The organism is Ornithinibacillus bavariensis (genome assembly GCF_050433565.1).
Classification (GTDB): domain Bacteria; phylum Bacillota; class Bacilli; order Bacillales; family Amphibacillaceae; genus Ornithinibacillus; species Ornithinibacillus bavariensis.
Genome location: NZ_JBNPWZ010000006.1, coordinates 115,344 through 222,556, shown reverse-complemented (window position 1 = coordinate 222,556; position 107,213 = coordinate 115,344). Strand labels below are relative to the sequence as shown.

The following is a 107,213-nucleotide window of genomic DNA, read 5'->3' as shown; positions in this document are numbered from 1 at the left end:
GATACTATGGATACTTTGGCAATAAAAAAACGCTTCCATCTAAGTCCCGAGGATATGTTAGACTTTATTATTGACGGAGAAAAAGACAGTCGTGACTTTCTGGAAACTCTAACCGAAACAGAACGTCTATCTCAAACAACCTACGAGTTTGATTTGTCACCTTATTTATCTACATTTGATTCTCAACCTATTGCATTAGATTATACAGGTAAACCAATAGAAGTAACAGGGTACGCAAAGTCTATTGGAGAAACGACTAAATTTTATTTTACAGAGACTATTGATTATGGTATACATGATGGCTATTTGTCTGTAAAACAAGTTGGTACAGAATCGGAAGTACCTATTCATCGTAAATTAATAGAAAAAGGAAAACCAGCATACGAGATGAGAGACTATCCGTTTGTGTTGTTTCCGGTAGGCTCCTACACCGCAAAAGAAAATCAAAAATCCTTATCTGCCAGTCCATTAGGGATATATCATCAAGCACCAACTACAACAGAGAATGGACAAGTGGTACACGAAACAGGTGTTGCTGGGAGTTTTATTGCTTCTCCCGCTCATGGTGTAATCCAAATTGAAGATGCAGAGCTAATTAAAGGTAATGCTCCAATAGACGCTATTAGAATTAAAGTTTCCGGTATTTCATCATATGATGATTCCGCAGAGCGAAAGATTTTGGATGTCGTTGAACAGTTGTATCAATTAGGCGATTTTCAAATTGATATTGTTGCCGGGGCATCCCCTGAAACGATGAACATGGATGTAGAATCCATCGGTATGGTAAAACAACAGTGGACAAGTATTGGTGCCGCCACAACTATCTCCGATGGATGGACTTTATCTAATATTGTTATTAGCTTCCTGTTCGTTCTTATTGGGTTAATTTATATGTTGAACCGTATCTTTTTTTGGAGAGAATTAAGACAAGAGGAAGCTCAACTCTTGTTTGATTTAGGCTGGAGAAAACGGCACATTACTAGTTTCCATTTGATAGAACTATTAATTTTAACATGTGTCTCCGTAGTAGTTTCCCTGTGTATAATCGGGGTGATGATTTCATCACATGTTTTGGATAACGGATCACTTATTTTGTTTACTGTATGCTCTTTGTCCTTACTGATTATCATTTTAATAAGAGGTATCATGCCAATTAATAATAAAAAGATAAAAAAGCAAGGTGCATCTGGAAAATCAATATTCCTAAGAAATATATATTATTATCGCAAATTCATCTGGTTAACCTTTTTACAGTTATCAGTGGTAACTTTATTAGTAATGTTTACGATTCCGTCCATTATTGCAACAATGAATAAAACAGGAAAAACAAATTTGGGAGAATTTATCAATAACTCCATCCACTTTTTATTACTGCTAGTAATTATTGTTTCAATAAGTTTAACCATTATCTCGGTGCTTGAAAGTAACGCTGCCTTTCTATCTTTAAGGAGAACAGAATTACGTTTATTAAGGGATATAGGTTGGAAACGCAAAGATGTACTATCGTTATGTATGAAAGAATCGTCTATTTGGACGTTTTTAGGAATTCTGTTTGGGGCATCATTAGGTCTTGGTATTTTAGTCTTGTTGTATGAGTTTACTCCAATTATGCTTTTGATATTTATAGTAATTGTTGCGATTATATATGGTATTGTGTTGATATTAACCTATATAGTTACATTTACTCAAACGAATAAAATCTAAACACATTATTCACCCATAGAATGCAGTTCTAAAAATGTTATTTCACTATCGGTTGCATTAGTTGAACAAGCAGTTGTTACAAGTTCGGTAAATTAGAGTAACAGTGTATAGAACATTTTTTTAATGCCTGTATAAAGTAATTCTAAAAACTGTAAAATGGGTATATAACTTTATTATGTTATAGCTCTGAAATGGGAATGGCATTATGTGTGTTCTAACGTATTTTAGTATAGAACTATTTTTTATGAAACACCAGTAACATTATAGTTGGTAAATTTCAATGAAGTGGATAATACATTTTTTCACCCTCTGCCCTTAAAAAGGGACAGAGGTTTTTTTGTGATTACTAAAGAGTGATTGAAAATCTTACAGTTTTATCGGGTTATTTGAGCAAGGGATTGAATAGTTATGTTAAAATACAAATAACTTTTAGAATATTAAGTACTTCAACTAACGGGGCAGTTTAGTTGAATAAGAAATAACAAAAGTAATGAGTATTTACTTTAAAATAAGATTAAACGGGGATTAATATGCGAAAAATTTATCTAGATAGAACAGCATTCTCTGGAGCCATAGGTGTTAATTTAGAAGATACTGAGATTATATCAGCAGGAACAACCATTAATTCAATGGGTGTTCATGATAGAAATGAAGAGTATCAAACATACGCTAACGATTATGATATTCAATTTATCTTTGACGATGATATTCCACATTTAGAGTTTTTTACGGTTCCACATGTAGATATTATGGCAAAAGATAGTAAAGGAGGATTTGTCGGAATTGTTTATCAACAGTGTGATTCGGAAAATGACACACCAATTTGTTATATCAATAGGGATTTAGAGTGCTTTATAATTTCTGAAAACGTAGAAGATTTTCTGAGTAATATAGGAATATGGCAAGACAACATGAAACCCTATGATAAAATTACCGTTTATCGTTCGAAAGCAGAAGCAGAAACTGAACTAGAATTTATCGATTTGTCTGATATTCTTCCATTATTATAAAGGCTTCTTGAATTAAAGGGTGCGTTTCTAGAAGGCAAGTTTAATTAAGGTGGTTTGAAAAATGGATACTAATACTTTATTCTATAAAATTCAAAAAGGAATTGTTGTTACGGAGGACTATGTAAAATGGTCATGTGGTTTAATAGAAAGTAATGTATCAACTCCATCTTTAAATATAATTGCTTCATTTTCATTCAGTGATAATGTAATTGAAGTGGAGGATTATTTTAAAAGAGCTTTGAATGAGCTGAAAATACTAGAGCCGAGCTTTGAGACAAGTGCTAAAGGCTATATTGGTTTATTGGCAAGAAAAATTTTACAAGCAAACGAATCAGAAATGTTTAATTTAGCTAAGAAGATTTTTGAAATTGTTGGGACAGAGTTAAATTATCCCGATGATTTACTTGAATGGTATGAAATTAGCGAGATGATTGATAGACTTCATTATGATAATTTACCTCTGGATTTTAATAAAGAGGATGTTATTTCAAGAATTAAAAAAGAAGCAAATTCTTATTTGAGGTTAAATAAATAGTGTTCTTATTGTGCTAACGGGTGCTTTAGTTTAACAAGACAATATAGACAATACGATTTTAAATTACAAGGTTGGTAAATAAAGGTAGCATAGTATAGAACATTTTTTAATGTCTATATAAGGGAAATCCAATAACTGACAAAAGAGTATATAACTTTATTATGATATCGCTCTCGATTGGGAGCGGTCTTGTGCGCTAGTAACGCATTCTAGTATAGAACTATTTTTTCTTATAACACTTGTTGTGTGATGTCCAGTAACATTATAGTTGGTAAATTTCAATAAAGTGGATAGCAACATTTTTTAACCCTCTGTTCTAAAATAAGAACAGAGGTTTTTTTTATATGGTTACTTTGTTGTGATTTATTATCTTAAAATTTATAGGAGTTAATTGTTGATGAAACTAAAAATTGGATATTTATGTTAAAATAGATATAGGATTCTGAATATTAAGTACTTCAACTAACGGGGCAGGTTAGTACAATAAGAATATTTTTTAGAGGACCAAGATTTTCGGAGGTATGACTATGGGGGGAACAAAGGTAAAGGTTTACTTTAGTATACTTGGTGATATATTTCCCTTAGATTATGTGACTGAAAAATTAGGGATTACACCTTCTGATACTCATAGAAAAGGAGATATAATTCCTAATCGTTAAACGACTAAGTTTAGAAAAGAGACTTCTTGGGATTTAGATACTGGCTACCAAGAATCTCTTGATGTAAATGAACAATTACAGCAAATTATAACCAAACTTCGAAATAAGGTATCAATAATTAGTGAGATAAAAAAGACTTATTCTGTTGAATGTAAATTCTTTATTATAGTCATTATGGAAGAGGGGCATACCCCTGCTTTGTATCTCGATAAAGACGTAATTAATTTTGCATCAAGTATTGAAGCTGAATTTGATATAGATTTATATGCGAACCCATATGAAGAATTTAACGAATAAAGGAAGAACAAACCTTATTCAAGTAACGGGTGCGTTACTACAAGAAGGAATAATGTACCCGTTATTAAACTATTGGGGCAGAATCCTTGAAGAAGGAGTATTTATTTGTTCAAAGAGTTTATTTGCAGAAATTATTTGGGGGTGCTTTTTTGAAAAGGGTATTAATATTAATTTTACTTGTTGTGAATTTGGGAGCTTGTAGTCAGCAAGAGAATGATACCTATGGAGAAAGACACGAAGGTATCATTGTTGACATTGAGAAGGATACTTTTGATGAAATAATGTACATCGTATTATCTTTGCCAAGTGTGGAAGACATTGATATTTCGAGTAAAACAAGAGAGGAACTAATTGAACTTGCACAAGAAAATGATGGTGTGTTCTACCACCTCAACCAAGAAGAATATGAAGAATTAGATTTAGAAATAGGCAAACGAATTGTTGGCTATTATAGTGATGTTGGAGAATCAGATCCACCTGTATTGTTTACCGATAAAATAGAGGTATTTTCACAATAGTTATGATGACTTTATTAAACAAACGGGTGCTTTAATTGAACAAGCCGAATTTATAATAAAGTGAGTTTAATTGTTTAATTAAAACAAATAGGCTTTTTTTATTCTCCCAAATATATCTACAGAAAGTGGGAGGGAAAAGCAGCGTTACAGTTTTTAAAGCTCTACGCGTTACCACATGAATTAGTAAAGTTCTCCGATCAAGAATTATTATTTGATCTAAGAAAAGCTGTAAAACGTAGTGTTGGACTTAGTAAAATACAAGAGTTAAAACAAGCAGCCAGTAAGTCCATCGGACTTAAACAAGGTGCAAGTATGGCTAAATTGGAGCTTGAAACATTAATTGATAAATATGAATTAATCCAAATTAAGTTCGAAGAACTGGATTCTAAAATTGATACATTAATTGACCAGATACCTGGTGTCCAACAAATGTTGGCTATTAAAGGTGTTGGAAGGATACAATTGCCGGCTTTTTTGCCGAAGTTGGTGATCTAAGTGAATACTCTCATCCACGGCAACTAATTAAGTTTGCTGGATTAAGCCTGAAAGAAAACACTTCAGGAAAGCAAAAAGGAAAAACTACTATTACTAAAAGAGGTAGAAAAAAGTTACGAGCGCTATTGTTTAGGGTGTGTATGATTCTAATCGCAAATAACTCTGCATTTAAAGCTTTACACGCATAATAAACCATTGAAGAAGATGCAGTCTCTAATTGCTTTATGTAATAAGTTAATTCGCATATTATTTGCCATTGGAAAAAAGCAATTTGAATTTAGTGAAGAAAAAATGTTAAAGGATATTCCTCATATGCAAGATTTATGGAAGCTGAATGAAGCCGCATAATACACAATAGTCAGAATGGGGAGGTGTCAAAATGAATATTGCAGAGGAAATAATAATTTCTCCATTAAAGGATGAATTAATTGAGGACATCAATAAAACAAATGATTATTTTAAAGTGTTTGGTAAGGTTGTACCCAGTTTTCAATCAGGAAAATGGTCTTTTGAAGAGAATCTATTTGATGAAACTGAAGAAATTCGTTTCCCAGATGATAAACTTGATTGGAGCCGATATATAAACCGTGAAGATAAAGCTCTATTTTTAGCTTATAAGAATAATAATTGCATTGGGCAAATTAGAATAATTAAGGATTGGAATCGCTTCTGTTATATTGAAAATATCGCTACAAAAAAAGAATTTAGAGGATATGGAATCGGGAAGTTGCTCTTAACTAAAGCGGAAGAGTGGGCAAAACAAAGAAAACTTATCGGAATGTCTCTAGAGGCTCAAGATGATAATCTTGGAGCGTGCAGGTTTTATGTGAAACAAGGATTCATACTAGGTGGAGTTGACACATTGAAACAGTCATATAATCCAAATATAGAAACCACTTTGTATTGGTATAAGTTATTCTAGTAACGGGGCGCTTAGTTCAACAAGAACAAAGGTATACTTCTCTGTGGAGATCCATTACTTTTACTTATAGAACTCTTTAACAGATAGTGGGAGATACTTTCCGGCTATAATGTAATTGTTATTTTCCCATCCATCCCAATTTACCAACTATAATATAAGTATTTAGTTTACTGAAATACGTAAACCACCTGTTATAGTTGCATTTAAAAATTAGGAACTATAATGTATTTGGACAGTATGTTCAGTAACATAATAGTTGGTAAATCTCAATAAAGTGGATCAAAACATTTTTTAACCCTCTGCCCTTAAATGAGGACAGAGGGTTATTTGTATTACTATAGAGTGAATGGAAATCTTACATATAATCGGGGCTAGGGACTGTTTGAGCTAAGAATTGGATATTTATGTTAAAACACATATAACATTAGAATATTAAGTACCTCAACATTATGATCCGTACATTTACAATAAAGTTAGTAAATTACAAAAAAGTTAATAAATATCTTAAGGGATGGAGTAATAGACTCTATCCCTTTTTGGTGGTTTGCAAGAAAGGGTGTTGTCAGTTTTTTTTAGATATTATGTTAAAATAAAAGAGAGTTTGTGAAGAAATCTACTTAAACTAATAGCACATTAAAGGAAAATAAGGTATTTTTTAATGATATTATGAAGAAATGTAATTATGATAACGGGAAATTTAGCTGACGAGCTGTGTTTATTTTTAGTACAACAATAAGACCATATTTTTGAATATAAAAAAAGATAGACCTCTATGTTAACTTGATTTAGGAGTGGAAAGATGAGAGATATTTCGATATTAATTGCTGAAGATGATGAGGAAATTGCTAATTTGATTGTATTCCATTTGGAAAAAGAAGGATACCACGCTGTTAAAGTATCAGATGGACAAGAGGCTGTTCGTGTTGTCGAGAATCAGGCATTTGAGTTGCTGATTTTGGATATTATGATGCCGGAAATGGATGGATATGAGGTAACTCGCCGTGTTCGTGAACAACATAATATGCCTATCATTTTTTTAAGTGCCAAAACTTCTGATTTTGATAAAGTACAAGGGCTTGTAATTGGAGCTGATGATTATATAACGAAACCTTTCACTCCCATTGAATTGGTTGCTCGTGTAAATGCTCAGTTGCGACGCTTTATAAAGCTGAATCATCCCCAAAAGAGTAATAAAACGAACTTGGAATTTGGTGGATTAGTGATTTCCCTTGATCAACGCACGGTTACTCTATATGGGGAAAACATTGAGCTAACACCAAAAGAGTTTGATATTTTGTATTTACTGGCTAGTCATCCAAAGAAGGTTTACAGTGTAGAAGATATTTTTCAGCAGGTGTGGGGCGAAGCATACTTTGAGGGCGGTAATACCGTTATGGTCCATGTTCGTACAATAAGGAAAAAGCTTAGAGAAGATAAACGAACAAACAAATGGATTAAAACTGTGTGGGGCGTAGGGTATACATTCAATGGTTAAATTCTCAAGAAGTTTTCGTTCGAAAATGATTATAATATTTGGCTTAAGTATGCTTCTGTCGGGTACGATTACGTTTATCATTTATAAAACTCTTCAATTTTTTTATTACACTATAGTTGATTATGAAAGTCCGTTCGCCCATTTCCGCAAAATCATTAGAGAAATTGGAGACATTAACTTTTTTTTACTAATATTCATCCCACTTTCGATATTGTTTTTCTTTTTACTCACTAAGCGCTATTTGACCTATTTTAATAAGATTTCAAACGGAATTCATAATCTCGCGAAGGGAAATTTTAATCACCGTGTTCAAATCGATTCAAATGACGAATTTAGGGATATTGCCCAAGATATTAATTTGGCAAGTGAAATATTGAAACAGGCCATTGAAAAAGGAGAATTCTCGGAAAGCAGTAAAAATCAGTTAGTCGTAAATTTAGCTCATGATCTGCGTACACCGCTCACCTCCGTATTAGGTTATTTAGATTTAATCCTTAATGATGAAAATTTGACGAAAGATCAAGTCAAACATTTTTTAACGATTGCTTTTACTAAATCTCAACGTTTAGAAAGTCTAATTGATGAATTATTTGAAATAACGAGAATGAACTATGGCATGTTGCCAATTGAACAAAAGCATATTAATTTAAGAGACCTCCTTAATCAATTGAAAGAAGAATTGTATCCTGTCTTCACAAAAAATAATTTGATTGTTCGAATGAAATTGACTACCGACTTACCTATTATCGGTGACGGAGAGCTTTTAGCACGTGTGTTTGAAAATCTGTTGATCAATGCGACTCGGTATGGATACGACGGTCAGTTTGTAGACATTAACGGCTTTATTGAGTCGGAGGAAGTTGTTGTACAAGTTGTGAATTATGGAGATCGTATTCCTCCGGAGGACCTCCCGCATATCTTTGATATGCTCTATACTGGAGACAAAGCAAGAACTCAAAACAAAAATAGCACTGGTCTTGGATTGTTCATTGCGAAGAATATTGTGGAGCAACACAGCGGATCAATTACTGTTCAAAGTAGTGTAACACAGACAGTTTTTGAAGTCCGATTACCAAAGGAAAGTAAATGATTAACGAATTAATGAAGATAGAACAACTTAAAATACAGGATTTAAGAAAAATTTAAGATTTACCCTACTCTTTTTTTAAAAAGTTTTGGCTATTCTTTTAAGCAAGGAAGAATTAGGAGGAAGCTGAAAAATGAAGAAGTGGGGATTTTTAATTTTATTACTAGTGTGCTTATGTTTTGTTTTCATAAATAACTTTGAAACAAAAGTAGATATACCAAACGTAGAAGTACGAGGATATGATCAACAGGAAAAAGATAAAGTAGAGGAATTGGATAACATCCAAACAATAACGATTACAGAGGAACAAATCTATCAAGGAAATCTGCTTTTAGTTAATAGTGAATATCCTGTTCGCCAAGAAGGTATTAAATCAGATGTCGTCAATCTTTCTACGCACAATGAATTGGTAAAGGGATACGGAGTGCTATATAACGATACTTATTTGTCAGAGGATATAGCACATGAATTTTCGGAAATGATTGCTGCAGCAGAAAAAGAAGGAGTTCATAATTTCTGGATTACTAGTGGCTACCGAAACTTTGATGAGCAAAGGGAACTTTATCAAAAAATGGGTTCTGGTACTGCTTTACCTGCCGGATATAGCGAACACAATTTGGGTTTATCGCTTGATGTAGGAACCACTCAAACTGCGATGGCTAAAGCGCCTGAAGGAGAGTGGATAGAAGAAAATGCTTGGAAATACGGATTCATTTTACGTTATCCAGAGAATAAATCGGACATAACAGGAATTCAATACGAACCATGGCATATCCGCTATGTTGGATTGCCGCATAGTGCAATTATGAAGGAAAAGAATTTTGTTTTAGAAGAATATTTGGATTACCTGAAGGAGAAAAAGAAGGTTTCGGCTAAGGTCGAAGGTAAAAAATATACTATTTCTTATTATCCTCTTTCTGAAAACATGACCATTAATATACCAAAACATCAGGAATATGTGATTTCAGGTGACAATATGGGTGGAGTAATTGTGACAGCTTACGAATGATAAGTGATACCATGAAATTTAGGGCGCTTTTCTTTAGTAGAAGCGTCTATTTTATGCGCTTCTACACAAAAGATTGTGAAGATTCACCAATGAGTTAACCTTATTTGTGAACTATACTGTAAATGGACAGCCGTTTAAAAATAAAGTTATGTACTCAACCAAATCTTATATTCAAGGGTATTTTGATAATTATACGAAGTATGATTATAGAGATGCACTTCTTAAATGAAGTGCATCTTTTGTTGTTATAGTTTTTACAGCCTGTTCCAATAACAGTTCAAAAGTATTTAGACAAGGAAACTAGTTAATTATGTTGTTCTGTCTTCATGTCTATACAATGCTACAACGGATTCAGCCATTTTCACAATCTTATCTCGCAAATCGATAGGCTTCATTATTTTTATATCGTCTGCAAAACCTAGTATATATCCTTTTGCTTCATCCTCCGTGTCAAAGGAAAGTTCTACAGATACCCAACCATTCTTATTTTGAGATCCTACTTCCTTTATCCGAGCAAAACGTCCCGTGAATTTTAACCTAGGTAATAGAGACGCCTTAACTTCGACCGATACGTCGAAGCTGGGTAAGTTTTCTATAAAGGCCTCTGTTGAAGATTTCCAGTATTGAGCAAGATCAAAGTTTAGCGGTCTTGAAAATGCCTCATTCAGAATGATTGCTTCACGAATACGAGAAATGCGGTAATTTCGAATATCACCATTCTCTTTGGAAGCTATGTAGTACCAATTATTCCCCTTCGAGACTAATCCAAGTGGACAAGTTATTACTTCATTAATCTTTCCATTTAGATGCTGATAAACTATTTTTAATTTATTTTCCTTCCAAATTGCATCCTTAATAACTTCAAAAGAATTCATTTTTTCTTGTTGTGCTCTCCATGAACTTATATCAACATGAATCCGGTTCCATACACGTTTAGCATTTTCCCTAGATATTGAAGGTAAGGATGCGATAAGTTTATTTCTAGCTCTTTCAGAATTTCGATTTAGTCCTAAGTCTTCTAGTATTTGTTCAGCGGGAGAAACAAATAAGGCCCGGATTTCAAATTCGTCGAGTCCAGTTAGCTTGGTTTCATACCCTTCAATTAGTGACAATCCACCATTTCTCCCACGCTCCGCGTAAACCGGAACACCTATGCTACTGAGTGCCTCTATATCACGATATATGGTTCTCTCCGAAACCTCTAATTTGCTTGCTAATTCTTTTGCTGATATTTGTCCATGAGATTGTAAATACAACATAATCGATAATAATCGATCGCCTCTCAACGTTCCCCACCACTCTTTTAAAAAAATATTAAGTTTTATTTAATATTATATGACACAAGATGTCAAGAATTAATCATTATAATAGAAATACCTCTATTTAGAAAGGACTGATACTTATAGAAAGTATACAACGAAAGGATAGCACCGTTTAACTTAATGTAACAGGCTGTGAATCTGTAAATGGGCTGACCATGGATAACTACGAAACATAATAATTGGAGGAATAAAAATGTCAAATATCTTAAATACACGAAAAATAATTTTAGATTTAGCGGTTACCTTAGATGGTTTTATTGAAGGGAAAAATGGTGAAGTTGATTGGTGTATTATGGACCCGGAGATGGGGTTTATCAATTTTTTAAATCAAATTGATACAATTTTATATGGAAGAAAAAGCTATGATTTATGGGGACAATTTACTCCGGAAATTGAACATACGAATTCTGAAAAAGAGCTTTGGGAATTGTATCATAGTAAAGAGAAATATGTGTTTTCCAGGACGCAAAAGGGGACTGATGATAAAGCAATATTCATAAATGATAATATTCTTGAAGAAGTAAATAAATTAAAGAATAAGTCTGGTAAAGACATCTGGCTATATGGTGGAGCTAGTCTTATTACAACTTTTATCAATTTAGGACTTGTTGATGAATTTAGATTATCTGTTCACCCTGTTGTTTTGGGAGAAGGGAAACCGCTGTTTGTGGATATAAAACAGAGATTGAATTTAAAACTGGTTGATACAAGAACGTTCTCTTCAGGTGTTGTACAACTAATTTATCATTTTGATGGGAACTAATGAATATTGCACATTCCAAAGATAAGATCGTTATTTTCATTTTAAAAGCAGCAAGTTTAGGACTTGATTTTCTGGCCTTAGACCGCCGCTTTTTCATATTGGGTTCAGTCTAAAACTTTATTTTTGCACCGGTTTCTCTGGTGAGTATAGCTACATCATTAGCCTTCTAGGTGCGAATAGGCTGTATCTGCACCTGAGATCATTCGTCTAATCATGGCACTGTTGTCGTGATTATTCCGTTATACTGTGAAAGCTAAAAAAATGGAAATACGAGGTGGAGTCTATGAACATTGAAGATATCATAATCAGAGGAGCTCGCGAGAATAACCTGAAAATGTAAATGTCTGTATACCGAAGCGAAAAATCACAATCTTCACCGGCGTCTCGGGCTCGGGAAAATCTTCCTTGGTGTTCGACACTGTAAGTGCAGAAGCGCAGAGGCAGCTTAATGAGACTTTTACCGCATTCATCCGCAATCGGCTGCCCCGGTTTAACCAACCGGATGCCGATTCCATCAGCGACGTACTCGCTATGACGGTACGGGAAGCTTCGACATTCTTCAGTGGGAAGGAATTTGCTCCGTATAATGCAGTCGCTTGAGGATGTGGGACTCGGATACATAACACTGGGCCAGCCTCTGAGCACTTTGTCGGGCGGGGAATGTCAACGTATCAAACTGGCCATGGAGAGCCTTCCTGACGGGAGACTTGCAACGGTCCCTAAAAACAATTTTTTGAAATTGGCCGATCTGAGGTTTAGCGCATATCTACTTTCACTAATCAATATAGGTAGGATATTGATGGAAGAGGAGCTTGGAAAATAAACCAAGCTCCTTTACTGTTTGACTGCTTTTTATCATTATTTATAGCTACATTCAATACGAACTCTTTATGCAACCAAACAGTTGCATAAAGTTGACAAGCAACCTAAGGGTTGCGTATAATCGGTATATGAATTTGGAAAAAGACACTATTTTCAAAGCACTTGCTGATTCAACTCGGCGACTAATATTAGATGAACTATCCGAACGCAATGAATTGACATTGTATGAGCTTACTGTACGTCTCATAATGAAGCATGGCCTTTCCATCTCTCGTCAAGCGATTTCAAAACATCTAACGACATTAGAAGATGCAGGACTCGTAATGTCAAAGCGAAAAGGAAAATATCGAGTACTTATATTTAACAACGAACCACTGAAAAATTTATTGAAGGGATGGGTAGAGTAATAGTAAGCTCCAGGCCGTAACATTTTTTCTTTGTTTTACTATAAACCGTTAGAATAAGAACCTATAACCAAAAATAGAAGGAGATTAATTATAATGAATATCATTGTTACCAGTATTTTCGTTCAAGATCAAGACAAGGCACTAGACTTTTATACCAATACGTTAGGATTTGTTAAAAAACATGACGTTCCCTCAGGCGCATATCGGTGGATAACGGTTGTTTCTCCAGAAGCTCAGGACGGTACCGAACTTTTACTCGAACCGAATGAGCACCCTGCTGCTAAGGAATACCAAAAGAAACTATTTGCCGATGGTATCCCGGTAACGATGTTTGGCGTTCCTGATATTCAAGAAGAATATCAACGATTAATTAACCAAGGCGTAAGGTTTACTATGAAACCGACCAAAACGGGTGATATCATTATAGCTGTATTTGACGATACATGTGGAAACCTTATACAGATAATAGAGCAACAATAATAAACTTCAAGCACTCCCTAATGTTATTTCATGCAGATAAAATAGATATACTTATTAAGTTTAAAATTGAATTAACTATTGAATAGGATAAAAGGACTTCTACCTTGAAGTCCTTTTATCGTTTATGATGCTCTGACGTTTTTGTGTTTGAACCCGTGGAATGGGAAGGTAGATATGTAGAATAAACCATCCATCTCCTTAACTCCGCATCCATCTTCTCAACTAATTTCTTAGACAAAACCACATGAAATATGCAGTCCATTTCTTTCTATAGATTTAGCTAGGTTTTTTTCTATTGTTCTTCTACTTGGATATAAGTTATCCACCCATAATCATTTGTCACGAGCTGTTGGGCCTGTTCAACTGCTGTTCTTGTTTTAAACGTACCAGTCTTCAATCGCAATCCATTCTCGTTTACTTTGTAAACTGTCCAGCCAGTGTCATTTCTAAGTCTTTCATATGCCGCATTTTGTTCTGCTGTTGAATTAAAGGTGCCCGTTAATAAACGGAAGTACTCCTGTTTGATGTAGGAAACCCAACCGAATTGTTGTGTGATTAATCGTTGACCGGCTTCCGCTGAAGCTCTCGTTGTAAATGTTCCAGTTTTTAAACGTAATCCGTTCTCATTTACAGTATAAACCGTCCATCCCGTTGCTTGACGTAGACGTTCCGCTGCTTCTTGCTGAGAAGCTACCGTTGAAAACGTTCCTGTTAACAGCCTAAAAGATCCCTCCTCAACTGGTACGATATTCTTGTCAAAGTAATCCATTGGGTCAACAGCATACGCCCTGTTCCATGTTGATGTTCCCTTATGTAATTCAAAATGTACATGCTGTCCTTGAGCATTTCCGGTCTCCCCCATATAGCCTAATCGTTGCCCTTGTGAAACCACATCATTTACACGAACACTAATCGACCTCAAATGTGCATAAACCGTTACATAAGATACACCATTAATCTGGTGATGAACATATACTACATTTCCATACGTCCCTGCTTGACCAGCAAATATAACCGTACCTGGAGCCGATGCTACGACTGGAACTGTCCCACTTTTAGCAATATCTACTCCATAATGCATGGATCCCCAACGCGGACCAAAGCCAGATGTTACAGTCCCTTCTGATGGTCGAATAAATGTAGCTGCTGCGCTTGCTTCCTCAGGCTTTAAACTAAATGTTGGTATAACTAGTAAAATAGTAAGTAACACCATTAATGTCTTCCTAAATCTAATCATTTTCAAATTCCTCCCCATTTGGTTTATAGCCTTGTTCCCTGACAACTTTTGTTAGTAAATAAAATGAAAATTCCTCAAACCACTTTGAAGAGCGATTACTTTTCATAGAAACAAAGCTAATAGAAATGTTCTATCTAAAATCAAAAAAATCCTCCTATTTTCTGAAAAATCAATCATTATTACTACCAAATGGAAACATCTTCAAAAAAATCAGGTAATTAGTTTAAAAGGCTTGAGGCATTAGTAACAATTTTCGGGAGTTAACTTCGCCCCCCAAATACATATAAAAATTAGAATATTAAGTACCTCAACTAACGGGGCAGTTTAGTGGAAGATTCCAGTAGTAATTTGCTTTGGAATCCTTCAAGCGAATAAAAAAACAGACCACCCCTTTTGTTATGAAGTGGTCCGTTTTCTGTTTAGAAAAACTTATACTTTTATTTTAAATTGCTTGGAATACAGATGTGCATATACCCCATCTTGTGCAAGTAAAGCTTCATGGGTACCTTGTTCAACAATACCGTCTTCTGTTAGTACGATGATTTTTCCGGCATTTCGGATTGTTGAAAGACGATGGGCAATCACGATGGTTGTACGTCCTTTTGCTAATGATTCTAGTGATTGTTTGATAAAATTTTCACTCTCGTTATCTAATGCACTCGTCGCCTCATCTAAAATAAGAATTGGTGGATTCTTTAAAAATACACGAGCAATACTGAGTCGTTGCTTCTGTCCTCCAGACAGTCTGACACCTCGTTGCCCGATTTCGGATTGATAGCCGTTGGGCAAGCTCATGATAAATTCATGCGCATTTGCTTTCTTTGCTGCAGTAAAAACTTCTTCATCACTTGCAGTTGGATTCCCGTAGCGGATATTTTCCATTACCGTCCCTGCAAAAATATAAACATCCTGCTGTACAATACCTACTATGCTTCTTAATGATTGAAGATTGATATCACGAACGTTTATCCCATCTAGTAATACTTCCCCATCTGATACATCATAAAAGCGAGGAATAAGCGAACACAAAGTAGTTTTTCCTACACCAGATGGACCAACTAATGCAATGTACTCTCCAGGTTTTACATGAAGAGACAATTTTACCAAGATATCATTCAATTGCTCTTCGTAACGAAAGGAAACTTGCCTGAACTCAATTTCACCGTGTACCTCTGTCAACGTTATGGCATTACGCTTATTCTCAATTGTCGGTTTCTTATTCATGATTTCCATAAAACGCTGGAAGCCTGTAATTCCTTCCTGAAACTGAGTGCTCATATGGATGAGCTTTTGAATAGGTTCAATTAGATAACCGATATACAATAAAAAAGTAATTAAATCCGCCAAATCAAGCTTGTAACTAACGATACTGGCACTCCCAAAGATAATCACGGTAATTGTAATAAATTGGATAATTGTTTCAAAACAATTATAAAAGTATGCTTCAGCCTTATACGTTTTCTTTCTACTATCTAGGAAGCGATTATTTTCTATGTTAAACTTCTTAATCTCTAAATGCTCGTTGGCAAAGGCTTTTACTACTCGTACTCCTGATAGACTATCCTCCACTTGTCCGTTTATGTCTGCAATTCGCTCTTTGTTTCTTGTATAAGCTTTGTTCAATATCTTATTAAAATATAACCCGAAGATAACTAAGAATGGTAAAAAACAGAATACTGCAATCGTTAATGGTGCATTTATAAAAAACAAAATGATAAATGCTCCAATTAACCGAACCGAATATTTAAGGTAGTCTTCTGGACCGTGATGATACAACTCAGAAAGTAGTAAAAGATCATTTGTTAATCTTGACATGAGCTGACCAGTTTTTTCTTTATCATAAAAGCTAAAAGAAAGCTTTTGCATATGAGCAAAAAGCTCCTTGCGCAAATCACTTTCCATACGAGCACCAACTTCATGACCCTTGTAGTCCACAAAGAAGTTCCCAATATTCTTGATCACGACTAATAAGAGCATTAGCCCGCCAATCCAATATACTTTACTTAGAGCAATAGTTAGGTCTTCTTCGAGAACATCTTTCGTAATAAATCTAACGAGTAACGGGAAAACCAAATCAACTATTGATGTAATAAAGGCACATGCCAACACCAAAAGAAATAACCCTAAATATGGTTTATAATATGAGAAGAATTTTTTGATTGGAAAACTCATTATTTACCCCTTTTTGTGTGTTTTATTTAAACACATATAAGGGGAGTCACCGTTTATATTTTAAGATAATGCTCCACCCTTATATGTTAATACGGCTTTTTTTGTCATGTTTCTCATGTAAATTACCTCCTTGTTTTAGATAATCAAATTGTATATTGTTTTCAGAAGGTTGTAAATAGATGGTTTACGGAACGTTGTGCTTAAACGAAAGGGTGCTTTAGTTGAATAAGCAGTTTTTGTTACAAATTCGGTAAATTAAGGTAACAGAGTATAGAACTATTTTTTGATGAAAACCTGATGTCCAGTAACATAATAGTTGGTAAAATTCAAAAAAGTGGATAGGAACATTTTTTCACCCTATGCCCTTAAATAGGATCAGAGGGTTTATTGTGGTTACTTTAGGGTGATTGAAAATCTTACAGTTTATCTGGGTTATTTTTTGAGGAACAGCTAAGAATTGGATATTTATGTTAAAATATATATAGGATTCTGAATATTAAGTACTCCAATTAATGGGGCAGAACAGTTGTTGAAAAAATCAACGATATATACACCTGATTAGATCGGAGGGAAAATTGAGTGGAAAAAGTAGTCGAATATAGAAAACTGGCAATCGGTGATGAAAGTAGTTTTTCTAAATTAGTATTATTGTTTAATAAAGAATTTGGGTCACCAAATTTGAACTACGTAAACGATAAGAACATAAGAAGTCTTATAGCTAAACCCGATTTTATTTGTTTTGTTGCTTTTATTGGTGATGAAGTTGTTGGTGGTTTAACAGGTTACGAATTACTGATGTATGACCAGGAGGGTTCTTCAATGTATTTATATGACTTGGCGGTCGATAAGAACTATCAGCGTCGGGGAATTGGAAGTAATTTAGTTGGTGAATTAATGGATTATTGCAGATCAAAAGATATAAAGGATTTATTTGTTCAAGCTGATGTGGAAGATCAACATGCTGTTGAATTCTACAATAAAATTGGAGGGGATGAATCGGAGACGGTACAGTTTTCGTTTCATCTTTAACATAATAGCTTAAATCTGCTGATAGTTTGGAATAAGAGCGATGTAAGCAATTAAATTAGAACACCATATCGTAAAGATAGAATAATCCAGATTACTTATTCAAGAAAAGGGCATGATTGTTTAGTAACACAGGAAGAAAATGATTAAACTTTTTATAAAATTCATCCCCGTGAAATATTTAAAGAGCCTGTTTTTATCAATCTTTTTTCAAAAGCAGGCTCTTTTATATTTGGAAAATCAACATAATGAGAGCATCTGTTTTTGTTGTATTATTAATATGATTGATCATTAAATACAAAGTTCGATATCTTTCATGAAAATTATTTAGAATATTATGATAGTATTGAATTGGTAAGGGTGACTGCTATGAACTATTTAACCGAAAATGAATGAGAGCATATTAGCTTAAATTGTTGTAGTGACAAGAACCCTTTAGATATAGCTAGATGAGAGTCTAAATTGTGGATATCATATGGAAGGTGGAAAATGAATGAAGTATTCAACAGCAAGGTGGTTGGCGATTATATTTTTTGTTATTGGTGCCGTTCCAATTTCAACCTATTTTTATTTAGATGCAAACGGTATAACGATCCCGTTTTTGACTATCATTGTAAGACCTGTTGGTGTAATAGCGTTTTTAACAGCAACCTTTTTATTATTAGCCAGTATAATGGCTTCCAGAAAACAAGAAGAACGGATAAAAAGACCCCACTTCCAAAATGCACTTATGATACTTATTTGTTTAATCGTATTTAGGGTAATCTTACACTTGGTTTGAAAAGGAATCTAGATTGTGGAATAGTTATAACTTAAAGTAATGGGTGCGTTGGGCCAAGTAGGCATGAAACACTTTTTGTTGAACTACTTGGAATAATGAGTATAACAACTAACAGAGCATGTTTGCTTTCGTTCGGGGCTAATCACTTGAGGTTTGTCTTCATAAAGCGGCAGTTTAGCACAACACTTTTGTCTTCAAAAAAGTTCAAAATTCCTGCTTGAACCTTACGTAACGTAATGTTTTATAATGAACGTAACAGCAGGATGAAACGCAGGAAAATTACAAAAAAATCGAATAAAATAAATTCGAAATCGGAGGAGAAACGGACATGAGAAAACTCGTATTGTTCATGCATGTGTCGCTGGATGGGTATGCGTCGGATTCGAATGGAGGACTCGATTGGATTCCGTACGACGAGGAATTAGAGAAATACGCGGAGGAGGTCGTAGCCGAAGTCGGATCACCCGTTTACGGACGCGCGACGTATCGCATGATGGAGAGCTACTGGCCCACGGAGCTGGACAATCCAAATGCATCGAGGCACGATAAGGAGCATGCCAAATGGCTGCAGGATGTTAAGAAGATCGTTATTTCCAGCACGATGGACAAGGTGGAATGGAACAACACGATGCTGATCATGGACAATATCGCAGAGGAAATCAAGGTGCTCAAAGAGCAACCTGGCAAAGATCTCGTTATATTCGGCAGCCCGGGAGCTGCGAAGACGCTACTTAAGCTTGGCCTGATTGACGAATTCCTGCTTACAATTTGTCCGGTCATCCTGGGTGGTGGAAAGTCAGTATTCGATGGTGGCGGCGAGAAAATTAGACTCAAGCTGCTGTCCAGCCGAACGCTCAATTCGGGAATTATTGCTACCCGCTATGAGGTGGAGAAATAGGCGCACTAAGTGTTTCGCTAGCAGAGAATGATAGCTTAATAAACCGCCCTTCACGGGGCGGTTATTTGTATTAGGAGGTGGAAGTGATGGGACAAAATTATTTCAAATTACAAGCTAATACTTATAGGGAGTTTCAAATAGAATTCGGCAAAGTACAGTGGATGTACTATCATATGACTACAGATTATAATGGATTCGGTCATGGTATTGATTATGAACATTTTGAATATGAGAGATTTTTCTTTGCTACTACTGACAAAGAGTTAGATGATTTTTATCCGAGACAGATGGAAATCTTAAAACAAGGTGCATTAGTAGCATTAGGATGTGAAGTTGTTGATCTTCTAGATGAAGCACGTAGAGATAGTAAGGTATATAATTTCATTACAACTGCATTGTCCAATCCAACAATAGAGGAATTACCATTTGAAAAAGAAGCACTGTTATCAATGAAGAATGCACTAGAAGAAGAAATTGATCATGCATGGACAGCACTCCCCAGTGGTTCAATACTTATGGATAAATTGGAGGAAGTTTACAAAAGATATGTATTTCAATACTTCAAGGATATGTACGAAGAAGGTAAAAAAGGGTGGATTCGTTGAACAAGGTGAATCAGTAGAACAGTTGAATACATAGGAATGCAAGGGGGAAAGTTTGCTAATATTACCTCGGTTTAAATTATCTAAATATTATGTTATTATCAAATTAGAATTTCACTTTCTATAAAAATTAACAGGGTTTTAGAGTAAGTTCATTAAACCTAATGCGAGTGTAGCTATTTGAGCTAGTTAGTAGAATTTTCCCCCAATCTGACGTAAAGAGGGTTAATATGAAGAGGAATATATTTATAGTAGGTATATTAATAGTTTTACTGTCAATTATGTTTTACTCCCAAGTCGGAAAGACGAATAATGTTCAGGTTAGTGTGGAACAGTCGACTAAGTTTTCCGAGGAGGAAATAAACGAAGCCATAGTTACTGTTAAGAAAAAGTTTAAGGAGTTTAGGGGATGTGAGCTTACGGAATTATGGTATTCAGAAAGCTCGAATGGTATGAAAGACGAAAATACTATGATTTTATTATCTAATTTTAAAGTAAATTCTTCGGGTGGCGATGGAAGTTTCGAACCAAACTCAACTCAATCCGATTGGAATTGGATATTGAGGAGGGATAGTAAAAATGATAATTGGCGTGTTGATTCTTGGGGATATTAATCAAAAATATGGAGTTTACTTCAATTTGATTTAGAGGTTATTGTACTAACGGGGTAGGAGAGTTCGACAAGAAACCATCTAATTACGATGGTTTCTTTCTAAAATGATTAAGTTTGAGTAGCTTTAATATAGGTTTTAACTGAAGGCGGAGAATAGGTTTGAAATTGTTCTATTAAAGATGCAGGCTCAGAATCATTCAATAGCATGGATAGGTATTTCTCTTGAAGAAATTCTTTTCTATTCATATGGCTAAAGAAATTAATCAACAAATCAAAGTAATTATCTATATTTAGTAAGCCACAAGGCTTTTTATGTAAACCTAACTGCCCCCATGTAAAAACTTCAAAAAATTCTTCCATCGTTCCTGGTCCGCCAGGTAAAGCTATAAATCCATCAGCAAGATCTGCCATTTTCGCTTTTCTTTCATGCATTGAGTCTACGATGATTAGCTCTGACAAGTTTTTATGAGCTATCTCTCTATTATCTAAAAAGCTTGGCATAACTCCAATTACGTATCCACCTTCATTCAGTACTGAATCAGCAACAGCACCCATAATACCAACACTCGCTCCACCGTAAACAAGTGCAATATTTCGGCTTGCTAGTTCTTTACCAAGTTTTTTTGCACCTTCTACATATATATCAGATGCTCCGTTACTCGATCCACAAAATACTGCTAACCTTTTCAACTTATCACCTCCCAGAAAGTCACACCATTAAAGATTATACAAAACTTTCATTTTTTTGTTAAACTTAAGTATTGAATTGGAGGTCAGATGAGGATGAATGTAACTGAATTTCAGCAATGGGTGAAAGATTATTATGAAAGTAGGGGCTGGTCTGAGCTAGACATATTCATTCGTATTGGCTTTCTTGCTGAAGAAACAGGAGAGGTTGCACGAGCTATAAGAGCTCTTGAGATTGGTAGAGATAGGCCAGATGAAATAAGAGGTTCGTATGAGGAACATAAACAGGATTTAACCGAAGAGTTAGGTGATGTACTAGGTAATTTAATAGTAATTGCCAACAAGTATGATATCCCTTTAGAAGAAGTCTTTCAGTCGCACAAAAAGAAACTATCAGATCGTTATTCTAATGCTTAGCAAAGAAGCATTTTTCAACAATAAGGTGCGTCTGATTGAAGGGAAAGTTGGTAAATTTCAATAAAGTGGATAGAAACATTTTTCACCCTCTGCCCTTAATTAGGAACAGAGGGTTTTTTATTTGGTTACATTAGAGTGGCTCTTTTATATGCTTCTACAAAAAATGTAAATATTTTCATTTAAACTATAGGGTGCCTGTATCAAAATACTAAGTATTCCACCTAACGAGTAGTTTAAAAAGGAATAATAAAAGAAGTTATCATAATTTCAAGGAACCTTTTCTCGTGATAAACGTATATGAAATATACTTGAGGAAAAAGTGAACAGGTATGAGAGTCAATTTGAAGATTAACTAGAAGGGAGTACTCTTCTATTTTTCAGTTGCAATTCTAATGTATTTTATGCTCAAGATTTATAATTGAGAAACGGAATTTATTCAAGACACACTACTACATGAATAAAATTAGGAAGTGATTATGCTATGAAGTGGAAGCTTCTTCTACTCGGGTGGGTAACTATAACCGGCAGTCTGTTCCTAGGCTCTCTTTCTGGTACTGTTGCTGAACAGTTTGGCTTATCTAGAAATTCTCAATTATTGATTCAGGGTCTTGTGATGAGTGGACTGGTAGTTCCGATTATTTTGTATTTGTATCGGCATGCTGATCGAATAACAGGGGTAAAACCGAAAATAGCAGTGTATTCATGGAAAAGGGCATATCACTTTTTTACTGGAATTCTCCTGGCAACTACATTGGCTGTGTTGGGGTTCATTATAGCAACTACTCAAGGTTGGATCGTTATTGAACAATGGCATAATCCCGATTATTGGTTTACTCCGCTACTTTTCAACATTATCATTGCTTTTTTGTATGAGGCTTTGCCCGAAGAATTAGCTATACGTGGTTTGCTATATGATGTCTTGCGTTCTCGTTTTGCCACTTGGTTAGCTGTATTATTTCAAACACTATTATTTTTATCTGTTCCTCTCGTAGTCAATCAGCTTCAAGTTCTCGTTGGACTTAATCCCGGAAACATTATAACTGTTGATTATATTATTTTGATCTTATGTTATGGTATATGCTTGCAGTTAGTTCGTCTCTGGACGAGAAGTCTTTGGACATCTATTGGTTTCCATTTGGCATATTTAGAAATAACTAGGTTTGTAGTTTTGCAGAGTGATGGACCTTCAATTATTACCTTTTACGAAACGGTAAATGGACTTGGTGGATTGTATATCTCATTCGGAATGCTTGTGCTTGGTGGCATAATTGTTTCACTCTTTATATTAGGTGCGAAGCGTTTTATATGGAAAAGAGCCTAATTCAAACATTGGCTGGATTAAGTCCAATACAATACCGAACTCGAACCAGCCAATGACTGCATAATAAAAACTCTAACTTTTTGTGGGATAAGCTGTTTTGTACAGGGATAATTGTATAAAAAGTTAGAGGATATTTTAAGGATAGAGGTTGAAGATATCGACCTATAAATGTAGTCCTTATATAAGTAAAAAGAGCATTAGTTAAACAAAGTGATCATAATATGATCGCTTTTTTCTTGTCCTGTTTTTAATAAAAGAATTACTATATGAAAGCACGTTTGAACCAATTTATAGTAATAAATTTTATAAATTGGAAAATAATACTACTGAGGAATTGAGGGATTGCGAATGTCTGTGAAAAGAGCGATTGAGGTCGACTTAAACCATAATTATTTTAATTCAAAAGTCATTACTACAATGGAAAAACGACAATATTGATAGTGAAAAATAAAGGTAGGAAAGAACACAAATGTGGACGTTTCGATGTTGTCGATCAGGGTGGCGGTTTTAGTCAAACTTCCTTGGCCGTTAGGAGAGTATATGAATAAATTTTGACTTTATTAAGATTTAGTAAATCTTATGCTCGGGAGTGAAAAGGAAACACAGAGAAACTTCGATCCAGTCGAAACCACATAACGTGTCATGAGGTTTGGGAAGTCTTGTTTCAGCTTTAGTCCCCGCTCTCCCTGGATATGTAACTACTTAAAACAGTAAACTCTGCCTAAAATAAATATTTTCTTATCTAATAAATACAGGCTGATCAAGATAAGCCTTCTTTTCTAATTCTGTTTAAAGGTGTGTCAGATCATGGAATTTTTCACTTCTCAGGAATCCTTAACCATTGTTCAATGGATGCTTCGGGCAATTGTTGGATTTGTGTTTTTTGTCTTACTTGTCAAATTAATGGGTCAGCGCTCCCTATCCCAAGTAGGACTTCTCGATTTTGTCATTGTGCTGATTATTGGAAATATTATTGCCCATCCGCTGTCCGATGAAGGATTAGGTCTGGAAGGGTCGATGATTACAATGAGTGTGATTTTAATCTTGTATATAATCGGGATTTACTTAAGTTTGTATTCAAAACATTTCAGAAAGTGGTTTATCACCGATCCGATACCATTAATAGAAAATGGAATGATCAATAACCGTAATATGAAGCGGGCCCGGATTTCACTTGATGAACTGCAAACCGAACTGCGAATGAAAAATATTGAAGACATCCAAAAAGTCGCACTTGCCTTATGGGAACACGGCGGAAAGGTTTCCATTTTCCTGAAGACGGAACATTTGCCTTTAACAGCAGCCACATTTAACAAGCCAGTCAAACCTTTTTATTATCCAAATACGGTTATAAAAGAGGGAACAATTAATTATAAGCAGTTACACCAAATAGGAAGGGATGAAGAATGGCTTCTTAAAAAACTTCAAGATACCTATTCAAATATAACCATCAAAGATATTCTGCTTGCTGCCGTAGATGATAAGGAAAATCTAAGCATATTCCTATATAATTCCTGAGCTTCCACATGCTCCTATCTCATATGAGCATGTGCTAAGTACTGTATGTTTTCCAATTTAAACAGCTGGAATTTCTTGGTTGAATAGCAAAGGAATTGTGTCATTGCAAGTGTGAAATTAACGCGAACATCAAATGAATTGCATCTCGTAATTGTTAGTTGTGACTGATTACCAATGTAATAATCTACTTGCTTTAAGGTGACCGTTCAAAGGTAACAGAATAACTTAATTAGCATAAAATAAAGCAAAACCTTTGTTCTGGAGCTGATAAAAATGGATCACACTAAAAAAAAGATAACAATAGAAGAGATTTCGATGATAAAAAAATAATAGATCTTGAAAAGGAGGTTGCGTTGGGGCTATGGATTCAAGTGATAGGTCAGATTATTGAAATTAAAGGATTAACGGAACTTTTGAATATTGAGAATGATACAGATTCAATTGGTGAACGACAAATTTTGACCGGTGTTTGGATTAAGACAATTGGACAAATATTAGAGGCTGTATCAGTATCAAGTCAAATAGGCGAAGAAGATATAATAAAGCTTCTCCAAGAACAAAAAATCGCTATTATAGGAGATTTTCTTGTGTCAATTGGTGCAGCTTATGAAGTATCCGGAGGAATTCGTACACTTGAAGATGGGGAAACGCTTCAAACTCCTCACATTATTCCATAAGGTCATTGCAATGTACCATTTTACTCCGTAAAAAGGGTTCTTTTCCATCTAACTTTTGCTTTCGTTAAATTAAGAGTTCCTAGATATAATAAAATTTTTAATAAAAAAATCTTAGTATGCGAAAAGTATCAAATCCCTTTTAATCAACCTTTATTTCAAACCTACAGATGTGTATATGTCCAGTACCATTCTAGTGGTAAATTTCAATTTTGCCTATTTATAACCCCGCTTTCAAAAATGTAACAAGTCTTACAAACCAGTAATAAATTTCAAAGCGAGAGAATTGGAAAACGATAAATCTTTTCAACCTCTGTTCTAAAATAGGAACAGAGGTTCTATTATTTGGTTACTTTATTGTGATTTATTATCTTACAATACTTCAGAGTTATTAGTTGAGGAACAACGAATCATTGGATATTTTATGTTAAAATACATATAGGATTCCGAATATTAAGTACTTCAACTAACGGGGCGGGTTAATGGAATAAAGGATATGTTACAACAGAATGATTAATTACAGTATATTGTTATGGAAGAACGGTGGTATATTGTGGTAGGTATGACGCTATGTATTATTAAGAGGAATAATGAATTACTTTTACTAAATCGCAATTCCAAGCCAGCTAAAGGGCTATGGAATGGAACTGGGGGAAAAATAGAAGGTATTGAAACTCCATTGGAATGTGTAATTCGAGAGGTTAATGAAGAAACTTCAATAGATATAAGGAATTTCCAAATAATATATAAAGGACAGGTCACTTGGACTGTAGATAATAATGATGCTGGAGGTTTTCACCTTTATCTTGTAGAAGTTCCATCTGATTTTAGTTATTCAACCCCGATAAAGACAAAAGAGGGGATATTGGATTGGAAAAGTATAGATTGGGCTTTATCAGAGGAAAACTTAGGATTAGGTGAAGCAATACCAAAATATCTACCTTTTGTCTTATATGAAGATAGTCCATACGATTTCCATTTTACATTGTTAAAAAACAAACTTATTGATTTTACATATTTAAAAAGGGACATTGTTAAGAATTAACAAACATATGACTGAGATTGTGAAGAAATGTACCTAGACTATATGGTGCAATAATTTAAGAGCAACGCAAATTTCTGCGTTGCTCTCTTGCATTTGTTGGAATTACCAGGCACCAATAATCAATAACCAAACATAATCAGGATAACTCTTTGAAACTTAACTCTCTGTTCTATCGTATATAACACAACTGATTTTTATTATATGAAGAGAGAATAAAACAACCAAAAAGTTGATTGTTTATACATATCGTTGCATTGGAGGCATACTCAATGGGAAATCCATTTAAATTAATGATATGGAGTTATTTAATGCTGCTGTTCGCAGCAGTGGTGGCGGTTTTCGCTCCAGCATATGATTCTTCGTTCACCATGTGGACCCTTGCTGTTTTCCTCATAATGCTGCTAATGCCAATTGTATTAGTCTTCAGGTTTTCTGCTAATAAGGTGAAAGCGTATAAGTTGACAATTACTTATCAATGGTACGCCTCTCTCCTCTTAATCACTTTCCCATTGCTTAAAGTGTTGAAGGAAGAGATCTTTTATCAATTGCTGTTAGTCGGTTTATTTATAAGTATGTACTTTTTGGCGAGATTTGATCAGCGAACAGAAGTGCCAATTGTCTTCCCGGATAAAGATAGAGATATTAAAAAAATAAAAACATGGATTGCATATATGTACTATGTAATTCCAGTTTTAATTACATTTCTTGGGGTCGGTGGTGATTATGTAAAAACACGCATACTTTTCGAGACGTTTGGAGATAAAGTCATGATGCCATATTTTTTAACCCTGATATATATACTTTCATGCTGGCTTCTTTTCATGTTTAGTTCCTTGGCTTATAAATCCCATGTCGTAGAGGGGTATTTGGAAAAATAGATACTGGTAGGTACTTAATATTCAGAATGTCTATTAATATAAAAGCTGGAACAAATCACAATAATTGAACAAAAATTAATAGTTATAGCAGGATTTATTTATAAAAATCCTGCTAACGCAAATTCGCTGCGTCCTAAAAATAGTTAAGTTAGGATTGGATATTTATGTTACTATATGTGTAAGATTTTGAATATTAAGTACTCAGATGGACCGGGCAGATTAGGTGAATAAGAAAGACTTTTAAAACTTATGAATTCTTAAGTTTCTAATAGGGTTTCTCTACAGGCTTTGATTTTATATTGGATTATAAATCTACACAGAGGAGTATATAAATGAAAAAAGGCTCATTTATCTATCAATATTTATTTAATCCAAGAACGGTTGGTGCAGTACGTCCTAGCTCTGGATTTCTTAGTAATAAAATGGTGGAGGGAATCAAGTATAAAGATACAAAATACATTGTAGAATATGGTCCAGGTACAGGTGTTTTCACAGAGAAAATCCTAGAAAGAAGAAATAAAGAAACGCTGGTAGTTGTAATTGAAAGTAATCAAGCGTTTTACCAAGTACTTAAGAAGAAATTCAATAATGTTAGAAATTTAATCATTATTTTTGGTTCGGCTGAACATATTGAACAGTATTTAAAAGAATACAATATTCCTTATGTGGATTATATTATTTCTGGTCTGCCGTTTGCGAGTTTACCACAGAATGTTTCAAAAGAAATATTATCCAACACTTTAAAAGTTTTAAAAACAGGTGGCGAGTTTGTGACTTTTCAATATACTAAGGTTAAAATACCTTTTTTGAGAAATTATTTCCCAAATATTACAGTGAACAGAGAATTTAGAAATATACCCCCGGCTTATATTCTTCATTGTAAATTATGAGGAGGTAAGAAGGAATTAATTCATGAAGCCCAAAATACTAATAATTAATGACGATAAAGAAATACGGGAGCTTAATTTACATAGCCAACATTTTGCTTGTATTTAGTAGGTGGCTAATACACGATCAATCAACTTAGGTAATCAGTCGCGATTGATTAAGATCATCGATGAAATGATTAGTATTTTTTATAAAATTGTATAACTTCACATAAAATGAGTTTGGTCAATCTCTTGTCAAACGAGTTAGCTAATCTTATGAAAGAATGTACTTTAACTAATTGATACTTTACTAGAGGAAGATTCAAGATAGTGTTCTAACGGGGCAGGTTTTGGATAATAGGAAAATACAAAGTTTTATCGGACTGTATAACTATGTATGTAAATAAGAAGGATATGGATAAAGAAATTAGTAGGAGGGGTTATTTTGACAGCAGAGAAAAGCTTAAGGGTATGCGAAAAAGGACATATGTATTACAAAAGTAGTGATTGTCCAAGTTGCCCTACTTGTAATAAAGATGATAAACCTGAAAGTGGTTTCCTATCAAAACTAAGTTCACCTGCTAGAAATGCTCTAGTCCATCAAGGGATAGATACGTTACAAAAACTCTCAAAGTACACTGAAAAGGAAATCTTAAAATTGCATGGTATTGGACCAGCCTCCATACCTGTTATGAGAACTTCATTAAAAGAACATGGTTTATCATTTAAAGAATAACATTTTTTTCCTATCAATTGCAGCATTGATTGTGAAGTAGAGTGCTAAAAGCAAATGGTATCCCTTTATTAAACTTTATTTTAAAAGCTACAAGACTGTCCCTGTTCTGTTAGTAAATGTACAATAAAGCTTCAATAAAGAGATGTCTATCTTAACCTTTTACTTTCAAAAATGTGATAGGAAATACAATATTAACTTAGTCTTCAAAGTAAAGAAGTAGAAAACTTAACAAACTTTTCAACCTCTGTTCCAATATAGGAACAGAGGTTTTTATAAGGGTACTATTCTGATTTATTATCTTAGACTTCTTTCGGAGTGAATGGTTTGGGAACACCTAATAATTGGATAATTATGTTAAAATACATATAAGATTTTGAATACGAAGTCCCTGAACTAATTGGCAGATTAGTGAGCTGGGGTATATGATTTTCTCCAACCTTACTCCTCATACGTGGAAAAGGGTTTAAATATTTTTTATGAAAGTAGGCATAGGATATGAGGAATTTATTGAAGAAAGTAAGCATTATTGTAATGGGGATTTCGATATTAAGTTTATTTGGATGCAGCGATTTAAATAAACAAACAGCTAATATCATCGAGGAATATTTATCCGAAAAATACAACGAGTCCTTTGAAGTAAAATATTTAGGAGAGCGATGGGGTACGAAAAGTAATAATACAGTAACGACTTATGTGAAAGCATTAGATTCTAATATAATGTTTACTGCCTTGATGGATAAATCGGAAAACATCGTAGAAAATTATCCAGAAATGCTTTTAATGAATAAATTTGCATCCGTTTTTAATAAAGCGATTATAGCTGAGGGTCTAGATGCATCTTCTTGGATAAGAATCCATTTGGAACAACCTATTGAAATCACGAAAGATATGACAATAGAAGACTATCTACAAAAATCGAATGCAGATTATATACATGTTGAAATTGTCATGAAAAATGATAAAAGTATTACAGCAGAGAAATTAAAAACGATAGTTCAACAATCCTACGATGTGTTTAATGGCCCTTCTATTTCAGCAACGTATTGGATATTTAACGATGATGAATATAAAGAAGTGAATGATAAGTTAAAGAAAGTTGCAAATATAGATCCATCTTCCTTAGAAAGCTATGAATATCATAGTATGGTTTTTGTAGAATTAACAGAAAATGGTTTCGTAGATTCGGATGAAGACATTAATAAAAGACTGGAAGGAGAGATGAATGAATAGCTCTCTTCATAGTATGCAATAATGATGAGCAAGACTGTTGAAATAGGGATTAAGTTAAATTGAGGGTAAATGAAGAAAGTAGGTTTTTAGGTATGGTAAAAGTAGAAGAAAATAACAAGTATGATATAGGGAGTAGGCAAATAAATGATTCCTTTAGTATATGACCAAATTAATCACTGGGGCAAAGACGATGAATTCTTTCTAGCATTATTAAAAAAAATAAATGTAAAAAAAATAGCTGATTTGGGCTGTGGAACCGGAAGATTAACAACTCATTTTGCGAAAGCGGGCTATCATATTACAGCTGTTGACCCGAATGAAGAAGCAATTGAATATGCGAAGAATAAAAAGTATCCAGGCGAGGTGACTTGGATTGTTGGTGATAGCTCAGATTTACAAACCAATGCGTTTGATACCGTTATAATGACAGCAAATGTTGCACAAGTATTTCTTACAGATAAAAGTTGGCAACAAGTCATATCTGACGCATATCGGGCATTAAAACCGGCAGGGCATTTTATCTTTGATACACGTAACCCATTAGCAAGAGCGTGGGAGCAGTGGGAAAAAGATATGACGCCTGATGTTGCGATAAATCAGGAGACTGGGGAGCCACTTGAAATCTGGACAGAATACGAAGGTTTTGTAGATGATATTTATACGTTTTATGAAACGGTGAAGAATGCACGTACAGATGAAGTGCTAATTCAAGAAAAAATGCAATTAAAATTCCGAACACAAGAAGAACTCTATGAATCATTGCAACGAGTAGGTTTTTCACAAATTCAAGTTTATGGTGATTGGGAATTTAAAGATGCAACTGTAGAAACTAAGTCTTTTATTTTTCACAGCATAAAGTAAGAGTTTTTGCCGATTATATAAGGTTAAATTGATATAACACAAGAAATATCAAGAAATAGAAACCAATTCCTTATATGATTATTGTAGGAGTGAGGCAAATGAATGAACAAATACAGCTTATGATTGATTGGATTGAAGCAAATTTAAAAAATAAGTTTTCATTAGATGAACTATCGAATTATATGGGATATTCCCCTTATTACTGTTCATTTAAATTTCACCAAGTAACAGGTATAAGTATTAGGCGCTATATTCTTCTTAGAAGATTGTATTTATCTACAGAGGACTTGGCAAACAATAAGAAAATTATCGATATTGCTTTTGATTATGGTTATTCTTCACAGGAAGCCTATAGTCGAGCATTTAAAAATGTGTTTGGCATCAATCCTAGAGAACTTCAAGTTAACAAATTACCCGTTCAGTCAGTTGTTAAACTCACTATTACTAAAAATGGGGAATGGTATAAAATGAATATTTCCAAAAAAATTGAGGTTGAAAAGCTACATCGTGATCGAAGTGAGTTGTTTGATAAAGACGTATTACATATCTTAAATGGCCAAGTTATGTATGAGGAGTTTAAAAATAACAGATTGATGGGTGATTCTGATTATGCGCCATTTAATGAAGCGATGGGCGTGCATGCGACTTCAGAACAAATATTTGCTAAAGAATTTATAACTATTCGAGCGGCAGGTCATCATGAACCCGTAGAGGGATATATTAAAAAGGTTATCGCCCCGTTAGCCAATCTTTTTAATAAAGAGTATGAATGTATCGTGTTATGGTTTGGTGAAGATATGTTTTGTCAAATGAACCTACTTACCATACTTTCCTATCTTGAACAGTCAGGTTATGAGGGGAAGGTATTTTTAAATAGTTTTAGAGAAGATGAATTTAAAGTTAATCAAACCGAACTTACTTTAGGTCATTATTACTCCGTATATAAAGAGGTAATGATCAATCACACGAAACCAACTAATGAACTTATTCCAGTTATGTATCAAGCAATAAACATCTATTTAGAAATGCTACACGACGATAACGAAGTGGTAAAATATATTAGTAAAAATAAAGATCTATCAACAAAAGAATTAATCAAGAGGTTATTTGAACTTTTCCCAACCGTCGGTTATGGAGATTTACAATATATAGAGTTAATTAATAAAGTAAGATGAAAATGAGAAGTCACAAAAGACCAAAATACTGTGAAAAGGTGCTTAAAAAATCAGGGGCTTTCCTTTAGTAAAGGGAAGTCCTTTTTTTATGACAACTATATACGACCGTTTTAAATATTAATCTACCTTTCCCTTCAAATTAGGGAAAAGGTAGTATAGGAACTTTTTCTTGTCTCATTCTACTAAGTCAGCTCAGTTTAAGAATTGCTTCTATATTTTATAAACAGATAAAACAATTATTACGCCAATAAAAGTGGTAAAGGCTGATTTAGGACCTATCCTAAAAATAAGATTTTTAGACAATATTCGGAAAAAGAAAATACTTATAATTACTATGGCACTTTCCGTTGACTGTAGCATGGGAAAGCAATAGTTATGTCCTCACATACATCACCAGAATCCACCATTCTACGATAACGAGCTAGGGTTCACTACAGTTAATATGAGGTGCACAATAGTAATAAGTAAAGAATCTGCTAGGATCTGTACTGATTAGTATCAATATACCCACCTCTCTAGTGGGAATAAAATAACTTAACACCTATAAGACACAAAGGTAATAAAAAGTGCTGTTTTATTTAGTGATTTGGGAAAAAACTTTTATTTTGGAAGTAGTAAAGTGAGTGGGGTAATTATAATAGAAGTGGGAAAAGTCAAGAGAAGATCAAATAAATACGATAGTTTTTAAATGCGAATTATGTTTATTCTTTCTAATTTGTAAGTTTAACTTAGTAAGTTTTAACGACTAACAAATATAGTGAATAGATAGTGCCTTAGAAGAAGTCCCTAAGACACTATCTGACTAAAAGTTAATATTAGCATGGGCATGCTATTGCTACATCATCACATACATCTCCATGATCGGTTCTTCTGCGATAACGTGCATTTGCTCGTTCTGTTCTAAAGCACATCTCATCATACGCGCAATAGTAATATGAAGTCATAAAATTAGGATCTGAACAAATAGGTCTCATTTTTTTCACCTCCCTATTTTTAAATTATATAACTTAGGTTTTATACCTAAAGTTATTAATTCGATTAAGCTGATTGACTACCTAGAAATATAAAAGTAGGTATAGGTGTAATATTTTCTATTACATACTCTTTGTTTAAATGAACAAAAGATGGTAAAAAGGCTATTTTATAATCAATAAATGTCTGTTCACTAACAATAAGTACTTCTACATCCTTTTCATATAAATTAAATAAAATATCAGCTTCCGCCTCTTCACTTTCATCCATTACCACAGCATATTTAAATGATGGATAGTTACGGGCCACATCAAGGAATATTTCCAAATTATTATCACAGTAGATACAGTCAGTATTCAAAAAGACCAGGACAAGATCATCTTGAATAATACCTTCTAGAGTTATTCTCGTATTATATTTTTTTGAAAACGCCTTAAAGTTTGGAGCCAATTTACCAAGTGAAGGATGATTTATATCACTACTTTCTTGGTTGTGGCTTTTTAATCTTTCTAAATAAATCTTGTATTCAAAGTTCCACTTTACTAACCTTTTATAGAGTAGAAATGAAAATAAAAGTGAAAAAATTATCAGTATTCCTATCAAAATATTAATTACAAGCATTTTCAAACCCCTCTTGGTTTAAATATTCTAAATTATTTACATTTTCAATTATATTATATATAGTATAAACTGTAAAGGGTTTCAAAATAATAAAAGTATAAGGAAGAGTATCAATGAGGATGTTGAAAACAATTTTAAAATCATATATTTATGCCAATCAACTAACATGGAAGTTTTGCAAAAAGCAATTAATAATTTTGGTAGTCATTAAGCTATTATTAGCTACATTACCTGTTAGTTTAATATGGTGCACAGAAAGACTAATAAATAATGTTAATAATTTCATTAACGATAGGGGACATATCAGTGGTGTTCTATTTTATTTCGTATTAGAAGTGTTAATAACATTGCTAACATTCTTTTTACAAAAGGTTTCGCTTATAGTAGAACAAAAAATGATAGATATTTTTAAATTAGATTTTAAGAAAATTTTGTTTCGCAAACAACGTGTACTACCCTTTGAAATGTTTGAAGACCATGACTTTCAAAATAACCTGAATAGAATAAACTCAAATGATATAAAAATAATAAAAATGACAACTAGTGGAATCGATTTTTCGTCTAATTTTATCTCCTTAATTGGTATTCTGTTTTACCTTATTACAATCAGCTGGTGGTTTGGACCTTTGCTTTTAGTAGGAATGATCCCCTTAATTATAGTTCAGTTTAAGTTTGGAAGAAAAAAGTATGAGTTGTTTAAATTTCTAACACCATTTGGTAGAAAAGAACATTATATAGAGGAACTTCTTAAGAATCCTAAATCGTTACATGAAGTTAGACTGAATTTAATAGAGGATTATATCATTAAAAAATGGGTAGGCAGTTACCAAACTAGTGCACTAAAGAATCTAAAAATATTAATTAGTCAGAGTAAGTGGCTAATGATAACTCAAATGATTCAAATGATTGTTTATATGGTATCTGGTTTATTCGCAATAATCTTAATCGTAAGAGGGGTAGTTCTGGTAGGAAGCTTTGTTGCAATATTACAATCTATACAAAAAATACAAGGGATACTGAATACCCTTACTAATTCTTTATCGGAAATCTATGAATCAAGCTTTCTAATAAATGATCTTAAAAGTTTTCTAAATTTAAAAGAGATTAATATAAATTCACGGAAAAAGATTGAGAATGTTATTAATTTAGAAGTTTCTGGTTTAACATTTAAATATCCTAATTCCAAACAATATGCACTAAAAGATATTAATATCAATATTCCACAGGGAAAAAAAATAGCGATTGTAGGAGTGAATGGTTCAGGAAAAACTACTTTATTAAAGTGTTTAACAGGTTTATATCTTACGGATAACTTTATAAAGGTGAATGATATTGACATAAAAGAATTGGATTTAGAGTCATATCATAAATGTATTGCGGTTTTAAGTCAGGACTTTAATAAGTACGAGTTTTCAGCTAAAGAAAATATTGGGTTAGGTAGAATTGATAAAATGAATAATTATAACTTAATTAAGGAAGCTGCAATTAGAACTAGTATCCATTCTTACATCATAGGTTTACCTCAGCAATACAAGAGCTCTTTAGGTAGACTGTTTGAAGAAGGGAATGAACTATCAGGTGGTCAGTGGCAGAAGATAGCACTCTCCAGATCTCTTTTTCGGGATGGAGATATTCTATTTTTAGATGAACCAACAGCATCACTTGACCCAAATAGTGAGTTACAATTAATCGAGTCTTTGTTTAATAATTCTAGAGATACCCAATCAATTGTATATATTACGCATAGACTAGCAGCAACAAAGTTTGCTGATGAAATTATAGTTTTAAAGGAGGGGGAAGTTATTGAAAAGGGAAACCATGAGGAGTTAATTCAATTAGAAGGGGAGTACTTTACCCTATATGAACATCAGAAACAGTGGTACTCAGATACTAGTAAAGGGGAGGTCCAATTAACATGATTTATCTTACTAATATTTTATCCATAATAATTGTAATGATATTTTTATTAACAGCAACGGATAAGATTATACACTGGAATACTCATATCGATACAATTAAGAATTATAGAATAGTTAAAGATTCCTTGATAAAACCTCTTACAGTATTAATGATAGTAGCTGAATACTTTATTTGCATTTCTTTACTATTAATGAGAGCAAACTATTATAATTTACTTGTATTTCTGTTGTTAATAATTGTTTATACTGTAGCAATAGTGATTAATCTATTTAGAGGGAATGTAAATATTTCTTGCGGCTGTGGTAGTATTCTTGAAAGTAGCAATTTGAATTTTTGGCTCGTCATAAGAAACGCTTTTTTAATCTTAGTATATTTGTTGGTTTTTATAAATAGTGAATATACAATTACCCAATTAACTTTTTATGAGGCATCATTTACAGTATTTGTTTCAATATGTCTGATCATGATTTGGGCTATTATTAAAGAATTTATTGCTGGCAAGAAAGTATTAGATAAAATATTAAGAGTATTTCATTTGGGGGTTAGTAAATAATGTGGAATGATTTTGTATTAGTCATAGTATTATTATTATTAACTGCAGAATTAGGGATTTTGTATTTTTTTTTAAAGTATAATAGTAACTTTTTGAAGCAAATACAAAGCATAAAAGGGATCCAACTAGACTCGTTAGATATAGGAGAAAAAGCACCTTCATTTAGAACATTTAGTGAGACTGGGGAGAAAGTCATTTCAAAAGAGATGTTTAGTAAGAAGAGAACCCTTATTCTTTTTATAAATACTAATTGTCCAACTTGTAAATCTTTGTTGGCAGATATAAATAGTATTTCTTCAGATTATGATATTAATTTTTTGCTAATTAATAGTGACAATGTATCAAACGATGATCATATTACTAAACAACTCGATGATAGCATTATTTATATAAGGTCTAATCAGATTACTTCTTTATATTTTATAAGAAATGTACCTCACGGTGTACTTATTGATGAAAGTAGTACTATTATATTAAGTAATTATATTAAGAATATTAATGTTCTTAATAATATGCTATTAAACGAGAAAAACGTGAGAAGTTCAATGCCGGTTTAAGGGGGAATATGATAGTGATCAGCCGTATAGAATGTACGAATCTCAAGAGATACTATAAAGGAGATGGAACAAAAACGATAGCGTTAAAAAATGTCAATTTGAGATTTCAAAAAGGAGAATTCACCGCTATTATCGGTCCATCAGGTTCTGGCAAATCTACCTTGTTAAGTCTTATTGGTACTCTAGATAGTCCAAGTGAGGGTGTAATCACTTACGATGCTGAAGAAATCTTAAAGAAAAGTAAAGGTAAATTAGCAGACTTTCGCTTCCAAGAAATAGGATTCATCTTTCAACAATTTCATCTACTGCCTACTTTAACTGCCTTAGAAAATGTCCTTACCCCATTGTTTTCAAGAAAAGTCCCATACAATAAATTAGAACGTGCAAAAGAAGTCCTAAAACAAGTCGGGCTTCAGGATAAAATGAATTCACTTCCATCCCAATTATCAGGAGGACAACAACAACGAGTTGCCATTGCCCGTGCAATCATACATAAACCGAGCTGGTTACTTGCAGATGAGCCTACTGGTAATCTAGATACGGAAACAGGAGAGCGGATTTATGAATTATTAAAAGAATTAAATGAACAAGAAGAGTGTGGTGTTTTATTTGTGACTCATGACCCAGCTTTAGCCGCCAAAGCAAATCGTATCATTACTATGAAGGATGGGGTAGTGCTTTCCGATAAAGTAGGTATCTCTATATGATTCGCTTTATATGGCAGAATTGGTGGAGGCGGAAGGAACGGTTTATTCTCTTAATTATCGGTGCTTTTATTGTTAGCGCGGGTTTGACTTATTTAATTGGGCTGTCCGAAGCAAATAAAGGTACCGTTGTAGACACCTTGCAACAAAGGTGGTCAGCTTCGTATGATATTGTGGTTCGACCAGAAGGTACTAGAAGTGTTACAGAAGAGAAAAGATTATTAGAACCAAACTACTTGAGTGGCTTAAGTGGGGGAATTAGTGTTGAACAATATGAAGCAATAAAGGATATACCTGGTGTAGAAGTCGCTGCACCGATTGCGATGATTGGGTATGCGGATTATCAAGTGAATTTTGGACAGGTTGAATTACCTGAAGAAGGTCTATATAGAAGAAAGACTACGAAAACTATAAATAATGGAATAGGTGAAGAAGTTGCATCTAGCAATTACTACTTCCCTAACCAGGTTTGGGACATTATCAATAAAGGGGGAGAATATGGTGTTGGTGCACCATTTACTGAATATATTGTAGGTGGAGAATCTCTCTTGGCTGGAATAGATCCAGAACAAGAAGCGAAATTAGTTGGGCTGGATGAAGCAATTATGGATTTAGGAACGAGTAGGTATTTTGATGATAGTGATTCCTATTATTTCAATGAGGCTACTGGTCTCCGCGAATTTCCTATCATTGTTAATCAAAACTCGTTTGTGGAAAAAATAGAAAACATTACATATGAGCGTCTTCATATTTCCATTAACTTAGACAATGCGAATGACATAATGGAAGAGGTAAAAGAAAAAGGGGGAGATAGTTATTTAGATACTGTAGAAGGTGAAGTAATTGATACGTTCTCTGTGACTGGAGAGGAAACCTTCCAAACCTTTGTTAGCCGGATGACAGGGGTGGATTGGAATACAGGTGAGGTAATAGATTTAGAAGAAAAGGAATCTGTAGGAGAAGGTCAATTACGGTCACCAATTGATGAAAATGTGACAGGTATTGTATTTAGACCAAGTCCATTGGAATATCGCGAAATTTCAAGCCCTTACGCGGAAAGATGGCCATATTCCTATCAAGCAGTCCCTGTTCAAAATGGAGAGGATACAATAGGAATATATCGAAATAAGGAATCCTTTCGAGAGCCTGTATTAATGGCGGAGGAGTTTGTGGATCTTCCTCGTATTAAGCCGAATTGGATAGGATTTTATGATCCAAGTAATCTAAAAATCTCAAAAGATCCTACTACTGAATTGCCGATGGAAACGTATCGTCCTGCTTCAGCAGAGTTTGTGATGGATAAAGAGGGTAATCCAATCAATCCACCAAAACAATTAAAGCCTACAGGTGATCCCTATAGCTTCTTAACAGATCCTCCTGGCATGTTAACTACTATTGAAGCAGCAGAGATGTTATTAGGTGATGAACCAATTTCAGCAATTCGGATTAAAGTAGCTGGAGTTACTGATATGAGTGATGAAAGTCAAACATTATTGGAACAAATAGCTGCTGAAATTGAGAATAGAACTGGACTAATTACCGACATTACGCTAGGTTCTTCTCCGCAACTGGCATTAACCTATGTGCCAGGCTTAAATGGTGAAAAAGACCTTGGTTGGATTCAACAACCTTGGGTAAATATTGGGTCTTCTATTTCTATATTTCGAGAGACCAAGGTTAGTTTTTCTGGAGTTGTGGCGAGTGTTATTGCTGTTGCAGTCGTATATGTATGGGCTTCAGGAATAGTGAGCTTATTAGCGAGAAGAAAGGAATTTGCTGTCCTTCTTTCTGTAGGTTGGCGGCCAAGTCAGTTAAGTCGGTTGTTATTCTTGGAATCTAGCATAATTGGGTTATTTGTCGCATTAATTTCTTGGATGATGTTGGCATTTGTTTATGTGTCGAGTGACGGAACTATTTCCTTAACTCGATTTGTATGGACTGGATTATTTGGACTCATCGTATATATGCTTGGATCGATTATTCCAATGCTATTAACACAAAATATTTCTCCTTATGAAGCAATGCGAACAGGGGAAATAACGGGTGGCAGTAAACGGTTGTTTAAGGCTAAAGGGATCAATCGCATGGCCTTTAACCACTTTATTGGGAAATGGAAGAGGAGCATTTTATCAGTAATTTCAATTGCATTGCCAACTGCTCTCCTAGCTATTTTCCTCTATATTACCTTCCGTTTAAGAGGAATTATGTACACGTCGTTGCTAGGAGAGTACGTAGCACTAGAGGTTGGGCCAGCACATTACGTAGCTATTATTGTATCCTTAATTATAGCGATACTAACAACAGCAGAAATTACCTGGCAAAATGTATCAGAGCGAAAAGAAGAAATCTCGTTACTTCAAGCAATCGGCTGGAGAAGGTGGAGTATTCGTAGGCTAATTTTAGCAGAGGGACTCTTCAGTGGCCTGTTTGCAGCGGTGATTGGTCTTACTATCGCATTCCTTATGATATGGGGATTATATGGTTCTTTTCCTGCAGAAGAAATAGGCTTCCTCTTAGCTACGGGATTAATTCCTGTCATTATTGGTTTACTTGGAACCGTATTCCCGGCAGAACGTGCAGTCCAGATTGTACCGAATCAAGGGATGGGTGGAATCTATTCTAATCGAAAGGTAACCGAAAAGCGGATGAAGCTTATCGTTATTTTTACAGCCATCGCATTAGTTGGAACATTTTTATTTACGATGATAAAGGTAGCTCCAAATATCGAATATACCAATCCAGAAGTTGGCAAAGAGCAGGAATTTAGCCCAACTGAGGGGGAGATTGGTGTAGAGACATCTGTAGATCATGAAATTCCAGAGGAATCGGAAGAACTTTTGGGAAATGATTCCAGCTGGGGCAGAGATGATATTGTAGATGAAAAGTACTATAAGGTATTAGATGAAGGTGAAGATATAAAGGATACGGGAAATTCGATACTTTCTTATTACGCAAAAGAAATCAAAAGCGAACAACCACAACCAGAAGAAGGAATGAAGAATATTTCAATAGAATTCTATTTTGAAAACCTAGACGATATGGGATATAGGATGAGACCAGATAAAGAGTTCTTAATTCTAGTTGATGAGGAACGCTATTACCCCATTAATGTAACGATTCTTAAAGTTGAGGACTGGGAGGATGAAAAATTGCTATACGGGAAGATGCGAGCAATATTAGACTTTTCTGTACCTGAAGATGTGGAAGATTATGGGCTCTTATTAAGAAGTACAGGTTTCGGGTTTGGGCTATTAGTATGGTTTGAAGGTGACCGTACTGAGAAAGTGTTGGAAGAATGATCAACGTTAAAAAATAGTAGGCAAGATCAAAAAAAATGGTGCTCTCTATGGTATTGCACCATTTTTATTTTGATGGTAAAGATTACGAGCCCGAAATAATTAGTGCATTTAATTGAGAATCGTTATCACTTATTGTATAGTAGATAGTAACGATACATATAATTGAGTAAGGAGAATATATCATGCAAATATACTGGACTAAAATAAATAAAGTTATTGAAGAAACCTCTGAAGTTAAAACATACCTGCTCGACTGTCCGGAAGACTTTACATGGGAAGAAGGTTCCCACACTCACTTTGCACTAGAAGGTTTCAATGCGGGAGATAAACCAAACCGCAGTTTGATTCGCCATATGTCGATCTCTACTTTACCGCACGAAAATTCAATCGGTATCACAACACGCATCAGAGAGAACTGCTCTGAATTTAAGGCGATTTTAAGAAATCTTGAGGTCGGCAATGAAGTTGCTATATTTAAAACGCATTCGAATGTCCCACTTAAAAGAGAAAACAAAAATGTTTACTTGTTATCATCAGGTGTCGGCCTGGCAACTTTCCGTCCACTTGTACTTGATTATTTCGAACGTGCTGACAACGTCAATCAAATTCATTCCTTAAATATTGATTCATCAAAAGACTTCTTATTTACAAATATTTTTGAATCAGCACCTGACAAGAATTTCACATCACAGTTCGTTGATAACCGTAAAGACTACTATGAAGAAGTGAAAAGTCTTGCTACAGATAAGGATGGACTCTTCTATATTGTCGGTAGCGACGAGTTCCTAGTTCAGAACATTGAAGTACTGTATGAACAGGGCATTAAGCCAGAACAGATTATGCTTGATAAGCATGAAAAAGCACTGCCTGATTTTTTATCAATTGTTGAAACGTTATAAAATACTTTCTTGGTATCATGATTGGTATGAACTATATCAAGGGGTTAAGTAAGGCTCTATCTTAGAGTACGTTCAGTTAAGAGGCGCTAACCTAGAACAAGGTAATGCGCTCTTTTTATTAGGCTTAGTAAAGCTATATTGCAGTTTCGTTGAGAATAGATACGGCTGTTTCGTTTATAGAAGAATAATGGGGTTGAATTATAGAATCTACATTGTAATTTTACAATTTTAATAGTTTGACAATAGTTATTATGAGTCATATTATAGACATTAAAGGTCTTTAAAGGAGGCGTAATGAAATGAAATACTCGAAAGCAACGAACTATGCCCTTCACATCCTGCTTCATCTTGCAGTTGCTACTCCGAATCAACGTGTGGGCGTGCAGCAGCTGGCAGAGCAGCAAGATATTTCGCCGACGTATTTGTCTAAAATCCTCACTAAGCTGGTCAAAACAGGAATGATTGAATCCTCCACTGGCGCAAACGGTGGATATAAGTTAAAACCAGATTGGGAGAGCATTTCATTTCTTGATGTCATTCATGCTATTGAAGGATCTGCATCTTTATTCGGCGGTTGTTTGAACGATAATCCCGATTGCCTGATTCAAAAGGTAATGATTTCAGCAGAGGAAAAAATGGAGGAGGAGTTGAGGCAGCATAAAATTTCTGATCTTGCTAAGAAAGCAACTGTCGTTTTTTAAAACACGGTTGTTTTCGACTGTATTATTGTATGAATAATCCCTTTTATCAATCGTTATTTTTTTGTGTAAATAACGGATATTAGAGAGTGTTTATATCTGTAATTAAATATACTAACAAAATATTTGTAACTAAATTTGAATTAGGAGGTTAACAATGGAAAAAGTATTTGATTGTGTAATTTTAGGTGCTGGACCTGCAGGATTAAGTGCAAGTTTAATACTTGGAAGATCACGTAGAAATGTAGCTTTATTTGATAATGGAACAAATAGAAACCAGGTTACTCAAGAATCACATGGATTCCTAACGCGAGATGGAGTAAGCCCAGCAGAGTTTAGGCATTTGGGAATAGCTGAGCTAGGTAAGTATCCATCTGTTCAATTCTTCAAAGAAACGGTAACACAGGTCACAAAACAAACAAATGATCAAATGTTCAAGACCGTTACCTCTAGGGGACGAGAGTATCTCGCTGAGAGGATCATTCTAGCTACGGGAATACAAGAAAAATATCCTATGGTTCCAGAAATCAGTAAGTATTACGGAAAGAGCTTGTTTAGTTGCCCATATTGTGATGGATGGGAATTAAGAGATCAACCACTAATTGTCATCGCGGAATATGAAGATGCAGCTTATCATATGGGAAAATTAATTAGTAATTGGTCTAATGATTTAGTAATTGCAACCAATGGTCACAAAATATCTCAGCATATTTGGAATGATTTTGATCGGAAGGGCATCTCAGTTATCACAGAACCAATAAAAAATTTATATGGGGAAAGTGGTTACCTTCAAAAGGTGGTGTTTACCTCAGGATTTGAAATCAATAGAAAGGGTGGATTCATTGCACCATCGTTTTATCGACCAAATCAATTTGCTGAGCATCTTGGTTGCCAACTACAAGAAAATGGACTAGTTGTAACGGATGATTTTAACCGTACCTCACAGAAAAATGTTTATGTTGCTGGGGAGGTTGCACGATCAGCACCATCTTCATTAATGATTGCAGCTGCAGAAGGTAACAAGGCAGCTGTAGCCGTAAATACAGATATTACGAATGAAAGATTTTAATCTGACATATATCAAAGTCTATTTTGGGTATTGATTTGGTAAAAAGAGGGATAGAAAGCGGGAGTGTCGAACTTTGTGCCTCTCAAAACTGCAACTACTACTTCGTTAATGGTTGAGCGAATGCATTTACAGCAATCATGAGTTTTTCAGCGATTTCATAATTTTTGATAGAAAGTGTAATGGTTACATTTTAAATGACTAAAGTGAAGGAGGAATATTAAATGGCTAAGAAGTCTAAGATTATAAAGGAAAAAAAGAGGCAAGAGATAGTGACAAAATATGCGATGCTTCGGAAGGAATTAAAAGAAAAGGGTGATTATGATGCAATAAGGAAACTGCCACGCGACTCATCACCTACACGTTTACATCATCGTTGTGAACTAACTGGAAGATCAAGAGGCTATTTAAGAAAGTTTAAAATGTCTCGTATTGCCTTTCGTGAATACGCCCATAATGGACAAATTCCCGGAGTAAAGAAATCAAGCTGGTAAGCAAATGTACAATTAAATGGGTATCTTGCTATTTCCCTCCTCCATATCAACAAGTCATACAATGTTGATGACTTTCATAAGTGGCAGATAAAACAGCTATGTACTTAATCTTTTTGTGAAATCTGTCTTTGTAAATAAATAAATGGTATGGTAAATTTGTATAGACAATTCAAAAAAGGGGGAATCCAATTGGGAAAAATGATTAAATTAATGTTATTTTCATTAACGATAGTGATTTTCTTATATGGATGTAATTCGAACAATAAAAACGAAGATATATTTCAATTTAAAGATTCATTTGTAGGGGATAACAGTGCAGTAGGAAACATTGCAAATCAGTTGCGAAGTGGTGAGAATTTAAAAGGTTTTGAACTGAAAACAAAAGAGAAACCGTATGGAATAATCTTAAATTATGATTGGTTAGCATCAGAACAAGATTATAAAGAAACAGCGATATATAATGCTACGTTTTTATTTGCATTAGTTCAAAATGCAGAATGGATAACATTTAATTTTGATAACCAAGAATATCAAATAACAAAAGAAAATCTCCAAGCATGGTACGGAAAAGAATTAAGTAAATTTGATAACGAAGAAAAACTGCGAAAACTTACAGAAGAATATTTAAAAGAAAAAAATAAAGCAGGGGAGCTATTCAAGTAAAGGTTGCTTTTGAACTCCTATAGTACGAAGTGTAGGCTAATTTAACAATGATTAGTAAGGGATATTAGATTAGGGAGAAGTATTTGTCGAACTAATTTATTTTAGACGAAGGTGAAAACAGTGCGCGGATTCAGATGTTGCTAAACCAATGTGCGTAATCATCAAGCTTCCAAACAGGCTGTTCGAAACTATAGAATAAAGAAAACTATTGTTTGACTAGTTAAAAGAAAAAGTAGTATTAAAAGTGAGGACTCATATGAAGCAACTAACATTTCAAGAGCTACAGAGCTACCTAGCACTAAAATATAAAGAAGGACGCACTTCATCTTCTTTGTTTATGAAACTAGTAGAAGAAATTGGTGAGGTAGCAGAGGTACTGAACCAGTTGGAAGGGCGAAAGGAAAATAAAGGGGATACTTCTTTAGAAAAAGAGTTAGTTGATGTTATACATTACGCTGTGGCCATTGCAAGTATAAATCATATTGATTTAACAAAGGCCATTATAAAAAAGGATAAGCAAGCCGCAATGAAATATAATCAATCACCAAACTTAGAAGAATTTTTACTACTACAAAAGAAGGTACATTAGCATTAAACTAAAATGATAGTTGTAACAATTACCTATTGATTACTTTTAATCTTTATAAGGATAAGTTGCTATCTGTTGGAAGCTAGTATTTTTTTACAGAAGTGATTAAAGAAGATTGTCTAAGCGCGTTTCTTTATTCCGTTTCCACTAAAACAATTAGACTATCAGAACTTTCCAAATAAGTAACATCGGGGGTAATGGAGAAAGTGACAGTAAACTATCAAAGATTAATTTCATATGTAGAAGAAATAATGGTACTTAATCATAGCAGTGCTTCTGCATTGGTTGTAATTAAGGACAATGAAATCGTATTAGAACACTACGGCGGCTACCATTCTAATTTAGTTAGTTCAGTACCCATTACGGAAGCCTCTAAATTTAACATAGCATCTGCAAGGAAAAGCTATTTAGGACTAGCGGTAGCTTTTGCTTTGTATGAAAAGAAAATTAAAAGTATAGATGACTATGCAGTAGATTACTTTGATGGATATGATAAAGAATTACTTGCAAACACAACTATAAGGCATTTAGTTACACATTCTCACGGATTACATCTGAAAGATGATGGGACTCTTTTTAGAGAGTTTGACGCAGGTAAAGGGTGGGCTTACAGAGGAATTAATGTATTAATGATGACGGACTTAATAAATAAGCTATATGGAAAGAGTTTTCCCGAATTACTAAGAGTAAGAGTATTCCTGCCGTTAGGTTTATATGAAACTGCCTGGTATACAAACCCTAATGATGAACTAGTAAAAGTGATTGATAATCCAAACGAAGCTGCGAACTTCAAAATAGGAAGTACAAACGATGGAAGCGACTCAAACCTTCATACAACAGCCCGTGAATTTGCATTATGGGGTAATCTTCATTTGAACGAAGGATTTTTGAATGGCAAACAAATAGTGCCAAAAGAAGTAATACAATTAGCTACCAAAGTACAAAGCCCAAATTACAATGACATAGAGATACCACTTAACGGCTTGTTTTGGTATGTTCAAGATACGCCTTCTCTTAAAAGTGAAATTGGGGAAAGAGTACCTAAAGGCTCTTATCAAATATTAGGAATAACTGGTCCAACTTTGTTAGTTATACCTAAACATAATTTAGTCGTAGCAAAAATGTATAATAAGCGATATAACTATGGTGGAGACAATTATCTTCATTATCTAAGGGAATTCAGTAATATAGTGGCAGATACATTTAATTAGATATATTACAATTATAGTCTGGTTAATTACTGCCCTTAACCTAAAAACTGTCTTTAACCTAGAATGGAGCCCCAAACCCTAATGGAGTTCCATCTTTTCATATGAAAAATCAACATTATCCTTTAACATAGCTAAATAAAAAAAAGAGCGCTTAATATCATTGTTTAAGGATATTATACGCGCTCTGTAGTTAAAGACTCCTTAGAACTTAAATGTCCAAATCCGAATTATCCAATCTTCACCTTAAAAAGCTTAGTGTAACCTTGGCAGCCTGTGCAATTAGCTTATCGTCATATTCGGCATTCTCTGTGTCATGGTTGGACATAATTACAATGACGATTGGTTCTCTGTTTGGTGGCCAAACAATAGCAATGTCATTTCTCGTTCCGTAGCTTCCAGCACCACTCTTATCACCAACCACCCATTCTTCAGGTGATCCTGCACGAATGAGTGTATCTCCTGTTGCATTGCCTTTTAGCCAATCAATGAACAATTCACGTTTTTCATCGGAAAGTACGTCACCAAGTGTGAAAGCCTGAAGATTGGTGGCAAAAGCTTTCGGTGTGCTGGTGTCTCGATTATCTCCTGGGGTGAATGCATTTAAATCTGGTTCAAAGCGATCTGCATGGGTGATGTTATCACCAATTTGTCTTAAAGCTTGTTCAAATCCTTTTGGGCCCCCTAATCCCTCATATAAGAGGTTTCCTGCCGTGTTGTCACTGGATCGAACCGCTGCCTCACTTAATTCCAAAAGGGTCATCCCGGTATCCACGTGTTTCTCTGTAATTGGAGAATAGGGAACTAAATCATCCTCGGTGAAGGAAATCACTTCCTCAAGCTCTTCCAAAGAATTTTGCTGCAGCAAGATGGCTGCGGCTAAGGCTTTGTAGGTCGATGCAAAAGCGAAGCGCTCCTCTGGACGATATTCGATCGTCTGATTTGTGCCTGTATCAATCGCATAGACACCAATTCGAGCATTAAACTCATTCTCAAGCTCGGCAAATTTTTCATCTATACTTTCCCTTTGTTCCACTTCATTTCCTTCACTGGGAGAATCATTATTTGAACCGTCCTTATCCGCGCAAGCAGTGAGTGTTAACACTGCGACTAGTAGCAAAAGTAGTGAAAATGGACGCATGGTGAACTTATTTTTATATTTTTTTATCAACTTGATGACCTCTTTCTAGTTTCTATTATCCAATATAAAACTGACTTCTTTTGCATAGCACTGATGAAGTATGTGTCTTCAATGCTTGCCAAATAGTCATTAATTTGTAGGCTGTCTACTGTCCTTTTACTTTTCGCACATATTCACAATCACAGATGTAGTCATTAATAGCCAAACATTACCTCCTTCTATCTAAATTTCGACTACATATGTAGTCGAGCACTACAACTGTAGTCCTATATTACATTTGTAGTCTATGGGATGTCAATCTTTTTAACTATATAATATTTATCGCTCTTCCTTTTAGGAAAGCTGAAGTCTATCATGCTCTAAATCCATTAGATCCCCCGTTTTACTAAAAAATTCTTCACTTCTCCCAATATTTGACGTATATCGCTTTTCTAATAATCGGAAAATACCTAATCTAGTTTCCTATCACTAGGAAAAATATAAATTTGTAAGCGGTCCCAAACGTAGATAAGATGAAGACAGATAAGAAAAAGGAGGAATTTATATGAAAAATATATTTTTAGTTTGTGGTTCTGGCGCATCAAGTGGATTTATGGCCGCATCTATGCGGAAGGCTGCTAAGAAGAAAGGTGAACAGGTCACTGTTAAAGCTGCAAGTGAATCTCAACTAGATTCAGTAATTGATAATATAGATTATTTATTAATTGGTCCTCATTTGGCTTATAAAGAAGATGAAATTAGAGAAAAAGCGCAAGGGAAGAATGTTAAGGTTGCTATTATTCCGCAACTAATTTATGGATCATTAAACGGAGAAAAAGCTTTGGAGTTAGCTCTAAGCTTGGAAGAGAGTGAATAAAAAATGCTGACTAAATTAATGAACTTTATGAGCACTAAGTTTGCTCCACGAGTGAACAAAATTGTTGCAAACCCATGGGTGTCTGGTATTCAAAGTTCAATGCTTACAGGTTTACCGTTAGTATTTGTTGGTTCTTTAATTACGATGATTTCTATTTTGAATAACTTTTTTGACTGGATGCCTGATCTTTCACTAATGAGTACTTTCTCATTTGGTATGTTTGGTTTAATTATTGCTTTTTTCCTTCCGTATTATGTGATGGAAAACAAGGGGCATTCGGATAACAAACTAATCTCTGGAGCAACATCATTAGTTTTGTATCTACTGTTATTATTTCCAACCATTGAGGAAGGGCAAATATCGTTTACCTTATCTCGTTTTGGTATTGAAGGTATGTTAGTAGCTATTATAACTGGTTTATTTGTAGCGGTGATTATGAACTTTATGGCATCAAAATCATTCTTTGATGAAGATTCTTCTATTCCTGATTTTGTCATAAGATGGTTTGATAATCTATTACCAATCACATTACTTCTTTTTGTTGGTTGGTTGATTACAATTCAATTCCAGGTTGATTTATTCCAAGTAATTCAAAGTATTTTCAAACCTGTTGCTGGTATTGTTTCAACATATCCTGGATTTGTTTTATCCGTATTTATTCCAGTGTTCTTATATTCGTTTGGTATTTCAGGATGGGCTGTATTCCCGGTATTCTATCCTATTTACATGGCTAACTTGGCAGGTAATATTGATGCTGTAGCAAGCGGTGGGGTTGCTGCTAATGTTGCTACCCAGGAAACATTATACGCTTTAATTTATATTGGCGGTACAGGTACAACCTTAGCATTAGCAATCATGATGGCATTTATTAGTCGATCACAGCAATTGAAAGCGGTTGGTAAGGCGGTAGTGGTTCCATCTATTTTCAATATTAACGAGCCATTGGTATTTGGTGCACCTATTGCCTTTAACCCATACTTGATGGTACCTATGTGGATAAACGGCTTACTAGTTCCAACGATTGTATACGGTATTATGTCTTGGGGATGGGTAGATATCCCATCATCAACTTTCTTGTTATGGTATATGCCATACCCACTTGCTTCCTATTTTGCAACGCAAGATTTTATGGCAATAATCTGGTGTATCGTCCTATTTGCCATAACATGGGCAGTATTCTATCCATTCTTTAAAGTATATGATAAATCCTTGTTGAAAAAGGAAGAGGAAGAAAATAGCAATTTGTAAGGAGGAAAAATTAGATCATGTCAGATTTAGATCATAATGAAGAGATTGATGAGTTAACCCAGGTTTCAATGAATGTCTTGATACACGCTGGAAATGCACGTGACTATTTGGTTAAATCACTAAAAAGCATTCATGATGAAAACTTTGAGGAAGCGAATGACTATTTAAAGAAGGCAAGAGAAGAGGTTACCATATCTCACTCATTTCAAACGAGCACTATTCAAAAAGAAGCAATGGGAGAGCAAATTCGATACTCGATTCTATTTGCTCACGCACAAGATACAATGATGACTGCACAAAGTGAGATATTAATAGCTGAAAATTTAATAGCAATTTTTGAGAAGCTAATGAAAAAATAATTTGGGGGTATTCGAATGCTTAATAATTATCAAATGCCAAAGGATTTTCTATGGGGTGGAGCAATTGCTGCAAATCAAGCAGAAGGGGCTCATGATGTAGGAGGAAAAGGGAAGAGCCTTGCGGATGTTCATAAATATTATCCTGATAAATCCAATTTTGAAATTCAGGCTGAACAAAAAGCAGGTATGACAATCTCGCAAATTAAAGCTAATTTAGAAGATAAAGAAGGTTATTATCCGAAGAGATATGGTATTGACTTTTACCATACTTACGATAAAGATTTGGAACTACTTGCTGAAATGGGCTTTAAAAATTTCAGAACGTCGATTGATTGGACAAGAATTTTCCCGACTGGTGATGAGGAAGAACCAAATAAAGCGGGGCTAAAGTATTATGACAATTTAATAGATAAAATTGTTGAGCTTGGTATGGAGCCTATCATTACAATATTACATTATGAAACACCGGTTAATGTTTCATTAAAATATGGTGGTTGGCATAATCGTAAAGTTATCGATTTATTTTACAAATACGGTAAGGTCGTATTAGATCGTTATAAAGATAAGGTGAGATATTGGATTGTCATCAACCAAATTAATTTAATTGGTTATGAGCCATTTAATTCGACAGCAATTCCTTCTGATGCAGTAGATAATTATGAGGAAGCAGCGTATCAAGCAGTTCATAATCAGTTTGTGGCAAGTGCCATGTTAAAAAAGTATACTGAATCAGTTAATCCAGAAATGCAGATTGGTACAATGGTTTCCGATGTAACGGTTTATCCAGCAACATCTAAGCCAGATGATATTGTGCTGGCATTAAAGAAAAATCGCATGGAATTTTACTACACCGATGTACAGTTCTTTGGAGAATATCCTCAATATGCGTTAAATTATTTTGCTGAAAATAGTATTCACTTAGACATAACGGAAGAAGATAAGCAATTATTAAAAGAAAACACAATGGATTATTTAGCGATGTCCTATTATTATACAGACACAGCAGATGCTTCTAAAAATACAATAAAACAAGTATCTGTCACACCTAACCCGGCTGTAGAGTCAAGTCCGTGGGGATGGGCAATAGATCCACAGGGATTATATGTTAGTCTCTCAACTTACTGGGACCGTTATAAGAAACCATTAATGATAGCTGAAAATGGTTTAGGGATGTATGATGAACTTAAAGATGGAAAAGTTCATGATGACTATCGCATTGCTTATCTTTCTGCCCATATATCTGCAATGAAACAAGCAATGTATGATGGAGCAAATGTCTTTGCGTATTGTGCATGGGGGCCAATTGATATTATTAGCTGTTCATCTGCTCAAATGAATAAGCGTTATGGCTTTATTTATGTAGACTTAGATAATGAAGGCAAAGGCACAGGTGAAAGAATTAAGAAAGACAGCTTCTACTGGTATAAAAATGTAATTGAAACAAATGGTTCTGAGCTTTAAGATACACGAAAGAAAGTAGGTTATTGTTTTTAATAACCTACTTCTGTTCATATTCAAGGAGTCTGAATGATCATGAATGAGAAGCAAAAAGAATTACTGAACCTATTGAGAAGAAAACATGGTGAGTGGATCAACGCTAATGAATTAGCGGATTTTCTTAATTGTTCAACACGAACAATTAGAAATTATGTTTCAAAGATAAACAATGAATTATCAAATGCGATAGAATCAAGTAATATTGGTTACAGACTTAATAAAGAAGCGTTAAAAAGTAATAGACAAAATAGTGATGATTCGGAGTTTAAACTCAATAACCGTAAATCAAGAATCTTTTTGGAAATGCTTAAATATTCATCAGATGGAATTGATTTATTCGATTTAAGTGAAAAACTATTTATTTCAGAGTCTACGTTAAAAAATGATATTCAAGAATTGAAACAAAGTCTTCCAGCACAAACTCTTGAGATAACGATTAAAAATAATATCGTTAAACTTAAGGGTTCGGAGCGTTCAAGACGAAAATATATGGTGGAATTACTTTATGATGAGGGTAATATATATGACGAATTAAAATCAAGTATTGAGAAAATGATAGAAGAAATTTCTTTAGATGAACTAAGGAATATCATTCGTACTGCCCTATCAGATCATAATATATTTATTAATCAATACTCCCTTAATAGTATTGCTTTTCATTTTGCAGTGAGTATCGAAAGAATTCGACAAGGTAATATTCTGTCAGAGAATGATCAAGATTTATATAAGAACAATTTAAGTCAACAGGAATATATATTAACAAATGAAATAACGGAAGAACTATCAAAAATATATAATATTCATTTTCCGGAATTAGAAATATATCAATTAGCTCTACAATTTGTTGGTTTATACGATAAATCATTAGTTGAGGACAATATTGAAAAAATCGAAACATATGTTGACAGTACGATATTATCTACATTAAAAGATGTTTTGCGTAAAGCAGAAAAGGTATATTTCATTGACTTTGAGGATGCTGATTTTATTAATAAATTGGCAATACATTTACAAGGCTTATTCTACCGGTCTAAGTATCAAAAATTTGTACGGAATAGTAGTTTACTCGATATTAAGATAAGCTATCCAATTATTTATGATGTGTCGGTATATATCTCTTCATTAATCCAAGAAAAAATTGATGTTAGATTTAATGAAGATGAAATATCATTTATAGCGCTGCATATTGGTTCCTTGCTAGAAAAACAACGAGACATTGATAAGCACGAAATTCGGATACTGTTGGTTGCAGACGATTACCATGGTATACGGGAACAATTAACGAATAAGATTATAAAACGGTTAGGGGACGCTGTGGGAATTCAATCAATTCCTAATCATAATGATATTGGATTGTATATGTTTGATTTATTAGTGACAACAGATAGAAAAGTTGCTTCCGCATACGAAGGTTCCGTGTTTATTAAGCCGTTTCTGACAGATAGGGATATTATTAAGATTGAAAGACGTGTGGAAGCAACAAGAAAACTACATCAAAAGATCGCCATTAATAATTTTATCAAAAGATTCTTTAATGAAGCGCTCTATTTGAACCAGATTGATCCCTCTGGATTAGTCGAAGGTGATATTGTCAAACGTATGAATCAAATGATGGTAGACGAAGGGTATGTTAATGATAGCTTTTATTATAGTATCCAGAAAAGGGAACAAATGTCGCCGACAAGCTTTCCGTCTGGTATTGCGGTACCCCATTCGATTGAGCTGGATGCAATTAAGAGTGGTATCGCAATAGTAACGTTACAAGAACCAATAGTATGGTCTGGTCATGAAGTTAAAATGGTTGCACTTGTAGCGATTAATAATAAAGAATCAAAAACCTTTAATCGATTATTTGAGCTCTTTATTGAAATAGTTTCTGAATCCTACAATGTAGAGCAATTAAGAAAATCGGAAAACTTCGATGAGTTTATTAATAAACTTAAAATGATGGTAAATGAATTAATTGACAGTAATGCTTCATGATAATCATTACGATTAGTGGGTTAGTTATCGACGGATAATTTTGCCCGCTTTTTTCTTATTTAGAGTAAATGCACATAAATTCCTTTCTTAAGGATTATGTGCATTGTAAGTTTTTGCTAGTTATGAATTTGTCTTTTCTGCCTCGTAATAGCCTAATTTATGGTAAAGATACAGTTGATTAATTTGCTCCTTAGGATATGCTTCTAATAATTCAAGCATTTCTTTTGCAAATTCTAATGAAGCTGTTCCATTTGCAGTAACAATCTTTCCGTCACGAACTGCTTGTTCGAATACATAATTCCCTTCATTGCTGTAGGTATCTTTTGCATAGGCTTTTAAATCATTCAGATCATTGCTTGTATGCTTTATGTCATTTAACCATCCATTTGCTCCCATAAAAACTGTGGCATCACATATTGCCCCTACTGGAATATCCATGGCAAATGCCTTCTCCATTATTGGGATCACGTTATTGCTTAGTGGTTTACGCCAGGAGTTTCCCCCAATTAGAATTAAACCATGAAAGACTTCAGGTATATTTTCTACCGTATAATCTGGTAGAACAGTTAATCCACCGATAGACTTTATAACTCCCTTACTGATACCAACTATCTTAGTGATGTACTTGTCTGTTTCATTTAAAAAAGCTGCTACATATGCTATTTCCCAATCAGCAAATTCCTCCAAAACAACTATTAAAATCTCTTTTTTCTCAGTCTGATTCATGTTATTTCCTCCTAATTAAATTGAAAAATTCTATTATTTTGATACTGTCTTCAGTATATAATGGAATAGTGACAATTGATGACACAATTAGAAAAAAGGGTGAAAGTTTTGAGTAAAGCAATTAGATTAAATGAATTAAGGTTGTATATTAATCGAGTGAAAAAGTTTAAGGTAGATGATTTAGCAAAAGAATTTAATGTTTCAAGAAGAACGATTCTTAGAGATTTAGAAGAACTAAGTATTTTGGGGGTCCCATTAATTTCAGCAGTAGGAGCTAATGGAGGATATCAAGTATTAGAAGAAAAAAATCTACTTGCTGTCTCTTTTACAAAAGAAGAAACTTTCTCTATCTTTTTTGCTCTTTTGTCTTTAAAACATTTTATTAGCCTTCCTTTTGAATCGGAATATAATTCAATCATAAAGAAGTTTTATCTGAACTTAAACGGAAAGATGAAGGATGAAATTGATTTAATCAAAAATAAGATTGATTTTAAAATAGATAACCAGAGTAAAGAAAGTCCTCTATTGAAAGAGTTGTTTATGGCGGCAATAGGAAATGAGCCGCTCTGGATTTCTTACTTGGGGGTGAAAAGAGAGGTACAACCAGTTGGATTATTTTCTCAGTATGGAAGATGGTATTGTCCTTCGTATTGTTATCTTAGGAAGGATTTTAGACTTTTTCGTTGCGATCGAATATCAGAGATTGAAAGAAGTACAAGAAGCGACAAGATGAATCTAAAAGATACCAACTTAAATGATATTATTAAGATTTTAACAACAAAAAAAGAGTATGAGCTTAAAGTGGAATTAACACCAGAAGGAGTAGAAAAATATAAATCTAGTGTTTCACTTTACTATCAAATATCCATTGATAGTAGAGGCTATGGAGTCATTAAGGGGTCAATTAGTGAAACGGAAATAGAGTTTTTAGCTGATTATTTCATACAAATGGGGAACCACGCAAAAGTAGTTGAACCCATAGAGTTAGTAGCTGAAATAAAAAAGAAAATTTTAGTATTAAATGATTTATACCGTGATTTGGTATAGGAAACGATAACCAGACTACTCATCAATACTTATTCAATAGCAAGTAGCTTGAGCGAAACAAGAAGCTGTAGCTGTAGCTTCTTTTTTTTGGTAAATATGACAGACAGTGAACTGTTCTATAACCAGTTTGAAAGTGAAGAGAATTATTTACTTGCTAAAGAACAATGGCGTGAAGAGGCTAATAATTCCCCGTATCAACCTACTGAAAATGAAGTTTTCAGTAGGAAGAGGATCTCCAATTATTTAATAGACGATCTCAAAATACCTCGTATTGACAATCCGTATCGATACGTTCAAACTGTTAAAAGGGAGCGGGAGAAAAATATAATCATCCAGACACAGGATGGATTGGGCGTTACAAATCCACTACTTCTAGGTGAAAAACACATACACTTTCCAATCAAGGACACAAATCTTGATTTGGAGTTATTGCAGGAATACCTATCTTCCAAACCAATTGCCTCAAGACTAGCAATATTTAGGGATCTGCAAATAAATTATAGCTTGCAAGACTACCCTGAACTTTTCGATATAGTTATTAAAGCAATGATCAATATTGAATGCATTGATGAGGCTAAACGACTAACCGAACATATTTAAACGAAAGTAGTTTTTGGATGGACTGTCTTATTTAATTCAAGTTCACATATTCGAAAACCATTTTGTTGAGAAAAAAGCAATTAAAATTTATGCTAGAAAATAAATGAAATGATAATCATAAAATACTAAAAAAGTGAGGACCCACGATGATTGCAAAGACTGAAGCGGATTTTAATGGATTAAAAGAAATCGGTAGAATTTGTGGAGCGATTCGAGATGAATTAGTCCAATGTACGAAACCTGGAATTACTACAAAAGAACTCGATGAAATTGCTAAAGACATGTTTGAAAATGCAGGTGCTCAATCGGCACCAAAAGGAGAATACGATTTTCCGGGATATACGTGCATTAGTGTAAATGAAGAAGTAGCGCATGGAATTCCAGGGGAACGGGTCATTCAAGAAGGGGATATTGTAAATATTGATGTTTCAGGATCGAAAAACGGTTATTTCGCAGATACTGGAATTTCCTTTGTTGTTGGGAAAGGAGAGATAATGTTACAGAAAATATGTGACGTTGCGAAAGAAGCATTTGACGCTGGACTTGAGAAGGCAAAACCAGGTTCGAAAAAAAGCGCGCTTGGCAAAGCTGCACACAATGTAGCAAAAAAATATGGTTTAACAGTCATAAAAAACCTTACTGGACACGGAGTTGGGCGCTCGATTCATGAAGCCCCCGATCATATATTCAATTATTTCTCCCGCTGGGATGACGAAATTTTAAAAGATGGTATGGTAATTGCCTTTGAACCTTTTATCTCTACTCTTGAAGAGGAAGTTTTCCAATCTGAAGATGGATGGACATATCTAACCGATGAAAGCTTTGTAGCTCAATATGAACATACGATTATTCTTACAAAGGAAGGGCCAGTAGTCACTACATTGTAAGAGCCATAATCATACAAAAAACCATCTATATACCTAAAAATATAGATGGTTTATGTTATGTAAATATATTACTTCTAGGGTTGGCAACATAAATTACCCTCGCCCTTTTCTAAGGCAGATTTTAAACTGTCAAGAACACCTGACCACGCCATTTGGTGCCAATTCAATGCTTCAGTCCAGTCCTCACTATCCTTAAATCCCACATGTTCAACAATCACCTTTGTAGAATCTGAATCGATAGTTGCAAAACATACTTTTACAGTTGTTAGCTCATTTTCATCGTTCATTAGTGTCGCGAATTGGTCTGGTCCTTTCCAAGTGAAATGTAGCTCTTTTTCATTAATAAGCTTAGTGATCTTACAGCCATTAGTATTCATACCCTCTCTATTTCCAGGTACAAAATAAAGTTCATATGCACCACCTATCTTAGCTTCAACTACGGTTTCAGGAGCAAACCATTCAGCAACTCTATCAGATATTGTCCAAGCATACCATACTAATTGTAATGGCACGTTAATTGTTATCTCTTTAATGATAGCTTTATCATTTGTTACAGTTGTCATAGAAATCTCTCCTTTTTGTATAATTATCACTTTTAATAGTATCATTATTAAAAAAATTATGAAATAACCACTATTACATTTGCAAAAATAAATGTAATTTAAAGAAGATGACTCTTTGTGTGACACCCAAAAGTTAACTTTGAATATCGCTCTAACTTTTGGGGTGCAGTACACTTGTTGAATACAGAAGTCATCTTCTTAGAGGGAATAAGCTTTTTAAAAATGTCTTTTACAAGTGACATAGGTTGTCATTCTGTTCATTCTATCAACGAACCGGTAGAGATAGTTAAAGAGAGATTGTTGACCATTTTCTTACACCAACTACCTTTTTATTTGGGGTTGTATTTTATTAAAAAATTTATGGAAGGAATAGTTTAATAATGCATCAGTAAAAATTAACATGAAAAAATAACTGGATTTAACTTTTATTTTAAACACATCAAGCTTTTTTAATAGGGCAATTATCGGAAAGGCGTAGATTAGGTCTGCTACGAGATTGATTATAGAATATGGAAGGAATTTTCCTTTAGATAAATGAAAAAACCATATATTTGATATAAGATAAGGGCCAAAAACAAGTAGCACAGCGGTTTGAAATAGATTTTTTTTAGGACCTTTTACATACCATAATTTATTTACTGTAAAGTAAAATATCTCAAGTATTAGGAGCATGGTTGAAAACAAGGAAACGGGTAAATATTTGATGAATAATTTCTTTTTGTTCGGTAGAAAGAAAACAGATAACCAAGAAGCTAAGAATATAGAGATCTTTATTGTCGCTTGTAACACCTTTATCATTCCCTTCACTTTTTTATTCTGTTAAAGATGGCGTTTTTTATGCAAACGCTGTGTTGCTGACGGTAATAATCGGAGTTTACGTTGAAGCTATTTGGATTAAAGCGAAAGAAATAAAAAAACCATGCTAACTGCTAAAAATCCAGTTTGAGTGGAGTTCAGTTTGCCTTATTTAATGGTGATCATACTTTTTAAGTGAATGCTTACTGGCGGGATTCCGCAATATAGAAAAAGACCTAGCTTTTTGTGCTAGGTCTTTTTCTACATTGTAAATTACCTCGTATCCACGGAACCTAATTTTTTTGCCTCAGCAATAATACTGTTCATTAATAATTGAACGGTTTGATTTTTGGCTAATCTTGGGCTCTGACCAGACCAAAGTGACATAAAATCTTGATTGTTTTGTGCAGCAGAAGCTCTTCTAATAGCTTGTGTTAGTGTATTTTGAATAGGGAAATCCGGTAAAAGTGTTTCATGTTCCTGCATTTCTGTAATAAATTTATTTTTAATTCCTCTTGCCCATTTACCTGAAAATGAACGGGTTAAAACGGTCTGATCTTCTTTAGCATGAAGAATTGCTGTTTTATGAATCTTATTTGCTCCACTTTCCTTACAAGTCAAGAAAGCCGTCCCCATTTGTACGCCTTTAGCACCTAAACAAATCGAAGCCATTAGTCCTCTTCCATCCATAACTCCCCCGGCAGCTACGACAGGAATGCTTACACTATCTACTACCTGTGGAATTAAGGACATTAAACCAACTAAACCTTCTTGAGAATCATTCATAAAGTTTCCCCGATGCCCACCAGCCTCACTGCCTTGTACCACAACAATATCCATTTGTGCTTTTTCAATTTCGACTGCTTCTGTAACTGTTGTTGCTGTTCCCACCAGAATAATGTTAGATTGTTTTAATTCAGTGATCACTTCTTCAGATGGAATGCCAAATGTAAAAGAACATATAGGAACCTTTTCTTGCCTCACAACCTTAATTTGCTCCATAAATGTTGCAAAAGCATGATTAAAATTAGGAATTTCAAAGTTATCTCTTTGGTGTAAATTTAATTGCTGACGAATGGGATTTAAGAACTGATTAGCTGATTTAATATTGTTCTCTATAACCTTAAATTTTTTAGGAACAAATAAATTAATACCAAACGGATTTGAAGTTAACTGTTTTATTTCCCTAATTTGTTCTCGTATTTGCGCAGGCGTCATATACCCTGCTCCTATCATTCCTAGACCTCCGGCATTTGAAGTCTCAGCCACTAATTTAGAAGTGGTTATTCCGCCAGCCATAGGGGCTTGAATAATTGGATACTCGATATTCATTCGTCTTGTCATTTCATTAGTAAACATAATTAACACTCCTCGTAGCTTCATTACTTGATACCGTATAACCAGCAATTGTATTCTTAAAGGAAAAATCTTTTTGCATAAGTAGAAGAGCGGGGGATAGGCAAATCTTTTAATCCTCTTAACATAAATTAAATCAGTTTTTCCCTATTTAATAGAATAGCTTACTTCCTTAAATAGAAACATCCAGTAATAGAGGATTATATGTAAAGGATATCTCTTTTCTGATATATTGAATAATACATAATATTGATATTGGCCATCAGTAATTTAGATGGCAGGAAGGGGTGAGGATTTTTAATGGATTTGTCTACATTAAGAGTTTTCCAGACGGTTGCAAAGCTTGGGAGTATTTCACAAGCAGCAAGAGAACTTCAATATGCACAATCGAATATCACGATGAAAATACAGCAATTGGAAGCAGAACTACAAACGACCTTATTTTATAGACATAATCGAGGGACTGCTTTAACCGCCAAAGGAAGCCTGCTATTAACATACACGGAAAAAATATTAAATCTTATAGAAGTAGCAAAAAACGTAATAAATGATGATCAAACACCAAAAGGTCCTTTAATTATCGGTTCGATGGAAACAACTGCAGCAGTTCGATTACCAGCCATATTCTCAAAGTACCTTATAAACTATCCAGACGTTGATCTCACTCTAAAAACAGGTTCTACGGAAGAAAATATCCTAGGTGTTCTCCAGTATGAGCTTGATGGAGCATTTGTAGCTGAGCCTATTGAACATCCTGATCTCATTCAAAAGGAGGTATTTGAAGAAGAGTTAGTACTTGTAACAGATGCAATTCATCCTCCTATATCCTCAATCAAGGACATTCAAACGAAGACATTACTTGTATTCCGTACAGGGTGCTCTTATCGGGAGAGGCTCGAACAATGGTTTCACCAAGAACGGGTGATTCCTAAAAAAATAATGGAATTTGGAACCCTAGATGCAATCATTGGATGTGTATCTGCTGGTCTAGGAATTAGTATGGTCCCACAAAGCGTTGTAGAAAAACAATTACAAGAAGGAACGCTTAGAAAGCATTTACTTCCAGAAGAATATAGAAAAGTAAAAACGGTATTCATCTATAGAAAGGATAAGTATGTACCTTCGGCTTTATTAAAGTTTTTAAATGTATTAAGTGAGTAAATGAGAGGTTAGTCTAAAAAAGAGAGTGAATAAAATTTGTTAGTTCTCTTAAAGGGGATAAAATGGTGGATCAACGGAATGCGACGACTGAAGAAGAGAAGAAAAGGTCTTATCTGCTTATCTTAAGCAAGGTATTTATGGTAACTTAGAGACTTTTTCAAGGGAAGAAAAAAGAAAATTGATTGTTTTACAACATATAATAAAACGGTTTGAACAGAATAGGATTTACCCCGAAAAGGAAGTTAACGGAATATTAAAGACAATATACAGTGATTTTGCTACAATCAAAAGATACCTAATTGAATATAACTTTATGGAACGTTCTAAGGATTGTACCGAATACTGGATAAAAGATTGGGGTAGGATTATCGGAATGAACAACAGCGGGGTAAAGAAAGATAGAAAAAGATTTGAATGGAACCATATGGAGGTAAATTAAATGAACATTATATCAGAAAGACTAGTTATACGTAATTTTACACAGGACGATTGGCAAAGTGTCTATGAGTATACATCGGATAGCAATGTTATGAAGTATTTACCAGAGGATGTTTTTTCTGTTGAAGATGCAAAAAAATTTGTAATGGACAACAGTGGTGAAAATGCTAAGTATTTCCCTGTGTTGTTAAAGGAAGACCAAAATTTGATTGGTCACATTGTGTTCCATAAGTATTTTGGTGATCATACATATGAGATAGGTTGGGTGTTCAATCCTAAATATTATAATAAAGGGTATGCTTCTGAAGCAGCACACGCTATATTAAAATATGGTTTTGAGACAATGGGATTACATAGAATAATAGCTACCTGTCAGCCTGAAAATACGCCATCCTATCGAGTAATGGAGAAGATTGGCATGAGAAGAGAAGGGTTTTTCAAGAAATGTATACCCCAAGGAAACGAGTGGTGGGATGAGTATTATTACGCAATCTTAGATGAGGAATGGAGTTCTTAGCCTCTTTAACTATTGGTAGGCATGTTGCAAAGATAAAGAACTAGGGAGGATATCATGAGTATATATTTTCAGAACTTTAAAGATGTCCTTAAAAAGGAATTTATGTTAGTCATAATGGTATCTGTATTATTAGTTTTTACTTTCTTTCTATGGGCTGGTATTCCAGTTTTTATTATTGGTAGCTTCGTATCAGAGTTAACTTCTAATATTGCAATCATTCACTTTTGTATTTCCCTATCAGTGGGATTCCTGTTTTCATTATTTTTCGTACCAATTAATCTAAAGGTTGCTAGAAATATCGCTAAAATAAAGAATCGTAGTGTATGGATTTCTATTGTTCGTATAGAAATAATATGGATAATCGTTTGTGCATTAATTTTTGCAGTAATTTTTAATATAGTTATTCAACTATAATGCGATGCAATCGTTGTCCAACCGCTTTCGGGCTAATTAAAAATCAACACAAATTCAGACTGGATCTAGTAGGGACTCAGTCTTTTTTCGTTGTTCCATATTCTACTAATCCCTTGTCATTACTGTTTTTTTATTGTCTTTTTCGATTTTATGTTTTTCCCTTCTCTTTTAACAAAATTGTTGCAGGAGGTTCTATGTGTGTATATAATGTTTATATAGTATATATACAATATGTAGGGGTAATTTTGTAAATGGGTAATGACAAAAAAATAAACGTATAACAACTACTACTCATATACACTATAAAGGGTTCAAAGATAGTAATTACTCAAAATGTGAAGCATGAAAGGTGGAAGTGTTTAAATGGTAGAAAAAGTAGTAACAAATAATAAAAATCTAACAAAACGCTGGATGAGCATCATTGCTATATTTTTAATTATGCAATTAATCTTTTTCGTGGTTGATGGCACTTCCCTGGAGCCAAACATAAACGATAGTGATAATTTATTTGCCAAAATAGCAAGAGGGATTTTGGATTCGAAGCTATTTACGGAATGGATATCTCCTTATTCCTTTCCTTTTTTTAATATGTTCATGACAATTCATGTGATTGCTATACTGATTCAAGCCGTACACGACATTATTGCAAGTTTGCTTCGAAAAGAATAAGAGAGAGGGATTCACATGCAAATAATTATTTCCAACAGTTCAAAGGAGCCGATTTATGAACAAATTGTAAATCAAATACGATCGTTAATTTTAGCAGGAGAACTACAAGAAGGAACTGCAATACCTTCTATGCGTAAACTTGCAAAGGATTTACAAATTAGTGTAATCACAACGAAGCGTGCCTATGAGGAATTGGAGAAGGCGGGCTTTATCTATTCCATTGTCGGAAAAGGGTCCTTCGTCGCAGAGCAAAATCTAGAGGTTATTCGCGAGAAGAAGCTGAGGGTTATTGAGGAGCAGTTGAGCGCAGTCATAACGAATAGCCGAGAAATTGGTCTGTCACTTGAGGAGCTACAGCAATTACTGAAGATTCTATATGAGGAGTGAGAAGAATGGAAAAGGTGGTTGAATTAAAAAATGTCACGAAGGAATTCAAAGGTTTTTCCGTTAATAATATTGATTTACAAGTAAAGCAAGGCTTTGTAACAGGGTTCATTGGGGCAAATGGATCTGGTAAGTCAACAACGATAAAAATGATAATGAATCTATTAAAGCCAGATGCTGGGGAGGTTAAGCTTTTCGGGTTGGATTACAGGGAACATGAAAAGGAGATTAAGGAGCGTATCGGATTTGTATATGATGGCAATGTCTTCTTTGAAGGGATGAACTTAAAAGATATAAAGCGCATTGTTGCACCAGCTTACAAGCACTGGGATGATACATTATTTTATCGATATATGGAGCAATTTGAATTACCGCTTAATAAAGCGATGAGGACTTTCTCAAAAGGGATGCAAATGAAGGCATCATTGGCAATAGCCCTTTCACATCATGCAGAGCTCATTATTATGGATGAGCCAACAGCAGGCTTGGACCCTATATTTAGAAGAGAGTTGTTGGATCTTTTACAGGAATTAATGGTTGATGATAATCGTACCATTTTCTTCTCTACGCATATTGCAACTGATTTAGATCGTATTGCAGATTATATCGCTTTTATACAGAGAGGGGAATTAGTATTTAATAAGTCCATTCACGATATAGCTGAAGACTATGCACTCGTTAAAGGGGGAGTGGAGCTTCTGGATAGAGACACGGAAACCGCTTTTGTTCATGTTCATCGTGCACCAACAGGATTTGAAGCATTAACGGATAATATAAAAGAAGTGAAAAATATTTTTGGGGATTCGGTTGTCATTGAACAAGCATCACTAGAAGATATCATGTATCACTTCAAAGGGGGGATACAGCATGTTTAATTTGATCAGACGTGATGTCATCTTACAGAAAAGGCAACTATTAATCTTTATTCCTTTTATCCTATTCTTTATCATTATGGATGCACATCCAGCCTTGACATTTCTCATTGCTAGCATTTTTATTCCCTTTAACACCTATGCTTACGATGAAAAAGTAGAGACAAACATATTATTAAATTCCTTACCTTATACACGTACGGAAATTATCGCATCGCGCTATCTTGGTGCTATTATTTATATGGTTTTAGCCATTGGGGTGACAAGTCTAACATTTTTTGTTTTCAATAAACCGTTTACGATGACTGATATTGCGATTGGCGGAGGCTTATTCTTAGTATTTGCTGCATTTACCTTTCCATTGTTTTATATATTTAAACCAGGCTATATTTCAACGGTTGTACTCATTAGCTTTATCCTTTTAGCAGGTATTGGACCATCTATTGTGCTATTTTTAGCTGAACATTTAACAGCAATAACTGATTTTCTTGTTAATTTATCCGTCCCAGCATTATATATAGGAGCGGCAGTTATTATCATAACATTCTATGCTGTTTCATGGGGAGTTACCACTTTCATTTATCAACGGAAAGCGTTCTAAGTGGTTCTTTGTACGAACTGAATCTAAGTCACTTGAAGTATGGTAAAAGTTTCTATTGAGAGCTATGTATGCTTAGGAAGGTCTGGAGGTTTATTAGTCGACGGTAAGAAATAATACGTTTATAATTCAACTTAGCTTCTTCTCATGATAGTAGTAATAAAATTTTTAAAATGAGAGCAAGCTATTCTAGGAAATAAATTTATAGAAGGGGCTAAGTGCAATGAATTCAAAAGAGTTAAGAGAAAAAATTGCAATGTACTGTCAAGAATATGACAGTTTATATGGAAAGCTAGTAAAACCTATTAACGATATGCTGATGGATATAGATGCAGGGATATCGGAAAATACAGCTAACCAAATATTAGAAAATCTAAAATTATTTCACGAAGGAGAAAAATATATAGCAGATTGCCATCTAGACGAAAGTAATAACTTTATTAAAGATGGTATTGAGGACTTGAAAAAAGGAAACCTGGCTGATGGTGCATTACAAATATTTGGTGCAGGGTTAAATTTTGCTAGTTTTTCAGTTAAGGCTGCTGCATTTAAAAACATTAATCCTCATGAAATGATCAATGAGCGATTTAAATTAATAAAAGACTCCTTAGAATAATAATAAATAAAATATGTAATGAAAGTGATTGACATTCTAACGTACGGTTCCGTTATAAACACTGTTTCTATTGCAGGGATTCACTTATAGAATAGGATAGCTACTTACTCTGTAAGTAGGTTTAATTAGGGATGCAGCATTAGTATTAGGGTAATCCATTTATTGCGCGATTGCGGAAATAGATTCTACCTACTACTCTAATTACTTATTATTTGTGGGAAGCGGACAATTTTGTTATACTAATTAATAGATATACTATTCTCATAATTTAAATGTGGTATCTTCTATTGTTAAGTAACGAGTCTATATTTCTAAACAGCTAATGTAAGGTCTTTGACCATTTGATGAAAGCTACTTCAAATGTGTCTAAGACCTTTTTGAGTTGCTTTAAGATTATAAAGGAGGGACTAAAAAATAATATTGCTCGTTAAGTGAAGAAGAAATGTCATATAAACTATCAGATGGATTAGGTAGGGGATAGGACTGCGTTTTGTTGAGAATAGAAATACCTCGATAAGTGAGCAATGCCGTTCATTATGTATGAAATACTATGTTTATTCATTCAACTAGAAGATTCATATACCAGATTCTGTCTTATTAATAATTCTAGGAGATGATTCAATGGAAACTTTACCTTGTAAAGGCTGCAAAGGGATGTGTTGTGGGCCAGTTCCTATTACAGAGGCTGAGCTAAAGAGAATAAAAAAGAAGGTAAAGGCGATGCCTCTAAAAAAACGATTAGAATTAGAAAAGCAACAACGTTTTTTTGGTACCTGTATTTTTTATGATGAAGTAAATGATCGATGTGGTATTCATTCCGTACGTCCATCAATTTGCAGGGCATTTGGACACCATCAAAATCTTGTTTGTTTTCGTGAACCGAAATTAGCTATTAAAGATAACTATATAGCCGATGAAAAGCCAGTAGGGATTCTGAGTGTTGATTTTACTTGGAGAGATTTCACATAATGAACCTCAAGGTAGGAGGAATCGCTCAAAAAAATAGAAACATATTCAATTAGGGGAAATCCTTCTATATGGGAAGATGGGTTTTACCTGGCTAGTGTTATAATAAAACCACTTAAAACTCTTATGCTACTTCATTTATGGAATAATCGAGCTTTTAAATTAGCTATTTGAGGGTATTAACCAAGGTGATCATGGAATGGTCACCTTTTTTAGTCAATATTATTATAGTATTTTTGGAATATTGTGTTAGTATATGGTAGCATGAGTGACAGACGTTCTAATGAACCTGGTTATAGAAGAAGTAACTATCGAGCTTATAATAATTTGTTCCTTAAAAAAGGATAAGGGAGGACTTGTATGGAGGCGTATTATTGGGATACCCAACTGGAATACCTAAGAAGAACAAGAGATTTATATTATAACGATGACTATTTGGAGTTTCTAGTAACTAGCGTTTGGAAGATTTCTAAACCGATACATATAATAGATTTTGGTTGTGGATATGGGTATTTAGGACTGAAATTATTGCCAATTTTACCAAAGGGCTCTAAATACACAGGAATAGATAAAGGCCAACAGCTTATTAATAAGGCGAAAGAATACTTTCATAACCTTCCGTATGAAACGGAATTCTTTGTAGCGGATACGAATGAGATAGAAATGGAGAGTAAGTACGACATTGCTGTTTGTCATGCTTTTTTGTTACATATGTCCGAACCAAAAAGAATGCTTCAAAGAATGATAGATTCTATTGTTAACGATGGAAAAATAATTTGCTTCGAGCCACATTGGATATCAGGTATGTCATCATACGAACTTGCGGGATATGAACAATCACAAATTGTTCCACTAGGTATTCTTCAGAAACTATTTGAAGGAAGTAAAAACAAAACTGGAAATGATGGGAATATTGGAGCAAAAGTACCCATTTATTTATCTGAATTGGGCGTGAAGAACATTGAGTGTCGAGTCAGTGATAAGGTTAATTTCCTCCATCCTGATAAGAATCAACAAGATAAGCAAAAATTGTTTCATTCACTTAAGGAGGATGGAGTGGGTGGAGCACCTGTAGATAAAGCCCAGTTTATTGAAAACTTGATAAAACGAGGGATATCAGCTAAGGATGCACTAGAGCAATTTGAGGCTGAACTACTGTTTTCACAAGTATTTAACATGGACTCCTCTTTAATTTACGCCCCCAGCATGAAAATTACTTTTGGAGAGATAAAAAAATAGTGATTAATCCTAGCCCTTTAAATTTTTATTCAATAAATGGGTGATTTAATGAAAGAATAGATATTTGTTTTAGTAACTGTGCTATTGAACCTTTTAATTTAAGCAAAACTTTATTTCAATCAAAATTGTAATGTAGAAGCGTGAATATTTCCGTTCGTTTACTAATGTCCAATGAATCTATAGATCCTATAATAATTTTGGTCAAATAGCTTTGAGTGTATTTTGCTTTAGAAAAATCTATTGGAGAGAAACTATATGAGGAAATATGAGGTCAAGCGTATACATAATCTATTGAATTTTGATTTGGATAGTTTAGTAAAACAAAGCAGAGAAGAAGGTTTTTGTTTTGTAGAAAGATTAGTAAATGATTATAAAAATGGCAGCAATACCTTCAACGATTTTGGAGAGGGTTTATTTGGTGTGTTTAATGATGACAATGTACTTGTTGCTATTGGTGGATTAAACAAAGACCCATTTTCATATGGACAAAATATTGGCAGGCTAAGAAGATTTTATGTTAGCAAAGCGTATAGAAGAAACGGCATCGGAAGTCTTTTGGTAAAAGAAATAATTAACGAAGCAAAAAGATATTATAAAATATTGGTACTTTATACAGACACCGAACAGGCTGATAAATTTTATACTTTAATTGGATTTTCAAAGGAAAATATTTATTCGAATTCCAGTCACTTTATCGAGTTTAAACGCTAAGTTGTAGTTATTCAGCTAAACGGTGAGATTGCAGATACAGTAATCAAAAAGATAACGAATATGGCAACTACTGAGTTTGCGGTTGCCATAATAGTTATATTTCTATTCATTAGTAATTTAGCTATTTTGGCTAATCAATAGGTGATCAAGGAGCCTTTGGTAATAGTTATCTTTTTACCATGTTGCTATTGGTTTTATTCTACATGCTTTTATTCATATGGGGCAATCCATCATTCGTTCAATTTACCCTGGTGCATTCACTTCATTGATTACTTTGTCACCGTGTACATGGTATTACTTAGTAAATATGATTTATAACGTTACCTTAACCAAATGACCTATATAGTAATAAGTCTTGAATATGGAGCTAATTTTTTAGTATAAACTTCTACAGTTTTCAGGTAGTTTAAAAGGATTTTCTTTATTAATGTGATCATAAAACATAATTCCATTAAGATGATCGATTTCATGTTGAACAACAATAGAGGCATAGCCTTTAAGCTTCACTACTATTTCTTCCCCCTCTACGTTTAGCCCTCTAACTTTAATCTTCTCATATCTGGGAACAAACCCTTTTATATCACGATCAACGGAGAGGCAACCTTCGCTAGGTGGTAAGTAAATCATGGAAACGGAATGGCTGATTATTTTCGGATTAATTAAAGAATATTCATGCTTATTCCCCTTCTCATCAGTCAAATAAGCTACGAACATTCGCTTATTTAAGCCAATCTGATTTGCGGATAAGCCAACTCCTGCACGCAATTTGTATTTTTTTGATAGATGGCGATCTTGACTATTTTTCAAGAAATTCATCATACAAATTAATGTTTCCTTATCTTCATCAGATGGAGCTCCTATTATTTCTTTTGTTGGTTGACGAAGAATTTCATTTCCTTCCCTTATGATATCTTCCATTGTAATTATGTACGTTGAATGAAATTTACTCATAAATAAATAACTCATCTACCTTTACTTTTAGAGTTTTCGATAATTTGAAAGCTAGCACCAGTGTGGGGTCATATTTATCATTTTCGATACAATTTATCGTTTGTCTAACAACACCACACTCCTTAGCGAGCTGTTCTTGTGTTATCCCCAGTTTCTTTCGTATTGCTTTAATTTTATTTTTCAACAGTATCACCTATGTCAAATGTTTTGGACATAATTATTTTATCAATTTTGATAAAAATGTCAATAACTTTAGACATTTTACCATTTTCTTGAGGGTGTATTAGTAATCGGTGTAATCAAGCATTGACTTAGTTAGTGCATGAACTGGAAGAAGCATTAACGGTTATCCAAATATGTCTCGAGGTAAATTTGGAACGAGTAGTTCGATTTTTATACTTGACAATACCCATCGGGGGTATGGTAAAGTGGAGGTGAAATAAAAACTAGGAGGTATTTAACATGTTAAATAAAACAGTTAACGTACAAGGGATGTCTTGTGGGCATTGCGTGAATTCTATTGAACAAAGTGTTGGATATCTAAATGGTGTTAAAGAAGTAAAAGTTCATTTACAGGATGGAAAGGTGGATGTAGCCTTTGATCCAGAGAAAGTCGAATTGAAGGATATTATAGCAGTTATTGAAGAGCAAGGATATGATGTTGCGTAAGAAACTGAACTTTAAATAATACCAAAAAGCTAATTTTCCTGAGTAATTTAATATAGTGTTGGTTATCGTAAGGTTTAAAGAAGATAATCTATTACAAATTCACAAGTTCAAAAGGAGGAAGGAACAATGGATCATAGTAAACATCATCATCACCATGCACATAATATGGAATCAGAAATTAAAACAACTGTGACCTATAATAATGGAAAAGTTGTTATTAAGTTGGAAGATGATAATGGTAACCCACCCGAGCTTTCGACTCAACATGAAAAAGTGATGCATTTCATTATTGTTTCTAATGATTTGAAGGAGTACTTTCATCTACATCCAACGAAGGAGCAACAAGAAATCTATACAGTAAACCAACTTCTGAAAGATGGTACCTATCAAGCGTTCGTTGATATAACACCGAAAAATAAAGCATACCAGATTAAGCCAAATATTTTACAAGTTGGAACAAAGGATACGAGCAAAGCGAACCTTGACGGAAAGGATAATTGGACGAAAGAGCAAAATGGAAAGACAATAACTTTAGTTGACGTAGATGCAACTGTTGGGGAAGAAGTTCCGTTAGTCTTTCATATGCATGGAGAAAAGCCAGAGCCACATCTTGGTGCTTTAGGCCATGTAGTTATTGTTGATGAGAATGTCGAAACGTATATTCATGTCCATCCAGCTTCAGCAAATACAACTACCTTTAATGCGTATTTTACTAAGCCCGGTATGTACAAGATTTGGGCAGAATTTAAGTTCAGTGATAACAAATATGTCTATCCTTTTGTTATAGAGGTAAAGGAATAAGCAAATTGTTAAAGGAGGTAAGGTAGATGAAGGACTATCGACTTGAAGTGTACACTCGACCTACTTGCTCTGATTGCCAGGACTTAAAAGAATTCTTGAAACGTCACGATATTCCTCATAAGGAATACGATTTAGCAAAAGACCCAGCAAAAGAAAAAGAGCTTATAAAAATAACGGGAAATAGAATCGTACCAGCGCTTGTATTTTCTCAGTCATCTTTATTCGGATTGATGAGAAAGACAAAGAGTATGATAGGGTTTGAAACGAATAAGGATGAAATAAAGAAACTGTTAAAAGTAGGATAGTTGGCATTCCATACTTTGGGGTGAGGGTAAGTAAATATATTTTTTTGAAATATTTATACCCTCCCCCAGTATGGTAACTGCTAATGTGCGAAATAATATGGAGAATTATAAAAGGGGAGAGATTTATGGAAAACGAGTTGAAGAAAGTTAAAATAGCCGTAAACGGGGGAATAGGCTATGGGGCAAAGCTAGATGCTAAACAATTGGTGACCATCTCAACGTATATGAATGCAGATGATGAACTTGAATTAACCACTTTTCAACAGCTGTATATCGAGATTCCAGAGAATAGAAAAGAAGAAATTATAGCAGAGTTTGAACGTGTTGGATTGTCTTATTATCCAGTCGGTAACTTTGTAAAGAGCTTGCGAACCTGCAATTTCTGTAAAGGTGAGGAAAGAGAAGGTATGCCAGTAGCAAAAGAATTAAACAAACGATTTGCGGGTAAACCGGTGCCATTTACACTGAAGATGGCCTATACTGGTTGCCCTATAGGCTGTGGTGAACCGATGGTAAGCGACATTGGTGTTATGAAGTTTAAGGATTATTACAATTTATATGTCGGCGGAAAGGGAAAAGGAATGGATGCGGAGGTCGGATGTTTGCTCAAGGAAAATATAGAGCCAGAGGAATTATACGATACGATAGAAAAGATTATTGATACCTACTCGGAAATGGGGAAAAAGCGGGAGACATTTTTTAAGTTCTGGAAGAGGATAGGGAAAGAACAATTGATTGGATTACTATAAGACTTTTTGAAATGATAAGCGTTACTGCCATAAGGACACGATAAAATCATTTACTTTGTGAGTATAGGTGAACTTGGGTATCTGGTTACACGAATGCATTCTGAAATTACGACATTCCTTTCTTCAGTCCATCATCTGGAGTTTTTCAGTTGACAATAATACCGTATGGGGGTATAGTATAAGTATAAAAAATAAGGAAGTGATTTATTTGGATAAATTCTTACATGATCACCCAAGTAAACCGAGAACACATGATGAAAAGCAAAAAGTTATTAATCGTTTAAAACGAATAGAAGGTCAAGTTCGTGGAATACAGAAGATGGTGGAAGATGATCGTTATTGTGTCGATATTCTAGTACAAATTAGTGCCATTCAGTCCGCTTTAAAAAATGTAGGCTTCGCTGTTACGGAACGACATATTAACCATTGTGTCAGTGATGCAATTAGACAAGGTGAAGGCAAAGAAACGATTGAAGAATTAATGGAGGTTCTAAAACAATTCTCCAAGTAGGAGGGAATCATGATGAGCGAAACAAGTCACGCTTCATTAGGTATAACGGGTATGACCTGTGCGGCATGCTCCAACCGTATTGAAAAGACATTAAATAAAATGGATGGGGTAGAAGCTCAGGTTAATTTAACTACGGAAAAGGCATCTATTGATTACAATCCAGAAAAAACCTCACTAGATGAGATTACAAAGAAAATAGAAAATATCGGTTATGGTGTATTAAAAGAGAAAGTAGATCTCGATGTGTTTGGAATGACCTGTGCAGCATGCTCAACCCGGATTGAAAAGGTACTGAATAAACAAGAGGGCGTTTCGAATGCCACAGTGAACTTAACGACAGAAAGTGCAGCGATTGAATACAATCCAGCATTAGTCGATGTAGAAAGCTTGATTGAAAAGATTAAAAATATTGGCTATGACGCAAAACCAAAGGTAGAAGTAAAGGAAAAGCAAACCTATAAGGAGAAAGAGCTTCAAGGTAAAAAGATCAAGTTGATTGTTTCTGCCATCCTTTCGATACCACTATTGGTTACCATGCTTGTTCATTTATTTAATATGACTATACCGGATATATTCATGAATCCATGGTTCCAATTTGCTTTAGCAACCCCTGTTCAATTTATCATTGGATGGCAATTTTATGTAGGTGCATATAAGAACCTTCGCAATGGTGGAGCAAACATGGATGTGCTAGTGGCACTAGGTACAAGTGCTGCATACTTCTATAGCTTGTACGAAGCAGTGAAGACCATCGGTAATCCTGAATATATGCCACATTTATACTTTGAAACCAGTGCTGTGTTAATAACGTTGATCTTATTTGGTAAATATTTAGAAGCAAGAGCAAAGAGCCAGACAACGAATGCACTATCTGAATTGCTTAACTTACAAGCAAAAGAAGCTCGTGTCATCAGAGATGGGCAAGAAGTGATGATTCCGGTTGAGGAAGTTATTGTCGGTGATAGATTAGTTGTAAAACCAGGGGAAAAAATACCTGTAGATGGTATCGTTGTTAAAGGAAGAACCTCTGTAGATGAATCCATGCTTACAGGAGAATCAATTCCTATCGAAAAGGATCCCGGAACTAAAGTAATTGGGGCTACCATTAATAAAAATGGTTCCATTGAAATGGAAGCGACAAAGGTTGGAAAAGATACTGCCCTTGCATCGATTATCAAAGTGGTCGAAGAAGCGCAAGGATCAAAAGCGCCAATACAACGTTTGGCTGATATTATATCTGGCTATTTTGTACCAATTGTTGTAGGAATTGCTATTCTAACATTTATTGTTTGGATCGTGTTTGTCGATCCAGGTCAATTTGAACCTGCATTAGTGGCGGCAATTGCAGTTCTGGTTATCGCTTGTCCGTGTGCTTTAGGGTTAGCAACTCCAACATCTATTATGGTTGGTACGGGTAAGGCTGCTGAAAATGGCATCTTGTTTAAAGGTGGAGAACATTTAGAAAGAACCCATCAGTTGAATGCTATCGTTCTTGATAAAACAGGAACCATTACAAAAGGAAAGCCGGAAGTAACGGATTTTACTGGCGATAAAGAAGCACTGCAATTATTGGCAAGCGCAGAAAAGGGTTCAGAGCATCCATTAGCAGGCGCTATCGTGGCGTACGCAACAGAAAACGAAATTGATTTTGTGGATGTCGATGAATTTCATGCGATACCTGGTCATGGTATCGAAGCCAAGATTGCTGGAAAACAAGTTCTTGTTGGAAATAGAAAGTTAATGAATGATCACCAAATTGATATTAAAGCGAATGAAGATAAATTAGTTGAATATGAAACCAATGGCAAAACAGCGATGTTGATTGCCATTGAAGGGGAGTTTCGTGGAATAGTGGCTGTTGCAGATACGATTAAAGAAACAGCACCACAAGCAATTAGAGAATTGAAAGAACAAGGGCTAGAAGTAATCATGTTAACAGGTGATAACGAAAGAACAGCTCAAGCAATTGGAAAACAGGTAGGAATTGACAAAGTGATTGCCGGGGTATTGCCTGAAGAGAAAGCCGATAAAGTGAAAGAAATTCAAGCACAGGGTAAAAAAGTGGCAATGGTTGGTGACGGTGTGAACGATGCACCTGCATTAGTTACTGCAGATATTGGAATTGCTATCGGAACTGGTACAGAAGTAGCGATTGAAGCTGCTGACGTAACTATACTGGGTGGTGAACTATTGCTCATACCGAAAGCCATTAGAATTAGTCATGCAACCATTCGAAATATCCGTCAAAACCTCTTCTGGGCATTCGGCTATAATACAGCAGGAATTCCAGTAGCAGCTATTGGGCTACTCGCACCATGGGTTGCTGGTGCAGCAATGGCATTAAGTTCTGTAAGTGTTGTTACCAACTCACTTCGTTTAAAACGAGTAAAACTATAATCAGACCCTTTTAAAGGAGGTGAAAAGAAAATGGAGAAAACGTTAAATGTACGAGGTATGACCTGTGGTCATTGTAAAATGTCAGTAGAAGGTGCATTAAAAAAATTAGATGGCGTATCAAAAGCAGAAGTAAGTTTAGAAGCTGGTAAAGTAGATATTACTTTTGATGAATCAAAGGTAAATGTTGATACCATGAAAGACGCTATCGAAGAGCAAGGCTATGATGTTGAAAATTAAATATATGAATCAAAAGCTGACTTCCTGTAACGGAAATCAGCTTTTTTTGGGTAATCGGAAAATAGTGTGGAAATACCGCTCTAATAGACAAAGATAACGAAAAACGCAGAACTCAGTCCAATAGAACCGTTCTAATAGACAAAGATAACGAAAAACGTGGAACTCAGTCTAATAGAACAGTCCTAATAGACTCTGTTAACGAAAAACGCGGAACTCAGTCTAATAGAACCGTTCTAATGGACTAAGATAACGAAAAACGCAGAACACAGTCCAATAGAACCGTTCTAATAGACAAAGATAATGAAAAACACGGAACACTGTCTAATAGACCCGCTCTAATAGACTAAGTTAACGAAAAACGCGGAACTCAGTCCAATAGAACCGTTCTAATAGACAAAGATAATGAAAAACACGGAACACTGTCTAATAGACCCGTTCTAATAGACTAAGATAACGAAAAACGCAGAACTCAGTCCAATAGAACCGTTCTAATAGACAAAGATAACGAAAAACCCGGAACACAGTCTAATAGAACCGCTCTAATAGACTAAGATAACGAAAAACCCGGCCACCAGCGTAATAGAATCACCTTAATGACAAACGTAATGCATATCATAGTAACCTACCTACCACCTTTTGCTAATAAAACAAATATCTACCAAACTAGTTAATGAAATTGCTACGTAATAACCGCAATTCCGAGCCAATGAAGCGGGGTTCCTGGGTTCGGAAAAAGATGCTAGCTTTCTCCTTAAAAAGAAAGAGGCAATTGGAATTGGTTTCTTCCACTGCCTCCTTAAATAAATTAAGTATGCTTCACAGTAACATACATCTCAATTTCATTTTTTGTATCTTTAGGTTTGTAACGTTCATCCTATAGTTCGATATCGTATCCAAGCGTGTGATAGTTGTTCTCCTTTAGCCATTTATCATATAAGAAATCATAGGATTTATTTGTTCCACACTAGAATCCGAATACCCTTTTTTTAGTAACATACTATTGTTTACTTCTTCAATTGCTAATCCCATTAATGAGTAGAAAATGGATTAACAACACAATAAAACGATGAGTTTTTGGAAAATTTATGATAATATGGTTGGATATTGAACGAAGAAATTTTTGAGAGAGATAACAGGTGCTATATTATGATTGTAGAATTAGATAAAACTGATTTCGGTAAGTGTAGAAAGCTGTTAAATGAACAAGGGCATTTAGAAGCAAAAGCAATTGTTGAAAATATTAATCCGGGCCGTATCTTTGTAAATGATAGTAAGAACCCTACATCCGGGCTTATTTGGTTAGGAAATAATGATGGCTTTATCCTTTTTGGAAGTGAGAAAAACGATGCATTTAATAATGAAATAAATCATTATATTGACAATGTAATCAAACCAGAAGCAAGAAAAGTCCAACTAAAATGGTTTGAAGTAGTTGGTAATCATGAAAAATGGAATAAGGTTATTGAGAGCGTTTTTGAACATCGCAAAATAGAGAGCTGGATTCAGAGGGTTTATACTATGCGAAAGGGCAATTTTAAAAGTAATTCTGTGCCAGCAATTGAAGAAGGATATAGGGTCATTAGAATCTGCAATACACTCTTTGAAAATAAGAATAACACGATAAACAACATAGAATTTTTACAATCAAAAGTTTTAGCGTATTGGTCCTCACCAGAGATCTTCCTTAGAAATGGCATTGGTTATTGTATCCTTTATAACAATGAGATTGTTAGTGTTTGTTTTTCAGGCTTTGTGGCAGGAAATGAACATTGCATAGATATTGAAACATTAGAGGCTCATCAAGGGAAAAAATTAGCTCAAACGGTAGCTTACAGTTTTGTAAAAGATTGTTTCGAGAATCATTTGGTTCCGTATTGGGATTGTATGGAAATGAATAAGCCCTCCGTTGCAGTTGCGGAGAATATAGGGTTCAAAAATAAATTTAACTATGTTGGATATTATTTTTCACTTGAATAGATATTTTATATAGTTTATGTATAGTCTAAAATGATAGAATTATATAACACTATATAGACAATAACAATGTTGCATGAAAGTAGGTTGTGTGACGATGCGATTTAAAAAATTAATTCATTTCTTTTCGATAGCCTTAATAATAGCGGGTGTTTTGTTGTCAGGTTACGCCATCTATCAGATTTGGGAATCAAAGAAATACACAGATGAAACGTTGGCTGAAGCTGAAGAAATATTAGCAGGCACTAATCCGGAAGGAACGGAGATTATTATTCCAAGCTTTGATAAAGGAGATACCATTGGGGTGTTGGAGGTTCCTAAGATAGATGAGAAGCTACCAATTGTTGAGGGTACGAATGATGAAGAATTAAGAAAAGGGGTCGGACATTATATAGGTACCGCTCTTCCTACTCAAGGTGATCAAATCGTATTGTCTGGTCATCGAGATACTGTATTTAAAAAGTTTGATGAACTCGAAATTGGCGACCATTTTGTTGTGAAGGTACAATATGGCGAGTTCACGTATGAGATTGTAGACACTAAAATTGTAGACGCGGATGATCGAACCGTCATCAAATCTACCGCTCCGGAAGAAATTCTAACAGTAACGACATGTTATCCCTTCGGATATTTAGGGGATGCACCAGAACGATTTATTTATACTGCAAAAAGGGTAAAATAAAGTATTGTATTAAATTTTATTAGACAAGACTTAATTTAAAGGTCCGTTGTTCTATGTGAAACAATAGGCCTTTTTTGTTTGTACATCGCAATGTCGTAATGATAACAAATAGGCTTTTTAACTAAGACTATGTATAACAAATATCTTACATCTTCTGAAGTATCTGTAACCTATCCCACCATATCCGTTCCTCGATTACAACGGCTAATTCCTCAATTTTATGACTAAATATATTTTTTTATCCAAGTTTTTCAATGATTATTCAAAGTAACGAGAACAATAGTACCTGGTGTCGGATTTTGTATATTTTTTGTATAGCCTTTTTTGATAAGCTAGCATCGGAATAGTAGCATCTAGAATATTGTACGGACTTTAAGGTTCCTGATTTTTATAGATAAAAGGCTATAGAAGATGAGAGGAGATATCAAGGTTGAAAAAGCACCAAGCTAAAATTTCAATGTTTTTTACAGTTCTTTTATTGTTTGGGTCCATAACGCCGGGAATTGGGTTAGGACCTGTATTTGCAGCAAATATCGGCACTAATACTGAAGGGATTGACTATAATGATAACGTTCCTAATGAGATAGCGGTATCAGTTAACGTAGCCCCTGATCTTAAGGTTGCTGCAGAAGTCAATGAGGTGTTTTCAGGTGGGAACATCCGGTTTGATATTGCCGAAGGAAGTGACTCATCTGAAAAACTCAAGCTTCCAGATGGAGAGTATACATTAGAAGGCGGACAAAAGATTGCGATCATTAATGGCACCATTTATATGGATTCCAACGGAGATGGTGACTATGATGATCCGGGTGAGGACATTGCGAAAGTGAACGATTCTTTAAATGGGGATGGTACGTCACTTCAAATTGACTTCTCAACCATTCCAATTCCTAATGGTAATTTTGAAGAAGGATCAGTTGGGGAGTTTATTCCAGTTCCAAACTGGACTATTAATAATTCTAGTAATGGTCCAAATGGAACCGCCATTGAGCAAATTTGGTTAGGGGATTTAGCAACCAAAACACAAAGCCGTCGTTATGATAGTGTGATAAGCAATGGGGACGGCACCTACACAGTTACAGGTCCAGGTGGTTCGTACACTTATGTGACAAATGTAGATTATAACCAACAAGCTATATCTAAGGATTATCAATATGTTGAAGGCTATGAGGCAGTTTTTGGAACCCTTGAAAAATATGTGAGTAACGTGTATGTGGACAAGTCTTCCTCAAGTCAGGCTCTGGAAATCGGCTTCCTAAATGCTAGACTTAAATCTGGTGATTATAATGTACTAGATGGTAAAATTGCCTCTTCCTTTGGTATTGAAGCAATCAGTGATCCATTTGAGGCAAATGCAGGCGATCAACTAGGCTTTGACTGGAAAGCGAATGATGGTGGCGATGATTACGAAGTATATGGATTTTTAGTAAATGAAGCAACGCAGGAGCATACGGAGATACTTTATGGAAGAGGGTCCGCACAATCCTGGACTACAAATACTGGGGTAATTCCGAAAGATGGAACATATCGTTTCCGTTTTGTTGCTGGATCATTTAATCGAACAGATGGTACAACACATGGGGCGACATTAAGTATAGATAATATTCGTATTCTAAGTGGGAAAGTGGTTGCAAGCATAGCTGAACAAATTGGTCATCTTGTAACATATGAAACTACGAAGCTACTAGGGGATCGACATGTAAACATTACACTGACAAATGGTGTTGGGGAACCTAGTAACGAAGTAACAGTTCCAATTCTAATGGACAATGAACTGGAAAGATCCTTAACTATTAACATACCTCATGAGGGTGAACTCATCTATGGTTCTTCTCCTGCAATTTCGGGTAATGTATTAGATGGATCAACCGTAAGTGTTACCGTAACTGGTCCAAATGGCTACGTATATATGGGGAACGCTATCGTTACAGACTCGGGTTGGTTGTTAAATGGAATAGATGAATTAATAGTGCCAGGTGTATATGAAATTAGTGTAACTGCGACAAATGCAGACCTAGAAACGAATCCAGCTATAACATCTACCTTCAATTTTGTAAATAAAGCTGAATTAGAGGCATATGTTGATGTAGTAAGTGAACTAAACCAGAATGATTATCAAGCCGGCTGGGAAGACAGCGCAGAGGGAAACATGGGGTTTGCTTCCGCGTTACAAGCAGCAAAGGAATTACTTAAAAATATTGCTGATACTAGTGATGGATTGAATCCTGATCAAGCGGCAGTTGATGCAGCACTGGCAGATCTTAAAGCGGCAAAAGCTGCATTAGAAAGACACTCACCAATTGAAACAGTACCTGCAATATTTGAACATGGCGGAAAAGAAATCACGATCGACTTTAATAAGAATGTGGTACTTACGAATACCGCTAATCCAGCAGAAGGGTTTACTATACTGATTAATGGTGAAGAACACCAAGTTACATCAGCTATAGCTAATCGTGACAAAGTTACATTAACCATTGATCAACCGTTAAACAGTGATGCTGAAAATATTACTGTCATCTATAAAAAGAATACGGCAAATCCGAACCTCTATGGAGATGAAGAAAATGGTTCTCCTGATGAAGACTTTACAGTTATAGCAACAGATGAATATGGTTCTGCACTTCAGATTCAAACTATAACAGGTAATACGGATGTTAGAACTCCAGTTTTAACAGGAACTTCTCATATAGAAGCAGATCAAATTAGGATAACTATATACGATCAGCAAAATAATCCTGTTCTAACGAATGTAGAGGCGACAATGAATTCAGGGGGTACATGGACGTATACGATTCCTGTCAGCAATGAACTTCTACCTGGTAGTTATACATTTGAAGTAACAGCAATAGATACAGAAAATAGCAGAAGCGTAACAAAGTCTGCAACGTTCACAGTTATAAATAAAACAGAACTTCAAACAGAATATGATGAGGTAAATAATTTTAAGGCAGACGATTATCGTGCCGGATGGGAAGAATTTGAAGCTGCACGTAATCGTGCATATGAGACTTTAAATAATCCAAGCATATCCCAGGAAGAGGTAGATCGGGCATTTGCAGAGCTTGAGGCAAAAAGGGATTTGCTTGAAAAGCACCCTCCAATAGCTAAAAATGCTACCTTTGAGCATGGTACCAATGAGATTATATTAGAATTTGATAAAAATGTAACATTTACTGGTGATGAATCAGGCAATAAGCACAGATTTTCAGTATTTATCAATGGTGAAAAGGTAAATGTCATTACTTCGGAATTAATTGATTCCGATCATAACGGTGATACAAATAAGGTAAAGCTGACTCTTCCGAATGAAGCGCTACTATCAAGTGATGCTAATGTTAAAGTAGAGTATACCAAAACAGGGGATTCAAGCCTTGTCGGTAAGGAGGAAAATGGAACAGCTGTGGAAGATTTCATGTTCCAAGCTGGTGATCTTTTCGGGAAATCCGTACAAATTAACTTGCCGAAAAATATTACAAATGATACAACCCCAGCAATTAAAGGTACTGTAGATCCAGGAGCCGATCGAGCAACAATTACAATCTTAGATTCCGAGGGTAACGTTGTTGTAAAATTAGCTGATATTGATATACAGCCTGCTGGAACTTGGACATATCAGGTTCGTGATAGGCTTGCTCCAGGTGAATATGTGGTTGAAGTAACTGTTTCTGAGGATGGGCGATCAGATGTAACAAAACAACATACATTTATCGTTGTTGATAAAGATGAATTAATAGCAATAGCAGATAAGATCTACAAGGAAAAGCACGAAAAAGCAGCATATACAGAAGAATCCTGGACTCGGTTTGTAGAGGCTTCTAATCATGCTAAAAACGTTATTGCTGATCCTGAAGCAACTCAGGCAGAGGTTGAACAAGCGAAGGCTGATTTAGCTGAGGCTTATCAAGAATTAGTATACAAGGCTGATTTGATGAAGGAAGAAGCAATTTCAAAAGAATTAGTAGAAAATCACTATTCAAAGGCCAGCTGGGCTGTTTATCAGAGGGCATTAGCAAATGCTATCAACGTATTAAATAATCCAAAGGCAACACAAGCTGAGATTAATGAAGCTCTCAATCAGTTAAAGCAGGCTCGTGAAAGCCTGACTGTTGATAAAGAATCACTAGAATCCCAAATAAAGCAGGAGAAAAACTTTAATGCAGCAGATTATACCAAATTAAGCTGGAAGCTGTATCAAAAAGCATTAAAGAAGGCTAAGGATGTTTTAGCGAATCCTAAAGCAACACAGGTTGAAATTGATGAAGCATACGCTAACTTATTGGAAGCTCAAGCTGGTTTGATCAAGGATAAAAGCGATAGTCTCTTGCCTAAAACTGCAACCAACACATATAATATGCTAGTTATAGGTTTTGGGGTAGTAATTTTGGGGCTGGTACTATTAGTACTACAAAGACGTTTTGTGAAGTCAAATGCAGAATAAGAAACAAGTAACACGACGTTTTTTATGGAACTATCACTTAAGAATAAATAGGCTGTCAGATATTATCTGGCTGCCTATTTAAACTTTTTATGGACAATTATTTTTCGTTTTATATGTGTATGGATAAATTAAATGGAGTGGATGAAATGATTATGGAAGGCGGTTATAACTATTATATTGTTGCACTATCCGTATTGATTGCAATATTAGCATCATATTCTGCCTTAAGCATTGTTGGAAAAATCTCTCATGCAAGTGGAAAAACGAAGCTATTCTGGCTATTTGCTGGCTCTCTGGTAATGGGTAGTGGCATTTGGTCTATGCATTTTGTTGGGATGTTAGCATTTCACCTACATGTAACTGTGAAATACGATGTAGTGCTTACTTTCTTATCCTTGTTAGCAAGCTTAATTTCCTCGTTCATAGCCTTTTATATTACTATGACGCTAACGATTCATTGGTATAAAATTGCCTTAAGTGGTCTAATTATGGGTATTGGAATCGTCTCGATGCATTATATGGGAATGGAAGCCATGATTATGAATGTAGAGCTTACTTATGATAATAGGTTGTGGTTTTTATCTGCGATTATTGCCTTCGTCGCTTCTTACGCGGCGTTATTTTTATTTCTTCGTTTTAAAAGCCAATTAGGATATAACTGGTTAAAATTATGCTCTGCTGTGGTAATGGGTATGGCGATAAGCGGAATGCACTATACTGGTATGAAAGCAGCTAAGTTTCAACCTCATGGGGACGTGATAATGAACGAAGGGCATTCTATAAATCACTTTCTTTTATATGGAGTAACAGTAACGATTTTTATTATATTGCTAGTATCATGGGGTGCCCAGTACTTTGACCGTCATGTATTGGAAAAAATGGCATATAGAGATTCAATCACGGGATTGCCCAACCGAAATGAAATGAACCGTTTTTTCGATACGCAATTAGATAAGGATACTATCGGAGTGCTTTTTCTAGATTTGGATCAGTTCAAAGTAATTAATGATTCCTTGGGTCATGACATAGGAGATCTGCTTGTTCAAGAGGTTGGAGTTCGCTTACGCCAGTTCATTCATGCTAACCAGCAAGTCTTTCGCATCGGTGGTGATGAGTTTTTAATCATTGTCAAACAATGTGATAAAGAACAAGCTGAGCAATTGGCAAAGGAAATTTTAAACGTACTTAAAAAAGCATTCCGTATTGAAGGAAATGAGCTATATGTAACCGGTAGTATTGGAATAAGTATCGGGCTTGTTAATCAATCAGACCGATCTGTACTACTTAGAACAGCTGATACTGCGATGTATAAAGCGAAGAGCTTAGGAAAAAATCAATACGTCGTATACAATGAAAAAATGGGCATTAAAGAAGTGCGGCGAATGGAAATTGAAAAGGATCTGCAAATTGCGCTAGAGAATGAACAGTTTTTTATCGAATACCAGCCCAAATGGAATGTGAAAACAGATAGTTTGTATGGCTTTGAGGCATTAATTCGTTGGAACCATCCTCGATTAGGACTCATTTCGCCAACGGAGTTTATTCCTATTGCAGAAGAGACGGGATTGATAGTGCCCATAACGGAGTGGGTTTTAGAAAATGCCTGTAAACAATGTAATAAATGGCGTGAGCAGGATCTGATCCAACCAGTTTCTGTGAATCTTTCTATCAGACTATTTCAATCAGGTAATTTAGTAGAAATCGTTCAGACTGTGTTAGAGAAGGAGAAATTGGATCCTTCTTTACTAGAATTAGAAATTACGGAATCAATGGTTTTAGTCGATATTGATGAAATAATTCAACAGCTTCAAAGCATACGTTCTTTGGGGGTAAGAGTCTCAATGGACGATTTCGGTACGGGATATTCCTCCATTGGATTACTAGATAGAATTCCTATTGATGCATTGAAATTAGACCGCCTATTTACCGAAGACATCCATACACCGAAGAAGCATGCAATTTTAAATGCAGTAATTTTAATGGCCGAAGACTTGAATCTTGATGTGATTGCTGAAGGTGTAGAAAAAAGGGAGCATATTGAACAATTAGCCCAGTTAGGATGTAATGTAATGCAGGGGTATTTTTATGGTAAGCCAATGCAAGTTAAAGAAATTGATGAATGGATTAACCGACAAGACGGTAGCTTCCAAAGAAGTTCTGTCCATTGATGGTAATGAAATTAGCTCAAACCTAGCACACTAACTCTTAGTTAAAATGCGCTAGGTTTGTTTTTATTTACTCCATTTCTATTGTGCGTTGTTAATTGGAATTGTAAAGGATACTTTAGTACCTTCATTCGGTCTACTTTCTATTAGTAGACCTTGTCCATATAGTTGCTTTAAGCGTTTATTTGTATTATATAGCCCTATTCCGTTTTTTTGATTAGCTTTTCTCTCGAGTATTTTCTTTAGCTTTATTTCATCCATTCCGATCCCGTCGTCTTCAACTGTAATAGTTATTGCATCTTGAACCTGGTGAATTCGAATGTGCAATGTTCCTCCTGCTGGGCGTTTAAGTATTCCGTGATTAAGTGCATTTTCAACAATTGTCTGTATAGATAGTGGAGGTACATGAGAATCAATGTTATTGTCCACATCCCATATATAACGCAATCTGTCACCAAATCTTACTTTTTCAATAGTTAAGTATGAACGTATAAGGTCAAGCTCATCATTTAACGGTATAACAGCATTGGAGTTGTGCATTTGAAAACTAGTTTGTAAAAAGTTACAAAATGCTTCAAACACCATTTTTGCCTTTTTCGAATCATGGTCCAATAATACTAAGATTGTATTTAAGGTGTTAAATAGAAAGTGCGGCTTTATTTGTGCTTGTAGCCATGCAGCCTCCATTTTAAGTAGCTCTGTAATGGATTGTTTTAGATTAGTTAATAGCTCTACTCTTGCCTTTAATTCTAGTGGTTCTACTGGCTTTGTGATGTAATCATTCGCACCAGAGAGAAATCCTCTATAGAGGTCCTCAGGATGACTTCGTGCAGTCAGAAGTAGGATAGGTAATTCTGAAATAGAATACTTTTTGCGAATTTTTTCGGTCAATTCATACCCAGACATGTTAGGCATCATGACATCGCTAATGACCAGATCCCATTGCTCTTTATTTATTTTCTCTAATGCTTCTTTTCCACTAGTTACTGTCGTAATATTGTAATTGTCAGTTGACAATATGCTCTTTAGAACCCGTAGATTTACAGAATCATCATCAACGACTAATAACTTTGTTCTCCCTAAAAATAGTGTATTATCCCGATTATAAGATAGAGTCCTAAATGAAGGAGTGTCGATAAAGGCGGTTGCTGCAACCTCACTTTCTGGGTTAACAAAACTTTCTTTAACCTTTTCTTCATTCTGTTCTGAACTAATCGGTAATGTGAAAGTAAAGACAGAACCTTTTTCCATCATGGACTCGACTGTTAATCTGCCACCATGCAATTCAATCAATTGTTTGCAAATTGTTAAGCCTAGACCAATACCTCCACGGTTTACATCCTTATCCATATCAGCTTGTTCATATGGCTGAAAAATTCGATTAAGTATAGCTTCTTCCATTCCGATACCTGTATCAGAGATATGGATAGAAACTTCATTCTCTGCGATAGTTCCTGAAATAGTTATCTTCCCTTGATCTGTATATTTTATCGCATTATGCATGAGATTGATTAGTATTTGTACAAGTCTGTTTTCATCCGCTACAACGGGTGGAAAGGATAAAGGAATTTTATTGGAAATTTCTATGTCTCGGTCCTCTATCATAAATTGAAGCATGTCTATTACACCAGTAACAACAGATTGAATGTTAATGCTTCGTTTATGTAACTGTACTTTATTCTCTTTCAATCGGGTAACATCAAGAATGTCATTAAGCAATAATGACATTCTTCTTCCAACAGTAATAAGTAGCTTCAAATCCTGGTTGTTTTTTTGCCCCATATTATTCTTTCCATTTTCGAGAAGGGATTGAGCTATATTAATGATAACATGTAATGGGTTACGCAATTCGTGAGATGTTTTAGCAAGAAATTCGTCCTTTTTATGATCTGCTCTAATTAATTCTTCTGTCAGCTCTTCGGTTCGTTTTACACTTCGAAAATAACGTTTGAACCAAAATGCTGAAAATAAGAAAACAGCTATGAGAAGGTTCCACGGATAAAAGTTTACTTCTAGTGACAGTCTTCGAGCTATTGCAACCCAGATAATATTATGTAATACAGCTGTTCCACCGAGTAATAAAAAAATAATGTCATCTATTTTGTCTAAAATTGCTCTGATAAATATTATGACAATAAGACTAGCAGCTATAATCATAAAAAGGGAAAGAACAAAGCTAAACCGTTCTAAATATTTCAATGGGTATAATAGAACGAACAATATATAAACTATTCCTATCTTAGGAAACCATTTAAAAGCTTTTCCATGAGCATATTGCGGTAATAAGTGTTTGGAAAACAGAAAGAGAGATTGTCCAATACAAGAATAGGTTAAGATTGATAATCTAGTTCTAGCCTCAAAGCCTAAAGAAATGAACTCGAATAGTAATCTATCATCACTTACTAGGACGATTAACATTCCATTTATCATTAGGAGAAAGAAATAAACGAGTACCCTTTGTTTAATGCCAATCATATACAGTAAGATTGCATAAACCGCAAGCGTAAATAAAATGGCAGCTACTGTTATCTGAATCATTATCCAAAATAATGTTTCTTTACTAACTGCGGAGTCAAGCCCGAAGTTAATGGTCTTAAATGGAAGTATAGTTCCAGAGCTTTCGCTATGAGCGACTTGAATGAGTACATCGATATGGTCCTTATCTGTAGTATAAGATAAGGAATAGGGTTGATTCTGAGGTGTGTAATCCTGAAGAACCTCAGAAGGGTTTCCTGACCCACCTAATAGCCGTCCGTCTATAAAGAACTTAGATGAAGTTGGAATGCTATTAACACGAAATCCATATGTTTCTAGCAAATCTTTCGGATGAAGCAATATACGAAGGTGATATGTCCCGACCTTATAAGCGGAATTTTTTGCAAGGCTTTTCCAATTTTCAGTCGTTTCCAATTCTCTTTGTCCTGAAAGTGCTTCAGAATTATTTAAATCGCTGGGTTCTAGCAGAATATCTGGGTAAAAGTCCCATTCTCCGTTTAACCGAATGGTTTGACTTTCCGAGAATTCCCAGTCTCTCAAATCTAACACCCCATTAACAGCTTCAGGGTGATTAGGTACTGCTAGGAAAGACTCCCAAATAAGTCGAATAATAGTTAAAATGGTAACAAATAATCCGATACTTATGACAAAGAATAGTTTGTTCTTTTTCATGTTTTCCTCGCTTCTAAACGCTTTGTATAATATCCTTGATGTAGATATCAGGTTTGTATGATAAATAGTAATTTCACAGATTTTTTTTTACAATAATTATATCGTAATTTATAAGGTCATGTATTAACTTTATTATTTATGTTAAACATCGTGTAGCAACTGTGGTTGTTATATAAGGGGGCAGTCATAAAATGAGAGTCGTTCTAATTGACGATGAATATTTACCATTATTAAGACTTAAAGATATATTAGAAAATGAGATTGATAATGTAGAGGTCGTAGGAGTTTATCAGGATTCAATGCAAGCTTATAAACAAATCACTTCTAATCCCATAGATGTGTTATTTATGGATATTGAGATGCCCGGAATTAATGGGTTGGAATTAGCAGAAAAGATTCAAGAAGTGGCCGGAGATATAGAAATTGTTTTCGTTACGGGGTATAGTCAGTATGCGATTGAAGCATTTGAACTTTTTGCGTTTGACTACATATTGAAACCGATACGGGTGGAAAGGCTAAGAAAGACAATCGAGCAGTTAAGCCAACGAATTAGTAATAAACCGATAATTAAAGTGAAAAGAGACAGTGAGAATAGTATCATTCAGAGCTTTAATCAATTAAAGGTGCAAAAGGGAGGAACCGAATCAGAGACCTTGAAGTGGCGGACATCTAAGGCACAAGAGCTCTTTGCTTACTTGCTCCATCACAGAGGTAAAACGATTAATAGAGGCATATTAGTAGATTTACTGTGGCCATCAGTGGATTTAGAAAATGGTATGCAGCAGTTATATACAACTATTTACCATATAAGAAGAACACTCAAGCAAGCTGGACTAGATGCTGTTCGAATTAGTAGTAGAAACGGTGGGTATACGTTAGAAAATTCAACGATACGTATTGAAACCGAGGAATGGGAAGAACAATTAATTAATCTAGATAAACTATCTGATCAAAATAGTATAGAGCATGAGAAAGTATTTTATCAATATAAAGGGGATTATTTAGGAGATTATAGTTACCTATGGGCAGAGGGAGAAAAAGAACGACTTAAGCGATTGTGGATAAATCATGGATTAGGATTGATTCAATTTTATCGAAAAAAAGGTGACATGCAAGCCGCAATCAAAATCAGCATGAAAATTCAACAGATGTATCCTGAAGAGGAAGAGAGTTATTTTGAATTGATGATGGTTTATGCATCTTTGAAGAAAGTAAGTGCAGTAGAAGAGCAATTTCAATTATTACAAACTAAATTAAAAGATGAGTTGAACGTGTTGCCTAGCCAGCGAATAATCAAGTGGTATCAGGCTTGGAAGGTACGTCATTATAATTAATAGGTCATCATAGTGCTAGAATGCTATTCTGTTCCTGAGAGAATTAGTTTTCTTACCTAAAGGTTAAGTAGCTTGAAGCAGAATCTATACTAGCTAAGTTCAATAATAATAAAGACTGAATCCAATACCGATTCAGTCTTTATTATTTTCTCTATCTCAGTGGCTTCCTACTATCTCTTCATTTTTTCCTCTACTCTTATGAAAGCTAGTCTTTTAGTTATGGGAGTTTATAGTATTCCTTTAGTAGACTTATAAACTTCTTTGCAGGAGTAGAGACATAATGGTTTTCAAGCCAAATGACTCCTAAAGAAGATGCCATATTAGTATTGCATATCGGTATAGAACAGAGCTGTTTATCACCATAGACATCTAGTACCGACTTTGGAACAATTGTTGCACCAATTCCCCCTTTAACCAAATCCATTAATGTATTCATATCAGAGCACTCTGCCATTTTGTTTAGTTGCAGGTTTTGCTTTGTAAATGCTTCAAGAATCGTACTATAGATGCCCAGCCCTTCTGTACTTGGAATAATAAGAGGGATCTGTGAAACCTCTTCTAGTGAAATCGTGCTTGTTTCCTTATCTGTTACGAAATAAAAGGGCTCATTCATGAGATGCTGATATATCAAACCATGATGTTCGAGTGGAAGCCGTACAAATGCCATTTCGATGGCTCTCGTTTTTACCATCTCTGCTAAGTAATTAGAATCGTTTTGAACAATTTTTAAAGAAACGGACGGATATTTTTTGTGGAAGGACTGGAGTACTTCTGAAAATCCTGAAAGCGATAAAGTATTAATACCTAAAGCTAGAACACCCTTTTTTCCTTGCTCGGTTTCCTGTATTTCGTTTTTTATTTCCTCTAAATTATTTACAAGGTGTAAAGCCTTTTTATAAAGTACTTCACCTTTATCCGTTAACTCCATTCTTTTGCCACTTCGATCGAACAATTTAACACCTAACTCACTTTCCAATTGCTTCAACTGCATGCTTAGAGGTGGTTGAGACATATGTAGACGACTGGCAGCAGCAGTTATATTCTTCTCCTCAGCTATAGCTATAAAATACCGTAATTGTTTAATATCCATATATTTCTCCTTCTATATAAAAAACATATAGTTTCCATTTAAATTATATATTTTCCATATGGATATGTCCATGTTATCATGATTTTCATATTCCTTTAAAAGGTAAAGTGGAAAGGTGATTAGATGGAGCGTTTTTTTAAATTTAATCAATATGGTACGACAATTACAAAAGAAATTTCTGCGGGGTTAATTTCATATATTACTGTGGCCTATATTATTATTGTTAATGCAACAATTTTAGCGGTAGCAGGAATCCCAATGGAAGCAGGGATTATTGCAACTATTTTGACCAGTTTTATTGGCTGCTTAGTCATGGGGTTATGGAGCAATGCTCCTCTTCTTATTATTCCTGGTATGGGCCTTAATGCAATGTTCACATATACGATCGTTCAATCTGGGGGATTTTCCTGGCAGGAAGCCTTGGCAATGGTTTTTGTTTCTGGCCTCGTTTTCATTGTTATTGCCTTTACACCATTGGCCAAAGTAATCACATCCTCCATTCCTAATTCCTTAAAAGAAGCCATTACAATTGGAATAGGCATCCTACTCATCTTAATAGGATTTGAAAATGCGGGCATTATTACAAGCTCTGAGCACACATTACTTGCAATTGGTGATTTGAGCAACCCTACAGCAATCATAACGTTTATTGGTTTAACGATTACCATTCTATTATTTATTAAAAATGTACCAGGAAACCTATTATTAAGTATTATTATTACCTCGTTTCTAACGATTTGGTTCGGTGGTTCTAATTTTGAGGGAATATCTCTTTCTATGCCATCCTTTCATGAATACATTGGCGTGTTTGGCCAAATATCGTGGGGACAGGCTGGAAATATCATTTTCTGGCTAACCTCCATTTCTTTTGCTATGGTGATTGTGTTTGAGAACATTGGTTTAATACATGGGCATAGTAAAATGCTTAATCGTCCTGAAAGCAGCAAGAAATCACTTCAGGCAACTGCGGTTTCGGTTTTATCCTCAGGAATATTTGGTACAAGTCCTACTGTAGCATCAGTGGAAGCAGCGGCAGGAATTACAGCTGGTGGCAGAACTGGGCTAACGAGTATTGTAACTGGAATTATGTTTCTTGTTTCCATCTTGTTTATACCGATCATTAAAATAGTTCCTGCAAGTGCAGTTTCTCCAATATTGATATTGATTGGGATTCTAATGTTGCAAAACATTGTTCATATACAAATGGATGAGTTAACGGAGTGTATACCAGCACTATTAATTATTGTATTAATTCCCTTAACGTATAGTATTGCAGATGGTATGGCAATTGGCTTTATACTTTATCCATTGATAAAGCTCCTTATGGGGAAATGGAAGGAAATCCACCCTGCACTTTATTTGATTGCCATTTTGTTTATCGGTAACTTTGTTATTCAGTACGTATTTTAAATAAAAGCTGTACATGTGAATTATAACTAGGGTGGTAGAAATGAATGATAAAAAATATTTTATTCAAGGAAGAAGAAATAAAAGAAAAGATAAGGGAACTAGGCACAGTTATATCAAAGGATTATGAAAATGAGGGTAAAAATCTTCTTGTTATTTCATTATTAAGAGGAAGCTTTATTTTTACAGCAGATCTTGTAAGGCATATCACGATTCCAGTTCGAATTGAATTTATGGAAACGGCAAGTTACGGATTTGAAAAAACGAGCACAGGTGAAGTGAAAATATTCTCGAACCTCACAGAGGATATCTCCGAATATGATGTTCTTATCGTTGATGATATATTGGATTCGGGGAATACAATGAAGGCAGTATACGATGTATTAAGAGAAAAAAATCCCAAAAGCTTAAAAACTTGTACACTTCTTGATAAACCGTCACGTAGACAAGCCGATATTGATGTTGACTATAAAGGGTTTGTTATAGAAGACCTGTTTGTAGCGGGATATGGCCTGAACTTTGGTCATCATTATCGTAATACCCCTTATATATTTGAAGTGATTGATAATTGATAGCTTCAAGTTGTATACTCTCCTTTAACGTAAATCCTAATCAATGGTTAGTATCGAAACGGCTAGAAGCGGTGTAAGGTAATGGGAGAACCATTGTGAAGTTAACCGTTATTCCATTAGCTTTTCGCTACAATAGGGCTGGCCCAATAAAATACGGGCTAGTCCTTTTCCTTTTGCCAATTCCCCCCCCATTCCTTGTGATAGAGAATATGGATCCCCTTTTAAGGGTAGTATGAGATACGAATATCCCTTTAAGTGAACTTATAGGTGTAACTTAATTGATATTTGGGGAGGATGGGCTAGCTAAGAAAATACGAGGCAACTCGCATTTAACGGATTAGAAGTAGATCTACAAACAACCCTACGACTACTAAGTGGCGATTTGGATAAGAATAATTATATGTCCTTCGATAGGATGTCGAGCCCTGGGATTATCGATATAAGCCAGATTAGCTAGAAAAAGAGATAAACACCTTTATTGTAAAATAAGTACAAATCCATTGACTCTCCCCTAAGGGTAGGTATTAAATTAGGTTATATACGTTTTTTAAGGGAGTAGAACAATATGCGGAAACACAACATTGTATTAACTATCGTTTTAGCAAATATCTTCATCGCATTCTTGGGAATTAGTCTTGTTATTCCAGTCGTTCCCACTATTATGAATGAATTGCATTTATCCGGGTCGGTTCTCGGCAATATGGTCGCTGCTTTTGCTTTTGTACAATTGCTTGTATCACCAATTGCAGGTCGATGGGTTGATCAATTTGGTCGTAAAAGAATGATTGTAGTTGGCTTAATTATTTTTAGTTTTTCCGAATTACTATTTGGAATTGGAAATTCAGTTAGCGTTCTCTTTGCTTCGCGCATGCTTGGTGGGGTAAGTGCTGCATTTATCATGCCCGCAGTAACAGCTTTTATTGCTGATATTACTACAATTGAAACTCGCTCCAAAGCAATGGGCTATATGTCGGCAGCTATCTCAACAGGATTTATTATCGGACCTGGTATCGGGGGCTTCTTAGCAGATATTCATACTCGTTTACCGTTCTTTGTTGCAGCAGGCGTTGCTTTAGTTGCCGCAATATTGTCATTTATACTGCTTCATGAACCAGAGAGAAATCCTGAACATGAGGAAGACAATGTAGGACAAAATAAAGGTTGGAAACGAATTTTTGCACCGATGTATTTTATATCCTTTGTGATCATATTGATATTCTCATTCGGTTTATCATCCTTTGAATCGCTATTTTCATTGTTTGTCGATCATAAGTTCAGTTTCACACCGAAGGATATTGCCATTGCGATAACAGGTGGAGGCATTATCGGTGCATTCTTTCAAATTGTGTTATTTGATCGCTTGACCAAATGGCTAGGGGAAATTCGCTTAATTCGATATAGCCTTATGGTATCGGCTGTTCTCGTATTTTTATTAACGATGGTTCATGAATATTTTACAATTTTACTTGTTACCATCACAGTATTTATTGGATTTGATTTGATGCGCCCAGCTGTAACGACATATCTAACAAGAATTGCTGGTAAGGAACAAGGCTTTGTTGCTGGTATGAACTCAATGTTTACCAGTGTCGGGAATGTGATTGGGCCAGTAATCGGTGGATTATTATTCGATATTGATCTTAATTACCCATTTTATTTTGCAACCATTATTTTAGCTATAGGAATTGGGCTAACACTTGCATGGAAAGAACCAAAACACCAAAAGGCTTAAGTATGGAAAAACTGTATTCCTTGTATGTTGCAAGGAATACAGTTTTTGCTATACGGTATGATTAAGGATGTGATGAACATATGACGGAAAGATACTATTCCATAGGCGAAGTCTCTAAGCTAATGAATATCTCGATAAAAGCGCTTCGGCATTACGATAAAATTGGCTTGTTTAAACCGGCCTATATTGATCCAAATACGAACTATCGCTATTATGATGATTCGCAGTTATACCTGTTAGACTTAATCAAATCCTTGAAATATATTGGCATCCCTTTAAAGGAAATAAAAGAGGTGCAGGAATTTAACGCAGATGATTTACTAGTATTTTTAAAGGAACAAGAAAGAGTTGTAAAGGATAAAATTGATAACTTAATGCAAATTGAACAAACAATTACAAGTGCGAAAAAGGGTATACAGCGTATAAAGGAGTACCCGACAATAGGTGAAGTATTTTTCTCTAATGAAGAGGAAACCCAAATTATTCAGACAGGCGCTGATGGAATTAATCCGACAAATATATTAAATGCATCGTTTCAAAAACTTAAGCAAATTACAGCTTCGACAGAGGGTTTTCGGTACAATGATTATGGCGCTATCTTCCCTTACCGGTCATATACCTGTGCCGAGGAAGTCTCCTACAAATATTTATTCACACCTGTCTTATCGAACGAGGATACCTTGGAACTATCAAAAGATACCGAGATCAGAACCATTCCTCGGGGGAAATATGTATGTATTGCATTTTATAGCTTATCAGAACAGGATTATTTTACAAATTTAAAAAAGCTCCTCCAATACGTAGAAGACAATCGATTAACGGTAATAAGTGATATTTACGAGTCATTGGTAAACCTTCATTACTCTTCCAATCGAGAAAAAGGGATATTAATGGAAATGAGGATGCGAATTGAGGAAGAATGAGTTAGATAGCGCATGAAACATAATCATTCTAAATGTTCGATATGTATTTAATTACAACATTATACGACATCCATTCCTGTCGAAGGTTAAGTTTACTTCCTCCCCAAAATACATTTTGCTTTTATATCTGGGAATTGCTATATAAAAGGAGATTACGTCAATGGTTCCCTTAACGCAATAACTATTAATCTATATTTGTTTTCGAGTCTAATAGATTATATAATTAGGAAAGGGAATAATCTAAATAAAAAGAAATTTTGGAGTGATTTTTTGAATCAACTAGTAAAACTCAATCGGATCTTCTAGGGGACGATGCCTATGTCAGTGATTAAGGATGAACACCTACTAGTGGAAGGTGGAGAAGTCCGTCTTACAGTGGTTGATACAATTATGAAAAAGTCAATCATGGTCCGGATCAGGGGATGCAACATGTCCTTGTGAAGCAGGAACTAGAAGTAATCGCTCTCCAGAACAGAGCGGTGAATATGTCCCTTCGCCTTAAAAGCCTGAAACTACATTTTTAGTAGGAAAACAAACGGAACCCTTTCTCCAATGATGGAAAATTCATCTTGGAGGAAGATAACGTTGAGTAGAATATCAGAAAACACAGCTTTTCAATGCGGAAATTGTGGAGCAAATGTCATGCCTTTAACAAATGGCAGCTATCGAAATCACTGTCCATTTTGTTTATTTTCAAAGCACCTCGATAATCAACCTGGTGATCGTTTAAGTAATTGTCAGGGCTTAATGCGTCCGATTAGCTTAGACTACTCTGGGAAAAAGGGTTATCAAATTATTCATGAATGTATAAAATGTGGTAAATTACAACGGAATAAGGTAGCTTATAATACGATTCAGGAAGATAATATTTTGAGTCTAATGACCTCTTATTCACTTATGTAGATTATTCTCTGCCTTCTCAATTTTATAATTGGGAAGGCATTTTTATACAATGGATGCATTTTAAAGCGTATCACGTATAGAAAATAATAATAATGTGAAAAAGGTGATTGAAATGGAATACTGGGAAATAGTTGAAAATCCTACTGGAGAAACCTACCAGCAGTTAATGAAGGTGCTATGTGATCATTCAGATAAATTCTATTTCGTAACAAGAAAAGAACTGAAATATAATCCAGTAATACTAGAGAAGTTTCAGCCATATATTCTGGAAACCTATAAAACTAAAAAATGGGCAAATACCATTACAAAAGGTCCAAAAGCAACTGTATATGTAATGGAATCGAATCGGGATACATGTAGTCTATTGCAACAATCTGCAAATACACTTTATGATTGGGTGGCACCAAACCTGCCTGAGGATTTGACTTTTCTAAAAAATGACTTTGCTTGGTTTTCATGTACAACGCATGAAGAATATGGCGAGTTTTCGATTCGCTCGGAGTATTATCGGAAGTTACTAGGTCAAATTTCTGGGTTGCAAGTGAGGTATATTGATTTATAATTTTGCGAGTATCGAGTGGAAATTTTGCAAGAGTAATAGAGAAATAAATAGGGTAAGGGCTAATATAAATAATATACATTTGACTGGACACTAATTGGTGGCGTATAATTAAGACACCAATTAGTGTCTAATAAATATAAAGGGTGATGACATTGAACAGCACTCACCAAAGACGTGATGTTTTTATAGCTATAGCAGATCCGACAAGACGTAAATTAATACGCTTGCTGGCAGATGAAGAAGAGGTACCTCTTCATGAATTAACGGAACAATTTCAAATTGGACGTACCGCAGTTTCAAAACACTTGGCGATCCTTAAAGAAGCGAATCTTGTAACGAACCGTAAATTAGGTAGAGAAACTAGATATCGATTAAATGCTGGCCCCTTACAAGAGGTTAAAGATTGGTTATCATTTTATGAGAAGTTCTGGAATGAAAGAGCAATGGTACTTAAAACTATTTTGGAGGAGGAATAGATCATGGCAGATATATCGTTAGATTTTCATTTTAAGAGTCCTATCAATAAAGTATGGGATGCCTTAACTAATTCAGATACCCTTGCAAGGTGGGTAATGGAAAATAATTTTAAACCTATCGTAGGATACAAATGTCAGTTTCAAAATAAGGAAATCGACTTAATAGTAGATAGTGAGGTTTTGATAGTAGATGAACCATATAAGTTATCTTACACATGGGTAGGGGGCCCAATAAACACGGTAGTCACGTGGACGTTAAAACAAGAGGGAGAAATGACCTACTTACATCTGGAACAAACAGGATTTGAAAAAGAAGATTTTGCGTTCAATGGTGCAAAATATGGTTGGGCTGGAAAAATGGAGGACTTAAAGAAGGTTTTAGAGGAATCTCTTGAAAGTAACATATCTTAAGCCTTGGAGGGTGTTTTATGGAATATTTTGCTGAGTTTCTAGCAGGGATTGATGATCCTTCCCATCGAGAAAGAACAGAAGAAATTTTTACTTGGATAAAAGATAACTATCCAAATTTAGAGCCCGAAATTAAATGGAATCAGCCAATGTTTACAGATCATGGCACATTTATTATTGGGTTTAGCGCATCTAAAAAACATCTAGCTGTCGCCCCTGAAGCTGTGACTATTACATATGTAGAGGATGACATTAAGAAGGCGGGTTTTGAATACACGAAGGAGTTAATACGTTTCCCTTGGAATCAGCCGTTTGATTACTCATTACTAGAGAAAATGATTGAGTTTAATATTTGGGACAAGGCAAACTGTACTACTTTCTGGCGGAAATAGTCCTTATAAATGTTAGTTAGGTAAAAAGGAGGTATTAAAAATGAGTTTTTTGCAAGATACATTATCCGTATTTAAAAAGAGAGATTTAGTTCTCTTAGATAGCTACAAAGAATCTGATGGTGTGTATACCTTTTTATTTGAAAAAGAGAAGGATGTAACGTGGCAAGCAGGGCAACATGGGTTATTCAGTATTACGCATAAGAAAATCAAGAATCCGATACGACCATTTAGTGTGGCATCTGCTCCCTCAGAGAATACTATTAAAATAACAACAAGTATTAGTGATAATCCAAGTGACTTTAAGAGGGCGATGCTAGAGCTGGAAGAGGGAATGAAAATTAGGATGAGTGGTCCTGTCGGGTCTTTTTATTTAAGAGATAACTGTCCAACCTTCTTAATTGCAGGTGGAATAGGAATTACACCGTTTCGATCGATTATAAAACAGATTGAGGCAAATGGAGATACAGCTGACCAATCAATTCATCTACTTTACTTAGATAGCTCACAATCCTATTTATTTAAAGATGAGATTGATACTATTGCTAGCAGTACGTCAATAAATGTAACATATCTTGCTTCAAGGGATGAATTGTATCAGAAAATAGATGAGATTACTAATTCCTATTCAAACGACGGTAGATTCTTTATTTCGGGGCCAAAGTCAATGGTAGATTCTATGCATAGCTATTTACAAGATAATAATATCTCAAAACGGAATATCAAAAAGAGTGCTTTTTTTGGTTATTAAGAAATTGGGCTGGATTCAGAATGGATTCAGCCTTTTTTCATTCAACTTAGAAATGGCCAATTGAACATTGTAGTCTAAAATAGTTAAATGTTAATCCTAAGGAAGGGATTGGAAATTAATCAATCATTTTATAACCTCGATGTGGATAAACAAAAAAAGGATTGTAGAAGCAGCACTAAAGGAATTTCCAATTAGAAAAAACTCAAATACAACCCAGAAATACTAGAGAAGTTTAAACCGTATATTCTGATCCATCTGGGTTTCTCTCTAGGAATCCTCTATGTTTTTCTTAAGTAATTCTATTAATTGGTATAAATAATACCCACCACGGAACTGTTGCTCAATTTGATAGTCCATATGAGCTAATGAATCCATAACGATTTTTCTAGCCTCATGAATACTTAAATGATTGATTTTGTCCATTATTACTCTAACTTTATCGAGTAGGTAAACCGATGATTGAACAGTTCGGATAATTAATAATCTACGAATATCCTCTCGGTTATACTTCCTGTATCCACTTTCTGGGTCCCTATACGGAGTAATGAGACCCTCCTTCTCCCAATGCCTAAGCGTTGTAGTGGGTACATCAATTTCTCTTTCTACTTCACCAATTGTATACCAATCTTTATTTCTTTTATCCAAGAAACTTTTCATATTAGCAGGTTTAAGTATTTCTAAGGCTTTTGTTGCTTGCATTTTCTTCTGATATAAATCTGCCTGCAGCTTATTTACTTCCCATAATGCCTCTGTATATTGACCTTGCTGGATCATCGGCATTATTTTTCGAACAGCAGCCATCCCGAACCCTGGATACATTGCTCGGATACATAAGAAATATGCCTCGTGTTCTTCTGTATAAATACGATATCCATTTGGCTTCCGTTTAGCTGGCGGGACAATCCCCCATTCCTCATAATGTCTTAAAGCGCTTGTTCCTACATCTAATTTACGAGCAATATCTACTGGTCTTAATTCCATCTGAACCTCCAAAACAAAATAGAAGTATAAAGGTTGATTTAAAACCTTAAAGTACCATGACGGGTTTGTTGGTTAAAAATACTATCATAATAGTAACATAATAGGTGTAACCTTGCACTTGCATAAATGTTGTATGATTAGAATAGATGCTGAAAAGGAGGAGTTAGGATTGAAGGATGTTATTCTTGTTAAAGGTGCAAGGGAAAATAATCTAAAAGGGCTGTCTGTCTCTATTCCCAAAAATAAACTCGTTGTATTTACTGGTCCATCTGGATCTGGAAAGTCGACACTGGCGATGGACACGTTATTTAAGGAATGTCAGAGACAGTATTTAGAATCCATGGGTCTTCAAGGTATTAATAAGCCCAAAGTAGATTTAATGAGTGGGCTCTCACCAGCTATAAGTATTAACCAACAAATTACCAATAGGAATCCGCGTTCAACTGTTGGGACAGTAACAGATATGTACACGAGTTTAAGAATGGTTTTTGAAAAACTAGGTAAGCGATTGTGTCCAGATTGTAGTCATGAAATAGATCCTACCTTCCACGAAGAGGATATAGAGAAAGAGGAAGGAAGCTATAAAGAATATATTCATTGTCCTAACTGTCATCATCGGATGGAGAGGCTGACAAGAACCCACTTTTCATACAATAAAACGGAAGGAGCTTGTTCGACTTGTAAAGGTCTAGGTGAGACGGTAAATATTCATCTAGAATCGGTCTTTCACCAACAGCTTCCAATTGAAGAAGAGGGGGCTGTTGATTTCTGGAAAGGTCGTTATGGTGACTATATGGTGTCTGTTGTAAAAAATGCGATGGATTATTATGGTGTACCACTTGAAAAAGGACTTCGACTAAAGGATTATAGCCCGGAACAGAAGGCAATTCTTTACTATGGTGTTGAAAGTGACGAAGTAAAAGGACATTTTCCTGATATTCTACCTCCTAAGACAGTAGAAAAAGGTAAATTTGAAGGTGTATTAACTGGAATGTGGAGAAGATTTGCAGAAAAATCTGGGTCATCATCAGAGGCTGAAGAATACTTTTATTCTCAAGTTTGTCCAGACTGTGAGGGAGATCGATTAAATAAAGTAAGTAGAAATGTAACGGTAGAAGGCATGACAATTCCAATGCTGGTAAATTGTTCTCTAGAGGAATTGCTAAATTGGACCCTCAAACTGGAGAAGGTGTTAATTCAAGAAAGCTATAAGCTAGTGGAAACCTTCATTCAGGACTTGAATACGAAACTTGCGAGAATAATCAAGATTGGCTTGGGCTACTTAACATTAGACCGTCAAGTGATTACGTTATCGGGTGGAGAAGCGCAAAGGTTACGATTGTCTGCCCTACTTGACTCGGCTCTAACAGGAGTCCTGTATATCATGGATGAGCCTACTGTTGGATTACATCCAAAGGATACTTTAGGTCTCGTAAGTGTTCTAAAAGGGTTAAGAGACTTAGGAAATACCGTTTTGCTTATTGAGCATGATGTTGATGTCATGAAGGAAGCGGATTATATTATTGATATTGGTCCAGGGGCTGGTAATTTAGGTGGAACGGTTGTTGGTCAAGGTACCCTTCAAGAGCTAGTGAATCAAGAAGAGTCGGTGACAGGAAGGTTTTTACGTGAAGAAGTAGAGATAAATAAAACATGTCGCGAAGGAACTGGAGAAGGAATTACCGTTCATCATGCAACAATACATAATTTGAAAAATATAACAGTGACTTTTCCAATTGGGTGTCTGACGGCAGTGACAGGTGTATCTGGCTCTGGTAAATCGTCTCTCGTTTTCGATGTATTAGCCAAAGGGTATGACAAAATACATGAAGGATTTGAAAGTGTAACAGGACTTCATCATTTTGATCAGATGATAACAGTTGGCCAATCTCCACTTAGTAGAATGAAACGTTCTAATATAGCCACTTATAACGATGTGTTTACAAATATCCGAAATATTTTTGCGAAAGAAAGAGCTGCGAAAGAAAGAGGACTAACTGCAAAACACTTTTCATTTAATACAGTAGGAGGTCGTTGTGAAAACTGCCAAGGGTTAGGATATGTAACAACGAACATGCTTTTCTTTCCAGACTTAGAGGTTGTATGTCCAGTATGCCATGGTAAAAGATTTCAAAAGGACGTTCTTTCCGTCCAATATAAGGGACTCACTGTTAATGATATACTGGAAAGCTCTATTCTGGATTGTTTAGCCATTTTTGAAGAAGAGAAAAAGGTAAGAGAAGTGCTCGAATTACTTGTTGAAATTGGATTAGGTTATTTAAAGATGGGTCAATCACTAACAACCCTATCCGGTGGTGAAGGGCAACGTCTCAAGCTAGCGAAGGAATTAATAAAGCAAGGAAATAAACGTTCACTCTATTTATTAGATGAACCAACAACTGGATTACATCCAAATGATGTAACGCAATTACTTAAGCTTTTAAACAGACTTGTCGACGCAGGTAATACAATTATAATGGTGGAGCATAATAGTCAAATGATCAAGGGAGCTGACTGGATTATCGATTTAGGTCCAGAAGGTGGGGATAAAGGTGGTCAACTTATTGCGGAAGGGACGCCAGATTCGCTCATAACATGTAACAAATCATACACAGGCCAATATTTATAGCAGGTTAGCTGAATGTAAACCATCTACTGAATGAAGTTTAACGTTGTAATTGTCGGATTAGGTATAGGAACGGAAAAGCTTACTTCTAAAATGAAGGGATAAAGGGAACGAGTTTACTAGGACTTTCGTTCCCTTTTTTTTATGGCTATTGCAGGTTAAGAGGCTTAAATAAATCACTTAAGAATTTGAAGGAGATTGAAAATGGTAAGCAAGGGCGTGGCAAGTTAAAGCAAGCTATTTGTTCAACTAATATTCAGTAGGGCAGAAGGGAATATCCTAACTTAATAAAGTGTTTACTTAAGTGCTGGATTTTTGTTCGTAAGGCCTATTGACCAGTGTGGTCTAAAATGCTACGATGAAATCGACCGATGTGGTCTAACAGTTTAACTATACTACTGAATCCAAGGGAGGGATTGGAAATTAATCAATCATTTTATAACCTCGATATAGATAAACAAAAAAGAATTATAGAAGCAGCATTAAAGGAATTTGCAGAGAATGGATATGAGAAAGCCTCGACAAACCAAATAGTAAAAAATGCTGGAATAGGAAAAGGAATGCTTTTCTATTATTTCAACAGTAAGGAGGATCTGTATCTCTTTCTAATTAATTACTGCTTGGATATCACGATGGATGAGTTTTTTCAGCGTATCGATACAAATGAACCTGATTTTGTAGAGAGACTAAAGCAGATAGCAGAAGTAAAAGCAAAATATCATCTCAAAAATCCTTATGTACTTAACTTCTTAGGTAGCTTTATTTTAAATGAAGCATTAGAGGTTCCAAAGGCATATAGGAAGCGATATGAGGAATTATTAGCTCTTAGTAACTTGAAGCTATTTGAAAATATTGATAAGACCCTATTTCGTAAAGACGTTGATACAGATAAAGCATTGAAATTAATACAATGGTCTATTGAAGGCTATCAAAATGAATTAATCAATCAGTTAAAAAATCAAAATCTATCCACCATTAATTTCGATCCTTATTGGGCTGAGTTTTATGGCTATTTAGAGGTCCTTAAGACGGTATATTACCAAAAAGAGGAGGGGGCAAAATGAGTGTCCTACAAGTGAGTGAATTAACAAAAAGGTTTGGTAAGTTCACGGCATTAAATGGTATTAACCTAGAGGTGAGAGAGGGAGAGGTATTTGGTTTTATTGGGCCAAATGGTGCTGGAAAGTCAACAACGATTCGTATATTACTTGGGATTCTGAAGGCAACAGCAGGAGAGGCGAAAATCTTCGGTAAGGACGCTTGGGCAGATGCAGTTGAAATCCACAAGCGTATTTCCTACGTACCAGGTGATGTTAATTTGTGGCCAAATTTAACTGGTGGAGAAGTTATTGATTTGTTTGTAAAGCTGCGGGGCGGAAATAACACAAATAGGCGTGAGGAATTAATTAAACGATTTGATTTAGATCCATCCAAAAAATGTCGCACGTACTCGAAAGGAAACAGGCAAAAGGTTGCACTAGTTGCTGCTTTTTCATCAGATGCTGATCTATATATCCTTGATGAACCAACTTCTGGTCTTGACCCTTTAATGGAGCAGGTTTTCCAACAATGTGTGATGGAGCAGAAACAATCAGGAAAAAGTATTCTTCTATCCAGTCATATTTTATCTGAGGTTGAAAAGTTATGCGACCGGGTCGGTATTATTCGTCAAGGAAAGATAATTGAAACGGGTACATTAAGTGAGTTACGTCATTTGACGCGAATTAATTTGCTAGTGAAAACAAAGGAGCAAATTACAGACCTCCATGTGTTAAAAGGCATTCATGAAATAAATGAACGAGAGGGAGTGCTTTCCTTCCAAGTGGATACGGAAGAATTAGATGTAGTAATGAAACATATTAGTCAATTTGGAGTGGTTAAACTGGAAAGCACACCACCAACTCTGGAAGATCTTTTCATGCGTCATTATGAAGGGAAAGCGGGAGCAGGGGGGAGGTCCTAATGGCTAGTCAAATAAATAAAGGTATCGGAACGCTCTCAAAATTTATCATTAGGAGAGACCGAATTAGGATTCCTTTATGGTTAGTCGGAATCAGTTTCTTTACGTTTATCGTACCTATATCATTTACTGAATTATATGGTTCACAAGAACAGCGAGATACATTGGCACAAACGATGGAAAATCCGGCCATGACTGCAATGCTTGGTCCTGCTGATTTGTCGAACTATACGATTGGTGTTATGACAGCACATGAGATGTTGCTTTTTACAGCTATGGCAGTTGGATTGATGAGTACTTTACTCGTAACACGACATACCCGTGGGGATGAAGAAAATGGTCGTATAGAGATGATTCGTTCCTTACGAATTGGGCGGTTGTCGTATCTAAATGCAACCTTACTTGTTTATAGCCTTATAAATATACTATTAGCGCTTATCGTTGGCTTTGGACTTTATGGCTTTCAAATTGAAAGTATGGATTTAGAAGGGTCATTGTTATATGGAGTGACTCTAGGGACAACAGGTCTATTTTTTGCAGGTGTTACAGCATTTTTTGGTCAACTATCAGAAAGCTCGCGTGGAACGATTGGCCTCTCCATTGGTTTTCTTCTCGTTGCCTATATTGTACGTGCAGTTGGGGATGTAGGTAATGAAGCGTTAAGTTGGATTTCACCATTTGGTTGGATAACGAAAACACAAATCTATGACGAGAATAATTGGTGGCCAATGGCTTTAATGCTTGTTGTATCTATGATTCTATTTATCGTAGCAAATTATTTAAATAGTAACCGAGATTTAGAGGCAGGGTTATTACCGTCAAAGCCTGGTAGAAATAGTGCCTCTGTTTTTTTACAGAGTACGATTGGTTTAAGTTTTAGGCTCCAACGAACAGCAATTCTATCATGGGCAATAGGGATGTTTGTATTAGGTGTTACCTACGGATCTATTTTAGGGGATATAGATTCATTTTTTGAAGGAAATGATGTGTTGGAGCAGTTATTCGCATCCGAAGAAGGCAATTCGGTAACTACTCAATTTGTATCCATGATTATCATGGTAATGGCAATTCTTGCAACAGTTTCTCTAGTAATGACAGTGAATAAACTATATGGTGAGGAGAAAAAAGGCCGTATAGAACATATACTAGGAAGGGCTGTTTCCAGAACGCGACTGATGGGGAGCTTCCTTGTCATTTCTATTATCAATGGATTTGTCATGATATCTCTCGCTGCAATTGGCTTATGGCTGGCAGGAGTATCCACAATGGAGGAGCCTTATCAATTCGAAACAATTTACGGATGGGGCATTATTTATTATCCAGCAATGCTTGTCATGATTAGTGTTGCTGTCTTATTAATAGGAATTAGACCAAAAATAACCAGTATCAACTGGATGTATATTGTTTATTCCTTCTTTGTTCTATATATGGGAGGGTTATTCCAGCTTCCTGAATGGCTTAGTAAGCTTACTCCATTTGGCCATATTCCGCAAATCCAGCTGGAGGATATGACATGGGTACCAATCCTTATATTGGTAACTATCGCTATTGTTTTAACCATGGTTGGTTTTATTGGATATAATAGAAGGGATATTGGAAGGTAGCGATCAGTAGAAATAGGAAAGGGGAGATGCCCTTTCCTATTTTAATATATAAAATAATATTCGTTATTCCTACCAAACACCTAACACATCTAACATAACTGCAATAATTAATATTGGTGCTACATACCGGATTAGGATAAACCATAGTTGAAATATGAATTGACTAATATTGCTTCCACGTTTTATTTCCTCATATAGAGCTGACTTCTTCATTTTAAAGGAAACAAATACCGCCATTAACAATGATCCTAAAGGCATTAAAATATTACTCACAGTGAAATCAGCAAGGTCAAAAAAGGATTTATTAAAAATAGTAAAATCATTTAATAGACCATATGACAATGCAGAAGGAATGCCAAATATAAAAATAGCGATACCAATTATCCAGGCAGCTTTACTTCGCTTCGCTTGATCCCCCTTCGCTATGACAGAAACAATAATTTCAAGCATTGAAAAGGCTGATGTCAGTGCCGCAAATAAAAAAATGATAAGAAAAGCTACAAAAAATGCCATTCCAAATGGTAACTGACTAAAAATCGTTGGCAGTACATGGAATAGAAGTACGGGCCCTGCATCTGGAGAAAGACCAAAGGAAAATACGGCAGGAAAAATAGCTAATCCGGCCAACAACACAATGGCGATGTTCATGCCTACAATTGAAAAAGCAGATTTAGGCAGGCTTTGATGTTTCGGTAAATAGGCGCTGTATGTAATCATAACAGAAACACCTATGCTCAGAGTGAAAAAGGACTGGCCCATTGCTTCCAGAATAGTTTTAGACGTAACTTTGGAAAAGTCAGGTTCAAGTAAAAAAGCAATTCCGGTTGAAGCACCATCTAATGTGACCGAACGAATTACTAAAATGATAAATAGAATCGCTAAAGCAGGCATCATAATACTACTTGCCCGTTCAATCCCCTTTTGAAGTCCTTTTGCGACAACAATGATAGTGAGTAAAATAAACACCAGTTGTACCACTAAACTAGTAACAGGATTTGCAATAGTTTGTTCGAACAAGGATGCATATTGCTGACTATCAAGACCGTTCAGCCCACCAGTAATTGCCTTTAAGAGGTAGCTGATAATCCAGCCGCCAATCACACTGTAAAACGACAATAAAATAAAACAGGTTATCACACCAAGTATTCCTATGTAATACCATTTCGTTCCAGGGGCTATTCGTTTAAAGGAAGAAATGGCATCTCGCTGTGCACTTCTACCAATCGTAAATTCCGCTAAAAGAAGGGGTAGCCCAAGAATAATGGTAAATAAAATAAAGATAATTAAAAAAGCCCCTCCACCATTTTGACCAGCGATATATGGAAACTTCCAAATTGCTCCTAAGCCAATGGCAGATCCTGCTGCAGTTAAAATAAAACCCAATCTAGTAGTAAATTGTTCTTGCTGTTCCAATATACGATTCCTCCTGAAGTAATTAATGTTTCCAATTGTCTATGATAATGGGGGATTTTGTCAATAGGAAATTTGATGAAATATCTGGGGAACCTGATTTTTCTATATTCAATAATCTTGTTCAAAACAAGAATAAATAGCAATTTGGAATAGTAAATGCCAAAAACTCTAATAACTAATGATATCAGGAAGTAAACGTCAGAATAGGGGGAATCTAGTTGAGAGAACATTTAATAGCCATGTTAGAAAGTCGTAAGGATGAAATAATAAATATTCGCCGTTATCTACATGAGTATCCAGAACTGTCATTTTATGAAAAAAATACTAGTCAATACATAGAAGAATTTTATAAGGGAAAGGATGCTGAAATACAAACAAATGTCGGTGGCGGCTATGGGATTATTGTTACCATTAAAGGTGGAAAGCTTGGGAAAACAATTGGACTACGAGCAGATTTTGATGCACTTCCGATTCAAGAGGAGACAGAGGTACCCTTTAAATCGAAAGTCCCTGGAGTCATGCATGCATGTGCACATGATGGTCATACGGCCTATTTAATGGTTCTTGCAGATTGCTTAATCCAATTAAAGGATGAAATTCCTGGCACGATAAAAATTATTCATCAACCTGCTGAAGAAGTACCACCAGGTGGTGCGATTGGAATGATTGAGTCTGGCTTGTTAGATGATCTCGATGATATTTTTGGTATTCATCTTTTACCAATGGGGCCAGCAGGCGTGGTTGGGTACAACAGTGGTTATGTCTTTCCAGGTCGGGCATATTTTAAGTTGAAGGTGCAAGGCTTAGGGGGCCATGGTTCCTCACCTCACTTAGCGAATGATGCTATTGTAGCGGGGGCGTATTTTGTAACAGCAATTCAA

At 35.0% G+C, this 107,213-nt stretch carries 103 protein-coding genes and 4 pseudogenes (1 of these 107 only partly in view); 90 read left to right on the top strand and 17 right to left on the bottom strand.

Going from position 1 to position 107,213, the window contains the following annotated elements:
• From HNR27_RS12510 to vanY, 10 genes and pseudogenes are all read left to right on the top strand, one after another.
• The coding region (locus tag HNR27_RS12510; RefSeq protein ID WP_429339968.1) for an FtsX-like permease family protein at nt 1-1,704 on the top strand (1,704 nt) is incomplete at its 5' end.
• A 530-nt stretch (nt 1,705-2,234) separates the two neighbouring features.
• Nucleotides 2,235-2,714 carry a hypothetical protein gene (locus HNR27_RS12505; RefSeq protein WP_429339967.1) on the top strand — a complete coding sequence of 160 codons (480 nt, stop codon included), beginning with the start codon at nt 2,235-2,237 and terminating at the stop codon, nt 2,712-2,714.
• 61 nt (nt 2,715-2,775) lie between these two features.
• Nucleotides 2,776-3,249, top strand: coding sequence for a hypothetical protein (locus HNR27_RS12500; RefSeq protein ID WP_429339966.1), 474 nt, complete (start codon nt 2,776-2,778; stop codon nt 3,247-3,249).
• A gap of 527 nt (nt 3,250-3,776) precedes the next feature.
• Nucleotides 3,777-4,205, top strand: a pseudogene (locus HNR27_RS12495) (DUF4279 domain-containing protein).
• A 149-nt stretch (nt 4,206-4,354) separates the two neighbouring features.
• Nucleotides 4,355-4,723 (top strand): hypothetical protein, encoded by a 369-nt coding sequence (locus tag HNR27_RS12490; RefSeq protein ID WP_429339965.1) that lies wholly within the window; start codon nt 4,355-4,357, stop codon nt 4,721-4,723.
• A 120-nt stretch (nt 4,724-4,843) separates the two neighbouring features.
• A pseudogene (locus HNR27_RS12485) lies at nt 4,844-5,566 on the top strand (transposase); the annotation flags it as partial.
• A 31-nt stretch (nt 5,567-5,597) separates the two neighbouring features.
• Nucleotides 5,598-6,140, top strand: coding sequence for a GNAT family N-acetyltransferase (locus tag HNR27_RS12480; RefSeq protein ID WP_429339964.1), 543 nt, complete (start codon nt 5,598-5,600; stop codon nt 6,138-6,140).
• Between the two features lie 799 nt (nt 6,141-6,939).
• On the top strand, nt 6,940-7,635 hold the full coding sequence (vanR, locus tag HNR27_RS12475; RefSeq protein ID WP_429339963.1) for a vancomycin resistance response regulator transcription factor, VanR-F/VanR-M family: 696 nt from the start codon (nt 6,940-6,942) through the stop codon (nt 7,633-7,635).
• A complete protein-coding gene (locus HNR27_RS12470) occupies nt 7,628-8,725 on the top strand; it encodes a sensor histidine kinase (RefSeq protein ID WP_429339962.1) in 1,098 nt (365 codons plus the stop codon). The genes vanR and HNR27_RS12470 overlap by 8 nt, the downstream gene beginning before the upstream one ends.
• Before the next feature lie 130 nt (nt 8,726-8,855).
• Nucleotides 8,856-9,731 (top strand): VanY-A/VanY-F/VanY-M family D-Ala-D-Ala carboxypeptidase, encoded by an 876-nt coding sequence (gene vanY, locus HNR27_RS12465; protein ID WP_429339961.1) that lies wholly within the window; start codon nt 8,856-8,858, stop codon nt 9,729-9,731.
• Between the two features lie 308 nt (nt 9,732-10,039).
• On the opposite strand, the gene HNR27_RS12460 is transcribed toward vanY, so the two are convergent.
• Nucleotides 10,040-11,017 (bottom strand): helix-turn-helix transcriptional regulator, encoded by a 978-nt coding sequence (locus tag HNR27_RS12460; RefSeq protein ID WP_212920922.1) that lies wholly within the window; start codon nt 11,015-11,017, stop codon nt 10,040-10,042.
• 229 nt (nt 11,018-11,246) lie between these two features.
• Between HNR27_RS12460 and HNR27_RS12455 the strand changes: the two genes are divergently transcribed.
• The 4 genes and pseudogenes from HNR27_RS12455 (at nt 11,247) to HNR27_RS12440 (ending at nt 13,525) form a co-directional block, all read left to right on the top strand.
• On the top strand, nt 11,247-11,816 hold the full coding sequence (locus HNR27_RS12455; RefSeq protein WP_429339960.1) for a dihydrofolate reductase family protein: 570 nt from the start codon (nt 11,247-11,249) through the stop codon (nt 11,814-11,816).
• 283 nt (nt 11,817-12,099) lie between these two features.
• Nucleotides 12,100-12,341: pseudogene (locus HNR27_RS12450) on the top strand (excinuclease ABC subunit UvrA); the annotation flags it as partial.
• A gap of 425 nt (nt 12,342-12,766) precedes the next feature.
• Nucleotides 12,767-13,045, top strand: coding sequence for an ArsR/SmtB family transcription factor (locus tag HNR27_RS12445; protein WP_212920920.1), 279 nt, complete (start codon nt 12,767-12,769; stop codon nt 13,043-13,045).
• Nucleotides 13,046-13,138: 93 nt separating this feature from the next.
• Nucleotides 13,139-13,525: a VOC family protein gene (locus HNR27_RS12440; protein WP_429339959.1), complete on the top strand. Its 387-nt coding sequence runs from the start codon at nt 13,139-13,141 to the stop codon at nt 13,523-13,525.
• Nucleotides 13,526-13,817: 292 nt separating this feature from the next.
• Here the strand turns inward: HNR27_RS12440 and HNR27_RS12435 are convergent, their stop codons facing one another.
• The gene (locus HNR27_RS12435; RefSeq protein WP_429339958.1) at nt 13,818-14,762 is read right to left on the bottom strand and encodes a peptidoglycan DD-metalloendopeptidase family protein; all 945 of its coding nucleotides are present in this window, start codon (nt 14,760-14,762) and stop codon (nt 13,818-13,820) included.
• A 429-nt stretch (nt 14,763-15,191) separates the two neighbouring features.
• Nucleotides 15,192-16,934 carry an ABC transporter ATP-binding protein gene (locus HNR27_RS12430; RefSeq protein ID WP_429339957.1) on the bottom strand — a complete coding sequence of 581 codons (1,743 nt, stop codon included), beginning with the start codon at nt 16,932-16,934 and terminating at the stop codon, nt 15,192-15,194.
• A gap of 579 nt (nt 16,935-17,513) precedes the next feature.
• Here HNR27_RS12430 and HNR27_RS12425 point away from each other — a divergent pair.
• The 5 genes from HNR27_RS12425 (at nt 17,514) to HNR27_RS12405 (ending at nt 20,855) form a co-directional block, all read left to right on the top strand.
• Nucleotides 17,514-17,963, top strand: coding sequence for a GNAT family N-acetyltransferase (locus tag HNR27_RS12425; RefSeq protein ID WP_429339956.1), 450 nt, complete (start codon nt 17,514-17,516; stop codon nt 17,961-17,963).
• Nucleotides 17,964-18,453: 490 nt separating this feature from the next.
• Nucleotides 18,454-18,741 (top strand): hypothetical protein, encoded by a 288-nt coding sequence (locus tag HNR27_RS12420; RefSeq protein ID WP_429339955.1) that lies wholly within the window; start codon nt 18,454-18,456, stop codon nt 18,739-18,741.
• Between the two features lie 328 nt (nt 18,742-19,069).
• Entirely contained in the window at nt 19,070-19,639 is a 570-nt protein-coding gene (locus HNR27_RS12415) for a dihydrofolate reductase family protein (protein ID WP_429339954.1), read from the top strand.
• Between the two features lie 86 nt (nt 19,640-19,725).
• Nucleotides 19,726-20,244 (top strand): hypothetical protein, encoded by a 519-nt coding sequence (locus HNR27_RS12410; RefSeq protein WP_429339953.1) that lies wholly within the window; start codon nt 19,726-19,728, stop codon nt 20,242-20,244.
• 227 nt (nt 20,245-20,471) lie between these two features.
• On the top strand, nt 20,472-20,855 hold the full coding sequence (locus tag HNR27_RS12405; protein WP_429339952.1) for a hypothetical protein: 384 nt from the start codon (nt 20,472-20,474) through the stop codon (nt 20,853-20,855).
• 107 nt (nt 20,856-20,962) lie between these two features.
• On the opposite strand, the gene HNR27_RS12400 is transcribed toward HNR27_RS12405, so the two are convergent.
• Entirely contained in the window at nt 20,963-21,544 is a 582-nt protein-coding gene (locus HNR27_RS12400; protein WP_429339951.1) for an LOG family protein, read from the bottom strand.
• Between the two features lie 93 nt (nt 21,545-21,637).
• Between HNR27_RS12400 and HNR27_RS12395 the strand changes: the two genes are divergently transcribed.
• The 11 genes from HNR27_RS12395 to HNR27_RS12345 all read left to right on the top strand — a co-directional run bounded on the left by HNR27_RS12395 (nt 21,638) and on the right by HNR27_RS12345 (nt 32,265).
• Entirely contained in the window at nt 21,638-21,958 is a 321-nt protein-coding gene (locus HNR27_RS12395; RefSeq protein WP_429339950.1) for a MazG nucleotide pyrophosphohydrolase domain-containing protein, read from the top strand.
• A 481-nt stretch (nt 21,959-22,439) separates the two neighbouring features.
• Entirely contained in the window at nt 22,440-23,279 is an 840-nt protein-coding gene (locus HNR27_RS12390) for a CPBP family glutamic-type intramembrane protease (RefSeq protein ID WP_429339949.1), read from the top strand.
• Nucleotides 23,280-24,086: 807 nt separating this feature from the next.
• Nucleotides 24,087-24,797: a DUF421 domain-containing protein gene (locus HNR27_RS12385; RefSeq protein WP_212920906.1), complete on the top strand. Its 711-nt coding sequence runs from the start codon at nt 24,087-24,089 to the stop codon at nt 24,795-24,797.
• 353 nt (nt 24,798-25,150) lie between these two features.
• Nucleotides 25,151-25,474, top strand: a complete 324-nt coding sequence (locus HNR27_RS12380) for a hypothetical protein (protein WP_212920905.1) — start codon at nt 25,151-25,153, stop codon at nt 25,472-25,474.
• 559 nt (nt 25,475-26,033) lie between these two features.
• Nucleotides 26,034-26,516 carry an NUDIX domain-containing protein gene (locus HNR27_RS12375; RefSeq protein WP_373306340.1) on the top strand — a complete coding sequence of 161 codons (483 nt, stop codon included), beginning with the start codon at nt 26,034-26,036 and terminating at the stop codon, nt 26,514-26,516.
• A 269-nt stretch (nt 26,517-26,785) separates the two neighbouring features.
• Complete coding sequence (locus HNR27_RS12370) at nt 26,786-27,394, top strand: hypothetical protein (RefSeq protein WP_212920903.1); 609 nt, start codon at nt 26,786-26,788, stop codon at nt 27,392-27,394.
• A gap of 332 nt (nt 27,395-27,726) precedes the next feature.
• Entirely contained in the window at nt 27,727-28,284 is a 558-nt protein-coding gene (locus tag HNR27_RS12365) for a class I SAM-dependent methyltransferase (RefSeq protein ID WP_212920902.1), read from the top strand.
• 424 nt (nt 28,285-28,708) lie between these two features.
• On the top strand, nt 28,709-28,999 hold the full coding sequence (locus HNR27_RS12360; RefSeq protein ID WP_212920901.1) for an RNA polymerase alpha subunit C-terminal domain-containing protein: 291 nt from the start codon (nt 28,709-28,711) through the stop codon (nt 28,997-28,999).
• A gap of 507 nt (nt 29,000-29,506) precedes the next feature.
• Nucleotides 29,507-30,229, top strand: a complete 723-nt coding sequence (locus HNR27_RS12355) for a hypothetical protein (RefSeq protein ID WP_212920900.1) — start codon at nt 29,507-29,509, stop codon at nt 30,227-30,229.
• A 144-nt stretch (nt 30,230-30,373) separates the two neighbouring features.
• Nucleotides 30,374-31,090 (top strand): class I SAM-dependent methyltransferase, encoded by a 717-nt coding sequence (locus tag HNR27_RS12350; RefSeq protein ID WP_429339948.1) that lies wholly within the window; start codon nt 30,374-30,376, stop codon nt 31,088-31,090.
• A gap of 98 nt (nt 31,091-31,188) precedes the next feature.
• Nucleotides 31,189-32,265, top strand: a complete 1,077-nt coding sequence (locus HNR27_RS12345) for a helix-turn-helix transcriptional regulator (RefSeq protein ID WP_429339947.1) — start codon at nt 31,189-31,191, stop codon at nt 32,263-32,265.
• A gap of 815 nt (nt 32,266-33,080) precedes the next feature.
• On the opposite strand, the gene HNR27_RS12340 is transcribed toward HNR27_RS12345, so the two are convergent.
• A complete protein-coding gene (locus tag HNR27_RS12340; protein ID WP_212920898.1) occupies nt 33,081-33,239 on the bottom strand; it encodes a hypothetical protein in 159 nt (52 codons plus the stop codon).
• Between the two features lie 64 nt (nt 33,240-33,303).
• Complete coding sequence (locus tag HNR27_RS12335) at nt 33,304-33,858, bottom strand: hypothetical protein (protein ID WP_212920897.1); 555 nt, start codon at nt 33,856-33,858, stop codon at nt 33,304-33,306.
• Nucleotides 33,859-33,971: 113 nt separating this feature from the next.
• Here HNR27_RS12335 and HNR27_RS12330 point away from each other — a divergent pair, with 113 nt between their 5' ends.
• From HNR27_RS12330 to HNR27_RS12275, 12 genes are all read left to right on the top strand, one after another.
• On the top strand, nt 33,972-35,777 hold the full coding sequence (locus tag HNR27_RS12330; protein WP_212920896.1) for an ABC transporter ATP-binding protein: 1,806 nt from the start codon (nt 33,972-33,974) through the stop codon (nt 35,775-35,777).
• Nucleotides 35,774-36,331, top strand: a complete 558-nt coding sequence (locus HNR27_RS12325) for a MauE/DoxX family redox-associated membrane protein (protein WP_212920895.1) — start codon at nt 35,774-35,776, stop codon at nt 36,329-36,331. Before HNR27_RS12330 ends, HNR27_RS12325 begins: the two co-directional genes overlap by 4 nt.
• Nucleotides 36,331-36,888 carry a TlpA family protein disulfide reductase gene (locus HNR27_RS12320; protein ID WP_212920894.1) on the top strand — a complete coding sequence of 186 codons (558 nt, stop codon included), beginning with the start codon at nt 36,331-36,333 and terminating at the stop codon, nt 36,886-36,888. Before HNR27_RS12325 ends, HNR27_RS12320 begins: the two co-directional genes overlap by 1 nt.
• Before the next feature lie 14 nt (nt 36,889-36,902).
• A complete protein-coding gene (locus HNR27_RS12315) occupies nt 36,903-37,595 on the top strand; it encodes an ABC transporter ATP-binding protein (RefSeq protein ID WP_212920893.1) in 693 nt (230 codons plus the stop codon).
• Nucleotides 37,592-40,891: an ABC transporter permease gene (locus tag HNR27_RS12310; protein WP_429339946.1), complete on the top strand. Its 3,300-nt coding sequence runs from the start codon at nt 37,592-37,594 to the stop codon at nt 40,889-40,891. The genes HNR27_RS12315 and HNR27_RS12310 overlap by 4 nt, the downstream gene beginning before the upstream one ends.
• Nucleotides 40,892-41,073: 182 nt before the next feature.
• Entirely contained in the window at nt 41,074-41,790 is a 717-nt protein-coding gene (locus HNR27_RS12305) for a dihydropteridine reductase (RefSeq protein ID WP_429339945.1), read from the top strand.
• A gap of 299 nt (nt 41,791-42,089) precedes the next feature.
• Entirely contained in the window at nt 42,090-42,491 is a 402-nt protein-coding gene (locus tag HNR27_RS12300; RefSeq protein WP_429339944.1) for an Rrf2 family transcriptional regulator, read from the top strand.
• A 154-nt stretch (nt 42,492-42,645) separates the two neighbouring features.
• Nucleotides 42,646-43,557, top strand: a complete 912-nt coding sequence (locus HNR27_RS12295; RefSeq protein ID WP_429339943.1) for an NAD(P)/FAD-dependent oxidoreductase — start codon at nt 42,646-42,648, stop codon at nt 43,555-43,557.
• Nucleotides 43,558-43,778: 221 nt separating this feature from the next.
• Nucleotides 43,779-44,048 (top strand): 30S ribosomal protein S14, encoded by a 270-nt coding sequence (rpsN, locus tag HNR27_RS12290; RefSeq protein ID WP_212920889.1) that lies wholly within the window; start codon nt 43,779-43,781, stop codon nt 44,046-44,048.
• A 198-nt stretch (nt 44,049-44,246) separates the two neighbouring features.
• Nucleotides 44,247-44,711: a DUF4825 domain-containing protein gene (locus HNR27_RS12285; RefSeq protein WP_306345311.1), complete on the top strand. Its 465-nt coding sequence runs from the start codon at nt 44,247-44,249 to the stop codon at nt 44,709-44,711.
• A gap of 256 nt (nt 44,712-44,967) precedes the next feature.
• Complete coding sequence (locus HNR27_RS12280) at nt 44,968-45,300, top strand: MazG nucleotide pyrophosphohydrolase domain-containing protein (protein ID WP_212920887.1); 333 nt, start codon at nt 44,968-44,970, stop codon at nt 45,298-45,300.
• 197 nt (nt 45,301-45,497) lie between these two features.
• Nucleotides 45,498-46,511 carry a serine hydrolase domain-containing protein gene (locus HNR27_RS12275; RefSeq protein WP_212920886.1) on the top strand — a complete coding sequence of 338 codons (1,014 nt, stop codon included), beginning with the start codon at nt 45,498-45,500 and terminating at the stop codon, nt 46,509-46,511.
• 238 nt (nt 46,512-46,749) lie between these two features.
• Here the strand turns inward: HNR27_RS12275 and bla are convergent, their stop codons facing one another.
• On the bottom strand, nt 46,750-47,679 hold the full coding sequence (bla, locus tag HNR27_RS12270; protein ID WP_429339942.1) for a class A beta-lactamase: 930 nt from the start codon (nt 47,677-47,679) through the stop codon (nt 46,750-46,752).
• A gap of 514 nt (nt 47,680-48,193) precedes the next feature.
• On the opposite strand from bla, the gene HNR27_RS12265 reads away from it, so the two are divergent.
• The 5 genes from HNR27_RS12265 (at nt 48,194) to HNR27_RS12245 (ending at nt 53,592) form a co-directional block, all read left to right on the top strand.
• A complete protein-coding gene (locus HNR27_RS12265) occupies nt 48,194-48,505 on the top strand; it encodes a PTS sugar transporter subunit IIB (protein WP_212920885.1) in 312 nt (103 codons plus the stop codon).
• A 3-nt stretch (nt 48,506-48,508) separates the two neighbouring features.
• A complete protein-coding gene (locus HNR27_RS12260) occupies nt 48,509-49,753 on the top strand; it encodes a PTS sugar transporter subunit IIC (protein WP_429339941.1) in 1,245 nt (414 codons plus the stop codon).
• 17 nt (nt 49,754-49,770) lie between these two features.
• The gene (locus HNR27_RS12255) at nt 49,771-50,112 is read left to right on the top strand and encodes a PTS lactose/cellobiose transporter subunit IIA (protein WP_212920883.1); all 342 of its coding nucleotides are present in this window, start codon (nt 49,771-49,773) and stop codon (nt 50,110-50,112) included.
• Between the two features lie 15 nt (nt 50,113-50,127).
• Complete coding sequence (locus HNR27_RS12250) at nt 50,128-51,573, top strand: glycoside hydrolase family 1 protein (protein ID WP_429339940.1); 1,446 nt, start codon at nt 50,128-50,130, stop codon at nt 51,571-51,573.
• A gap of 72 nt (nt 51,574-51,645) precedes the next feature.
• Entirely contained in the window at nt 51,646-53,592 is a 1,947-nt protein-coding gene (locus HNR27_RS12245; protein WP_429339939.1) for a BglG family transcription antiterminator, read from the top strand.
• Between the two features lie 120 nt (nt 53,593-53,712).
• Here HNR27_RS12245 and HNR27_RS12240 read toward each other — a convergent pair whose 3' ends face one another.
• The gene (locus HNR27_RS12240) at nt 53,713-54,318 is read right to left on the bottom strand and encodes a type 1 glutamine amidotransferase family protein (protein WP_429339938.1); all 606 of its coding nucleotides are present in this window, start codon (nt 54,316-54,318) and stop codon (nt 53,713-53,715) included.
• Nucleotides 54,319-54,426: 108 nt separating this feature from the next.
• On the opposite strand from HNR27_RS12240, the gene HNR27_RS12235 reads away from it, so the two are divergent.
• The 3 genes from HNR27_RS12235 (at nt 54,427) to map (ending at nt 56,852) form a co-directional block, all read left to right on the top strand.
• The gene (locus HNR27_RS12235; protein ID WP_429339937.1) at nt 54,427-55,365 is read left to right on the top strand and encodes a helix-turn-helix transcriptional regulator; all 939 of its coding nucleotides are present in this window, start codon (nt 54,427-54,429) and stop codon (nt 55,363-55,365) included.
• Between the two features lie 87 nt (nt 55,366-55,452).
• Complete coding sequence (locus HNR27_RS12230) at nt 55,453-55,965, top strand: hypothetical protein (protein ID WP_429339936.1); 513 nt, start codon at nt 55,453-55,455, stop codon at nt 55,963-55,965.
• Between the two features lie 146 nt (nt 55,966-56,111).
• On the top strand, nt 56,112-56,852 hold the full coding sequence (gene map / locus HNR27_RS12225) for a type I methionyl aminopeptidase (protein WP_429339935.1): 741 nt from the start codon (nt 56,112-56,114) through the stop codon (nt 56,850-56,852).
• A 74-nt stretch (nt 56,853-56,926) separates the two neighbouring features.
• Here map and HNR27_RS12220 read toward each other — a convergent pair whose 3' ends face one another.
• On the bottom strand, nt 56,927-57,415 hold the full coding sequence (locus HNR27_RS12220) for an SRPBCC family protein (protein ID WP_429339934.1): 489 nt from the start codon (nt 57,413-57,415) through the stop codon (nt 56,927-56,929).
• Between the two features lie 1,068 nt (nt 57,416-58,483).
• Entirely contained in the window at nt 58,484-59,569 is a 1,086-nt protein-coding gene (locus HNR27_RS12215; protein WP_429339933.1) for an NAD(P)H-dependent flavin oxidoreductase, read from the bottom strand.
• 297 nt (nt 59,570-59,866) lie between these two features.
• Here HNR27_RS12215 and HNR27_RS12210 point away from each other — a divergent pair, with 297 nt between their 5' ends.
• The 12 genes from HNR27_RS12210 (at nt 59,867) to HNR27_RS12155 (ending at nt 68,151) form a co-directional block, all read left to right on the top strand.
• On the top strand, nt 59,867-60,727 hold the full coding sequence (locus HNR27_RS12210; RefSeq protein ID WP_429339932.1) for a LysR family transcriptional regulator: 861 nt from the start codon (nt 59,867-59,869) through the stop codon (nt 60,725-60,727).
• 178 nt (nt 60,728-60,905) lie between these two features.
• The gene (locus HNR27_RS12205) at nt 60,906-61,166 is read left to right on the top strand and encodes a DUF2087 domain-containing protein (RefSeq protein WP_429339931.1); all 261 of its coding nucleotides are present in this window, start codon (nt 60,906-60,908) and stop codon (nt 61,164-61,166) included.
• Entirely contained in the window at nt 61,167-61,682 is a 516-nt protein-coding gene (locus tag HNR27_RS12200) for a GNAT family N-acetyltransferase (RefSeq protein ID WP_429339930.1), read from the top strand.
• 54 nt (nt 61,683-61,736) lie between these two features.
• Entirely contained in the window at nt 61,737-62,096 is a 360-nt protein-coding gene (locus tag HNR27_RS12195) for a hypothetical protein (RefSeq protein WP_429339929.1), read from the top strand.
• 363 nt (nt 62,097-62,459) lie between these two features.
• Nucleotides 62,460-62,765 (top strand): YfzA family protein, encoded by a 306-nt coding sequence (locus HNR27_RS12190; RefSeq protein WP_212920869.1) that lies wholly within the window; start codon nt 62,460-62,462, stop codon nt 62,763-62,765.
• A 15-nt stretch (nt 62,766-62,780) separates the two neighbouring features.
• Nucleotides 62,781-63,152, top strand: coding sequence for a GntR family transcriptional regulator (locus HNR27_RS12185; RefSeq protein ID WP_212920868.1), 372 nt, complete (start codon nt 62,781-62,783; stop codon nt 63,150-63,152).
• A 5-nt stretch (nt 63,153-63,157) separates the two neighbouring features.
• On the top strand, nt 63,158-64,024 hold the full coding sequence (locus HNR27_RS12180; protein WP_429339928.1) for an ABC transporter ATP-binding protein: 867 nt from the start codon (nt 63,158-63,160) through the stop codon (nt 64,022-64,024).
• Nucleotides 64,017-64,622 carry an ABC-2 transporter permease gene (locus HNR27_RS12175; protein ID WP_429339927.1) on the top strand — a complete coding sequence of 202 codons (606 nt, stop codon included), beginning with the start codon at nt 64,017-64,019 and terminating at the stop codon, nt 64,620-64,622. The genes HNR27_RS12180 and HNR27_RS12175 overlap by 8 nt, the downstream gene beginning before the upstream one ends.
• A gap of 220 nt (nt 64,623-64,842) precedes the next feature.
• Nucleotides 64,843-65,235: a hypothetical protein gene (locus HNR27_RS12170; protein WP_429339926.1), complete on the top strand. Its 393-nt coding sequence runs from the start codon at nt 64,843-64,845 to the stop codon at nt 65,233-65,235.
• Between the two features lie 621 nt (nt 65,236-65,856).
• Nucleotides 65,857-66,204, top strand: coding sequence for a YkgJ family cysteine cluster protein (locus HNR27_RS12165; protein ID WP_429339925.1), 348 nt, complete (start codon nt 65,857-65,859; stop codon nt 66,202-66,204).
• A 357-nt stretch (nt 66,205-66,561) separates the two neighbouring features.
• Entirely contained in the window at nt 66,562-67,440 is an 879-nt protein-coding gene (locus tag HNR27_RS12160; RefSeq protein WP_212920864.1) for a class I SAM-dependent methyltransferase, read from the top strand.
• Nucleotides 67,441-67,695: 255 nt separating this feature from the next.
• Nucleotides 67,696-68,151, top strand: a complete 456-nt coding sequence (locus tag HNR27_RS12155) for a GNAT family N-acetyltransferase (protein ID WP_429339924.1) — start codon at nt 67,696-67,698, stop codon at nt 68,149-68,151.
• Nucleotides 68,152-68,526: 375 nt separating this feature from the next.
• Here the strand turns inward: HNR27_RS12155 and def are convergent, their stop codons facing one another.
• Together def and HNR27_RS12145 are read right to left on the bottom strand one after the other, a co-directional pair.
• Nucleotides 68,527-69,102: a peptide deformylase gene (gene def / locus HNR27_RS12150; protein ID WP_212920862.1), complete on the bottom strand. Its 576-nt coding sequence runs from the start codon at nt 69,100-69,102 to the stop codon at nt 68,527-68,529.
• Nucleotides 69,095-69,286: a helix-turn-helix transcriptional regulator gene (locus HNR27_RS12145; RefSeq protein ID WP_212920861.1), complete on the bottom strand. Its 192-nt coding sequence runs from the start codon at nt 69,284-69,286 to the stop codon at nt 69,095-69,097. Before HNR27_RS12145 ends, def begins: the two co-directional genes overlap by 8 nt.
• Nucleotides 69,287-69,564: 278 nt before the next feature.
• Here HNR27_RS12145 and copZ (HNR27_RS12140) point away from each other — a divergent pair, with 278 nt between their 5' ends.
• The 11 genes from copZ (HNR27_RS12140) (at nt 69,565) to HNR27_RS12090 (ending at nt 84,036) form a co-directional block, all read left to right on the top strand.
• On the top strand, nt 69,565-69,771 hold the full coding sequence (copZ, locus tag HNR27_RS12140; RefSeq protein ID WP_212920860.1) for a copper chaperone CopZ: 207 nt from the start codon (nt 69,565-69,567) through the stop codon (nt 69,769-69,771).
• A gap of 126 nt (nt 69,772-69,897) precedes the next feature.
• Entirely contained in the window at nt 69,898-70,572 is a 675-nt protein-coding gene (locus tag HNR27_RS12135) for a hypothetical protein (protein WP_429339923.1), read from the top strand.
• Nucleotides 70,573-70,598: 26 nt separating this feature from the next.
• Complete coding sequence (locus tag HNR27_RS12130; RefSeq protein WP_212920858.1) at nt 70,599-70,877, top strand: glutaredoxin family protein; 279 nt, start codon at nt 70,599-70,601, stop codon at nt 70,875-70,877.
• A gap of 125 nt (nt 70,878-71,002) precedes the next feature.
• Nucleotides 71,003-71,626: a nitrite reductase gene (locus tag HNR27_RS12125; RefSeq protein WP_212920857.1), complete on the top strand. Its 624-nt coding sequence runs from the start codon at nt 71,003-71,005 to the stop codon at nt 71,624-71,626.
• A 208-nt stretch (nt 71,627-71,834) separates the two neighbouring features.
• Nucleotides 71,835-72,137, top strand: coding sequence for a metal-sensing transcriptional repressor (locus tag HNR27_RS12120; RefSeq protein ID WP_212920856.1), 303 nt, complete (start codon nt 71,835-71,837; stop codon nt 72,135-72,137).
• A 12-nt stretch (nt 72,138-72,149) separates the two neighbouring features.
• Complete coding sequence (locus HNR27_RS12115) at nt 72,150-74,534, top strand: heavy metal translocating P-type ATPase (RefSeq protein ID WP_212920973.1); 2,385 nt, start codon at nt 72,150-72,152, stop codon at nt 74,532-74,534.
• Between the two features lie 30 nt (nt 74,535-74,564).
• Nucleotides 74,565-74,771, top strand: a complete 207-nt coding sequence (gene copZ / locus HNR27_RS12110) for a copper chaperone CopZ (RefSeq protein ID WP_429339922.1) — start codon at nt 74,565-74,567, stop codon at nt 74,769-74,771.
• 1,146 nt (nt 74,772-75,917) lie between these two features.
• Complete coding sequence (locus HNR27_RS12105; protein ID WP_429339921.1) at nt 75,918-76,748, top strand: GNAT family N-acetyltransferase; 831 nt, start codon at nt 75,918-75,920, stop codon at nt 76,746-76,748.
• Between the two features lie 94 nt (nt 76,749-76,842).
• On the top strand, nt 76,843-77,427 hold the full coding sequence (locus HNR27_RS12100) for a class D sortase (RefSeq protein ID WP_429339920.1): 585 nt from the start codon (nt 76,843-76,845) through the stop codon (nt 77,425-77,427).
• A 430-nt stretch (nt 77,428-77,857) separates the two neighbouring features.
• A complete protein-coding gene (locus HNR27_RS12095) occupies nt 77,858-81,868 on the top strand; it encodes an Ig-like domain-containing protein (protein ID WP_429339919.1) in 4,011 nt (1,336 codons plus the stop codon).
• A 152-nt stretch (nt 81,869-82,020) separates the two neighbouring features.
• A complete protein-coding gene (locus tag HNR27_RS12090) occupies nt 82,021-84,036 on the top strand; it encodes a bifunctional diguanylate cyclase/phosphodiesterase (protein ID WP_429339973.1) in 2,016 nt (671 codons plus the stop codon).
• A gap of 78 nt (nt 84,037-84,114) precedes the next feature.
• Here the strand turns inward: HNR27_RS12090 and HNR27_RS12085 are convergent, their stop codons facing one another.
• Complete coding sequence (locus tag HNR27_RS12085; protein ID WP_429339918.1) at nt 84,115-87,201, bottom strand: ATP-binding response regulator; 3,087 nt, start codon at nt 87,199-87,201, stop codon at nt 84,115-84,117.
• A 191-nt stretch (nt 87,202-87,392) separates the two neighbouring features.
• Here HNR27_RS12085 and HNR27_RS12080 point away from each other — a divergent pair, with 191 nt between their 5' ends.
• Nucleotides 87,393-88,535, top strand: a complete 1,143-nt coding sequence (locus HNR27_RS12080; protein WP_429339917.1) for a response regulator — start codon at nt 87,393-87,395, stop codon at nt 88,533-88,535.
• A 217-nt stretch (nt 88,536-88,752) separates the two neighbouring features.
• Here the strand turns inward: HNR27_RS12080 and HNR27_RS12075 are convergent, their stop codons facing one another.
• Nucleotides 88,753-89,625 (bottom strand): LysR family transcriptional regulator, encoded by an 873-nt coding sequence (locus HNR27_RS12075; RefSeq protein ID WP_429339916.1) that lies wholly within the window; start codon nt 89,623-89,625, stop codon nt 88,753-88,755.
• 123 nt (nt 89,626-89,748) lie between these two features.
• Here HNR27_RS12075 and HNR27_RS12070 point away from each other — a divergent pair, with 123 nt between their 5' ends.
• From HNR27_RS12070 to HNR27_RS12020, 11 genes are all read left to right on the top strand, one after another.
• Entirely contained in the window at nt 89,749-91,035 is a 1,287-nt protein-coding gene (locus HNR27_RS12070; RefSeq protein WP_429339915.1) for an NCS2 family permease, read from the top strand.
• Between the two features lie 44 nt (nt 91,036-91,079).
• The gene (hpt, locus tag HNR27_RS12065; protein ID WP_429339914.1) at nt 91,080-91,604 is read left to right on the top strand and encodes a hypoxanthine phosphoribosyltransferase; all 525 of its coding nucleotides are present in this window, start codon (nt 91,080-91,082) and stop codon (nt 91,602-91,604) included.
• A gap of 565 nt (nt 91,605-92,169) precedes the next feature.
• Nucleotides 92,170-93,336, top strand: coding sequence for a multidrug efflux MFS transporter NorA (gene norA / locus HNR27_RS12060; protein ID WP_429339913.1), 1,167 nt, complete (start codon nt 92,170-92,172; stop codon nt 93,334-93,336).
• Between the two features lie 80 nt (nt 93,337-93,416).
• Nucleotides 93,417-94,259, top strand: a complete 843-nt coding sequence (locus HNR27_RS12055; protein WP_429339912.1) for a MerR family transcriptional regulator — start codon at nt 93,417-93,419, stop codon at nt 94,257-94,259.
• A 318-nt stretch (nt 94,260-94,577) separates the two neighbouring features.
• Nucleotides 94,578-94,700: a hypothetical protein gene (locus HNR27_RS12050; RefSeq protein WP_280530745.1), complete on the top strand. Its 123-nt coding sequence runs from the start codon at nt 94,578-94,580 to the stop codon at nt 94,698-94,700.
• A gap of 144 nt (nt 94,701-94,844) precedes the next feature.
• Entirely contained in the window at nt 94,845-95,162 is a 318-nt protein-coding gene (locus HNR27_RS12045) for an RNHCP domain-containing protein (protein ID WP_212920840.1), read from the top strand.
• A gap of 112 nt (nt 95,163-95,274) precedes the next feature.
• Nucleotides 95,275-95,724: a hypothetical protein gene (locus HNR27_RS12040; RefSeq protein WP_212920839.1), complete on the top strand. Its 450-nt coding sequence runs from the start codon at nt 95,275-95,277 to the stop codon at nt 95,722-95,724.
• A 146-nt stretch (nt 95,725-95,870) separates the two neighbouring features.
• Nucleotides 95,871-96,200 (top strand): ArsR/SmtB family transcription factor, encoded by a 330-nt coding sequence (locus HNR27_RS12035; protein WP_373306337.1) that lies wholly within the window; start codon nt 95,871-95,873, stop codon nt 96,198-96,200.
• A 3-nt stretch (nt 96,201-96,203) separates the two neighbouring features.
• Nucleotides 96,204-96,611 (top strand): SRPBCC family protein, encoded by a 408-nt coding sequence (locus tag HNR27_RS12030; RefSeq protein ID WP_429339911.1) that lies wholly within the window; start codon nt 96,204-96,206, stop codon nt 96,609-96,611.
• Nucleotides 96,612-96,628: 17 nt separating this feature from the next.
• Nucleotides 96,629-97,000, top strand: a complete 372-nt coding sequence (locus tag HNR27_RS12025; RefSeq protein ID WP_429339910.1) for an iron chaperone — start codon at nt 96,629-96,631, stop codon at nt 96,998-97,000.
• A gap of 40 nt (nt 97,001-97,040) precedes the next feature.
• Nucleotides 97,041-97,748, top strand: a complete 708-nt coding sequence (locus tag HNR27_RS12020; protein ID WP_429339909.1) for an FAD-dependent oxidoreductase — start codon at nt 97,041-97,043, stop codon at nt 97,746-97,748.
• A 267-nt stretch (nt 97,749-98,015) separates the two neighbouring features.
• Here HNR27_RS12020 and HNR27_RS12015 read toward each other — a convergent pair whose 3' ends face one another.
• Nucleotides 98,016-98,528: a MerR family transcriptional regulator gene (locus HNR27_RS12015; protein ID WP_429339972.1), complete on the bottom strand. Its 513-nt coding sequence runs from the start codon at nt 98,526-98,528 to the stop codon at nt 98,016-98,018.
• Between the two features lie 6 nt (nt 98,529-98,534).
• Nucleotides 98,535-98,729: pseudogene (locus HNR27_RS12010) on the bottom strand (MerR family DNA-binding transcriptional regulator); the annotation flags it as partial.
• A gap of 169 nt (nt 98,730-98,898) precedes the next feature.
• Between HNR27_RS12010 and uvrA the strand changes: the two are divergent.
• The 4 genes from uvrA to HNR27_RS11990 all read left to right on the top strand — a co-directional run bounded on the left by uvrA (nt 98,899) and on the right by HNR27_RS11990 (nt 104,919).
• A complete protein-coding gene (gene uvrA / locus HNR27_RS12005; protein WP_429339908.1) occupies nt 98,899-101,358 on the top strand; it encodes an excinuclease ABC subunit UvrA in 2,460 nt (819 codons plus the stop codon).
• 413 nt (nt 101,359-101,771) lie between these two features.
• Complete coding sequence (locus HNR27_RS12000) at nt 101,772-102,419, top strand: TetR/AcrR family transcriptional regulator (protein ID WP_429339907.1); 648 nt, start codon at nt 101,772-101,774, stop codon at nt 102,417-102,419.
• Nucleotides 102,416-103,318 (top strand): ABC transporter ATP-binding protein, encoded by a 903-nt coding sequence (locus HNR27_RS11995; protein WP_429339906.1) that lies wholly within the window; start codon nt 102,416-102,418, stop codon nt 103,316-103,318. Before HNR27_RS12000 ends, HNR27_RS11995 begins: the two co-directional genes overlap by 4 nt.
• On the top strand, nt 103,318-104,919 hold the full coding sequence (locus HNR27_RS11990; RefSeq protein WP_429339905.1) for an ABC transporter permease: 1,602 nt from the start codon (nt 103,318-103,320) through the stop codon (nt 104,917-104,919). The genes HNR27_RS11995 and HNR27_RS11990 overlap by 1 nt, the downstream gene beginning before the upstream one ends.
• 69 nt (nt 104,920-104,988) lie before the next feature.
• Here the strand turns inward: HNR27_RS11990 and HNR27_RS11985 are convergent, their stop codons facing one another.
• The gene (locus HNR27_RS11985; RefSeq protein WP_212920830.1) at nt 104,989-106,332 is read right to left on the bottom strand and encodes a sodium-dependent transporter; all 1,344 of its coding nucleotides are present in this window, start codon (nt 106,330-106,332) and stop codon (nt 104,989-104,991) included.
• Between the two features lie 218 nt (nt 106,333-106,550).
• Here HNR27_RS11985 and HNR27_RS11980 point away from each other — a divergent pair, with 218 nt between their 5' ends.
• Nucleotides 106,551-107,213, top strand: partial view of an amidohydrolase gene (locus HNR27_RS11980; RefSeq protein ID WP_429339904.1) — the 5' portion only. The gene runs 525 nt beyond the window's last position; the window shows 663 of its 1,188 coding nt (coding positions 1-663); it begins with the start codon at nt 106,551-106,553; its stop codon lies beyond the right edge, outside the window.

Coding starts and splice junctions, on each gene's coding strand:
- HNR27_RS12505 (WP_429339967.1), top strand. CDS start 2,235: ATGCGAAAAATTTATCTAGATAGAACAGCATTCTCTGGAGCCATAGGT.
- HNR27_RS12500 (WP_429339966.1), top strand. CDS start 2,776: ATGGATACTAATACTTTATTCTATAAAATTCAAAAAGGAATTGTTGTT.
- HNR27_RS12480 (WP_429339964.1), top strand. CDS start 5,598: ATGAATATTGCAGAGGAAATAATAATTTCTCCATTAAAGGATGAATTA.
- vanR (WP_429339963.1), top strand. CDS start 6,940: ATGAGAGATATTTCGATATTAATTGCTGAAGATGATGAGGAAATTGCT.
- HNR27_RS12470 (WP_429339962.1), top strand. CDS start 7,628: ATGGTTAAATTCTCAAGAAGTTTTCGTTCGAAAATGATTATAATATTT.
- vanY (WP_429339961.1), top strand. CDS start 8,856: ATGAAGAAGTGGGGATTTTTAATTTTATTACTAGTGTGCTTATGTTTT.
- HNR27_RS12455 (WP_429339960.1), top strand. CDS start 11,247: ATGTCAAATATCTTAAATACACGAAAAATAATTTTAGATTTAGCGGTT.
- HNR27_RS12445 (WP_212920920.1), top strand. CDS start 12,767: ATGAATTTGGAAAAAGACACTATTTTCAAAGCACTTGCTGATTCAACT.
- HNR27_RS12440 (WP_429339959.1), top strand. CDS start 13,139: ATGAATATCATTGTTACCAGTATTTTCGTTCAAGATCAAGACAAGGCA.
- HNR27_RS12435 (WP_429339958.1), bottom strand. CDS start 14,762: ATGATTAGATTTAGGAAGACATTAATGGTGTTACTTACTATTTTACTA.
- HNR27_RS12430 (WP_429339957.1), bottom strand. CDS start 16,934: ATGAGTTTTCCAATCAAAAAATTCTTCTCATATTATAAACCATATTTA.
- HNR27_RS12420 (WP_429339955.1), top strand. CDS start 18,454: ATGAAGTATTCAACAGCAAGGTGGTTGGCGATTATATTTTTTGTTATT.
- HNR27_RS12415 (WP_429339954.1), top strand. CDS start 19,070: ATGAGAAAACTCGTATTGTTCATGCATGTGTCGCTGGATGGGTATGCG.
- HNR27_RS12410 (WP_429339953.1), top strand. CDS start 19,726: ATGGGACAAAATTATTTCAAATTACAAGCTAATACTTATAGGGAGTTT.
- HNR27_RS12405 (WP_429339952.1), top strand. CDS start 20,472: ATGAAGAGGAATATATTTATAGTAGGTATATTAATAGTTTTACTGTCA.
- HNR27_RS12395 (WP_429339950.1), top strand. CDS start 21,638: ATGAATGTAACTGAATTTCAGCAATGGGTGAAAGATTATTATGAAAGT.
- HNR27_RS12390 (WP_429339949.1), top strand. CDS start 22,440: ATGAAGTGGAAGCTTCTTCTACTCGGGTGGGTAACTATAACCGGCAGT.
- HNR27_RS12385 (WP_212920906.1), top strand. CDS start 24,087: ATGGAATTTTTCACTTCTCAGGAATCCTTAACCATTGTTCAATGGATG.
- HNR27_RS12375 (WP_373306340.1), top strand. CDS start 26,034: ATGACGCTATGTATTATTAAGAGGAATAATGAATTACTTTTACTAAAT.
- HNR27_RS12370 (WP_212920903.1), top strand. CDS start 26,786: ATGGGAAATCCATTTAAATTAATGATATGGAGTTATTTAATGCTGCTG.
- HNR27_RS12365 (WP_212920902.1), top strand. CDS start 27,727: ATGAAAAAAGGCTCATTTATCTATCAATATTTATTTAATCCAAGAACG.
- HNR27_RS12350 (WP_429339948.1), top strand. CDS start 30,374: ATGATTCCTTTAGTATATGACCAAATTAATCACTGGGGCAAAGACGAT.
- HNR27_RS12345 (WP_429339947.1), top strand. CDS start 31,189: ATGAATGAACAAATACAGCTTATGATTGATTGGATTGAAGCAAATTTA.
- HNR27_RS12340 (WP_212920898.1), bottom strand. CDS start 33,239: ATGAGACCTATTTGTTCAGATCCTAATTTTATGACTTCATATTACTAT.
- HNR27_RS12335 (WP_212920897.1), bottom strand. CDS start 33,858: ATGCTTGTAATTAATATTTTGATAGGAATACTGATAATTTTTTCACTT.
- HNR27_RS12330 (WP_212920896.1), top strand. CDS start 33,972: ATGAGGATGTTGAAAACAATTTTAAAATCATATATTTATGCCAATCAA.
- HNR27_RS12325 (WP_212920895.1), top strand. CDS start 35,774: ATGATTTATCTTACTAATATTTTATCCATAATAATTGTAATGATATTT.
- HNR27_RS12320 (WP_212920894.1), top strand. CDS start 36,331: ATGTGGAATGATTTTGTATTAGTCATAGTATTATTATTATTAACTGCA.
- HNR27_RS12310 (WP_429339946.1), top strand. CDS start 37,592: ATGATTCGCTTTATATGGCAGAATTGGTGGAGGCGGAAGGAACGGTTT.
- HNR27_RS12305 (WP_429339945.1), top strand. CDS start 41,074: ATGCAAATATACTGGACTAAAATAAATAAAGTTATTGAAGAAACCTCT.
- HNR27_RS12300 (WP_429339944.1), top strand. CDS start 42,090: ATGAAATACTCGAAAGCAACGAACTATGCCCTTCACATCCTGCTTCAT.
- HNR27_RS12295 (WP_429339943.1), top strand. CDS start 42,646: ATGGAAAAAGTATTTGATTGTGTAATTTTAGGTGCTGGACCTGCAGGA.
- rpsN (WP_212920889.1), top strand. CDS start 43,779: ATGGCTAAGAAGTCTAAGATTATAAAGGAAAAAAAGAGGCAAGAGATA.
- HNR27_RS12285 (WP_306345311.1), top strand. CDS start 44,247: ATGATTAAATTAATGTTATTTTCATTAACGATAGTGATTTTCTTATAT.
- HNR27_RS12280 (WP_212920887.1), top strand. CDS start 44,968: ATGAAGCAACTAACATTTCAAGAGCTACAGAGCTACCTAGCACTAAAA.
- HNR27_RS12275 (WP_212920886.1), top strand. CDS start 45,498: ATGGAGAAAGTGACAGTAAACTATCAAAGATTAATTTCATATGTAGAA.
- HNR27_RS12265 (WP_212920885.1), top strand. CDS start 48,194: ATGAAAAATATATTTTTAGTTTGTGGTTCTGGCGCATCAAGTGGATTT.
- HNR27_RS12260 (WP_429339941.1), top strand. CDS start 48,509: ATGCTGACTAAATTAATGAACTTTATGAGCACTAAGTTTGCTCCACGA.
- HNR27_RS12255 (WP_212920883.1), top strand. CDS start 49,771: ATGTCAGATTTAGATCATAATGAAGAGATTGATGAGTTAACCCAGGTT.
- HNR27_RS12250 (WP_429339940.1), top strand. CDS start 50,128: ATGCTTAATAATTATCAAATGCCAAAGGATTTTCTATGGGGTGGAGCA.
- HNR27_RS12245 (WP_429339939.1), top strand. CDS start 51,646: ATGAATGAGAAGCAAAAAGAATTACTGAACCTATTGAGAAGAAAACAT.
- HNR27_RS12240 (WP_429339938.1), bottom strand. CDS start 54,318: ATGAATCAGACTGAGAAAAAAGAGATTTTAATAGTTGTTTTGGAGGAA.
- map (WP_429339935.1), top strand. CDS start 56,112: ATGATTGCAAAGACTGAAGCGGATTTTAATGGATTAAAAGAAATCGGT.
- HNR27_RS12220 (WP_429339934.1), bottom strand. CDS start 57,415: ATGACAACTGTAACAAATGATAAAGCTATCATTAAAGAGATAACAATT.
- HNR27_RS12215 (WP_429339933.1), bottom strand. CDS start 59,569: ATGTTTACTAATGAAATGACAAGACGAATGAATATCGAGTATCCAATT.
- HNR27_RS12210 (WP_429339932.1), top strand. CDS start 59,867: ATGGATTTGTCTACATTAAGAGTTTTCCAGACGGTTGCAAAGCTTGGG.
- HNR27_RS12200 (WP_429339930.1), top strand. CDS start 61,167: ATGAACATTATATCAGAAAGACTAGTTATACGTAATTTTACACAGGAC.
- HNR27_RS12195 (WP_429339929.1), top strand. CDS start 61,737: ATGAGTATATATTTTCAGAACTTTAAAGATGTCCTTAAAAAGGAATTT.
- HNR27_RS12190 (WP_212920869.1), top strand. CDS start 62,460: ATGGTAGAAAAAGTAGTAACAAATAATAAAAATCTAACAAAACGCTGG.
- HNR27_RS12185 (WP_212920868.1), top strand. CDS start 62,781: ATGCAAATAATTATTTCCAACAGTTCAAAGGAGCCGATTTATGAACAA.
- HNR27_RS12180 (WP_429339928.1), top strand. CDS start 63,158: ATGGAAAAGGTGGTTGAATTAAAAAATGTCACGAAGGAATTCAAAGGT.
- HNR27_RS12175 (WP_429339927.1), top strand. CDS start 64,017: ATGTTTAATTTGATCAGACGTGATGTCATCTTACAGAAAAGGCAACTA.
- HNR27_RS12170 (WP_429339926.1), top strand. CDS start 64,843: ATGAATTCAAAAGAGTTAAGAGAAAAAATTGCAATGTACTGTCAAGAA.
- HNR27_RS12165 (WP_429339925.1), top strand. CDS start 65,857: ATGGAAACTTTACCTTGTAAAGGCTGCAAAGGGATGTGTTGTGGGCCA.
- HNR27_RS12160 (WP_212920864.1), top strand. CDS start 66,562: ATGGAGGCGTATTATTGGGATACCCAACTGGAATACCTAAGAAGAACA.
- HNR27_RS12155 (WP_429339924.1), top strand. CDS start 67,696: ATGAGGAAATATGAGGTCAAGCGTATACATAATCTATTGAATTTTGAT.
- def (WP_212920862.1), bottom strand. CDS start 69,102: ATGAGTAAATTTCATTCAACGTACATAATTACAATGGAAGATATCATA.
- copZ (WP_212920860.1), top strand. CDS start 69,565: ATGTTAAATAAAACAGTTAACGTACAAGGGATGTCTTGTGGGCATTGC.
- HNR27_RS12135 (WP_429339923.1), top strand. CDS start 69,898: ATGGATCATAGTAAACATCATCATCACCATGCACATAATATGGAATCA.
- HNR27_RS12130 (WP_212920858.1), top strand. CDS start 70,599: ATGAAGGACTATCGACTTGAAGTGTACACTCGACCTACTTGCTCTGAT.
- HNR27_RS12125 (WP_212920857.1), top strand. CDS start 71,003: ATGGAAAACGAGTTGAAGAAAGTTAAAATAGCCGTAAACGGGGGAATA.
- HNR27_RS12115 (WP_212920973.1), top strand. CDS start 72,150: ATGAGCGAAACAAGTCACGCTTCATTAGGTATAACGGGTATGACCTGT.
- copZ (WP_429339922.1), top strand. CDS start 74,565: ATGGAGAAAACGTTAAATGTACGAGGTATGACCTGTGGTCATTGTAAA.
- HNR27_RS12105 (WP_429339921.1), top strand. CDS start 75,918: ATGATTGTAGAATTAGATAAAACTGATTTCGGTAAGTGTAGAAAGCTG.
- HNR27_RS12100 (WP_429339920.1), top strand. CDS start 76,843: ATGCGATTTAAAAAATTAATTCATTTCTTTTCGATAGCCTTAATAATA.
- HNR27_RS12090 (WP_429339973.1), top strand. CDS start 82,021: ATGGAAGGCGGTTATAACTATTATATTGTTGCACTATCCGTATTGATT.
- HNR27_RS12085 (WP_429339918.1), bottom strand. CDS start 87,201: ATGAAAAAGAACAAACTATTCTTTGTCATAAGTATCGGATTATTTGTT.
- HNR27_RS12080 (WP_429339917.1), top strand. CDS start 87,393: ATGAGAGTCGTTCTAATTGACGATGAATATTTACCATTATTAAGACTT.
- HNR27_RS12075 (WP_429339916.1), bottom strand. CDS start 89,625: ATGGATATTAAACAATTACGGTATTTTATAGCTATAGCTGAGGAGAAG.
- HNR27_RS12070 (WP_429339915.1), top strand. CDS start 89,749: ATGGAGCGTTTTTTTAAATTTAATCAATATGGTACGACAATTACAAAA.
- hpt (WP_429339914.1), top strand. CDS start 91,080: ATGATAAAAAATATTTTATTCAAGGAAGAAGAAATAAAAGAAAAGATA.
- norA (WP_429339913.1), top strand. CDS start 92,170: ATGCGGAAACACAACATTGTATTAACTATCGTTTTAGCAAATATCTTC.
- HNR27_RS12055 (WP_429339912.1), top strand. CDS start 93,417: ATGACGGAAAGATACTATTCCATAGGCGAAGTCTCTAAGCTAATGAAT.
- HNR27_RS12050 (WP_280530745.1), top strand. CDS start 94,578: ATGTCAGTGATTAAGGATGAACACCTACTAGTGGAAGGTGGAGAAGTC.
- HNR27_RS12040 (WP_212920839.1), top strand. CDS start 95,275: ATGGAATACTGGGAAATAGTTGAAAATCCTACTGGAGAAACCTACCAG.
- HNR27_RS12035 (WP_373306337.1), top strand. CDS start 95,871: ATGACATTGAACAGCACTCACCAAAGACGTGATGTTTTTATAGCTATA.
- HNR27_RS12030 (WP_429339911.1), top strand. CDS start 96,204: ATGGCAGATATATCGTTAGATTTTCATTTTAAGAGTCCTATCAATAAA.
- HNR27_RS12025 (WP_429339910.1), top strand. CDS start 96,629: ATGGAATATTTTGCTGAGTTTCTAGCAGGGATTGATGATCCTTCCCAT.
- HNR27_RS12020 (WP_429339909.1), top strand. CDS start 97,041: ATGAGTTTTTTGCAAGATACATTATCCGTATTTAAAAAGAGAGATTTA.
- HNR27_RS12015 (WP_429339972.1), bottom strand. CDS start 98,528: ATGCCGATGATCCAGCAAGGTCAATATACAGAGGCATTATGGGAAGTA.
- HNR27_RS11995 (WP_429339906.1), top strand. CDS start 102,416: ATGAGTGTCCTACAAGTGAGTGAATTAACAAAAAGGTTTGGTAAGTTC.
- HNR27_RS11990 (WP_429339905.1), top strand. CDS start 103,318: ATGGCTAGTCAAATAAATAAAGGTATCGGAACGCTCTCAAAATTTATC.